Source organism: Microbacterium sp. oral taxon 186 str. F0373, from assembly GCF_000411455.1.
GTDB lineage: Bacteria > Actinomycetota > Actinomycetes > Actinomycetales > Microbacteriaceae > Microbacterium.
The window spans coordinates 386,962-500,205 of record NZ_KE150457.1 but is presented as its reverse complement, the minus strand read 5'-3'; the positions used below and the strand labels follow the sequence as shown (position 1 = coordinate 500,205).

The 113,244-nt window shown below is 69.5% G+C and carries 104 protein-coding genes, 1 tRNA gene and 1 pseudogene (1 of these 106 only partly in view); 72 read left to right on the top strand and 34 right to left on the bottom strand.

The features are described 5' to 3' along the window. The 5 genes from HMPREF1529_RS02275 to glmM all read left to right on the top strand — a co-directional run. Positions 1-3, top strand: partial view of an ATPase gene (locus HMPREF1529_RS02275; protein ID WP_232212096.1) — the end only. The gene continues 1,695 nt to the left of window position 1, outside the view; 3 of the gene's 1,698 nt are visible here — the last part of the coding sequence; its start codon lies beyond the left edge, outside the window; the stop codon is at positions 1-3. Between the two features lie 127 nt (positions 4-130). Next, positions 131-1,069 (top strand): UTP--glucose-1-phosphate uridylyltransferase, encoded by a 939-nt coding sequence (locus HMPREF1529_RS02270; protein WP_016463540.1) that lies wholly within the window; start codon positions 131-133, stop codon positions 1,067-1,069. 392 nt (positions 1,070-1,461) lie between these two features. Then, complete coding sequence (gene rplM / locus HMPREF1529_RS02265) at positions 1,462-1,908, top strand: 50S ribosomal protein L13 (RefSeq protein WP_005050409.1); 447 nt, start codon at positions 1,462-1,464, stop codon at positions 1,906-1,908. Between the two features lie 27 nt (positions 1,909-1,935). After that, a complete protein-coding gene (rpsI, locus tag HMPREF1529_RS02260; RefSeq protein WP_005050408.1) occupies positions 1,936-2,433 on the top strand; it encodes a 30S ribosomal protein S9 in 498 nt (165 codons plus the stop codon). A gap of 6 nt (positions 2,434-2,439) precedes the next feature. Then, a complete protein-coding gene (glmM, locus tag HMPREF1529_RS02255) occupies positions 2,440-3,783 on the top strand; it encodes a phosphoglucosamine mutase (RefSeq protein ID WP_016463539.1) in 1,344 nt (447 codons plus the stop codon). A gap of 232 nt (positions 3,784-4,015) precedes the next feature. Here the strand turns inward: glmM and HMPREF1529_RS02250 are convergent, their stop codons facing one another. After that, entirely contained in the window at positions 4,016-4,957 is a 942-nt protein-coding gene (locus HMPREF1529_RS02250; RefSeq protein WP_016463538.1) for a Ppx/GppA phosphatase family protein, read from the bottom strand. Between the two features lie 33 nt (positions 4,958-4,990). Here HMPREF1529_RS02250 and coaA point away from each other — a divergent pair, with 33 nt between their 5' ends. The 9 genes from coaA (at position 4,991) to HMPREF1529_RS02205 (ending at position 12,928) form a co-directional block, all read left to right on the top strand. Beyond that, on the top strand, positions 4,991-5,935 hold the full coding sequence (gene coaA, locus HMPREF1529_RS02245) for a type I pantothenate kinase (protein ID WP_016463537.1): 945 nt from the start codon (positions 4,991-4,993) through the stop codon (positions 5,933-5,935). 70 nt (positions 5,936-6,005) lie between these two features. Further along, the gene (gene glmS, locus HMPREF1529_RS02240) at positions 6,006-7,856 is read left to right on the top strand and encodes a glutamine--fructose-6-phosphate transaminase (isomerizing) (RefSeq protein ID WP_036282646.1); all 1,851 of its coding nucleotides are present in this window, start codon (positions 6,006-6,008) and stop codon (positions 7,854-7,856) included. Positions 7,857-8,076: 220 nt separating this feature from the next. Beyond that, a complete protein-coding gene (locus tag HMPREF1529_RS02235; protein WP_005050400.1) occupies positions 8,077-8,439 on the top strand; it encodes a holo-ACP synthase in 363 nt (120 codons plus the stop codon). Further along, on the top strand, positions 8,436-9,560 hold the full coding sequence (gene alr, locus HMPREF1529_RS02230) for an alanine racemase (RefSeq protein WP_016463535.1): 1,125 nt from the start codon (positions 8,436-8,438) through the stop codon (positions 9,558-9,560). The genes HMPREF1529_RS02235 and alr overlap by 4 nt, the downstream gene beginning before the upstream one ends. Before the next feature lie 93 nt (positions 9,561-9,653). Next, positions 9,654-10,157, top strand: a complete 504-nt coding sequence (gene tsaE, locus HMPREF1529_RS16030) for a tRNA (adenosine(37)-N6)-threonylcarbamoyltransferase complex ATPase subunit type 1 TsaE (protein WP_005050398.1) — start codon at positions 9,654-9,656, stop codon at positions 10,155-10,157. A gap of 38 nt (positions 10,158-10,195) precedes the next feature. Then, positions 10,196-10,888, top strand: coding sequence for a tRNA (adenosine(37)-N6)-threonylcarbamoyltransferase complex dimerization subunit type 1 TsaB (gene tsaB, locus HMPREF1529_RS02220; protein WP_036282644.1), 693 nt, complete (start codon positions 10,196-10,198; stop codon positions 10,886-10,888). Next, positions 10,885-11,382, top strand: a complete 498-nt coding sequence (rimI, locus tag HMPREF1529_RS02215; protein ID WP_016463533.1) for a ribosomal protein S18-alanine N-acetyltransferase — start codon at positions 10,885-10,887, stop codon at positions 11,380-11,382. The genes tsaB and rimI overlap by 4 nt, the downstream gene beginning before the upstream one ends. Beyond that, positions 11,379-12,446, top strand: coding sequence for a tRNA (adenosine(37)-N6)-threonylcarbamoyltransferase complex transferase subunit TsaD (gene tsaD, locus HMPREF1529_RS02210; protein WP_016463532.1), 1,068 nt, complete (start codon positions 11,379-11,381; stop codon positions 12,444-12,446). Before rimI ends, tsaD begins: the two co-directional genes overlap by 4 nt. Next, positions 12,443-12,928, top strand: coding sequence for a hypothetical protein (locus tag HMPREF1529_RS02205; protein ID WP_016463531.1), 486 nt, complete (start codon positions 12,443-12,445; stop codon positions 12,926-12,928). Before tsaD ends, HMPREF1529_RS02205 begins: the two co-directional genes overlap by 4 nt. A 29-nt stretch (positions 12,929-12,957) precedes the next feature. On the opposite strand, the gene HMPREF1529_RS02200 is transcribed toward HMPREF1529_RS02205, so the two are convergent. Beyond that, a complete protein-coding gene (locus HMPREF1529_RS02200) occupies positions 12,958-14,151 on the bottom strand; it encodes a class I SAM-dependent methyltransferase (protein WP_016463530.1) in 1,194 nt (397 codons plus the stop codon). Between the two features lie 23 nt (positions 14,152-14,174). After that, a complete protein-coding gene (locus tag HMPREF1529_RS02195; protein WP_005050392.1) occupies positions 14,175-15,494 on the bottom strand; it encodes an extracellular catalytic domain type 1 short-chain-length polyhydroxyalkanoate depolymerase in 1,320 nt (439 codons plus the stop codon). Positions 15,495-15,735: 241 nt separating this feature from the next. Here HMPREF1529_RS02195 and groES point away from each other — a divergent pair, with 241 nt between their 5' ends. The 3 genes from groES to HMPREF1529_RS02180 all read left to right on the top strand — a co-directional run bounded on the left by groES (position 15,736) and on the right by HMPREF1529_RS02180 (position 18,610). Next, positions 15,736-16,032: a co-chaperone GroES gene (gene groES / locus HMPREF1529_RS02190; protein ID WP_005050391.1), complete on the top strand. Its 297-nt coding sequence runs from the start codon at positions 15,736-15,738 to the stop codon at positions 16,030-16,032. Positions 16,033-16,172: 140 nt separating this feature from the next. Next, positions 16,173-17,105, top strand: coding sequence for an EamA family transporter RarD (gene rarD, locus HMPREF1529_RS02185; protein WP_016463529.1), 933 nt, complete (start codon positions 16,173-16,175; stop codon positions 17,103-17,105). Positions 17,106-17,275: 170 nt separating this feature from the next. After that, complete coding sequence (locus HMPREF1529_RS02180) at positions 17,276-18,610, top strand: ABC transporter substrate-binding protein (protein WP_005050389.1); 1,335 nt, start codon at positions 17,276-17,278, stop codon at positions 18,608-18,610. Positions 18,611-18,873: 263 nt separating this feature from the next. Here HMPREF1529_RS02180 and HMPREF1529_RS02175 read toward each other — a convergent pair whose 3' ends face one another. From HMPREF1529_RS02175 to HMPREF1529_RS02160, 4 genes are read right to left on the bottom strand one after another with little or no spacing between them, the layout of a single operon-like run. Continuing rightward, on the bottom strand, positions 18,874-19,659 hold the full coding sequence (locus HMPREF1529_RS02175) for an ABC transporter ATP-binding protein (RefSeq protein ID WP_016463528.1): 786 nt from the start codon (positions 19,657-19,659) through the stop codon (positions 18,874-18,876). Continuing rightward, a complete protein-coding gene (locus tag HMPREF1529_RS02170) occupies positions 19,656-20,669 on the bottom strand; it encodes an ABC transporter ATP-binding protein (RefSeq protein WP_005050385.1) in 1,014 nt (337 codons plus the stop codon). The genes HMPREF1529_RS02175 and HMPREF1529_RS02170 overlap by 4 nt, the downstream gene beginning before the upstream one ends. Then, positions 20,662-21,657: a branched-chain amino acid ABC transporter permease gene (locus tag HMPREF1529_RS02165; protein ID WP_005050383.1), complete on the bottom strand. Its 996-nt coding sequence runs from the start codon at positions 21,655-21,657 to the stop codon at positions 20,662-20,664. The genes HMPREF1529_RS02170 and HMPREF1529_RS02165 overlap by 8 nt, the downstream gene beginning before the upstream one ends. A gap of 10 nt (positions 21,658-21,667) precedes the next feature. Next, positions 21,668-23,008: a branched-chain amino acid ABC transporter permease gene (locus HMPREF1529_RS02160; RefSeq protein ID WP_005050382.1), complete on the bottom strand. Its 1,341-nt coding sequence runs from the start codon at positions 23,006-23,008 to the stop codon at positions 21,668-21,670. Positions 23,009-23,368: 360 nt separating this feature from the next. Here HMPREF1529_RS02160 and guaB point away from each other — a divergent pair, with 360 nt between their 5' ends. The 3 genes from guaB to HMPREF1529_RS02145 all read left to right on the top strand — a co-directional run bounded on the left by guaB (position 23,369) and on the right by HMPREF1529_RS02145 (position 27,799). Further along, on the top strand, positions 23,369-24,871 hold the full coding sequence (gene guaB / locus HMPREF1529_RS02155; protein WP_016463527.1) for an IMP dehydrogenase: 1,503 nt from the start codon (positions 23,369-23,371) through the stop codon (positions 24,869-24,871). 230 nt (positions 24,872-25,101) lie between these two features. Beyond that, positions 25,102-25,947 carry an endonuclease domain-containing protein gene (locus HMPREF1529_RS02150; protein ID WP_005050380.1) on the top strand — a complete coding sequence of 282 codons (846 nt, stop codon included), beginning with the start codon at positions 25,102-25,104 and terminating at the stop codon, positions 25,945-25,947. A 163-nt stretch (positions 25,948-26,110) separates the two neighbouring features. Further along, on the top strand, positions 26,111-27,799 hold the full coding sequence (locus HMPREF1529_RS02145) for an ABC-F family ATP-binding cassette domain-containing protein (protein ID WP_016463526.1): 1,689 nt from the start codon (positions 26,111-26,113) through the stop codon (positions 27,797-27,799). Positions 27,800-27,832: 33 nt separating this feature from the next. Here HMPREF1529_RS02145 and HMPREF1529_RS02140 read toward each other — a convergent pair whose 3' ends face one another. Beyond that, positions 27,833-28,945: an FAD-dependent oxidoreductase gene (locus HMPREF1529_RS02140; protein WP_016463525.1), complete on the bottom strand. Its 1,113-nt coding sequence runs from the start codon at positions 28,943-28,945 to the stop codon at positions 27,833-27,835. A gap of 86 nt (positions 28,946-29,031) precedes the next feature. Between HMPREF1529_RS02140 and HMPREF1529_RS02135 the strand changes: the two genes are divergently transcribed. The 4 genes from HMPREF1529_RS02135 to guaA are packed head-to-tail and all read left to right on the top strand — an operon-like array spanning position 29,032 to position 33,035. After that, positions 29,032-30,153 carry a GuaB3 family IMP dehydrogenase-related protein gene (locus tag HMPREF1529_RS02135; RefSeq protein WP_016463524.1) on the top strand — a complete coding sequence of 374 codons (1,122 nt, stop codon included), beginning with the start codon at positions 29,032-29,034 and terminating at the stop codon, positions 30,151-30,153. Further along, positions 30,150-30,974: an SURF1 family protein gene (locus HMPREF1529_RS02130; protein WP_016463523.1), complete on the top strand. Its 825-nt coding sequence runs from the start codon at positions 30,150-30,152 to the stop codon at positions 30,972-30,974. Before HMPREF1529_RS02135 ends, HMPREF1529_RS02130 begins: the two co-directional genes overlap by 4 nt. A gap of 10 nt (positions 30,975-30,984) precedes the next feature. Then, positions 30,985-31,455, top strand: coding sequence for a DUF3817 domain-containing protein (locus HMPREF1529_RS02125; RefSeq protein WP_005050375.1), 471 nt, complete (start codon positions 30,985-30,987; stop codon positions 31,453-31,455). Further along, positions 31,452-33,035, top strand: a complete 1,584-nt coding sequence (guaA, locus tag HMPREF1529_RS02120) for a glutamine-hydrolyzing GMP synthase (protein ID WP_016463522.1) — start codon at positions 31,452-31,454, stop codon at positions 33,033-33,035. The genes HMPREF1529_RS02125 and guaA overlap by 4 nt, the downstream gene beginning before the upstream one ends. Positions 33,036-33,330: 295 nt before the next feature. On the opposite strand, the gene HMPREF1529_RS02115 is transcribed toward guaA, so the two are convergent. After that, positions 33,331-34,257: a Bax inhibitor-1/YccA family protein gene (locus tag HMPREF1529_RS02115; protein ID WP_005050373.1), complete on the bottom strand. Its 927-nt coding sequence runs from the start codon at positions 34,255-34,257 to the stop codon at positions 33,331-33,333. 152 nt (positions 34,258-34,409) lie between these two features. Between HMPREF1529_RS02115 and HMPREF1529_RS02110 the strand changes: the two genes are divergently transcribed. The 4 genes from HMPREF1529_RS02110 (at position 34,410) to HMPREF1529_RS02095 (ending at position 40,743) form a co-directional block, all read left to right on the top strand. Beyond that, positions 34,410-35,402, top strand: a complete 993-nt coding sequence (locus HMPREF1529_RS02110) for a glycerophosphodiester phosphodiesterase family protein (protein ID WP_016463521.1) — start codon at positions 34,410-34,412, stop codon at positions 35,400-35,402. Positions 35,403-35,478: 76 nt separating this feature from the next. Beyond that, entirely contained in the window at positions 35,479-36,411 is a 933-nt protein-coding gene (locus tag HMPREF1529_RS02105; RefSeq protein WP_016463520.1) for an ABC transporter ATP-binding protein, read from the top strand. After that, positions 36,408-37,493: an ABC transporter permease gene (locus HMPREF1529_RS02100; protein ID WP_016463519.1), complete on the top strand. Its 1,086-nt coding sequence runs from the start codon at positions 36,408-36,410 to the stop codon at positions 37,491-37,493. Before HMPREF1529_RS02105 ends, HMPREF1529_RS02100 begins: the two co-directional genes overlap by 4 nt. 127 nt (positions 37,494-37,620) lie before the next feature. After that, positions 37,621-40,743: a S8 family peptidase gene (locus HMPREF1529_RS02095; RefSeq protein ID WP_016463518.1), complete on the top strand. Its 3,123-nt coding sequence runs from the start codon at positions 37,621-37,623 to the stop codon at positions 40,741-40,743. Positions 40,744-40,826: 83 nt separating this feature from the next. On the opposite strand, the gene HMPREF1529_RS02090 is transcribed toward HMPREF1529_RS02095, so the two are convergent. From HMPREF1529_RS02090 to HMPREF1529_RS02065, 6 genes are all read right to left on the bottom strand, one after another. Next, positions 40,827-41,243 carry a hypothetical protein gene (locus HMPREF1529_RS02090; protein WP_016463517.1) on the bottom strand — a complete coding sequence of 139 codons (417 nt, stop codon included), beginning with the start codon at positions 41,241-41,243 and terminating at the stop codon, positions 40,827-40,829. Between the two features lie 349 nt (positions 41,244-41,592). Then, the gene (locus HMPREF1529_RS02085) at positions 41,593-42,264 is read right to left on the bottom strand and encodes a hypothetical protein (RefSeq protein WP_016463516.1); all 672 of its coding nucleotides are present in this window, start codon (positions 42,262-42,264) and stop codon (positions 41,593-41,595) included. 3 nt (positions 42,265-42,267) lie between these two features. After that, positions 42,268-42,636: a hypothetical protein gene (locus HMPREF1529_RS02080; RefSeq protein WP_036282639.1), complete on the bottom strand. Its 369-nt coding sequence runs from the start codon at positions 42,634-42,636 to the stop codon at positions 42,268-42,270. A 184-nt stretch (positions 42,637-42,820) separates the two neighbouring features. Beyond that, positions 42,821-43,642 carry a nuclease-related domain-containing protein gene (locus tag HMPREF1529_RS02075; protein ID WP_016463514.1) on the bottom strand — a complete coding sequence of 274 codons (822 nt, stop codon included), beginning with the start codon at positions 43,640-43,642 and terminating at the stop codon, positions 42,821-42,823. Further along, positions 43,639-44,352: a nucleotidyl transferase AbiEii/AbiGii toxin family protein gene (locus HMPREF1529_RS02070; RefSeq protein WP_016463513.1), complete on the bottom strand. Its 714-nt coding sequence runs from the start codon at positions 44,350-44,352 to the stop codon at positions 43,639-43,641. The genes HMPREF1529_RS02075 and HMPREF1529_RS02070 overlap by 4 nt, the downstream gene beginning before the upstream one ends. Continuing rightward, the gene (locus tag HMPREF1529_RS02065; protein ID WP_016463512.1) at positions 44,349-44,957 is read right to left on the bottom strand and encodes a hypothetical protein; all 609 of its coding nucleotides are present in this window, start codon (positions 44,955-44,957) and stop codon (positions 44,349-44,351) included. Before HMPREF1529_RS02065 ends, HMPREF1529_RS02070 begins: the two co-directional genes overlap by 4 nt. A gap of 609 nt (positions 44,958-45,566) precedes the next feature. On the opposite strand from HMPREF1529_RS02065, the gene trxB reads away from it, so the two are divergent. The 5 genes from trxB to HMPREF1529_RS02040 are packed head-to-tail and all read left to right on the top strand — an operon-like array spanning position 45,567 to position 49,368. Further along, positions 45,567-46,520: a thioredoxin-disulfide reductase gene (gene trxB, locus HMPREF1529_RS02060; protein WP_442852577.1), complete on the top strand. Its 954-nt coding sequence runs from the start codon at positions 45,567-45,569 to the stop codon at positions 46,518-46,520. Beyond that, on the top strand, positions 46,517-46,843 hold the full coding sequence (gene trxA, locus HMPREF1529_RS02055) for a thioredoxin (RefSeq protein ID WP_016463510.1): 327 nt from the start codon (positions 46,517-46,519) through the stop codon (positions 46,841-46,843). Before trxB ends, trxA begins: the two co-directional genes overlap by 4 nt. Continuing rightward, positions 46,840-47,946 (top strand): ACR3 family arsenite efflux transporter, encoded by a 1,107-nt coding sequence (arsB, locus tag HMPREF1529_RS02050; protein ID WP_016463509.1) that lies wholly within the window; start codon positions 46,840-46,842, stop codon positions 47,944-47,946. The genes trxA and arsB overlap by 4 nt, the downstream gene beginning before the upstream one ends. Then, positions 47,943-48,947: a metalloregulator ArsR/SmtB family transcription factor gene (locus HMPREF1529_RS02045; protein ID WP_016463508.1), complete on the top strand. Its 1,005-nt coding sequence runs from the start codon at positions 47,943-47,945 to the stop codon at positions 48,945-48,947. Before arsB ends, HMPREF1529_RS02045 begins: the two co-directional genes overlap by 4 nt. A gap of 13 nt (positions 48,948-48,960) precedes the next feature. Further along, the gene (locus tag HMPREF1529_RS02040) at positions 48,961-49,368 is read left to right on the top strand and encodes an arsenate reductase ArsC (protein WP_016463507.1); all 408 of its coding nucleotides are present in this window, start codon (positions 48,961-48,963) and stop codon (positions 49,366-49,368) included. 233 nt (positions 49,369-49,601) lie between these two features. On the opposite strand, the gene HMPREF1529_RS02035 is transcribed toward HMPREF1529_RS02040, so the two are convergent. Then, positions 49,602-49,985 carry a MerR family transcriptional regulator gene (locus HMPREF1529_RS02035; protein ID WP_016463506.1) on the bottom strand — a complete coding sequence of 128 codons (384 nt, stop codon included), beginning with the start codon at positions 49,983-49,985 and terminating at the stop codon, positions 49,602-49,604. A gap of 182 nt (positions 49,986-50,167) precedes the next feature. Here HMPREF1529_RS02035 and HMPREF1529_RS02030 point away from each other — a divergent pair, with 182 nt between their 5' ends. The 15 genes from HMPREF1529_RS02030 (at position 50,168) to lnt (ending at position 65,263) form a co-directional block, all read left to right on the top strand. After that, a complete protein-coding gene (locus tag HMPREF1529_RS02030) occupies positions 50,168-51,691 on the top strand; it encodes a SulP family inorganic anion transporter (RefSeq protein WP_016463505.1) in 1,524 nt (507 codons plus the stop codon). Positions 51,692-52,125: 434 nt separating this feature from the next. Beyond that, positions 52,126-52,461: a Cd(II)/Pb(II)-sensing metalloregulatory transcriptional regulator CmtR gene (cmtR, locus tag HMPREF1529_RS15480; RefSeq protein WP_084675214.1), complete on the top strand. Its 336-nt coding sequence runs from the start codon at positions 52,126-52,128 to the stop codon at positions 52,459-52,461. Between the two features lie 49 nt (positions 52,462-52,510). Then, positions 52,511-54,640, top strand: a complete 2,130-nt coding sequence (locus HMPREF1529_RS02025) for a heavy metal translocating P-type ATPase (RefSeq protein ID WP_084675213.1) — start codon at positions 52,511-52,513, stop codon at positions 54,638-54,640. A gap of 570 nt (positions 54,641-55,210) precedes the next feature. After that, entirely contained in the window at positions 55,211-55,873 is a 663-nt protein-coding gene (locus HMPREF1529_RS02020; protein ID WP_016463503.1) for a DsbA family protein, read from the top strand. After that, entirely contained in the window at positions 55,873-56,892 is a 1,020-nt protein-coding gene (locus HMPREF1529_RS02015; RefSeq protein ID WP_036282635.1) for an NAD(P)-binding domain-containing protein, read from the top strand. Before HMPREF1529_RS02020 ends, HMPREF1529_RS02015 begins: the two co-directional genes overlap by 1 nt. 13 nt (positions 56,893-56,905) lie before the next feature. Then, positions 56,906-57,817: a cation diffusion facilitator family transporter gene (locus tag HMPREF1529_RS02010; protein WP_016463501.1), complete on the top strand. Its 912-nt coding sequence runs from the start codon at positions 56,906-56,908 to the stop codon at positions 57,815-57,817. After that, positions 57,810-58,487 carry a copper resistance CopC family protein gene (locus HMPREF1529_RS15315; RefSeq protein ID WP_016463500.1) on the top strand — a complete coding sequence of 226 codons (678 nt, stop codon included), beginning with the start codon at positions 57,810-57,812 and terminating at the stop codon, positions 58,485-58,487. The genes HMPREF1529_RS02010 and HMPREF1529_RS15315 overlap by 8 nt, the downstream gene beginning before the upstream one ends. Then, positions 58,477-59,013, top strand: a complete 537-nt coding sequence (locus tag HMPREF1529_RS02000) for a signal peptidase II (RefSeq protein WP_016463499.1) — start codon at positions 58,477-58,479, stop codon at positions 59,011-59,013. Before HMPREF1529_RS15315 ends, HMPREF1529_RS02000 begins: the two co-directional genes overlap by 11 nt. After that, entirely contained in the window at positions 59,010-59,345 is a 336-nt protein-coding gene (locus tag HMPREF1529_RS01995; RefSeq protein ID WP_016463498.1) for a DUF6804 family protein, read from the top strand. The genes HMPREF1529_RS02000 and HMPREF1529_RS01995 overlap by 4 nt, the downstream gene beginning before the upstream one ends. Beyond that, positions 59,342-59,950, top strand: coding sequence for a TlpA family protein disulfide reductase (locus HMPREF1529_RS01990; protein ID WP_016463497.1), 609 nt, complete (start codon positions 59,342-59,344; stop codon positions 59,948-59,950). The genes HMPREF1529_RS01995 and HMPREF1529_RS01990 overlap by 4 nt, the downstream gene beginning before the upstream one ends. Next, positions 59,947-60,714, top strand: a complete 768-nt coding sequence (locus HMPREF1529_RS01985) for a cytochrome c biogenesis CcdA family protein (RefSeq protein ID WP_016463496.1) — start codon at positions 59,947-59,949, stop codon at positions 60,712-60,714. The genes HMPREF1529_RS01990 and HMPREF1529_RS01985 overlap by 4 nt, the downstream gene beginning before the upstream one ends. Beyond that, positions 60,695-62,425, top strand: coding sequence for a cytochrome c biogenesis protein ResB (gene resB, locus HMPREF1529_RS01980; RefSeq protein WP_016463495.1), 1,731 nt, complete (start codon positions 60,695-60,697; stop codon positions 62,423-62,425). Before HMPREF1529_RS01985 ends, resB begins: the two co-directional genes overlap by 20 nt. After that, positions 62,409-62,690, top strand: coding sequence for a TFIIB-type zinc ribbon-containing protein (locus HMPREF1529_RS01975; RefSeq protein ID WP_016463494.1), 282 nt, complete (start codon positions 62,409-62,411; stop codon positions 62,688-62,690). The genes resB and HMPREF1529_RS01975 overlap by 17 nt, the downstream gene beginning before the upstream one ends. A 33-nt stretch (positions 62,691-62,723) precedes the next feature. Further along, positions 62,724-63,650, top strand: coding sequence for a cytochrome c oxidase assembly protein (locus HMPREF1529_RS01970; protein WP_016463493.1), 927 nt, complete (start codon positions 62,724-62,726; stop codon positions 63,648-63,650). A 77-nt stretch (positions 63,651-63,727) separates the two neighbouring features. Next, entirely contained in the window at positions 63,728-65,263 is a 1,536-nt protein-coding gene (gene lnt, locus HMPREF1529_RS01965) for an apolipoprotein N-acyltransferase (protein WP_016463492.1), read from the top strand. Between the two features lie 20 nt (positions 65,264-65,283). Here the strand turns inward: lnt and HMPREF1529_RS15795 are convergent. Continuing rightward, a tRNA-Met gene (locus HMPREF1529_RS15795) sits at positions 65,284-65,356 on the bottom strand. A 110-nt stretch (positions 65,357-65,466) separates the two neighbouring features. Beyond that, on the bottom strand, positions 65,467-65,865 hold the full coding sequence (locus HMPREF1529_RS01960) for a YccF domain-containing protein (protein WP_016463491.1): 399 nt from the start codon (positions 65,863-65,865) through the stop codon (positions 65,467-65,469). Positions 65,866-65,962: 97 nt separating this feature from the next. Here HMPREF1529_RS01960 and HMPREF1529_RS01955 point away from each other — a divergent pair, with 97 nt between their 5' ends. The 4 genes from HMPREF1529_RS01955 to HMPREF1529_RS01940 all read left to right on the top strand — a co-directional run bounded on the left by HMPREF1529_RS01955 (position 65,963) and on the right by HMPREF1529_RS01940 (position 71,184). Further along, positions 65,963-68,386, top strand: a complete 2,424-nt coding sequence (locus HMPREF1529_RS01955; protein ID WP_016463490.1) for an ATP-dependent helicase — start codon at positions 65,963-65,965, stop codon at positions 68,384-68,386. A 128-nt stretch (positions 68,387-68,514) separates the two neighbouring features. Continuing rightward, the gene (locus tag HMPREF1529_RS01950; RefSeq protein ID WP_016463489.1) at positions 68,515-69,525 is read left to right on the top strand and encodes an SseB family protein; all 1,011 of its coding nucleotides are present in this window, start codon (positions 68,515-68,517) and stop codon (positions 69,523-69,525) included. Positions 69,526-69,710: 185 nt separating this feature from the next. Then, positions 69,711-70,721: a non-homologous end-joining DNA ligase gene (gene ligD, locus HMPREF1529_RS01945; protein ID WP_016463488.1), complete on the top strand. Its 1,011-nt coding sequence runs from the start codon at positions 69,711-69,713 to the stop codon at positions 70,719-70,721. A gap of 115 nt (positions 70,722-70,836) precedes the next feature. Beyond that, on the top strand, positions 70,837-71,184 hold the full coding sequence (locus HMPREF1529_RS01940; protein WP_036282633.1) for a hypothetical protein: 348 nt from the start codon (positions 70,837-70,839) through the stop codon (positions 71,182-71,184). Positions 71,185-71,207: 23 nt separating this feature from the next. On the opposite strand, the gene HMPREF1529_RS01935 is transcribed toward HMPREF1529_RS01940, so the two are convergent. From HMPREF1529_RS01935 to HMPREF1529_RS01925, 3 genes are all read right to left on the bottom strand, one after another. Beyond that, a complete protein-coding gene (locus HMPREF1529_RS01935) occupies positions 71,208-72,371 on the bottom strand; it encodes a WxL protein peptidoglycan domain-containing protein (RefSeq protein WP_016463486.1) in 1,164 nt (387 codons plus the stop codon). Between the two features lie 121 nt (positions 72,372-72,492). Then, entirely contained in the window at positions 72,493-74,478 is a 1,986-nt protein-coding gene (locus tag HMPREF1529_RS01930) for a purple acid phosphatase family protein (RefSeq protein ID WP_016463485.1), read from the bottom strand. A 163-nt stretch (positions 74,479-74,641) separates the two neighbouring features. Next, positions 74,642-75,868: a HupE/UreJ family protein gene (locus tag HMPREF1529_RS01925; RefSeq protein ID WP_016463484.1), complete on the bottom strand. Its 1,227-nt coding sequence runs from the start codon at positions 75,866-75,868 to the stop codon at positions 74,642-74,644. Positions 75,869-75,979: 111 nt separating this feature from the next. Between HMPREF1529_RS01925 and HMPREF1529_RS01920 the strand changes: the two genes are divergently transcribed. Then, positions 75,980-76,648: a hypothetical protein gene (locus tag HMPREF1529_RS01920; RefSeq protein WP_016463483.1), complete on the top strand. Its 669-nt coding sequence runs from the start codon at positions 75,980-75,982 to the stop codon at positions 76,646-76,648. A gap of 12 nt (positions 76,649-76,660) precedes the next feature. Here the strand turns inward: HMPREF1529_RS01920 and HMPREF1529_RS01915 are convergent, their stop codons facing one another. From HMPREF1529_RS01915 to HMPREF1529_RS01905, 3 genes are all read right to left on the bottom strand, one after another. Further along, complete coding sequence (locus HMPREF1529_RS01915; protein ID WP_016463482.1) at positions 76,661-77,827, bottom strand: AI-2E family transporter; 1,167 nt, start codon at positions 77,825-77,827, stop codon at positions 76,661-76,663. A gap of 36 nt (positions 77,828-77,863) precedes the next feature. After that, entirely contained in the window at positions 77,864-79,186 is a 1,323-nt protein-coding gene (locus HMPREF1529_RS01910; RefSeq protein ID WP_005050355.1) for a threonine/serine ThrE exporter family protein, read from the bottom strand. A 263-nt stretch (positions 79,187-79,449) separates the two neighbouring features. Continuing rightward, positions 79,450-80,496, bottom strand: coding sequence for an ATP-dependent DNA ligase (locus HMPREF1529_RS01905; RefSeq protein WP_036282630.1), 1,047 nt, complete (start codon positions 80,494-80,496; stop codon positions 79,450-79,452). A 153-nt stretch (positions 80,497-80,649) separates the two neighbouring features. Between HMPREF1529_RS01905 and HMPREF1529_RS01900 the strand changes: the two genes are divergently transcribed. Further along, a complete protein-coding gene (locus tag HMPREF1529_RS01900) occupies positions 80,650-82,377 on the top strand; it encodes an acyl-CoA dehydrogenase (RefSeq protein ID WP_016463480.1) in 1,728 nt (575 codons plus the stop codon). 195 nt (positions 82,378-82,572) lie between these two features. Here the strand turns inward: HMPREF1529_RS01900 and HMPREF1529_RS01895 are convergent, their stop codons facing one another. Then, entirely contained in the window at positions 82,573-83,250 is a 678-nt protein-coding gene (locus HMPREF1529_RS01895) for a TetR/AcrR family transcriptional regulator (RefSeq protein ID WP_005047942.1), read from the bottom strand. 190 nt (positions 83,251-83,440) lie between these two features. Here HMPREF1529_RS01895 and sucC point away from each other — a divergent pair, with 190 nt between their 5' ends. Further along, positions 83,441-84,607 carry an ADP-forming succinate--CoA ligase subunit beta gene (gene sucC / locus HMPREF1529_RS01890; RefSeq protein WP_005047945.1) on the top strand — a complete coding sequence of 389 codons (1,167 nt, stop codon included), beginning with the start codon at positions 83,441-83,443 and terminating at the stop codon, positions 84,605-84,607. A gap of 30 nt (positions 84,608-84,637) precedes the next feature. Continuing rightward, positions 84,638-85,540, top strand: coding sequence for a succinate--CoA ligase subunit alpha (gene sucD / locus HMPREF1529_RS01885; protein ID WP_016463479.1), 903 nt, complete (start codon positions 84,638-84,640; stop codon positions 85,538-85,540). Between the two features lie 161 nt (positions 85,541-85,701). Here sucD and HMPREF1529_RS01880 read toward each other — a convergent pair whose 3' ends face one another. Further along, positions 85,702-87,156, bottom strand: coding sequence for an NCS2 family permease (locus HMPREF1529_RS01880; protein ID WP_016463478.1), 1,455 nt, complete (start codon positions 87,154-87,156; stop codon positions 85,702-85,704). Positions 87,157-87,251: 95 nt separating this feature from the next. Here HMPREF1529_RS01880 and HMPREF1529_RS01875 point away from each other — a divergent pair, with 95 nt between their 5' ends. The 7 genes from HMPREF1529_RS01875 (at position 87,252) to HMPREF1529_RS01845 (ending at position 96,932) form a co-directional block, all read left to right on the top strand. Then, entirely contained in the window at positions 87,252-88,508 is a 1,257-nt protein-coding gene (locus HMPREF1529_RS01875) for a cell division protein PerM (RefSeq protein ID WP_016463477.1), read from the top strand. 4 nt (positions 88,509-88,512) lie between these two features. Next, on the top strand, positions 88,513-89,118 hold the full coding sequence (purN, locus tag HMPREF1529_RS01870) for a phosphoribosylglycinamide formyltransferase (RefSeq protein ID WP_016463476.1): 606 nt from the start codon (positions 88,513-88,515) through the stop codon (positions 89,116-89,118). A gap of 33 nt (positions 89,119-89,151) precedes the next feature. Beyond that, complete coding sequence (gene purH / locus HMPREF1529_RS01865; protein ID WP_016463475.1) at positions 89,152-90,762, top strand: bifunctional phosphoribosylaminoimidazolecarboxamide formyltransferase/IMP cyclohydrolase; 1,611 nt, start codon at positions 89,152-89,154, stop codon at positions 90,760-90,762. Positions 90,763-90,863: 101 nt separating this feature from the next. Further along, a complete protein-coding gene (locus tag HMPREF1529_RS01860) occupies positions 90,864-92,396 on the top strand; it encodes a DNA-3-methyladenine glycosylase 2 family protein (RefSeq protein ID WP_016463474.1) in 1,533 nt (510 codons plus the stop codon). Beyond that, the gene (locus HMPREF1529_RS01855; protein ID WP_016463473.1) at positions 92,393-92,887 is read left to right on the top strand and encodes a methylated-DNA--[protein]-cysteine S-methyltransferase; all 495 of its coding nucleotides are present in this window, start codon (positions 92,393-92,395) and stop codon (positions 92,885-92,887) included. Before HMPREF1529_RS01860 ends, HMPREF1529_RS01855 begins: the two co-directional genes overlap by 4 nt. Before the next feature lie 365 nt (positions 92,888-93,252). Further along, positions 93,253-95,118 (top strand): ABC transporter ATP-binding protein, encoded by a 1,866-nt coding sequence (locus HMPREF1529_RS01850; RefSeq protein WP_016463472.1) that lies wholly within the window; start codon positions 93,253-93,255, stop codon positions 95,116-95,118. Beyond that, a complete protein-coding gene (locus HMPREF1529_RS01845; protein WP_016463471.1) occupies positions 95,115-96,932 on the top strand; it encodes an ABC transporter ATP-binding protein in 1,818 nt (605 codons plus the stop codon). The genes HMPREF1529_RS01850 and HMPREF1529_RS01845 overlap by 4 nt, the downstream gene beginning before the upstream one ends. 146 nt (positions 96,933-97,078) lie before the next feature. On the opposite strand, the gene HMPREF1529_RS01840 is transcribed toward HMPREF1529_RS01845, so the two are convergent. The 3 genes from HMPREF1529_RS01840 to HMPREF1529_RS01830 form a co-directional block, all read right to left on the bottom strand. Next, positions 97,079-97,939, bottom strand: coding sequence for an endonuclease domain-containing protein (locus HMPREF1529_RS01840; protein WP_232212030.1), 861 nt, complete (start codon positions 97,937-97,939; stop codon positions 97,079-97,081). Between the two features lie 197 nt (positions 97,940-98,136). Next, positions 98,137-98,496, bottom strand: a complete 360-nt coding sequence (locus HMPREF1529_RS01835) for a TIM-barrel domain-containing protein (RefSeq protein WP_016463469.1) — start codon at positions 98,494-98,496, stop codon at positions 98,137-98,139. A gap of 108 nt (positions 98,497-98,604) precedes the next feature. Further along, positions 98,605-99,057 (bottom strand): GNAT family N-acetyltransferase, encoded by a 453-nt coding sequence (locus HMPREF1529_RS01830; RefSeq protein WP_005047975.1) that lies wholly within the window; start codon positions 99,055-99,057, stop codon positions 98,605-98,607. Positions 99,058-99,266: 209 nt separating this feature from the next. Between HMPREF1529_RS01830 and HMPREF1529_RS01820 the strand changes: the two genes are divergently transcribed. Further along, the gene (locus HMPREF1529_RS01820) at positions 99,267-101,483 is read left to right on the top strand and encodes an NADP-dependent isocitrate dehydrogenase (RefSeq protein WP_016463468.1); all 2,217 of its coding nucleotides are present in this window, start codon (positions 99,267-99,269) and stop codon (positions 101,481-101,483) included. Positions 101,484-101,571: 88 nt separating this feature from the next. Here HMPREF1529_RS01820 and HMPREF1529_RS01815 read toward each other — a convergent pair whose 3' ends face one another. Together HMPREF1529_RS01815 and HMPREF1529_RS01810 are read right to left on the bottom strand one after the other, a co-directional pair. Then, positions 101,572-103,083, bottom strand: coding sequence for a L,D-transpeptidase family protein (locus HMPREF1529_RS01815; protein WP_016463467.1), 1,512 nt, complete (start codon positions 103,081-103,083; stop codon positions 101,572-101,574). A gap of 106 nt (positions 103,084-103,189) precedes the next feature. Continuing rightward, complete coding sequence (locus tag HMPREF1529_RS01810) at positions 103,190-103,639, bottom strand: hypothetical protein (protein ID WP_231860973.1); 450 nt, start codon at positions 103,637-103,639, stop codon at positions 103,190-103,192. Between the two features lie 111 nt (positions 103,640-103,750). Here HMPREF1529_RS01810 and HMPREF1529_RS01805 point away from each other — a divergent pair, with 111 nt between their 5' ends. From HMPREF1529_RS01805 to HMPREF1529_RS01775, 7 genes are all read left to right on the top strand, one after another. Next, positions 103,751-104,926, top strand: coding sequence for an ROK family transcriptional regulator (locus HMPREF1529_RS01805; RefSeq protein WP_016463465.1), 1,176 nt, complete (start codon positions 103,751-103,753; stop codon positions 104,924-104,926). A 58-nt stretch (positions 104,927-104,984) separates the two neighbouring features. Beyond that, the gene (locus HMPREF1529_RS01800) at positions 104,985-106,262 is read left to right on the top strand and encodes an extracellular solute-binding protein (protein ID WP_016463464.1); all 1,278 of its coding nucleotides are present in this window, start codon (positions 104,985-104,987) and stop codon (positions 106,260-106,262) included. Between the two features lie 233 nt (positions 106,263-106,495). Then, positions 106,496-107,422, top strand: coding sequence for a carbohydrate ABC transporter permease (locus HMPREF1529_RS01795; RefSeq protein ID WP_005047989.1), 927 nt, complete (start codon positions 106,496-106,498; stop codon positions 107,420-107,422). After that, positions 107,422-108,261, top strand: coding sequence for a carbohydrate ABC transporter permease (locus HMPREF1529_RS01790; RefSeq protein WP_005047992.1), 840 nt, complete (start codon positions 107,422-107,424; stop codon positions 108,259-108,261). Before HMPREF1529_RS01795 ends, HMPREF1529_RS01790 begins: the two co-directional genes overlap by 1 nt. Next, a complete protein-coding gene (locus HMPREF1529_RS01785) occupies positions 108,261-109,217 on the top strand; it encodes an ROK family protein (protein WP_005047994.1) in 957 nt (318 codons plus the stop codon). Before HMPREF1529_RS01790 ends, HMPREF1529_RS01785 begins: the two co-directional genes overlap by 1 nt. Further along, a complete protein-coding gene (locus HMPREF1529_RS01780; RefSeq protein WP_016463463.1) occupies positions 109,210-109,989 on the top strand; it encodes a glucosamine-6-phosphate deaminase in 780 nt (259 codons plus the stop codon). Before HMPREF1529_RS01785 ends, HMPREF1529_RS01780 begins: the two co-directional genes overlap by 8 nt. Positions 109,990-110,072: 83 nt before the next feature. Then, the gene (locus tag HMPREF1529_RS01775) at positions 110,073-110,708 is read left to right on the top strand and encodes a hypothetical protein (RefSeq protein ID WP_016463462.1); all 636 of its coding nucleotides are present in this window, start codon (positions 110,073-110,075) and stop codon (positions 110,706-110,708) included. A 10-nt stretch (positions 110,709-110,718) separates the two neighbouring features. On the opposite strand, the gene HMPREF1529_RS01770 is transcribed toward HMPREF1529_RS01775, so the two are convergent. Genes HMPREF1529_RS01770 through HMPREF1529_RS15790 form a run of 3 tightly spaced genes read right to left on the bottom strand, consistent with a single transcriptional unit; the run spans position 110,719 to position 112,734 of the window. Beyond that, a complete protein-coding gene (locus HMPREF1529_RS01770; protein ID WP_016463461.1) occupies positions 110,719-112,080 on the bottom strand; it encodes an FAD-binding oxidoreductase in 1,362 nt (453 codons plus the stop codon). A gap of 13 nt (positions 112,081-112,093) precedes the next feature. Further along, a complete protein-coding gene (locus HMPREF1529_RS01765) occupies positions 112,094-112,516 on the bottom strand; it encodes a YrdB family protein (RefSeq protein WP_005048002.1) in 423 nt (140 codons plus the stop codon). A 41-nt stretch (positions 112,517-112,557) separates the two neighbouring features. Continuing rightward, positions 112,558-112,734 (bottom strand): hypothetical protein, encoded by a 177-nt coding sequence (locus HMPREF1529_RS15790; RefSeq protein ID WP_157533850.1) that lies wholly within the window; start codon positions 112,732-112,734, stop codon positions 112,558-112,560. Positions 112,735-112,849: 115 nt separating this feature from the next. Between HMPREF1529_RS15790 and HMPREF1529_RS16020 the strand changes: the two are divergent. Continuing rightward, a pseudogene (locus HMPREF1529_RS16020) lies at positions 112,850-113,244 on the top strand (hypothetical protein); the annotation flags it as partial.

Below are 113,244 nucleotides of genomic sequence, written 5' to 3'. Positions count from 1 at the left end.
TGAGTCGGCACGTCATCGGGCCGTCGCTCGCGCGACACAGAGCGATCCTCTGCGGGCGCTATGATCGCCCCACGCGCGCGTCGCTGCACGCCTCGGAGCAGACCCCCCTTCACGCCCCGCAGGAGATCGCATGTCCCTTCGCTACAAAGCCGTCATCCCCGCTGCGGGTCTCGGCACGAGGTTCCTTCCCGCCACCAAGGCGATGCCGAAAGAGATGCTGCCGGTCGTCGACAAGCCCGCGATCCAGTACGTCGTCGAAGAGGCGGTCGCCGCCGGCATCCGCGACGTCCTCATCATCGTCGGACGCAACAAGAACAACATCGCCAACCACTTCGACTCCGTGCCCGAGCTCGAGACGGCACTCACGACGAAGGGCGACACCGCCAAGCTCGGCAAGGTCGCCCACTCCTCACAGCTCGCCGACATCCACATCACCCGCCAGGGGGAGCCGCGCGGGCTCGGACACGCCGTGTCGCGAGCGGCGTCGTACGTCGGCGACTCCTCCTTCGTCGTGATGCTCGGAGACGACCTCATCGACGAGCGCGACCCGCTTCTTCCCGCCATGCTCGCAGTGCACGAGCGCACCGGCGGTGCCGTCGTCGCGCTCATGGAGGTCGATCCCGAGCAGGTCCATCTCTACGGCGTCGCCACGGTCGGAGCGCGCAGCGACGACGGATCTGTCCGCATCCTGGATCTCGTCGAGAAGCCGGCTCGTGAGGACGCCCCCTCCACTCTCGCCGTCATCGGCCGCTACGTGTTGGGTCCCGAGGTGTTCGGCGTGCTCGCGCACACCCCGCCCGGCAAGGGCGGCGAGATCCAGCTGACCGATGCGCTCCGCGAGCTCGCGGCCGATCCTGACGGCCCCGGCGTCTACGGTGTCGTCTTCAGCGGGCGCCGTTATGACACCGGTGACCGTGTCGACTACATCAAGGCGATCCTGCAGCTCGCGTGCGACCGCGACGACCTCGGTCCCGAGCTGCGCCCGTGGCTCAAGCAGTTCGCCGCGGGCTTGGATTCCGTGCCCGCTTCTCCGGCTCAACCTGCGGTGCAGACGGCATCCGACCGATAGTCTGGTGACAGACAACACAGGAACAGTGAGCCTCGCCAGCAGAGCCTGTCCCCCCAACCCCCGGTAGTGTCCCCACACGACCGGTTGGCGGTCGCCGACCCCCCGCGTGCGGCCGCCGCGACCGAGGAGCCGGAGTATCCCTTCGACTCCTCGGTCGCCCTTTTTTCACGGCATGTTCCGGACCGTTCCGCCCGCGTCCTCTCGGCGGGTTTGGCTGTGATGAGCTCGTAGCGTAGACTTTCCCTTTGGTGCTCGTGCTGCCTGCGGCCGACACCACGAACGTGAGCCCTCCACTGGCGTGTTCACCTGCCCGTATCTCATATGCGCGCAGCGAACCACCCCGGAGCGGGATTCACGAACCTCTCCGTTCGAATCAAGAAAGCAGCACTACTGTGACGCGCACCTACACCCCCAAGGCCGGTGAAGTGACCCGCGAGTGGGTCGTCATCGACGCGACCGACGTCGTTCTCGGACGTCTCGCCTCGCACGCCGCCGCCATCCTCCGCGGCAAGCACAAGCCCACCTTCGCGAACCACATGGACACCGGTGACTTCGTCATCGTCGTCAACGCCGAGAAGGTCGCCCTCACGGGTCAGAAGCTCCAGAAGAAGATGGCCTACCGCCACTCGGGCTACCCGGGTGGGCTCACGGCCACCTCCTACGCCGAGCTCCTCGAGAAGAACCCGGTCCGCGCCGTCGAGAAGGCGATCCGCGGCATGCTCCCCAAGAACAGCCTGGGCCGCCAGCAGCTGTCGAAGCTGAAGGTCTACGTGGGCGCCGAGCACCCGCACGCGGCCCAGCAGCCCACCCCGTACACCTTCGGCCAGGTCGCTCAGTAAGCGCGCCGAGAGACATAAGGACAACTCATGGCGAAGATCGCTGACTCCATCGAAGAGAACACCCTCGACAACGCGGAGAGCTACACCACCGAGAGCGCTCCGGTCGAGGCCGCTGCCGCGCCCCGTCCGGTGCTGTCGGTTCCCGGTGCCGCCGTCGGCCGCCGCAAGCAGGCCATCGCGCGCGTCCGCCTCATCCCGGGCTCCGGCACCATCACGGTGAACGGCCGCACGCTCGAGGACTACTTCCCCAACAAGCTGCACCAGCAGCTCATCAACGACCCGTTCACGGTGCTCGACCTGGCCGGCGGCTACGACGTCATCGCCCGCATCTCCGGCGGTGGCCCCTCGGGTCAGGCCGGTGCGCTGCGCCTCGGCATCGCCCGCGCGCTGAACGAGATCGACGCCGAGAACAACCGCCCGACCCTCAAGAAGGCCGGCTTCCTCTCGCGCGACGCCCGCGTCAAGGAGCGCAAGAAGGCCGGTCTCAAGAAGGCCCGCAAGGCTCCGCAGTACTCGAAGCGCTAAAGCGTCATGGCGCTGTTCGGGACGGACGGTGTGCGGGGCCTGGCCAATGGCCCCCTCACCGCCGACCTTGCGCTCACCCTGGCCCAGGCGACTGCCGTCGTCCTGGGCCAGGGCCGTATCGCCGAGGCGCGCAAGGCCGCGGGCAAGCGGCTCACCGCCGTCATCGCGCGCGACCCTCGCGTGTCGGGGCACTTCCTTTCGGCTGCGGTCGAAGCGGGTCTGGCGTCCTCCGGCGTCGACGTACTCGACGCGGGCACGCTGCCGACGCCCGCGGCGGCCTACCTCATCGGTGACATCGATGCCGACTTCGGCGTCATGATCTCGGCATCCCACAATCCTGCCCCCGACAACGGCATCAAGATCTTCGCCCGCGGCGGCGTCAAGCTCCCCGACGAGGTCGAGCGACGCATCGAAGAGGCGATGGCGGGGGAGAAGCTGCGTCCCACCGGTGGCGACGTCGGTCGGGTGGTGCGCTTCTCGGATGCCGAGGACCGCTACGCGATCCACCTGCTCGCGTCCCTGCCCCATCGCCTTGACGGGCTGCACGTCGTGCTCGACTGCGCGCACGGCGCGGCATCCGGCGTCTCCCCGGAGACCTTCCGCAACGCGGGAGCGAAGGTCACCGTCATCGGCGCCGACCCCGACGGCATCAACATCAACGACGGCTTCGGATCGACGCACCTCGAGAAGCTGTCTGCGGAGGTTGTGCGCACCGGCGCCGACGTCGGCATCGCCCACGACGGCGACGCCGACCGGTGCCTGGCGGTGGATGCCGAGGGGCGCGTGATCGACGGCGACCAGATCATGGCGATTCTCGCTGTCGCGATGAAACGCGACGGCCGGCTCAAGAACGACACGCTGGTCGCGACCGTCATGAGCAACCTCGGGCTGCACCGCGCGATGGCCGCGCAGGGCATCGCCGTGGAGCAGACCGCGGTCGGCGACCGCTACGTGCTGGAGCGGATGAACGAGGGCGGCTATTCGCTCGGCGGCGAGCAGAGCGGTCACGTCATCATGAGCCGCTACGCCACGACCGGCGACGGGGTGCTGACAGGACTGCACCTGTGTGCCGAGATGGCGCGGACCGGGCGCTCGCTGGCGGAGCTCGCGTCGGTCATGACGGTCTTCCCGCAGGTGCTCATCAACGTGCGCGGCGTCGAGCGCTCCCGCGCGACCGACGCCGACGTCCTCGCCGGAGTTCAGGTCGCCGAAGCGGCTCTCGGGGACAGCGGGCGGGTACTGCTGCGCCCGTCGGGAACCGAGCCGATGGTGCGGGTCATGGTCGAGGCGGCGTCGCACGACGACGCGCAGCGCATCGCCGAGGAGCTTGCCGACATCGTCCGCGGTTGATGCGGCGTTCGGTACAGATTACGTGCCGGTAAAAGGTCGCCGGCGCCGTAGCGCGCCGCTCGCGCGAAGCCCTAGCCTGAGCCTGCACTCACCGCCCACCCCGAGCCCTGACCCGACAGGATCGGGGCTCCACGGGTATGACGACTGGGGTGCGCGGCCCCTCCGTCAGCGTCCCCCCGCATCCCCCCTACGACGGAGGGGCTGCCCCCGCCCGCGCGGGTGACGGCCTCGCTCAGGCCGGTTCCTGCCAGCTCAGCGACTCGATGTATCGCAACAGCACGCCTTCGCGCAGCGCCCAGGGGCTCACCTCGAGCTCGTCGACCTCGAGTGCCGTCATCGCCGTGTGCAGCACGACGGCGGCGGCGACGATCTGGAAGGTGCGGTCGGCCGTGATGCCCGGCAGCTCCTGGCGGGCGGATGCCGGGATGCGCGCGAGGCGCGGAATCCACGAGCCGAGCGCACCGCGCGGCAGCAGCATCCGCTCGCTCCCGCTCCACCCGGGCGCGGGGTAGCCCGCGAGCTTCGCCAGCGACCGGATCGCCTTCGACGAGCCCACGACGTGGTTCGGCTGGGGCTGACCGGCCATGCCTGCGGCCACGGGCGCGAGCACGCCGCGCGCGTGCTCGCGCAGCACCTCCACGGCCTCCTCGCCGGGCGGGTCGTGGGGGAGGAACTCCACGGTGGTCCGTCCCGCGCCGAGCGGCACCGACGCGGCGACGTCGGGGAGCTCGTCCGCGCCGGCGGCGATCTCCAGCGATCCCCCGCCGATGTCGAACAGCAGGATCTGCCCCGCCGACCACCCGAACCAGCGGCGCACCGCGAGGAACGTGAACCGCGCCTCCGACTCGCCGCCGAGCACCTGCAGCTCCTGGCCGAGCGCGGCCTCGATGCGCGCGATCACCTCGGCGCCGTTCGCGGCCTCGCGCACCGCGCTGGTCGCGGTCGCCAGCAGCTCCACGACGTTCTCCGCCTGGGCGACGGCACGGGCCTGGGCGACGGCATCCACGAGCGCCTGAACGCCCGCCTCGCTGATCGCGCCGTCGGGTTCGAGATAGCGCATGAGGCGCAGCACCGTGCGCTGGCTCGTCGTGGCCTGGGGACGTCCGCCGGGATGGACATCGGCGACGAGCAGGTGGACGGTGTTCGAGCCGATATCGAGGACTCCGAGACGCATGGGTTCAGAGTATCCACAGATAGAGTGGGCCCGATGTCCACCGAAGACGAGACGGCTATCGACTCGCTGTACCGCGAGATCGGGCGCGCAGACTGGGCACGCTTGGCTGCCGGCATTCCCGCCCCGCTCACCGAGACCGAGGTCGTGCAGCTGCGCGGCATCGGCGACCTGCTCGACCTCGCCGAGGTGCGCGAGGTGTATCTGCCGCTGAGCCGGCTGTTGAGCACCTACGCCGAGAATACCAAGCGGCTCGGCGCCGAGACGGCCGCCTTCCTCGGCGAACCCGACTCGACGACACCGTTCGTGGTCGCCGTCGCCGGTTCGGTCGCGGTCGGGAAGTCCACCATTGCGCGGTTGCTGCGGGAACTGATGAGCCGGTGGCCGGGAACGCCGCGTGTGGAGCTCGTCACCACCGACGGCTTCCTCTACACGAACGCCGAGCTCGAGCGCCGCGGCCTGATGGACCGCAAGGGCTTTCCGGAGTCGTACGACCGTCGCGCCCTGGTCAGCTTCCTCACCGAGGTCAAATCCGGCGCCGCGGAGGTGCGTGCCCCGTTCTACTCCCACGTGCGCTACGACATCGTCCCCGATGCGCACGTCACCGTCCGCCGCCCCGACGTCGTCATCGTGGAGGGGCTCAACGTGCTCTCGCCGCCGCCGACGCCCAACGACGTCGCCGTCAGCGACCTCTTCGACTTCTCGATCTATGTGGATGCCGACGAAGCCGACATCGCCCAGTGGTACGTCGACCGGTTCCTGGCCCTGCGTCGTGGCGCGTTCAGCAACCCGAACTCGTTCTTCAAGGTCTTCGCCGAACTCTCCGACGAGGAGGCGGTCACGACGGCCCTCGGGTACTGGAACGAGATCAACCTGCCCAATCTCCGTGAGAACGTCGCCCCCACGCGACACCGCGCCCATCTCGTGCTGAAGAAGGCGGCTGCGCACGCGGTGGAGTCGGTGCGCCTGCGCAAACTCTGACGGGGACGTCCGCCGATTTCACGGCGTTTGTGAGGGCTCCGCGCAAATGGGCGCACCTACCATGGAGCCCATGTGTGGAATCGTCGGATACGTGGGCCCTCGCGACAGCCAGGCCATCCTTCTCGCCGGGCTCGCCCGCCTGGAATACCGCGGCTACGACTCCGCCGGCATCGCCGTCATCGACGGTGCGGGGGAGCTGGACATGCGCAAGCGCGCCGGCAAGCTGCAGGTGCTGCGCGACGACCTCAGCGCCCACCCGATGCCCGACGGCACCACCGGCATCGGTCACACGCGCTGGGCCACGCACGGCGGTCCGACCGACGCGAACGCGCACCCGCACCTCGCCGACGACGACAAGCTCGCCGTCATCCACAACGGCATCATCGAGAACTTCTCCGAGCTGAAGGCCGAGCTGCTCAGCGAGGGCTACACGTTCCGCTCCGAGACCGACACCGAAGTCGCCGCGGTGCTCCTCGGCCGCGAGTATCAGGCCTCCGGCGACCTCGTCGCCGCGTTCCGCACCGTCGTCTCGCGCCTGGACGGCGCTTTCACGCTCCTCGCGATGCACCGCGACCAGCCCGGACTGGTCGTCGGCGCCCGCCGCAACTCGCCCCTCGTGATCGGTCTCGGCGAGGGCGAGAACTTCCTCGGATCCGACGTCGCCGCCTTCGTCGAGCACACGCGCAACGCGCTAGCGATCGGACAGGACGAAATCGTCGCGATCACGCCCGCCGGCGTCGAGGTCACCGACTTCTCCGGTGCCCCCGTCGAGGTCGAGCCGTTCGAGGTCGTCTGGGACGCCTCGGCGGCTGAGAAGGGCGGCTGGTCTTCGTTCATGGCCAAGGAGGTCTCCGAGGAGCCCGAGGCCGTCGCGAACACGGTTCGCGGGCGCCTGCACGACGGCACGGTGACCATTCCCGAGCTCGACGGCATGGATGAGCTGTTCACCGGCATCCGTCGCATCGTCGTGATCGCCTGCGGCACCGCCGCCTACGCCGGTCAGACCGGCAAGTACGCGCTCGAGCAGTGGACCCGCATCCCCGTCGACGTGGAGCTCGCGCACGAGTTCCGCTACCGCGACCCGGTCATCGGCGAGGACACGCTGGTCGTCTCGATCAGCCAGTCGGGCGAGACCATGGACACGCTGATGGCCGTCAAGTACGCCCGCGAGCAGGGCGCCAAGACGCTGTCGATCTGCAACACGCAGGGCGCGACCATTCCCCGCGAGTCGGATGCCGTGATCTACACGCACGCAGGGCCCGAGGTGGCCGTGGCCTCCACGAAGGCCTTCGTCGCCCAGATCACCGCGCTGTACCTGCTGGCCCTCCACGTCGCGCGCCTGCGCGGCACGATCTCCGTGGGCGAGCAGGCGACGCACGTGCGCGAGCTCGAGGCGGTCCCCGCCAAGATCCAGCGCGTGCTCGAGGAGGAGCAGACGCACATCGAGCAGTTCTCGCACTGGATGGCCGACACCCAGTCGGTGCTGTTCCTGGGCCGTCACGTCGGCTACCCGATCGCCCTGGAGGGTGCGCTCAAACTCAAGGAGATCAGCTACATCCATGCGGAGGGCTTCGCCGCCGGTGAGCTCAAGCACGGCCCTATCGCGCTGATCGAACCCGGTCAGCCGGTGTTCGTCATCGTGCCTTCTCCTCGCGAGTCGGCCGAGCTGCACAAGAAGGTCGTCTCCAACATCCAGGAGATCCGCGCCCGCGGCGCGCGCGTCATCGCCGTCGCCGAAGAGGGCGATGCCGCCGTGCTGCCATTCGCCGACGAGGTGCTGCGCATCCCGCTGGCCGGCCCGCTGTTCGAGCCGCTGCTCGCGGTCGTGCCCTTGCACATCTTCGCCATGGGCCTCGCGACCGCGAAGGGCCTGGACGTCGACCAGCCGCGCAACCTCGCGAAGTCCGTCACCGTCGAGTAGCCCCCCGCCGCCCACGGCGGGCCGCATCGCGCCGCGAGACGCATCTTGCATGCCGAGAAACCGCTCCGTGCCGGGTTTCTCGGAACGGGGATGGTTTCTCGCGCGGGGGATCGCGGGCAGGCGGGCCACGGTGATCAGGGTGGGGCGCCGGTAGGCTGACGGGGGCGCGGGCGACGCGGCGTCGACCACGCCGTCGCCGAGCAGAACAGGGGAGGATGCCGTGATCATCGGAATCGGCGTCGATCTCGTCGACATCCCGCGCTTCGAGCGTTCGCTGCAGCGCACGCCCCGGCTGATCGAGCGTCTCTTCGCGCCGGGGGAGCGCGGCCTGAGGCCGCACTCCTTGGCCGCCCGCTACGCCGCCAAGGAGGCGCTGATCAAGGCGCTCGGCGGCTCGGACGGTGTGCACTGGACAGACATCGAGGTGGCGAGCGAGCCGTCGGGCCGGCCCGTCTTCGCGCTGAGCGGCGAGACGGCGGCCACGGTCGCCGCGCGCGGCATCGGCGCCCTGCATCTGTCCCTCAGTCACGACGCGGGTTTGGCGACCGCGTACGTCATCGCCGAATCGCAGGAGAGCGCATGAGCAGACTTCCCGAGGGCGTGCTGCGCGAAGCCGTCATCGACACCGCGGCGATCACGGCGAACGTGCGGCACCTGCGACAGCTGACGGCATCCGAGGTCATCGCCGTCGTCAAGGCCGACGGCTACGGGCACGGCGCCGTGCGTTCGGCCCGCGCGGCGCTCGAGGGGGGCGTCCGCCGCATCGGCGTCTCCGACATCGACGAGGCGCTGGCCCTGCGCCGCGCGGGCATCGACGCCCCCATCGTCGCCTGGCTCCACGCGCCCGCCGCCCGCTTCGCCGAGGCCGCCTCCCGTGGCATCGAGCTCGGTGTCTCCCGCATCGATCAGCTGCAGGCCGCCGCCGCGGCGGCGTCGGCCGATCGCCCCGTGGGCGTGCACCTGAAGATCGAGACGGGCCTCGGCCGCAACGGGCTCGCCCCCGCCGACTACGCGGTCGCCTTCGCCGAGGCCGCCCGTCTGGAGCGCATCGGGCGCCTGCGGGTCGTGGGCATCTTCAGCCATCTGTCGAACACGTCCGCCGCCGATGACCGCGCGGCGATCGAGCGTTTCAGCGACGGGCTCGCCCTCGCGGCATCCCATGGCCTCGCCCCGCAGCTGCGGCACATCGCCGCTTCGCACGCGGCCATCGCCCTGCCCGAATCGCGCTTCGGGTGCGTCCGGCTCGGCATTGCGATCTACGGGCTGTCGCCGTTCGCCGACCGCACCTCCGCCGATCTGGGCCTGCGACCCGCGATGACGCTTCGCGCCGCCGTTGCCGCTGTCCGGCGCGTGCCCGCCGGCCAGGGCGTCTCCTACGGCTACGGCTACCGCACGACGCGGGCGACCACGCTCGCCCTGATCCCCGCGGGCTACGCCGACGGTGTGCCGCGCGCGGCATCCGGGGGCGCCGCCGTCCGCATCGGCGGGGAGGTCTTCCCGGTCGCCGGTCGCATCGCGATGGACCAGTTCGTCGTCGACGTCGGTGATCACCCCGTCGCGGTGGGCGACGAAGCCGTCCTGTTCGGCGACCCGACGCTGGGGGCGCCGCCGGTGGAGGTGTGGGCGGGTGCCGCGGGCACCATCAACTACGAGATCGTCACCCGCATCGGTGCGCGCGTGCCGCGGCGCGAGGGCGCGGCGTGAGTTCACCGCTGCGCGCTGCGCACCCCGCCCGCGGGAATCCGGGACCCGTCCGCGGCGTTGCAGCGGGCGGAGAGAAGACGAAACGGTGATCGCATGAGCGGATTGGATGAGTTCGTCGGGCAGCGCGAGATCGCCTCGCCCGCAGAGATGGAAGAGCTCGGCCGGGCTTTCGGCCGCGCGCTGGGCGCCGGTGATCTCGTCGTGCTGACGGGGCCCCTCGGTGCTGGCAAGACGACGTTGACGCGCGGCATCGCCGCCGAACTCGGCGTGCGCGGCCGCGTGCAGAGCCCGACCTTCGTCATCGCCCGCACCCACCCCTCGCTCGCCGACGGTCCCGCCCTCGTGCACGTCGACGCCTACCGGCTCGGAACCGACGGAGAGCTCGACGACCTCGACATCGATTTCGCCCATGCGGTCGTCGTCGCCGAGTGGGCGGCGCCGTTCGCGGATGCCGTCGCCGACCGCTGGTGGGAAGTCGAGATCGACCGGGGCTGGAGCGGCACCGGCGTCGACAACGCCTGCGGCACCGCCGGCCCCCACATGGCCGCGATGGAGGACGCCGCACCGCGGCGCGTGCGCATCACCCGGCACGGGTGAGCGCTCCGGCGGGCGCTGAGCGCGATTACCCTGGAAACGTGATCCTCGGCATCGACACCTCGCTCGGCACCGCCGTCGGCATCGTCGATCCCGACGGCGCGGTTCGCGCCGACCGCACCAGCGACAACCCGCTCGGTCACGCCGAAGTGATCGGCGACCTCCTGCGCGACGCGCTCGCCGACGCCGCCCGCGGTCCGATCGGACAGACGGGGGCGCCAGAGCCGGTCACCCTCACGCACGTCGCGGCCGGGATGGGCCCGGGCCCCTTCACGGGGCTGCGCGTGGGCATCGCGGCGGCACGCGCCTTCGCCCTCGCCCGGAGCCTTCCCGTCGTCGCGGTGCCCAGTCATGATGCGGCAGCTCTCGCGATCCTCCTCGACGATGCGCTGGCCGATCCGTACGCCGACACGCGCCGGTTCGCCGTCGTGACCGATGCCCGGCGGCGTGAGGTCGCGTACTCGGTGTACGAGGGCATGGATGCCGACGGCCTCCCCATCCGCGCGACGGGACCGGCCCTCGCCCTGCGCACCGACATCGACGCGGTGCTGTCTGCGCAGGAGGCCGAGCGCGTCGATGTGACCGCGATCAGCGCGGCCATGCTCGCGGTCGTCGCGGCGCGTGCCGTCGCCGCCGGACGCGAACTCACCGGTGCGGAGCCGCTGTACCTGCGTGCTCCCGACGTGACGCTGCCGAAGAGCATCACCCGTCCGGGTGCCGAGGGCCGCGCATGACGCTGCGCACGGCTACGGTTTCCGACCTCGCCGACATCATGGACCTCGAACGCACGTCGTTTCCGACCGACGCGTGGAGCGAGCCCATGATGCGCGAGGAGCTCCTCTCCCCGCACGCGCACTACCTCGTCGACGTCGAGGCGGGTCGCCTGCTCGGCTACGGCGGGGTCCGTGCCGTCGCCCGCGCCGCAGACGCCGACATCCAGACGATCACGGTCTCCGCCTCCGCCCGGGGTCGGGGCCGGGGGCGGACGCTGCTGCGGGCACTCCTGGAGGCGGCGCGACAGCGCGGGGCGCGCGAGGTGTTCCTCGAGGTGCGTGCCGACAATCCGACCGCGTCCGCGCTGTACGTCTCGGAGGGATTCCTCGAGATCGCGCGTCGCCCCCGCTACTACCAGCCCGATGACGTGGATGCCGTCGTCATGAAGCTCGATCTCGTCGCCTGGGTCGCCGGCCACGGCGCGCAGACGCAGACCGGGGGAGTGTGCTCATGACCGCCAGCGAACCGCTCGTGCTCGGCATCGAGACCAGTTGCGACGAGACCGGCATCGGCATCGTCCGGGGCCGCACCCTCCTCAGCAACACCATCTCGAGCTCCATGGACGAGCACGCCCGCTTCGGCGGCGTCGTGCCCGAAGTCGCCGCCCGCGCGCACCTGGAGGCGCTGCAGCCGGCGATCGCCGCCGCCGTGGCCGAGGCCGGCATCGCCCTCACCGACGTGGATGCCGTCGCCGTCACGAGCGGGCCGGGGCTCGCCGGTGCGCTCATGGTCGGCATCGGCGCCGCCAAGGCTCTTGCGGTCGGTCTCGACAAGCCGCTGTACGCCGTCAACCATCTCGTCGGACACATCGCCGCCGACCTGCTCACCGGCGAGGACGTCGAGTACCCGACGGTCGCGCTGCTGGTCAGCGGCGGACACACTTCGCTGCTTCTCGTGCGTGACCTCGTGAGCGACGTGGAGCTTCTCGGCGAGACCCTCGATGACGCCGCCGGAGAGGCCTTCGACAAGATCGCGCGCATCCTCGGGCTGCCCTACCCCGGAGGACCGGAGATCGACCGCGCCGCCGCCGGCGGCGACCCGTCGGCCATTCGCTTCCCGCGCGGGCTGTCCCGCGCGTCCGACATGGCGGCGCACCGCTACGATTTCTCCTTCTCCGGCCTGAAGACAGCCGTCGCGCGCTGGGTCGAGCAGGCCGACGCGTCGGGGCAGCAGGTCGCCGTGGCGGATGTCGCGGCATCCTTCCGCGAAGCGGTCGTCGACGTGCTCGTCACGAAGGCGCTCGACGCCTGCGCTGAGCACGGCGTGCCGCGGCTGCTGCTCGGCGGCGGCGTCATCGCCAACCGCCGTCTGCGCGAGGTCGCGCTCGCGCGCGCGGCCGAGGCGGGTGTCGCCGTACGCATTCCGCCGCTGAGCCTGTGCACCGACAACGGAGCCATGATCGCCGCGCTCGCGTCCGAGCTCATCGCGAGCGGACGCCCGCCCTCGCGCCTCGCGTTCGGCGCGGATTCGACGTTGCCGGTGACGCAGATCCAGGTCGCCGGGGAGGCCGTGGGATGAGTGACGACCGCCCCGGCCCCGCGCCCGACGTGCCCGTCCCGCGCGTCGACACGCGGCTGGACGCACCGTCGACCGACGTCGCCCCCGCCGACAGTGCGGCGCTCCCCGGGGCGCACCGCGGCGGCTTCCAGCGCGAGTTCACCGAGCCGGTGCCGGTGGCGGCACCGGTGAATGTGGATGCCGCGGCCGCTGCGTCGTGGACGCCCGAACCCGACGTGCGCTGGGCGCCGGCGCCGCCGGTGCTGCCCCGCAGCGCCCCGTGGGCCCTCACGTTCGCCGTCGTCGGACTGATCGTGTCGCTCGTGGTCGGCTGGGGCTTTCTCATCGGCATCGTGGGAGCGGTCTTCGCCGTCGTCGCACTGCGCCGCCCGTGGGAGAGCCGCGCCGTCGCGGTCTGGGCGCTGTGCCTGAGCCTGCTGTCGCTCGCCTACAGTGCCGGCTGGCTGTGGTGGGCGTCGACCCAGGGGCCGCTCTTCGGCTGAGCAGGCGCGCCGCGCCGACGTGATGCGCGTCAGCCGGTGACGCGCTCGGCGAGCAGGGCGATGCGCGAGGTTCCCGCACGCGTGAGGATGAGCGTCGCGGTGCGCGGACCCTTCAGCTTCAGTTGGGTGCGGAAGGTCGCGGGGTCGACATCGACGCCGCGCTTCTTGATCTCCAGCGTGCCGATCTCCCGCTCCCGGAGCGCCTGCCGGAGCGCCTTCAGATCGGTGGGCAGCTCCTCGAGGACGCGGAAGGACTGCACGAAGGGGCTCGTGATCTCGGCATCGGAGGTCAGGTAGGCGATGCCGGGGGCGAGCATTCCGGCGTCGAGGCGGCGGGCCACCTCGCCGATCAGGCGTGCGCGGATGACGGCGCCCTCCGGCTCGTGGACGAAAGCGCCCAAGGGTCGGACCTCGGCATCCTCGGCGTCGGAGGGCGCCGTCAGTTCGGCCGCGCGGTCGGAGCGGACGACGAGCGCCGAGCGGCGGACACCAGCGCGGGCGAGCTTTCCGGTCCAGACGACGAGCTCGATGGTCGACCCGTCGACGCTGATCCACTGCGCCTCCGCAGCCTCCGGGATCCGCGCCCGGTCGAATGCCGGTCCGAGCTTGATGCCCGCGGGCATCCGCTCCGCGAGAGCGAAGACCCATTCCAGCGACGGCGACCAGTCGCCGGCGGCGACCCGCGCGGTCTCGGTGTGGCCGGCCGTACGTCGGGCCGGATCGAGCCATACCGCGTCGACGCCGTCGAGTGCGACGTCCTCGGCGCGGGCATGGCGCACCGTCGCGGTGTCGCCGAACGCGGCGAGGTTGTATGCGGCGAGCGCGGCGGTGGTCTCGTCGGCGTCGACGGCCAGCACGTCGAGGCCGATCCCGGCGAAGGCGAGCGCATCGCCGCCGATCCCGCAGCCGAGGTCGGCGACGCGGTGCACGCCGGCGTCGCGGAACCGGCCCGCGTGGCGCGCGCCCACCGACAGGCGCGTGGCCTGTTCGAGGCCCGCGCGCGTGAACAGCATCCGGTCGGCGAACGCGCCGAACTTCGCGCGTGCGCGCGTCCGCAGCCGCGCCTGTCCGACGGCGGCTGCGACGAGTTCGGGTGACAGGCCCTGCGCCCGCAACCGCGATACGGTGCGTGCCACCTCATCGGAGGAGTCGATCGCGCCGAGCTCATCGACCAGCCGCAGCCCCTCGGAGGTGAGCAGGGCGGTGAGCTCGGCGCGTTCCATCCGGCCAGCCTATGCGGGGCGGGTCAGCACCCGCTCACCTTCGTCCAGCGCGACGCCGTCGTCTGCTGCAGGCTCGTGACCGTCGCATCGCCCTGCCCGAGGTAGTCGAGACTGCCCACCGCGTAGTACGGGTTGTAGGGGTTGACGCCGTAGTTGGTCGCCCGGCCCGCCGCCTTGTGGGCGGCATTGGTGGTCGTCACGCACGTCGCGCCCGGTGCGGTCGGCGTCGGGCTGGGGCTCGCCGTCGGCGTGGCGGTCGGCGTCGGGGTGACCGCCGGAGTCGGGGTCGGGGTCGCCGAACGGTCGACGCGCCGGTTGTGCGCGAAGAAGAAGCCCGTCACGTACGCGGGGTAGTCGATGCTGTTCGTCGACACGTACGAGCCGCCCGGACCGCCGCCGGCCGGCCAATTGTGCCCGAGGCCGGTGTTCTGGATGAGCGAGACGCGCGGGCCCGCGGCATCCGCGTAGAGCGTGCCGGATCCCGCCGTGTTGGTGCCGGCCAGCCGTGCCAGCGAGAACGTCGACGTCGCCCCGGCGCCGTAGATGTCCGCCATGATCTGAGCGTTGAGGGTGTTGTAGCCCGTCGCCACCGTCGTGTCGTTGGATCCGTAGATCACCGAGGTGAGCTGGCTCGAGAACGACGCGGATGCCGAGCCGGCGAAGTTCCGGCAGGTCGCCGTGCCCTGGGCCTGCGAGACGGCGACGCTGCCGATCTGTCCCGACGTGGTGCCGACGGTGGGTCCGGCGTTGATGCCGATGCCCGCGAACACGTCGGGGGCGAGGCACCCCATCACCATGGTCTCGCCGCCCCCGGAGGACAGGCCCGAGAGATACACCTGCGCCCGATCGATGCCGAGTGAGGTGCGGTCGGTGAGTGCCGAGACCAGCGCGAGCAGGTTGTCGTCGTGGCGGGCGGGGGAGATGCGCGAGTGGTTGCTGTCGTAGTAGTCCCAGCAGCCGAGCACCACACCGCCGCCGGGAGCGTCGGGGAGGGCGACGACCATGCCGTACTCCTCCGCCGTCGCGGCCCAGTTGCCGGCGGTCTGCAGCGTCGACGCCGTCTGCACACACCCGTGCAGGCTGACCATCAGCGCGCGGCCGGTGCCCAGTGTCGCGGCGCGGGCCGGCGTGTACAGCCGCACGCTCATGCCGGCGATCGATTCGGTCGTCCACGACCCTGTCGCCGCCGCGGCGGGGGCGACGGTCGGTGCGGACAGCAGGGCGCCGACGGCCAGGGCTGTCGCGGTCAGGGCGGCGGCGATCGCGCGCCGGCGCCGAGTTCGGCCGGCGAGAGTGCCGCCGGCGAGAGGGTGGCGATGTGTCGTGAGGTCGGAAATGGTCATCGGTCGACTCCGATCCCGCCCCCGCCATCGTCCGGGCACCGTTGCCCGGTCGTCCCGGTCCAGGGAGCGCAGGTCCGATGCTAGGTGAAAGATGATTCATATAACAGTGGGCCTTCTGTGGCGCAGAACTGGCACTCGCGTTGCACGAGTGCCAGCCGCGCTCTAGACTTCTGTTAGCACTCCACCCCTGTGGGTGCTAACGAGTCTTGAAGCATCACGCCCAGCAAGAAAGAGGTAGACCGTGTCGGTTTCCATCAAGCCGCTCGAGGACCGCATCGTCATCAAGCAGGTCGAGGCTGAGCAGGTCACGTCCAGTGGCCTCGTCATCCCTGACACCGCCAAGGAGAAGCCCCAGGAGGGCGAGGTCGTGGCCGTGGGCCCCGGCCGCATCGACGACAACGGCAACCGCGTGCCGCTCGACGTCGCCGTCGGCGACCGCGTCATCTACAGCAAGTACGGCGGCACCGAGGTGAAGTTCGGCGGCGACGAGTTCCTCGTCCTGTCGGCCCGTGACGTTCTGGCGGTCGTCGTCCGCTGACGATCGCATTCGACGATGGCCCCCGGGATATCCCGGGGGCCATCGTCGTTAACCGGATTGGCGGAACAGCGACCAGCAATGGCAGGATGCCGCGGCATCCGTCGCCCCGCGCATGTCACGACCGTCGTAGGCTTTGTCTCATGACACCCGCCGAGTCCGCCCGCGACGAACGGCGCGGTGGGGTCTACGCCTTCGCGGCGTACTTCCTCTGGGGGTTCATGCCCCTCTACTTCCTGCTGCTGGCGCCGATCGGGCCGTGGGAGATCGTCGTCTGGCGCATCCTCTTCTCCCTCGCGTTCTGCGCGATCCTGCTCACCGTCACCCGCACGTGGGGCAAGCTCTTCGCGATCCTGCGCGATCGGCGGCTCGTGTTCTGGACGATCGTCGCGGGCCTGCTGATCTACGTGAACTGGCAGGTGTTCCTCATCGGCATCCTGACCGGTCACGTGATCGAGGGGAGCCTCGGGTACTTCATCAACCCGATCGTGACCGTGCTGCTGGGCGTGATCGTGCTGAAGGAGCGTCTGCGGCTGGCGCAGTGGATCGCGATCGGGTTCGCGGGCCTGGCCGTGATCGTCATCATCGTCGCCTACGGAGCGTTCCCTTGGATCGCGCTGACCCTGGCGGCGAGCTTCGGCACCTACGGTCTCGTGAAGAAGCAGATCGGTCCTCGGGTCGATGCGATCAGCGGCCTCACCCTGGAATCTCTCTGGCTCACCCCGATCGCCCTCATCCAGCTGGTCGTGGTCGCCGCCACCACCGGCCTCGTCTTCGGCACCCAGGGCGCCGGGCACACCGTTCTCGTCACCCTTGCCGGCGTTGTCACCGCTGTTCCGCTGCTGCTGTTCGCCGCGGGTGCGCGACGGGCGCCGCTCACCGTGATCGGCTTGCTGCAGTTCGTGGCCCCCATCCTGCAGTTCATCACCGGCGCGTGGATCCTGCACGAGCCGATGCCGCTCGAACGCTGGATCGGGTTCGCGCTGGTGTGGGTCGCGCTGGTCGTGCTGAGCGTCGATTCCGTGGTGTCGTCGCGGCGGTCCCGGAGCATCTCCGACGTCGCCGATCTGGTCTGAGACCGTCGCGACGGTGCTCCCGCGCGCACCCCGGGGTTCATAACGATTGCGTCGCGGTGCTTTTCTTCGATGCGTGCGCGAAACATCCTGGTGACACAGCAGGTTTAGCGTTCAAGCCAGACCGCGGAGCCCGTGCGCCGCGCGATGTCATCGAAGAAAGGGAAGAACCCATGGTTCATCGCAACAAGGCGATCATCGCCGCGTTTGCGCTCGCGGGCGCCGCGTCGCTCGCCCTCGCAGGGTGCTCGAGCTCGGGCGGGGGCGCCGCCACGACGGCTCCGAGCGCCACGTCGACGGGATCGGCCGATCCGGCCGCCGCGTGTGCGCCCGGCACGCCCTCGACCGGACCGTTCACGCTCGCGACGATCCTGCCGCAGACCGGTTCGCTGGCGTACCTCAACCCGCCCGCCGAGGCCGGCTACGGCCTGGCTGTCGAAGACATCGACGCCGCCGGCGGCGTGCTCGGTCAGCCCATCAAGGTCGCCCCGATCACCGACTCCGGCGCCTCGTCCGACCTGTCGGTCTCCACCGCCTCCGCCGCCCAGATCGCCTCCTCCGACGCGCAGGTCGTGCTCGGTGCCGAGTCCTCGAGCGTCAGCCTCAACTTCGTCGACACCATCGTCTCGAAGTGCAAGGTGCAGATCTCACCCGCCAACACCGCGACCGAGCTGTCGGGTTACTCCAGCTACTACTTCCGCACCGCTCCGCCGGACACGGTGCAGGGTTCGGCGCTGGGCAACCTCGTCATCGGTGACGGCGTCCAGAAGGTCGCCTTCATCGTCTTCAACGACGCCTACGGCACCGGCCTGCGCGATGTCGTCGAAGAGACCGTCACCAAGGCGGGCGGCGAAGTCGTCTACGGCGCCAAGGGCAAGGGTCAGGAGTTCGCTCCCGGTCAGAAGACGTTCTCGTCCGAGGTGTCGGCGGCTCTGGCTGCCAAGCCCGACGCGATCGTGATCCTCGCCTTCGACGAGACCAAGCAGATCGTCCCCGAGCTCAAGGCTCAGGGCTTCGACCTGTCGAAGACCTACCTCGTCGACGGCAACACGGCCGATTACAGCAAGGACTTCGAGGCGGGCACGCTCAACGGCGCCCAGGGCACCATTCCCGGCGCCCAGCCCGACCCCGAGTTCAAGCAGCGCCTCGTGGACTTCTACAAGAAGAGCGCGAACGCCGACCTGAAGGACTTCTCCTACGCTCCCGAGTCCTACGACGCCATCGTGCTCGCCGCGCTGGCTGCCGAGAAGGGCAAGGGCACCGACGGTCCGACGATCCAGGCAAACCTCGCCGCGGTCTCGGGCACCACCAACGGTGAGAAGTGCTCCGACTACGCCTCGTGCCTCGCGCTCATCAAGAGCGGCAAGGACATCACGTACACGGGCAAGGCGGGCATCGGTCCCTTCAACTCCCAGAACGACCCGTCGAGCGCCTACATCGGCATCTACAAGTTCGACACCAACAACACTCCCGTCTTCCAGAAGTCCATCCAGGGCTCCGTGAACTGACACCCGCACGAAAGAAGGGGCGGATGCCGCGGCATCCGCCCCTTCTTTCGTGCCCTCGCGAGCTCATGCGCCGCCTGAGCTCCACCCTCACCCTCAACGGATGCGGATAGGGACAACGGATGCGGATGCCGCGCCGCCCCCGCATCCGCATCCGTTGCGCTCCTCCGCATCAGCTCTCGACCCAGGGGTCGGGCCGACGCGCGCTGCGCACTCACGCAGAAGGGCCCCGCCGTGACGGCGAGGCCCTTCTTTCCCTCGAGCGGTCAGTCCGAGTGCGACGCCTCGACATCCGCGGCGAGCGTGCCAAGGTACAGCTCGATGACCTTCGGGTCCTTCGCGAGTTCGCGCCCCGCGCCCTCGTAGGCGTTGCGGCCCTGGTCGAGGACGTACGCGCGGTCGCAGATCTGCAGGCAGCGGCGGGCGTTCTGCTCCACCATGATGATGGTCACGCCGGTCTTGTTGATCTCCCGCGTGCGGATGAAGGTCTCGTCCTGCCGAACGGGCGACAGGCCGGCGCTCGGCTCGTCCAGCAGCAGCACCTTCGGCTTCATCATGAGGGCGCGCGCCATGGCGACCGACTGGCGCTCGCCGCCGGAGAGCGAGCCGGCACGCTGCTTGCGACGCTCGCCCAGCACGGGGAACAGCTCCCAGATCTCGGCGACGCGGCTCTGGAACTCCTTGGGCCGCAGGAACATGCCCATCTGCATGTTCTCCTCGATCGTGAGGGACGGAAAGACGTTGTTCGTCTGCGGGACGAAGCCGATTCCGGCCTGCACCAGCTGGTTGGCCTTCTGGTTGGTGATGTCCTCGCCCTCCAGTGTGACGGCGCCGGAGCGGACGTTCACGAGCCCGAAGAGCGCCTTCAGCAGCGTGGACTTGCCGGCACCGTTGGGACCGATGATCCCGACGAGCTCACCGGGAAACGCCTCCAGCGTGCAGTCGTTGAGGATGTTGACGCCCGGCAGATACCCGGCGACGAGGCTGTCGGCTTTGACGACGGGCGTCGCTGTCTGCGCCTCGGGCGCCGCAGCGGCGGATGGCATGCTCATTTGTGGTCGTCCTCCTGCTCGGCCTCGGCTTCGACCTCGGCCTCGATCTGAGTGATGAGGCCCGTGTTCACGGCGGCATCGTCGCCGAGATCGGTGTCGTGATAGGCGCCCAGGTAGGCGTCGATCACGGCCGGGTTCTTCATGACGCGCTCCGGATCGCCCTCGGCGACCACCTCTCCCTGGGCCATGACGACGACCCAGTCGGAGATGTGGCGCACCATGTGCATGTCGTGCTCGACGAACAACACCGTCGTCCCGTCGTTGCGCAGCGCCTGGATGTGCTCGAGCAGGCTCTGCGTCAGCGCGGGGTTGACGCCGGCCATGGGCTCGTCGAGCATGATCATCTTCGGATCGCTCATGAGGGCCCGCGCCATCTCGAGGAGCTTCTTCTGCCCGCCCGAGAGGCTTCCGGCCATGTCGTCGCGCTTGGTGTCGAGCTTGAAGCGCTGCAGCAGCTCCTCGGCCTTGGCGATGTTCGCCTTCTCGGCGCCGCCCCACAGCGGCTTGATGAGGCCGACCGCCAGGTTCTCGCCGGGGTTGTCCTTCGCGCCGATCAGCATGTTGTCCAGCACCGTCATGCGCGACAGCGCCTTCGTCAGCTGGAACGTGCGCACCATGCCGGCGCGGGCCACCTTGGATGCCGCGGTGTTGCCGAGCGTGCGCCCGTCGAACGACCACTTGGCAGCCTCGGCGGACGAGGGCCCCCCGAAGAGCTTCTTCGCCGACGACGGCTTGTCGAAGCCGGTGATCAGGTTGAAGAACGTCGTTTTGCCGGCGCCGTTCGGACCGATCAACGCGGTGATCGCGCCGCGCTGCACCTCGAGGTGGCCCACGTTGACGGCTGTCATCCCGCCGAAGCGGCGCTCGATGTTGTCGACCACGAGGATGGGATCGGGCTTGGCCGAGCCGGGGGTCTCCGCGACGTTCAGCAGTGTGGAGCGGATGGCCTGTGTGATCGCGCCGGGCTCGTGCGAGACCGGAACGGCGCGGTCGGCGGTCTGGTCAGGCATTGAAGCTCAACTCCTTCTTATTGCCGAGGATGCCCTGTGGTCGGAAGATCACCAGCAGCATGAGGGCGACACCGATCAGCACCCACGACAGCCACTGCGTCTGCTGCGTGTTGAGGATCGAGGACGGGATGTACTCGCCGGCGATCTGCACGATGGCGATGCGCACGACGAAGAAGATGATCGAGCCCAGCAGGGGGCCGAAGATCGTGGCGGCGCCGCCCAGCAGCATGATCGTCCACAGGTTGAACGTCAGCGGACGGCCGAAGCCGTCAGGCTGGACGGATGCCGGCAATACCACCAGGATGCCGGCGATGCCGCCGAGCACGCCGCCGATGATGAGCGCCTGCATCTTGTAGGAGTACGAGCTCTTGCCGAGGCTGCGCACCGCGTCCTCGTCCTCGCGGATGCCCTTGAGCACCCGACCCCAGGGGCTGCGCATCGCGAGCCAGGTGAACAGCAGCGCGATGGCGACGAGGCCCCACGCGACCAGGCGCGTCCACCAGTCGTTGCCCGAACCCGGGTCGGTGTTGGGGTAGGAGAACCACAGGATCTGCGTGGTGCCCGGCGGCAGGATCGACAGGCTCGTGAACGCCCCGCGGTATTCGGGTCCGACAAGGCCCGTCGATCCACCGGTCACATCGGCGAGAGCGGACAGGCGTCCGACCATGCGCACGATCTCGGCCGCACAGATCGTGACGATCGCGAGGTAGTCGCCGCGCAGACGCAGGGTCGGGATGCCGAGCACGAACGCGAACACGACGCAGGCCACGATCGCGACGAGAACGCCGAGCCAGAAGCCGCCGCCGTTGATGACGGTGATCGCGAACCCGTAGGCGCCGAGGAGCATGAAGCCCGCCTGCCCCATGTTCATGAGGCCCGTGTATCCGAAGTGGATGTTCAGACCGATCGCCGCGATGACGTACGCGGCGGTGATCGGTGCGATCGCGGTCTCGGTGAGCTGCTGCAGCAGCGTGATCCAGAAGTCCATGGCCCTCTCCTTAGCCGACTCGCTCGGCGCGGCCGAAGATGCCCTGCGGCCGGAACAGCAGGATGACGATGAGCAGTGCGAGCGCCGTGGCGTACTTCAGATCGCCCGGCAGCCAGATGTTCGTGAGTTCGACGATGAGGCCGATGACCATCGCGCCGGCGAACGCGCCGAACGCGGTGCCGAGCCCGCCGAGGGTGACGGCGGCGAACAGCAGCAGCAGCAGTTGGCCACCGGTCTCCCAGCCGATGCCGTTGAGCACGAGGCCGAGCAGCACGCCGGCGAGGCCTGCGAGGCCCGAGGCGAGGATCCAGACGCCCCGGATGACCTTGTCGACGTCGATGCCGGATGCCGAGGCCAGCGCCGGGTTGTCGGAGACAGCGCGGGTGGCGCGCCCGAAGCGCGTGTACATCAGGCCGAGCCCGACCGCCGCGATCGCGACGATCGCGATCCCCATGGCGACGTAGGACTGGATGGTCAAGGTGACGCCGAAGATGGTCACGGTGGTCGGGTTCGACTTGTCGATGCGCACCGTTCCCGCGCCGATCCACAGCTGCACGACGTACTGCAGGGCGATCGACAGACCGATCGACACGATCATCATCTGGGTCAGACTCAGCCGGCGTCGGCGCAGCGGCCTCCACAGCCCGGCATCCTGGACCCATCCCAGTGCCGCCATGACGACGACGGCGAGGCCGCCGCCGAGCCAGAGGTTGCCGGTGAGTGAGGTGAGGAACCAGGCGAGCACCCCGCCGATGGTGACGAGCTCGCCGTGGGCGAAGTTGCTGAGGCCCGTCGTACCGAAGATGAGCGACAGTCCGAGCGAGGCGAGGGCCAGGAGCAGGCCGAGACGGACGCCCTGCACCGCCTGCTGCCAGAACCGCGGCCAGTCGAACGCGCTCGCGCTGGCGGCGGCGCCGTCGGGGCTGTCGGAGAGCTTGAAGATCGCGGAGACGTCGGAGTGCAGCGTCACGCTGACCTCGCGCGAGTCTGCGCCGTCAAGGTACTGGCCCTGGGCGAGGGTCGCGGCATCCACCTTCACGGTGTAGGTGCCGTCCTTCGTCACGGCGAACACCCACCGCCCGGCACTGTCGGTCGTCGTGGTCGGGCTGGCCCCGGCGCCGGGGCCGGAGATCGTCAATCCCACGCCGACCGCCGGAGAACCGTCGCTCTGGCGGATCGTGCCCTGCACGCACGCGGTCGACGCGTCGGCCGAGCACGAGGGCGAGGCGGCCGCGGCGGGTTGCGCCGGCAGGAGCACCGCCAGCAACGTGATCGCGGCGAACACAAGGGAGACGAGGAGGGCGACGCGTCGTCGCGGATGGACCTCGAGTCTCGCTGAGGACACGAGCATGGCACTCCACTCTGAAATCGACGGCGGCCATCCGGACGGTCGCTCGTTGGTGGGTCGAGGCTACGACCCTGATGTGTCGCGCGTGTTTCGCACAAGAACGTCGCCGCTTCGTCGTTGGAGCTTCGTCGGGGTGCGCATCGTCGCGTGGAGAAACGCTCCCTCAGATGCCGCCCCGCGTCAAGAGGCGAAACGTTCACGTGCACGTATCGAGATGTGGCGCGCACGGCGGAACCGGATGAGCCGGGAGTATCGGCGGAATGCGCGGAGGTCGCCGCGCCTTACAATCGGTACACCCGCCCTTCGCGCGCGCGAGACACACGCGAGCCGCGCGCGACGCACATGCCAGACACAGGAGAGCACGTGGAGCACAACGACCCGTTCGGTTTCGTCGGATTGACCTATGACGACGTGCTCCTGCTGCCCGGCCACACCGACGTCATCCCCTCCGAGGCCGACACGTCGTCGCGTGTCACCCGCCGCATCACGGTCGCGACCCCGCTGCTGTCGGCGGCGATGGACACCGTCAGCGAGACGCGGATGGCCATCGCGATGGCTCGCGAGGGCGGCCTCGGCATCCTGCACCGCAACCTCGCGATCGCCGAGCAGGCTGCGATGGTCGACCAGGTCAAGCGCAGCGAGTCGGGCATGATCACCGACCCGATCACGACGACGCCCGACGCGACGATCGAGGAGGTCGACACGCTGTGCGGCCAGTACCGCATCTCGGGCCTTCCCGTCGTGGACGAGGACGGGCGCCTCCTCGGCATCATCACCAACCGCGACATGCGCTTCGTCTCGGGTTTCGAACGCCAGACGACCAAGGTGCGCGACGTCATGACGAGCGAGGGCCTCGTGACCGGGCGCGTCGGCATCGGCGCCAACGAGGTCATCGCCCTGTTCGCGCAGCACCGCGTCGAGAAGCTGCCGCTCATCGACGACGACGGCAAGCTCGCCGGTCTCATCACGATCAAGGACTTCGACAAGAGCGAGAAGTACCCGCTCGCCACGAAGGACGACCAGGGACGCTTGCGCGTCGGTGCGGCCATCGGCTTCTTCGGCGACGCCTGGGAACGCGCCGAGGCCCTCCGCGACGCGGGTGTGGACGTCATCGTCGTCGACACCGCCAACGGGCAGTCCCAGGGCGTCATCGACATGGTCCGTCGCCTCAAGGCCGACGAGTCGTTCGCGCACATCGACGTCATCGGCGGCAACGTCGCCACCCGCGAGGGTGCCCAGGCGCTCATCGACGCCGGGGTGGATGCCGTCAAGGTCGGCGTCGGCCCGGGCTCGATCTGCACGACGCGCATCGTCGCGGGCGTGGGCGTTCCTCAGGTGACCGCGATCTGGGAGGCCTACCAGGCCGCGCGCGAGGCCGGCATCCCCGTCATCGCCGACGGCGGCCTGCAGTACTCCGGCGATATCGCGAAGGCTCTCGTCGCCGGCGCCGACACCGTCATGCTGGGATCGCTCCTGGCCGGCACCGACGAGTCGCCGGGCGAGATCGTCTTCCAGGGCGGCAAGCAGTTCAAGCTCTACCGCGGCATGGGATCGCTCGGGGCCATGCAGACGCGCGGCAAGAAGACCTCGTACTCGAAGGACCGCTACTTCCAGGCCGATATCCCGAGCGACGACAAGCTGATCCCCGAGGGCATCGAGGGGCAGGTCGCCTACCGCGGACCCGTCTCGGCGGTGGCGTACCAGCTCGTCGGCGGCCTGCGCCAGTCGATGTTCTACGTCGGTGCGCGCACCATCGACGAGCTCAAGGCCCGCGGCAAGTTCGTCCGCATCACCGCCGCAGGACTCAAGGAGAGCCACCCCCACGACGTGCAGATCGTGGTCGAGGCGCCCAACTACAAGAAGTAGACCCGTGAGCGGCGGCACCGCGGCCCGCGGCATCCGTCTCCGCGGCATCCGTGCCGTGACGAACTCCGCAGATTCGCACGAACTCCGCATCGATCCAGGTGATCGGGTGCGGAGTTCGTCACTTTCTGCGGGGTACGTGAACTCCTCCCCAGCCGCCGTCGTGAGGCATGTCCCCACAGATGGAGGCCGAGGCGCCCGGGCCAGCCCCGAGAGCCGGTCAGGATGCCGGTATGCAGCTCGTGCCCGTCTCGGACCGTCTCCGCGGCACGGCGGTGCACCGTCAGCAGCTGCGGGGTGAGGGGTACAGCGCCGAGCAGCTTCGCGCGGCGGTGCGGGCGGGAGCGGTCGAGCTCTATCGCCGCGCGTGGTTCGTCGGGCGCGAGGCGCCCAGCGACCTGCGCGAGGCGGCCCGGTGGGGCGGGCGGGTGAGCTGCACCACGTTCGCGCGCCGGCGAGGGTGGTGGATGCCCGAGGGCGTGGAGGAGGAGGTGCACCTGCACTTTCCGCCGGGGTCAACGGGACCCCGCGCCCCCTGGGGCGGTGTCGCCCACTGGGCGCAGCCGATCGCGCCGCTCGGACGCTCGCTCGTGGCGACGATCGAGGACGCGCTCGCACACATCGCCGTCTGCCTGCCGCCGGAGCAGGCGCTCGTGCTCTGGGAGTCGGCCGCCGGTCTCGAACGCCTGGCGCCGGAGGCGCTCCGCGCGATCCGCTGGCCGTCGCGTGCGGCGGCGCTCGCCGCGGAGGTCACGGGGCTGGCCGACTCCGGTCTCGAGGTGCTGGTGTGTCGTCCCTTGCGCCGGCTGCGCGTTCGCGTGCGTCAACAGGTCTATCTGGCGGGAAGGCCCGTCGACGTCCTCGTCGGCGAGTGGCTCGTGATCCAGATCGACGGCTGGGCGCACCACTCATCGTCCACGCAGCGGTCCAAGGACATCTCGCACGATGCCGAACTGCGGCTGCGCGGCTACACCGTGCTGCGATTCTCCTACGCGCAGGTCGTGCACGACCCCGCCGCTGTCGAGCGCGCGATCCGCCGGGCGCTCGCCGCCGGTCTCCACGACCGCCCGTTCGCGTAAGCCCTCCCGTTCGCGTAACCCTCCCGTCCGGACGCGCGCGGCATCCGTGCCGTCGTGGGGCGGGCCGCCGGGCCTGGGCCTGCGCCATTCGCGAGACGGGGTCGCGAGCGGATAGGCTGGTCGGCTCTGCGCCCGCACCGTGGCGAGGGCGGAAGGACCCGCTGTGGGCTACATCGACATCGCCGCCGTCTCCTTCGTGCTGCCGGACGGGCGCCCCCTGCTCGACGAGGCGACATTCCGGGTCGCCGACGGCAAGACCACGGCGCTCATCGGCCCCAACGGGGCCGGCAAGACCACACTCCTGCGTCTCATCCGCGGTGAGCTCGCCCCACAGTCGGGCGTCGTGACGGTCGACGGCGGGCTCGGCGTCATGGACCAGTTCGTCGGTCACGGCACGGCTGACCAGTCCATCCACGACCTGCTCGTCTCGGTCGCCCCGGCGCGTGTGGGCGCGGCAGCGCGCGAGCTCGAGGATGCCGAGGCCACCATCATCGACCGCGACGACCTCGACACGCAGATGCGGTACGCGAGCGCCCTGGCGGACTACGCCGAGGCGGGCGGCTACGAGTACGAGACCGTCTGGGACACCTGCACCATCGCCGCCCTCGGCATCCCCTTCGCCCGTGCCCGCTTCCGTGCGCTGACCAGCCTCTCGGGCGGCGAGCAGAAGCGTCTCGCGCTCGAATCCCTGCTGCGCGGACCGGACGAGGTGCTGCTGCTCGACGAGCCCGACAACTACCTCGATGTGCCCGGCAAGCGCTGGCTCGAAGAGCGTCTGCGCGAGACGCCGAAGACCGTGCTGCTCGTCTCCCACGACCGCGAGCTGCTGGCGCGTGCCGCCGACCGGATCGTGACGCTGGAGCCGGGCGGCGCCGGCAGCACCGCCTGGGTGCACGGCGGCGGCTTCGACGGGTACCACGCCGCGCGCGAAGACCGGATGGCCCGACTCGACGAGCTGCGCCGCCGGTGGGATGAGCAGCACCTCAAACTGCAGCGGTTCGTCGCCGACATGAAGGCGAAGGCAGCCGCCAGCGACGAGTTCGCCTCGCGGTACCGCGCCGCCCAGACGCGGCTGCGACGTTTCGAGGACGCCGGCCCGCCGGAGGAGCGTCCCCCCGCGCAGAACCTCGACCTGCGCCTGCGCGGCGCGCGCACCGGCAAGCGCGCCGTCGTCGCGGAACGCCTGGAGCTGACCGGCCTGATGAAGCCGTTCGATCTGGAGGTCTGGTTCGGTGATCGCATCGCCGTGCTGGGCTCGAACGGATCGGGCAAGTCGCACTTCCTGCGGCTGCTGGCCCGCGGCGGCACCGACCCCGACGCCCTCCTCGGGCACGTCACCGAGATCGGCGCCGCGCTCGAGCCGGTCGCCCACAGCGGGCGGGCCGTGCTCGGCGCCCGTGTGCGGCCCGGGTGGTTCGCCCAGACGCACCGCCACCCCGAGTACGCCGGACGTTCTCTGCTCGACATCCTCCATCGCGGCGACGACCGCAGAGCCGGGATGCCGAGGGATGCCGCAAGCTCCGCCCTCGACCGTTACGGCCTGGTCCGTCAGGCCGAGCAGAGCTTCGACAGCCTGTCGGGCGGGCAGCAGGCGCGCTTCCAGGTGCTGCTGCTGGAGCTGTCGGGTGCGACGCTGCTGCTGTTGGATGAGCCGACCGACAACCTCGACCTCGTCTCGGCGGAGGCCCTCGAAGAGGCGCTCGGACGGTTCGAGGGCACGGTGCTGGCGGTCACGCACGACCGCTGGTTCGCGCGCTCCTTCGACCGCTTCCTGGTCTTCGGCGCCGACGGCCGGGTCGTGGAGTCCGATGAGCCGGTCTGGGATGAGGCGCGGGTGGCGCGGGCGCGATAGCGCCGCACCCGAGCTCCGCACCCGCGCGGCCGGTCACCCGCGCGGCAGGCGGAACGGCTCCGCGGCGCGGGCGTCGGCATCGAGCACCAGATCGGCGAGGGTGGCGCCCACGCCCGGGGCGAACTTGAAGCCCTGCCCCGAGAACCCGGCGCCCACCACGAGCGGTCCGACCCGGTCGAGCACGAACGCCTCGGTCGGCGTCGTCGTGTAGGTGCAGGAGATCGGGACGGCCGTGCCGGCGTCGAGGCCGGGAAACCACTCCCGCACGTAGTCGCGCAGCTCGCGCTGGAGCACCGGGCGGTGCGGTCGCCGGTCGGGATCGATCTCGTCGCCGATGCCGTGGAACCCGACCTTCACGCCCTCGCCCGGCGTCGGCATGCCGTAGACGTTCGCCGGCTGCGAGCCCGGAGCGACGAAGTGGTTGAACGACGGCCACGGGCCCGCGATGGTCGCCGTGAAATGCGCCGGGGTCTCCTCCGTCACCCGCAGCGGCGGCAGAGGGATGCCGAGGTCCGCGAGCAGTCCGGAGGTCCAGGCGCCGACGGTCACGACGACCGCGTCGGCGCGAAGCGTCTCGGCATCCGTCACCACGCTCGCCCCGTCGGCATCGGCAGCGACCGCACGCACACGCGTGTTCCACCGCACCTCGCCGCCCCCGCCGACGATGCGGCGCTCGAGCTCGCGCAGGGCCGCCGCCGCCCGGGCGACGCCGGCGTCGGGGGAGAACAGCACGGTGTCCTCGAAGCGCATCCCCGGCCAGCGCCGGCCGGCCGTGGCACCGTCGAGGATCTCCGCCGGGATGCCGCGGGCACCCAGCTCGCCCGCGATCGCCGACAGGTCGCGCGTCGTCTCACTCCCGAGCGCGAGACCCGAGCCGTGCGAGACGAGGCCGTGCAACCGCAGCAGAGGGTCGCCCTCCACCTCGCCGAGTGCGTCCCAGCCTTCGCGCGCGCGGACGAGCAGATCGAGGTAGTGGGCGTCGCCGTACGCATTGTTGAAGTTGCGTGTCTCACCGTGCGAGGCGCCCTCGTGGTGCCCGCGGGCGAACCGCTCCAGCACGATCGGGCGCTCGCCGCGCCGCACGAGCTGCCACGCCGTCGCCAGCCCCATGACCCCGCCGCCCACGATGATGATGCGTTCCGACATGGCATCCCTTCTCCCGATGCACCCATCCTGCCGTGCGGGGGCCGCGGGGTGAGGGCGGGCACCGCGAGTAGGCTGAGGGGGTGACCATGGAGATCGAGCTCGGCCGCGCCAAGCGCGCCCGCCGTGCCTACGCGTTCGACGACATCGCGGTCGTGCCTTCGCGGCGCACCCGCAACCCCGAAGACGTGTCGACCGCCTGGTCGATCGACGCCTTCGGCTTCGAGATCCCGGTGCTGGGCGCCCCGATGGACTCCGTCATGAGCCCGCGCACCGCGGTCATGCTCGGTCAGCTCGGCGGCCTCGGTGTGCTCGACCTCGAGGGCGTGTGGACCCGCTACGACGACCCCGAGCCGCTGCTCGCCGAGATCGCGTCCTTGCCGGCATCCGAGGCGACGCGCCGTATGCAGGAGCTGTACGCCGAGCCGATCAAGCCCGAGCTGGTGCGCGACCGCCTCGCCGAGATCCGCGAGGCGGGCGTGACGGTCGCCGGATCGCTCACCCCACAGCGCACGCAGGAGCTGTACGAGACCGTCGTCGCCGCCGGCGTCGACCTCTTCGTCATCCGCGGGACCACGGTGTCGGCCGAGCACGTCTCCAGCGTCGATGCGCCCCTGAACCTCAAGAAGTTCATCTACGACCTCGACGTGCCCGTCATCGTCGGTGGCGCCTCCACCTACACCGCGGCGCTGCACCTCATGCGCACCGGAGCGGCCGGTGTGCTCGTCGGCTTCGGCGGGGGAGCGGCCTCGACCACTCGCGCGACCCTCGGCATCCATGCGCCGATGGCGACGGCCGTCGCCGATGTCGCCGGCGCGCGCCGCGACTACCTCGACGAGTCTGGCGGGCGCTACGTGCACGTCATCGCCGACGGCGGTGTCGGCACGTCCGGAGACATCGTCAAGGCGCTCGCGATGGGCGCGGATGCCGTCATGCTCGGCGTCGCGCTCGCGCGCGCGACCGACGCGCCCGGCCGCGGCTACCACTGGGGTCCCGAGGCGCACCACCCGAAGCTCCCGCGCGGCAAGCGCGTCGAGGTCGGACAGGTCGCCCCGCTGGAGGAGATCCTCTACGGACCCGCTCCCGTCGCCGACGGCACCGCGAACCTCATCGGCGCGCTGAAGAAGTCGATGGCCACCACCGGATACTCCGACCTCAAGGAGTTCCAGCGCGTCGAGGTCGTCGTCGCGCCCTACATGGCAGGTCGATGACCGCGGAGCCGTTCCCGCCCACGCTGCGCGAAGTCATGCTGCGCCCCTGGTGGCTCGGCATGCTCGTGTTCGCCCTCGTCGTCGCGGCGATGTTCGCCTGGCTCGGCCAGTGGCAGCTGGGCCGCGCCATCGACACCTCGCCGCAGGCGCCCGGCGCCACCGAACAGGTGCGCCCGATCGCCGACGTGACCGCCCCCGGCGCCTACCTGCCCGAGCCGCTCGTCGGCCAGCGGGTCGAGGTCTCCGGGTCCTTCGTCCCCGGCGATTTCCTCGTCGTCTCCTCGCGCTTCAACGACGCTCAGCAGGGGTACTGGGTCACCGGGCAGTTCCGCACCGACGCGGCGACCCCCACCTCCCTGGCGGTCGCGGTCGGCTGGAGCGCCGACCGTGCGGTCGCGGATGCCGCGGCATCCACCCTCAACGCCGACCCGGGCGGCGCGCTCACCCTCACAGGGCGGCTCATCGCCGACGAGGGGCCCGTCGCACCCCCACGCGGGGCCGCGGCCACCGAGATGACGCGGATGTCGCCGGCCGCGCTGCTGAGCTGGTGGCACGACACCGACGAGCTGGCGGTGTACCGTTCCTACCTCGTCGCCGACGCCGGCGAACCCCTCGTCGGCGGGCTCGTCGCGATCGACTCGCCCGCGCCGGCGGAGGGCTCCAGCGTCAACTGGCTGAACATCTTCTACGCCGTCGAGTGGGCCATCTTCGCGGGCTTCGCGTTCTACATGTGGTACCGGCTCGCACGCGACGCGTGGGAGAAGGAGGTCGAGGCGCTGGAGGAGGCGCAAGCCGCCGGAGCGGCCGCCCACGCCGACTAGACTTGACGGCATGCCTCAGCCCAAACTCGCCAGTTTTCCGGCGATCCGCGGGGCGCTCAGGTTCTACCAGATCGCCTCGGTGATCACGGGTGTGATGCTCCTGTCGCTGTGCGCCGAGATGATCGTGAAGTACGCGTTCGGCTACGAGCTGTTCGCGGGCGGCTCCGGGGGCGCGCTGTGGCTCCACCCCGTCGCCCTCGACGGGGGCGCTGACCTCACCGGCGGAGCGATCAACCTCTCCACCGGCATCCTCATCGCGCACGGCTGGTTCTACGTCGTCTACCTCTTCGCGTGCTTCCGCGTCTGGAGCCTCATGCGCTGGGGTTTCGTGCGCTTCATCGTGCTCGCGCTCGGCGGCATCGTGCCGCTGCTGTCGTTCTTCATGGAGGCGCGCGTCGCGCGCGAGGTGCGGGCCTACCTCGCCCAGCGTGAAGCCGACGAATCCTCCGCCCCGATCCCCGCCACGGAAGGCAGCCGGTGACCACCCAGACCGAGACCGCTCAGCGTCCCGTCCTCGTCGTCGACTTCGGAGCCCAGTACGCGCAGCTCATCGCGCGTCGGGTGCGCGAGGCGGGTGTGTACAGCGAGCTCGTGCCGCACACCGTCACCGCGGCCGAAGTCGAGGCCAAGAACCCCGTCGCGATCATCCTCTCCGGCGGTCCGTCGTCGGTCTACGAGCCCGGGGCGCCTTCCCTCGACCCCGACGTGCTGCAGCTCGGCGTGCCGACGCTCGGCATCTGCTACGGCTTCCAGGTGATGGCTCAGCAGCTCGGCGGCGAGGTCGCCAACACGGGCCTGCGCGAGTACGGAGCGACGGATGCCGTCATCGTGAACGACGGCGGCGTGCTCCTCGGCGGGCAGCCGGCCGAGCAGAACGTCTGGATGAGCCACGGCGACCAGGTCGCCACGGCACCGGCCGGTTTCGAGGTGCTCGCCTCGACGGCCGCGACACCGGTGGCGGCGTTCGGCAACGCCGAGAAGTGCTTCTACGGCGTGCAGTGGCACCCCGAGGTCAAGCACTCCGACTACGGCCAGGACGTCCTGACCAACTTCCTCCACAAGGCGGCGGGGCTTGCCGCCGACTGGAACAGCGGCAACGTCATCGCCGAGCAGGTCGATCGCATCCGCGCGCAGGTCGGCTCCGGCCGCGTGCTGTCCGCGCTGTCGGGCGGGGTCGACTCGGCCGTGTCGACGGCGCTCGTCCACAAGGCCGTCGGCGACCAGCTCGTCGCCGTGTTCGTCGATCATGGCCTGCTCCGCAAGGGTGAGCGTGAGCAGGTCGAGAACGACTACGTCGCCTCCACCGGTGTGCGCCTGATCACCGTCGACGCGCGCGACACGTTCCTGAACGCGCTCGCCGGTGTCAGCGACCCCGAGCAGAAGCGCAAGATCATCGGCCGCGAGTTCATCCGCGCCTTCGAGAAGGTGCAGGCAGACCTGGTCGCCGAAGCGGCGGCCGAGGGCGAGCCCATCCGCTTCCTCGTGCAGGGGACGCTGTACCCGGACGTGGTCGAGTCCGGCGGCGGGGCCGGCACCGCGAACATCAAGAGCCACCACAACGTCGGTGGCCTGCCGGAAGACCTGCAGTTCGAGCTCGTCGAGCCGCTGCGCACCCTCTTCAAGGACGAGGTGCGCGCCATCGGCCGGGAGCTCGGCCTTCCCGAGGCGATCGTCGGTCGCCAGCCCTTTCCGGGGCCCGGCCTCGGCATCCGCATCGTGGGTGAGGTCACCGCTGACCGTCTCGAGATCCTGCGTGACGCCGACGCCATCGCCCGTGAGGAGCTGACCAAGGCGGGCCTGGACGGCGAGATCTGGCAGTGCCCGGTCGTGCTCCTGGCCGACGTGCGCTCGGTGGGCGTGCAGGGCGACGGCCGCACCTACGGGCACCCGATCGTGTTGCGCCCCGTCTCCAGCGAAGACGCCATGACCGCCGACTGGACGCGCCTGCCCTACGACGTACTGTCCAAGATCAGCAACCGCATCACCAACGAGGTCCGCGAGGTCAACCGGGTCGTGCTCGACGTCACGTCGAAGCCCCCGGGGACCATCGAGTGGGAGTGATCTGACCGGATGCCGGGATCGCGGGGAGTGCCCCCGGTCCCGGCATCCGTCGTTGCGGGGGGCATCGCCGGCCCATGACGCCGGGGCTCGATGTTCCGTATTCAGTCTCGGCGGAGTTTCTGCGACACCGCTCCCGGGTGGTGGCGCGGCCGACACCGGGATGCCGCCGCGCGCAGACTGAGTACGGAACGGCCGGGGGCGGGGTCGGGAAGCCGGGCCCGTGCGGATGCCGAGGCATGCGAAAGGCCCGCCCGGCGGGAGCCGGACGGGCCTTCGAGCGCGGATGCGTCGCGCGCTAGTTGTTGCCGCGGAGGATCGCGATCATGCGAAGGATCTCGACGTAGAGCCAGACGACCGTGACCATGATGCCGAAGCCGCCGAGCCAGCCGAACTCGCGGGGAGCGCCGTTGCGGACGCCCTGCTGGATCTGGTCGAAGTCGAGCACCAGCGAGTAAGCGGCCATGATGACCACCAGCACGCCGATGATCAGGCCGAGCGGGATGCCGGCGATCTTGACGTTGCTGTAGAGGCCGAACGCGCCGCCGGTTCCGGCTGCGCCGAACATCATGAGCACGACGTTCAGCAGGCCGAAGACCAGGTAGCCGATCATCGCGACCATGAAGATCTTCGTCGCGCGGGCGCTCGCGCGCACCTTGCCGCTCGCGAACAGCGCCAGCGTGACGCCCACGACCGACAGCGTGGCGAGGGTCGCCTGCATGACGATGCCGGGCCAGATGAACTCGAAGTACGCCGAGATGCCGCCGACGAACAGGCCCTCGAAGGCCGCGTAGCCGAAGATCAGCGCGGGGCGGATCTTCTTGCGCGACGTGAACGAGACGACCATCGCCAGCACGAAGCCGCCGAGCATGCCGATGATCCACGGCACGATCGTGATCTGCGAGGAACGTGCGACGTCGGTGGGCGAGAAGGCGCCGCCCAGCGTCCACACCCAGCCGATGACGGCCGTGACGAGGAGGATCGCGAACAGGCCCACCGTCTTGGCGACGGTGTCCTCGACGGTCATGCGGCCGGTCTGGTGCGACGCGGCGGCGGGGGCGGCGAAAGCGCCCTCGAGCTGGGCGTTCACCGCGGCATCCGTCACCTGGTGCGACGTCGCGGCGTAGCCGGTCGAGGCGCCGGGCTGCGGCGCGGCGGGCGGCGTGAGGCCGGGACGCTGCTCTTGGAAGGCGGGGTTGTTGAAGGCGAAGTTGCCGGAGGCCATGGTCTCTTTCCACTCCCTAGGGTGCACCGGTCGGGTGCACAGCGCGGTGCTGTGGATAACAGGCTATCGGACGGTCGTGCCGCATCGTCGGGCGCCGGCTGTGTCGCTGCTGTGAAGCCGCTCAGACGAACCTCGATCGGTAGCCTGGAGCCATGCCTCGTGCCCGCCCGTTGGTGATCGGTCACCGTGGTGCCCCCGGATACCGCCCCGAGCACACCCGCTCCTCCTACGAGCTGGCGCTGGCGATGGGAGTGGATGCCGTCGAACCGGATGTCGTCTTCACGAAGGACGCGGTGGCCGTCGTCCGGCATGAGAACGAGATCTCGGGGACGACCGACGTCGCCGACCGCCCCGAGTTCGCGCACCGCCGCACGACGAAGCCGGTCGACGGCGTGCCGCAGACGGGCTGGTTCACGGAGGACTTCACCTGGGCGGAGCTGTCGACGCTGCGCTGTCGCGAACGGCTGCCGCACCTGCGCCGCGGCAGCGCGGCCTTCGACGACACGGAGCCGCCGCTGCGCCTGCGCGACCTGCTCGATCTCGTCGCGGCGGCCTCACATCAGCAGGGGCGCGACATCGGCATCGTCCTGGAGATCAAGCACGCCACCTACTTCGGGTCGCGGGGGTTCGATGCCGCGGCGCTCATCGCCGCGGAACTGCGCGCCGCGGGGTGGGCGGAGGGAGCGCGCTCGCTGTTCGTGGAGTCGTTCGAGCTCGCCGTGCTGCGCGAGCTGCGTGCCCGCGGCATCCGCGCGACATACGTCTACCTCGTCGAGGCCGACGGCGCGCCGTTCGATCTCGTCGCGGCCCACGGCGCGGCGGCAACGCCGTATCGCGACCAGGTCAGCGCCGACGGGCTGGCGCGGCTGGCGGACGAGGTGGACGGCATCAGCGTCGACAAGGCGATGCTGCTGAGTCCGGCGCTGCGGGGGGCCGAGCTGGTCGCCGACGCCCACGCGGAGGGGCTCGCGGTGTTCACGTGGACGTGTCGTCCCGAGAACGCGTTCCTGACGCCCGCCTTCCGCCGCGGAGGCGACGACGCTGCCTTCGGCGATTACGCCGCCGAGTGGGGCGTGATTCGGGATGCCGGCCTCGACGGCGTCTTCGTCGATCACGCCGACCTCGGGGTGGCGTTCTTCCGCTGACCAGCCCTCACCACGGCCGCTGAGTGTTCACCGTGCGCTTCGCAGCCCCGGCACAGCTCTCGCATAGGGTGAGGGCATGACCCTCCCCGGCATCGTCGTCACCGGAGTGCGCCGCTCGTTCGGACACGTGCATGCCGTGCGCGATGTCTCGTTGGAGGCGCGGGCGGGCGCCGTCACCGGCCTCGTCGGACCGAACGGCTCGGGCAAGACCACGCTCATGCTCATGCTGGCCTCGCTCCTCGCCCCCGACGCGGGCACCATCCGCATCGGCGGCGTCGACCCCCTCGCCGAGCCCGCCGCCGCCCGCGCGCTGCTCGGCTGGATGCCCGACGCCCTCGGCGCATGGCCGACCCTCACCGCCCGCGAGACGCTCGTCATGACCGGCCGCCTCTACGGCTTGGATGCCGAGGCCGCCCGGGCGGGCGCCGCACGGCTGCTCGACGAGGTGGGGCTCGGGACGCTGTCCGATGCGCCGGCACGCGTGCTGTCGCGGGGACAGAAGCAGCGCCTCGGTCTCGCGCGCGCCCTCGTGCACGATCCCCGCGTACTGCTGCTGGATGAGCCGGCCTCGGGCCTGGATCCGCAGGCGCGCATCGACCTGCGCGTGCTGCTGCGCCGCCTCGCCGCACAGGGGCGCACGATCCTCATCTCCAGTCACATCCTCTCCGAGCTCGAGGAAGTCGTCGACGAGGCGGTGTTCCTCGTCGACGGCACCACGGTGAGCAGTGAGCGGGTCGCGGCGGCGGCGACACGCCTGCGGACGTGGCGCATCCGCCTCGCCGACCGTGATGCGACGGCGGCGGCGCTGCCGGTCGCCCAGACACTGGGCCTGGACGCCGCCCTCGTCCCGATCGATCGGCGCGACCTGCTGGTCTCGTTCGCGAGCGATGACGACGCGGCATCCGCTCTCGCCGCCCTCGTCGGGGCCGGCCTGCCGGTCGCGGAGTTCGCGGCGGCGACGGGACTTCTGGAACACACGTTCCTCGACCTCGGGGGAGAACGCTCATGAACGCCGCGCGTCTGTGGACGATCGCCCGCCTCGAGCTGCTCCAGCGGGTGCGCACCGTGTCGTGGTACGTGCTGCTCGGCGTCTTCGCGCTGCTGCTCGTCGGCGTGACCGCTCTGGCCTACCTGGCCTATGGCGGCTGGGGGCAGAGCGGCCCCGGCATCTACTCCGTCGTCGTCTGCGTCACGCTGCTGCTCGTGCTGCTGGTCTCACCCACCCTCAGCGGCAACAGCATCAACGGCGACCGGGATGCCGCGACACTCGCACCCGTGCAGGTGACGCTCGTGACGACGGGGGAGATCCTCCTCGGCAAGTTCGTCGCTGGCTGGATCACCGGACTGGCCTTCGCCGCCGTGGCGGCGCCGTTCCTGGTGATCGCCACCTTCGCGGGCGGCGTCGATCCGCTCACCGTGGTCATCTCGCTCGTCGTGCTCGTGGTCGAGACCGGTGTCGTCGCCGCGATCGGCGTGGCGCTGTCGGGCCTGCTCGCGCGTCCGCTGTTCTCGGTCGCCACGACCTACCTCGTCGTCGCGGCACTCACCGTCGGAACGCCGCTGGGTTTCGGGCTGATCGGCGCCGCGGTCTCCAGCGAAGGCACCTCGATCACCCGCTCCTACGAATCCGGTCCCGATGGGGCGCCGCTGTGCCAGGACGGTGCCCGCTTCTGCGGCGATGCGCCGGAGAAGTTCGTCTGCGGCGAGTGGCAGACCGGCACCTACCGGGTGCCGCGCTTCGACTACGTGTGGTGGCTGCTGTCGGCCAACCCCTTCGTGATCCTCGGCGACGCCACGCCCACCCGGTTCAGCGAGTACGGCTACCCCGACGACCTCTTCGGCTCGCTGAAGCTGTCGGTTCGTTCGGCGCAGCGGCCCCCGTCGCTCGAGCAGCGCTGGGACGACTGCGCGCCGGGAGTGCACCTCGACTCGACGCAGCCCACCCCGCGCGAGATCATCGACGAGACCGTCCCGAGCTGGTTCGTGGGCCTCGCCGTCCAGGTGCTGCTGGCGGGCCTGCTGCTGTGGGGTGCGTGGGCCCGCACCCGCACGCCGGCGCGTTCGCTGCCCCCGGGAACACGCATCGCATAGACCTTCGGATGAACTCGGATGAGGATCCTCTCATCCGCCTTTCGCCTCGTGCAGGGGATGCATAGCCTCCATACAGCCACGTCCTACCCCGACGTGGCATACCCCCTGCACGAAAGGCGGTCTTCCCTTGCAACCACCACGGCAACGACGCATCCTCGCCACGGCAGGTGCGATAGCACTGCTGCTTCCCTCCACGGCCGCGTTCGCCGCGACCCCCGACGATGCAGACCCGTCGTCACGGTTCCTCGCCGCGGCATCCGCCGGAAAGATCTCGACGTCGTTCACCTCGGCAGCCATCGACGCCGACGGACTCGTGAGCGTCGTGGTCGAGATGACGGGCGACCCGGTCGCCGTCGTCGAAGCCGAGCAGGGCCGCGAACTCAGTGAGGGCGAGCGGGGAGACGTGAAGAGCCGTCTCAAGGATGCGCAGGAGCCGGTGACCTCGGCGATCGAGGACAAGGGCGGCTCGGTGCAGGCCGAGATGCAGTCGGCCTACAACGGTGTGCAGGCGAAGGTGCCGGCTGACGAGCTCGACACGATCGCCGCGCTGCCGAACGTCGTCGCCATCCACCCCGTGCGCAAGTACACCGTCGACAACGCGGTCTCGGTGCCCTTCCTCGGCGTTCCGCAGGTGTGGGAGAGCACGGGCTACACGGGCCAGAAGGTCAAGGTCGCCATCATCGACACCGGCATCGACTACACCCACGCCACCTTCGGCGGACCGGGCACCGTGGCGGCGTTCGATGCCGCGAAGGCGAATTCCGCCCAGCCCGCCGACCCGACGATGTACGGCCCCGACGCTCCGCGCGTCAAGGGCGGCATCGATCTCGTCGGCGACGACTACAACGCCGACCCGAACAGCGCCTCCTACCAGCCGGTGCCGCACCCCGACGACAACCCGCTCGACTGCAACGGCCACGGCTCGCACGTCGCCGGCACCGCGGGCGGTTCGGGTGTGCTCGCCGACGGCACCACCTACCGCGGTCCGTACGACTCGACGACGCCGTCGAACCAGTTCCGTGTCGGCCCGGGCGTCGCCCCGCAGGTCGACCTGTACGCCGTGCGGGTCTTCGGGTGCGAAGGATCGACCGATGTGGTCGTGCCCGCCCTGGACTGGGCCGTCGATCACGGCATGGACGTCGTGAACATGTCGCTCGGCTCGTCGTTCGGACGCGCCGACGACCCGGATGCCGTGGCCGCCGCCAACGCGGTCGGTGCCGGCGTCGTCGTGGTCGCCTCGTCCGGCAACGCGGGCCACAACCCGTACCTCACCGGCTCGCCGGGAACCGGCGACGGTGTGATCTCCGTGTCGGCCGTCGACAGCGCCGAGGGGTTCCCGGGCGCGACGATCACGGTCGGCGGCACCCCCGTCGAGGCGATCAACGCGAACGGCGCCTCCCTCGACGGCATCGGCGATCTGACGGTCGTGCGCCTCACCGGCGACAACGCGCTCGGATGCTCGCCGGCGGCGTTCACCGCCGCGGGTGTCGTGCCGGGCGGCAACCAGATCGCGGTCGTCGACCGCGGGTCGTGCGCCCGTGTCGCCAAGGCCATCTACGGCCAGCAGGCGGGAGCGGCGGCGGTGGTCATGGTGAACAACACCGATGACCTGCCCCCGTTCGAAGGCGTCGTGACGGCCAACGCCGACACCGGTGAGCCGTTCAACCTGACGATCCCGTTCCTCGGCGTGCGCTCCTCGAGCGGCCCCGCGTTCGTCGCCGGCGCCACGGCGAGCCTCGTCGCCACCCAGATCGCCAACCCCGGCTTCCGCGGCTACGCGTCGTTCAGCTCGTCGGGTCCGCGGTCCGGTGACAGTGCCATCAGCCCGGACGTCGCCGCCCCCGGCGTGTCGATCTCGTCGGCCGCGGTGGGCTCGGGCAACGGCGCGGCGATCCTATCGGGCACCTCGATGGCCGCCCCGCACGTGGCGGGTGTGGCGGCGCTGTCCGCCGAGGCGCACCCATCGTGGACGGCTCCGCAGATCGCGGCATCCGTGGTGTCCACCGCCGACCCCGACAAGGTCGCCGGTCAGAGCCTGACGCTCGGCGGCGTGGGTCTCGTCGACGCTGCGCAGGCGGTGGCGACGACGGTGACCGCGACGGGCGACGCGTTCCGCACCGAGAGCGGCTGGGCGCGCGAGTCGGCGCTCAGCTTCGGCTTCCAGGAGTCGGCGCTCGGCTTCGGCGGAGTGAAGACCGTGACGGTGCGCAACGACGGGCCGACCGCCGTGCGCTACGACGTGTCGACGACCCCGTCGGCGCAGTCGAAGAAGGCACGCATCCTGCTCTCGAACCGTTCCATCACCGTGCCGGCGGGTGGGTCGGCGAAGGTGCTGCTCATCGTCGCCGCCGCGGCGAAGGACGTGCCGAGCTCGGTGGGCGCCGACGACCAGTTCGCGTTCTCCGAGATCTCCGGCGACATCGTGCTCACCTCGCCCGATTCGGCATTGCGCGTGCCTTACCTCCTGGTGCCGCGCGCCGACAGCACGGTGCGCGCGACGATGAACGGCCCGTGGTTCAGCGGCAAGCAGAAGGTCGCCGACGGCACCAAGAAGCTGACGCTGCGCAACCTCGCCGGCGCCCTGCCGGCCGGTGCCGACGTCTACACGTGGGGCCTGTCCGACCCGCAGGACGCCAGCAGGACCTTGGCCGACACCGGGTACGACATCCGTGCGGTCGGGGTGCAGTCCTTCCCCGACGGCGACGACACGCTGATGGTGTTCGCGATGAACATGCACCACCGCTGGTCGAACGCGGCCGCGAACGAGTACGACATCGTGATCGACAGCGACCGTGACGGCACCGCCGACTGGATCGTCCTGTCGGCCGACTCGGGCGGGGTCCGCAACGGCGACACCAACGGCCTGTCCGAGGTATTCATCGTCAACGCCAAGACGAAGGAGACGGCCGCCGCGGGCTTCCTCACGCAGGCGCCGACCGACAGCAGCACCCTGCTGATGCCGGTGCGGGCGAGCGATCTGGGCATCACCGGGGCGTTCGCGTACACGGCCCAGACCTTCGCGTCCAACGACGCGTCGGATGCGGTGGACGGGTGGGCGACGTATGACCCGACCGCGCCGGCGATCACCAACGGTCAGTTCGTCACGGTGCCGCAGCGCGGTTCGGCGAGCGTCGAGGTCGGCTTCAACGCGAAGCAGATCGAGGCGCAGAAGCCGCTCGGCTCGATGGTGGTCGTGATGGACAACGCGTCCGGCGCCGATGAGGCGCTGCTGCTGCCGCTGAAGAAGTAGCCCCGGCGAGACGGAGGAGGGGGTGGATGCCGCGGCATCCACCCCCTCCTCCTGTGTTTGCGCTGTCGCGCGGGCGGCGCGGGTCAGGCGCCGCAGAGCTTCGGTTCGGCGCCCTGGCCGAACCGGTAGTCGTAGGTCTTGCTGTCGACCGAGACGACGACGCGCATGCCGTCGATCTGCGCCTGCGTGTAGCTCTGGCCGGGCGACGGGCACCCGAGCGAGCCGTCGTTGAACGTCACCGCCTCGGAGGATACGAGCTGCGGGGTGCCGGTCACGCCCCGCTTCGTGAGGTCGGCGACGAGCGCGTCCCAGCGGCTCTGAGGTACGGCGATCGCCGGTCCGCTCGGGCCGATGGGGCCGGGCGTCGTCGTCTGCAGCGGCGGGCGGGTGGATGGGGAGACGCCCGACAGTTCGGGTGCCGGATCGGTGCTGCCGGAGCTGCACGAGGTGAGCGCGAGCGCCGCCAGGGCGATCACGGTCAGGATCGGGGTTCTGCGCATGGGGTCCTCCTCGCGCCGACGGATGCGGTGTGCCGGATGAAGCGAGGGTAGGCCCTGCGCCTGCGAATGCGCGGGGAGAACGGGGAAGTCCGACGTCGACGCGACGGCGGGAGTCGAAACTTCGGTTGCGCTGATTTTTGTCTTCCCGGGGAGGCGCGGAATTACGCGGGTTGGGGCGTCCTGCCGCGGAAAATCAACGAAGTGCGGACTGCGATCGAGTCTCGTGTCGTTCGGTTCTGATCAGCGGGGCCGGTCTGAATCTGCGCGGGTTGTGTCCACATGGTGTCCACGGCGTGAGGGAGATTCGACGATACGTTGTGTCGCCTTTCGCCTAGCGGATACGTCGAGGTCACTCCCATACTTCAACGAGGCCGACATCGTAAAGCTCGATCTGCGCCACGCCGTTGTACAAGGAGATCGGTCCGGTCGCGCAGAGTGTCGTGCCGGCTGGCAATGACTCGACGCCGCCCACATCCCAGAGGACGATGGTGAACCGAGCGGGGTCGGGGTAGTCGCGTCCGATGTTGAGGAAAATATCGTCGTTGTCGGCACGTGTGGTCATCAGCGGCCCGCATACCCGCTGGCTGGTGCCGGCATAGTCTCCAGCGGTGTCCCAGGAGAGTCCGCCAGCTCCGCTGGCGGACGAACCCGAGTCCGCGGGAGCGGAGTCGGAGCAAAGGCCGTCCTGACGTAGGAGCTGCACAGCTTCGGAGCGAATATACTCCGCCCATTCGTCGCAGGTATCGAACGCGAACTGAGGGTCCGCGCTACGTGATGAGATGTAGTCGATTGTCACGTCGTAGGCGTCGGGGCAGTTGTCGGCGAGGTATTGGATTTCCTCGTCGATGGCCGAGGACGTATCGTCAGCGCGTGCGCGTTGGATGACGGACGTCGACACGTCGTCGCACGAGATCGTCGACTCTTGCACGTGGTTGGCGTAACCCACACGGCTACACGCCGTGAACGCGCTGGCAATCACGATCGCGGCGACGACGACCGTGAGGGTGCGGATTGTCGGCATTGATCAGCCCGCGAAGTCGCAAGCCATGGCGTTGTACGAGTGCATCGCCGGGTCGTCCGTCGCCGTGAAGTGCGAGTCCCCCTTGGGCTTGATAGTGAGTTGAGCGAGGTCGGCCGACGACAACGCTGAATCGGCGGACAGGGCGACGAGATTGCCGTCGTCGACCGTGGCATCGGCGTACATCCGGTTTCCAGAAGCATCGACCAGGACCTCGTACTTCCCGTCTGCGTTCACGAAGACGGCGGTGCAGTTGTAAGGCCCGTCCTTCAGGGCGGCGAAAGAGGACTGAGAGTTCCACCACCAGATTCCGCCGATGGCCAGCGCTGCGATGACCGCATACGGCTTCCAGGTGCGCCACACCGATTCGTCCACTTTTCCCCCAGTAATGATCGCCTGCCGGTCGACCAGATCGCCGTTGAACGCAGCCCGGGACCTTCCGCGGCATAGAGGAGCCACTGGTCACGTACTCGCCCGCCCCCAGAGCGGACGCTACCGACCATAGTGGACCGCACGGCCCCGCCGTGAGACTTCGCGCAGTCCAGCGACGATCAGATCCCTACGCGACCGGAAACGCGTCCGCGAGGCACGCGTGAGCCTCGCTGACGTCGAAGGCCGCGCCCGGCGCTTCCGTCATCCGCTTGACGAGGAGTCTCGGCCAGACGACGTGGACGTCGTCGACGATGAAAGATCCTCCGAGGAGCGGCCAGTCGGCTTCGAGAAAGCACAGCACGCCTGTGATCGGGATCGTGTCGTCGGCTAGTGCCTCGCGGACGCGGTCGACTTGCGACTTCACGCCGTCGACGAGTTTGGTGCCGTCACGGCCGCCAACTCGAAGCGACTCCACCCGCGGTCGGAAGAGGCCGCCCCCAACGCGCAGCTCCGGGCGCTTGTCTTTGTATCGCTTCGCGTCGATCACCCAGACACCCGAGGGCCCTATCGCGATGTGGTCGATGTTCGCTCTCGTGCCGCGGATGCGACGGTCGTGCATGACGCGGAAAGTGTCGGGGACGTCGGCGAGCCGTTTCGCCATGAGCTCCTCGCCGACCCCTCCGCGCTCCCACGCCTTCGTGCTCTGCGGATCGTCAGACAGTGCGAGGATCAGCCCGCCGAGCTTCGGATGCTCACCGCGGATCCGCTGCTCACGGGCATCCCGGCGTCGCTCGTACTCTCGGCGCGCGGACGCACCGGCTTCGCCGCCCACGACTTCGACCGGGGGCGCCTCGACTGCCGGTTTGTCGCACTCCACGCACCGAATCGCCTTTCGAGTCCGCTCGTAGATGGCCTCGGCACCCGCACCGTGCGCGCGGCCGCACAGCCGACAGCTTCCGGCGTAGCGCAGCTTCATGCGTTTGTCGTCGGGACCGAGTTCCAGCGTCACGTGCCCGCTCCGAGCGTCGGTCCCGGGCGCCCGTCTGACCGGCGCCGAAGCTGCAGTTCAGCTTCCTCGATCCATTCGCGTGCGAGGGAAGCGTAGCGGCGCCGGTCCTTCTGGTTGAGTCCGGCGAGTATGGGGAGGAGTTCGAATGTCGTGCGTATATGCCCGGGAATGTCATCGACAGGTCCGCCGGTGGATGACAGGAGAACCTCGATCACGCCCGCGGCGGTGCCGCCGCTGTCGATCAGTGCGACGAGTTCGCGGGCGTCCTTCCTTCCCTTCTCCGTCGCGTGCCGGTCGAGCAGGGCGGCGATCTTCGTGGCGATGTGCGCGTCGAGCGTCAGCATCAGCCAGCCCTCGACCTTGAGGTCGGGGTCGACGTACCGGGTGAGTGCACCGACGTCGAGGAGCAGCTTGGTCCCGAGCTTGGACTCGTAGGGGAAGTACGCATCGACGTGGACGCCGTCGGCGTTGCCGCGCGCTTTCCGCCCGCCACTGTGGAGGTGGTTCTCGCTGTACTCTGTGAGGCGTTCCGGGAGTCTCTGCCGCAGGTTCTGGTCGGTGATGATCAGGTCTATGTCGTGGCTGATCTCGCCGCCGACGCGCGCGTTCGTCGCCCACCCTCCGATGAGGATCGAGGGCTCGAGGTCGTACCCGAGCGAGTCCAGCAGAGCGCGAAGGCGGCCCTCATCGTCTGCCCCGAGAATCGTCATCGCACGTCACCTTCCTGATCCCACTCGCGGTCCCGCAGGAAGCTGTCGCGCAGCGCCTTCCGGAACTCGGATGACTGCCAGCCCGGAGTCGCGAAGAGATCGGCATACGTCTGAGCAAGACTCGAGTACCCGCTCCAGGTCTTCGCTGCACGCTTGTCCATCAAAACCACACGTACCTCCTTGCCGGCGGGCAGGGTGGTGAGATTCACGGACGCGGGCAGGTACACGATGTGTTCGTTGAAGTCCGCGACGGCTCGGCCTTTCAGGATCGCGTTCGCCGCATCAGCGCCGCCGAGCGCGGAGGGGCCCAGCTTCGAGTCGAGAACCGGACCGATGCCTTCGCGCGTCGTCCACGCGAGGGTGTCGCGCTCGAGGTTGCGCCACGCGCACAGCATCGTCAGGAGCTTGTCGATGCTGACGACCGCGAGCCCGCCCCGGCTATACCGATCGATCGTCCCGTTGCTCTCCAGGCGCTCAAGAGCAAGATAGGCGGTCGTGCTCGGCACGCCCGCTTCGTAAGCGAGATCCGCGACGTTCCGCCAGGTCCGCTGCCCTTCGAGAGCGCGATCCGCGAGCGCGCGCCACACCAGCTCGTTGCCCTTCATCGCTGTCCTCGGCTTCCAGGTATTCCTGTAGTTGTAGTTACGGGATTACAGGTAACCATGATTACAGGAAAATCGGAAGATTGATCCACGTGACGAGAACGCGAAACTGGGCGTCGTGGTCAAGGTGTGTCCACCTGGTGTCCGGATGGTCGTCACCGAAGAGGAGCAAAGCGGCCACGATCCCTCGAAACAATTGGGATCGCGGCAGTTCGCGCATGGACGCGACGGCGGGAGTCGAAACTGCTGACGGCTGGGTTTTGGTGCTGCCGGAGGGGCGCGGAATCACGCGGGATGGGTCGTCCTGCCGCGAGAAATCAAGGGAGTGCGGGCTGCGATCGAGTCTCGTCTCGTTCGGTTCTGATCAGCCGAACCGGTCTGAATCTGAGCAGGTTGTGTCCACATGGTGTCCACCCGCGGGGCCACAGACGGCGCTGGCTGTCCGCTCAGGAGCAGGCCGCGCGTGGCGAACGAGCTGCGCCAACGGTGGGGTGTCCGCCCTCGCGCGCGATGCGCCGCGCGGCAGGGAGTGTCACAGGACGATCCGCCGCTCGACTTGTCTATTGATTTGATAAGTGTCAATATAGAAGTGTGTCGAACCAAGAGAATGAACTGGTGATCGTCGGGTCCGGTCCGGCTGGATACACGGCAGCGGTGTACGCAGCGCGCGCCGGTCTCGCGCCGGTGGTGATTGCCGGTTCTGTGACCGCGGGCGGGGCATTGATGACGACGACCGACGTGGAGAATTTCCCGGGCTTCGTGGCCGGCGTGCAGGGTCCGGAGCTGATGGAGTCGATGCGGGCTCAAGCCGAGCGATTCGGTGCTCAGATCGTCTACGACGACGCGATCCGCCTCGAACTCGACGGCGATGTGAAGGTAGTCGAGACGGGCAACGGAGTGACGTACCGGACGCGGGCGGTGGTTCTGACGATGGGCTCCGCTTACCGCAAGCTGGGCCTCCCCGACGAAGAGCGCCTGTCCGGGCACGGGGTGTCCTGGTGTGCGACGTGCGACGGGTTCTTCTTCCGTGACAAGGAAGTTGCTGTGGTCGGCGGCGGGGACTCCGCGATGGAGGAGGCATTGTTCCTCACCCGGTTCGCGTCGAAAGTGACCGTGGTGCACCGCCGGGATGAGTTCCGGGCGTCGAAGATCATGGCGCGGCGCGTCCTGGATGACCCGAAGATCGAGGTCGCCTGGAACAGCGAGGTCGCCGCGATCCTCGGCGACGACCAGGTCACCGGGCTCAGGCTGCGCGACACGATCACCGGGGCCGAGCGCACGCTCGACGCGACCGGGGTGTTCGTCGCGATCGGGCACGACCCGCGCTCCGAGCTCGTGGCCGGGCAGGTCGACACCGACGCGGACGGGTACGTGCGGGTCGCGCACCCGTCGACGCGGACGGGCCTGGCCGGGGTGTTCGCTGCCGGTGACCTCGTCGATCACACGTACCGGCAGGCGATCACCGCCGCGGGCACCGGCTGTGCGGCCGCGCAGGACGCCCAGCATTACCTGTCGAGCCTCGCACCAGTCGACGTTCCGACACCTGTTCTGGAGGTCTCCGTATGAGTACGGTCACCTCTGTCACTGACGCTACCTTCGAAGCCGAAGTACTCGGGTCCGAGTTGCCCGTTGTAGTCGATATCTGGGCGGCTTGGTGCGGCCCGTGCAAGGCGATCGCCCCGATCCTGGATCAGCTCGCCGGCGAGTACGCGGACCGAGTGAAGATCGTGAAGGTCGACGCCGATCGGAACCCCGAGACGGTGACGGCGGTCGGCGTGACGTCGATCCCGACCCTCGGCTTCTATCGGAACGGGGAGCGCGTGGGCGTGCTGATCGGCGCACACCCGAAGCCCGTCTACATCGCGAAGTTCGAGGAGATGCTCGCATGACCGACGTTCTGACGCGCGCCGCCCCGAAACGGCTCTCCACCCTCGACAAGTGGCTCCCGCTGTGGATCGGCCTCGCGATGGTCGCGGGGCTGCTGCTCGGGCGTTTCGTGCCGGCGCTCTCGGACGCGCTGTCCGCGATGGAGATCGGCGGGATCTCGATCCCGATCGGGCTGGGCCTGCTGGTGATGATGTACCCGGTGCTCGCGAAGGTTCGCTACGACAAGATCGCTGCCGTCACCGGGGACAAGAAACTCCTGGTCTCCTCGCTCGTGCTGAACTGGCTCGTGGGGCCCGCGGTGATGTTCGCGCTGGCGTGGATCTTCCTGCCGGACCTTCCCGAATACCGCACGGGCCTGATCATCGTCGGGCTCGCCCGCTGCATCGCTATGGTCGTGATCTGGAACGATCTGGCCTGCGGTGACCGCGAGGCGACAGCGGTGCTGATCGCGATCAACTCGGTGTTCCAGATCGTCATGTTCTCGGTGCTGGGCTGGTTCTACTTGACCGTGCTGCCGGGCTGGCTCGGCCTGGATGCGCAAGGGCTCGAGATCTCGGTCTGGGAGATCGCGGTGAACGTGCTCGTTTTCCTCGGCGTCCCACTGGTCGCGGGATTCGCGTCACGCTGGATCGGTGAGAAGCGGAAGGGGCGCGCGTGGTACGAGCATGAGTTCCTCCCGACGATCGGGCCGTGGGCGCTGTACGGGCTGCTGTTCACGATCGTGCTCCTGTTCGCCCTGCAGGGAGAACAGGTCACCTCCAAGCCGCTCGATGTCGCGAGGATCGCCCTTCCGCTGCTGGTCTACTTCGCGCTGATGTGGTTCGCCGGCATCCTGCTCGGCAAGACCCTCGGCCTGGGGTACGCCCGGTCGGCGACGCTCGCGTTCACCGCCGCCGGCAACAACTTCGAGCTGGCCATTGCGGTCGCGATCGGCACCTTCGGTGCGGCGTCCGGTCAAGCTCTCGCCGGGGTCGTCGGCCCGCTCATCGAAGTGCCGGTGCTCATGGGCCTCGTGTACGTCTCGCTCTGGGTCGCGAAGGCCTGGTTCCACTCCGACCCCTACGCCACCGAAACCGCCTCCATCCCTGAATCGAGGACGTCATGACCGATAGCGCCGTCATCCCCGACGCAGAGACCTGCGCGCCGTCCGCGACGCATGCCATCGGCGCCGAAGTCGCTGCGACCGTCGCCGTCGCGCTGAAGGCGCTCGCTGACCCGCTGCGCCTGCGGATGCTCTCCGCGATCGCGACCGATCCGCGCGGCGAGTCCTGCGTCTGCGATCTCGCGGAACTCGCGGACGTGTCCCAGCCGACGGTCTCGCACCACCTGAAGGTCCTCAAGGAGACCGGGATGCTGCTGTCCGAGCGCCGCGGCACCTGGGTCTACTACCGCATTGCGCCGGGCAAGCAGCGCGCCGTCGCTGCCCTCCTCGACGCGTTCGCTCCCGCCGCGGCCGCAACGGACGAGCCCGAAGACACCGCAGCGCGAGCCGAGGCGCTGCAGCGGATGGACGCCCGGGTGACCCACCTCGCGGAGCAACTCGCGGACGAGCTGACCGGGATGAACCGGGAACTCGTGATCGCGATCGTGCGCGAGTCCTACGCGGGTCTGGTGCGGTCGGCGAGGCTGACGCAGCACATGATCCCGCTGACAGAACGGTTCGCCCGGCAGCGCCTCGTCGATCTGGCCCGGGACCGGGCGACCGGGGTGCCGCAGGTACTGTTCGTGTGCGTGCAGAACGCGGGCCGCTCCCAGCTCGCCGCCGCGATCGTCAACCGGCTCGCCCACGGCCGCGTGATCGCCCGCTCCGCGGGATCGACTCCGGCCTCGGACGTGCACCCGCACGTGCGTTCCCTGCTTTCCGAGATCGAGGGGGAGCAGGAAGCCGAGATGGCGTTCCCGAAGCCGCTCACCGACGACGCCGTGCGCGCCGCCGACGTGGTCATCACGATGGGCTGCGGCGACGTCTGCCCGATCATCCCCGGCGTCCGCTACGAGGACTGGGCGGTCGGCGACCCGGCGCTGGCCTCGCCCGAAGGGGTCGAAGCGATCCGCCACGACATCGAAGGCCGCGTCCGCGACCTCCTCACCACACTTTCAGATTGAAGGAACAACGAAAATGATCGAAGCTCAGAAGCCGTCCGTTCTGTTCGTCTGCGTCCACAACGCCGGCCGGTCTCAGATGGCCACCGGCTGGCTCCGCGAGCTCGCAGGCGGCCGTGTCGAGGTGCGCTCCGCGGGCTCGATGCCCGCCGATCAGATCAACCCCGTCGCCGTCGATGCGATGCGCGAGGTCGGCATCGACATCACCGCCGAGCAACCGAAGGTGCTCACCACCGAAGCGGTGCAGGCGTCGGATGTGGTGATCACCATGGGCTGCGGCGACGCGTGCCCGTTCTTCCCCGGCAAGCGCTACGAGGACTGGAAACTCGAGGACCCCGCCGGGCAGGGCATCGAGTCGGTGCGTCCGATCCGGGACGAGATCAAAGGTCGCGTCGAGACTCTTCTCGCCGAGCTCCTGGGCTGAGCAGCATCGCACGCACGGAGGGCAGGAAGGTTGGTTCCTGCCCCCCCTGTTGTCCGCGGCTCAGCGGCCGTCGGGTGCCGTGTCGAGCTGGATGAGCTGCGGCGCAGGGGCGCAGCAGGACCCGGCCGCGGACTGCTCGTCCGACGCGTCGAAGAGACCCGAGCCGCCGCACACGCCCGTGTCAGTGGCCAGTCGTGGTTGCCGAACGGAGGTCCCGGCGACGCGTGCGGCGTCTATCTCGTGATGCGGTCGCTCAGGAGGCCGATGAACTCGTCGGCGGCTGCGAGTTGCTTCTCGAGTTTCGCTCGTCGCTGCTGCGCGTCGGTGAGGAACTCGGCGAGGAGTTGCTTAGCTTCGGCGCCGGAGACACTTTCGGCCCCAGCCGCGTCCAGCGCCCGCAGGAGGTCGCGCATCTGCTCCAACGAGTACCCGAGCGGCTTCATTCTGCGGATGAGCATGAGTCGCTGATAATCGCCCTCGGTGTAGAGGCGGAAGCCTCCCTCGGAGCGCCCCGAAGGCTCCAGGAGGCCGATCTCGTCGTAGTGGCGCAGGGTCCTCAAGGACAGCTCCGTGCGCTCGGCCAGTTCGCCGATCTGCATCATTCCACCTCCGGGCATGGCACGGCTCCTTACAGTTCGCCGACAACATTCACGTTACGTTAGGGTTGCTTGTGGCCGCATGTTCTGGCGGATTTCATCCCGACGGCCAGCCCCGATTGGGGCGACCTGGGCGCGCGCCGACGCCCTCTCACGCTTTCGATGGTGTCACATCGGACCATTCTGACTCTGGAGGCCTGCCCATGACGACGGCGACCACAACTACTGACGACCGGAGCCGGTACCGGCCCGAACCCTCGGTGCTCACTGCGCTGAGGAGCCCGCGGACTCTCACGCGGGAGGTCCTCGCCGGGCTCGTCGTCGCCCTGGCGTTGATCCCGGAGGCGATCTCGTTCTCGATCATCGCGGGGGTGGACCCGAAGGTCGGCCTGTTCTCTTCGTTCGTCATGGCGGTGACGATCGCGTTCGTCGGCGGACGCCCCGCGATGATCACCGCTGCCACAGGCGCAATCGCACTGGTCATCGCGCCCGTAGCCCGTGAGTACGGCATGGATTACTTCATCGCCACCGTGCTGCTGGCCGGCGTCCTGCAGATCGTGCTGGCGGTGCTCGGCGTCGCGAAGCTCATGCGGTTCATCCCGCGCAGCGTCATGGTGGGCTTCGTCAACGCCTTGGCGATCCTGATCTTCACCGCGCAGCTGCCGCAGCTCATCGGCGTTCCCTGGATGGTGTACCCGCTCGTTGCCGTGGGGCTGGTGATCATGGTGCTCATGCCGAAGGTCACCAAGGTGGTCCCGGCTCCACTGGTGTCGATCATCATTGTGACCGCGGCGGTGGTCGTGTTCGCGATCACCGTGCCGACCGTCGGCGACCAGGGCGAGTTGCCTCGTAGCCTGCCGGAGCTGTTCGTCCCGAACGTGCCCCTCACGTGGGAGACGCTGACGATCATCGCCCCCTACGCGCTCGCGATGGCGCTCGTCGGGCTCATGGAATCGCTCATGACGGCCAAGCTCGTCGATGACGTCACCGACACGCACTCGAACAAGACCCGGGAGTCCTGGGGGCAGGGCGTCGCGAACATCGTTTCTGGCTTCTTCGGCGGCATGGGCGGGTGCGCGATGATCGGGCAGACCATGATCAACGTGAAGGCATCCGGTGCGCGCACCCGCATCTCCACCTTCCTGGCGGGAGTGTTCCTCCTGATCCTCATCGTCGTCCTCGGCGAAGTGGTCGCCATCATCCCGATGGCCGCGCTGGTCGCGGTCATGATCATGGTCTCGGTCGGCACCTTCGACTGGCACTCCATCAAGCCCACCACACTGAAGCGGATGCCGAAGAGCGAGACGGCCGTCATGCTCATCACCGTCGCCGTGGTCGTCGCGACCCACAACCTCGCGGTCGGCGTGATCGTCGGAGTGTTTGTCGCCTCCGTGATGTTCGTGCGCCGAGTCGCTCACCTCATCGACGTCACGCGCGTGGTCAGCGAACGAGACGGCGCGCAGGTCGCACATTACAGCGTCGAAGGGCAGCTCCTGTTCGCCTCCAGCAACGACCTCACCACTCAATTCGAGTACGTTGCTGATCCCGAGCGCGTGGTCATCGACCTCTCCAGATCACACATCTGGGACGCGTCCTCGGTCGCGGCCCTCGACGCCATTGAGACGAAGTACGCGCACCACGGCAAGCGCGTAGAATACGTCGGCATGAACGAGCACACGACCGCCTTCCACACTCGGCTGACGGGCGAGCTCGGGGCGGGTCACTGACCGCGGGCATCGCGATGCGCATAGATGCGTGGTGCGGCGATTGCTGAGGATCGCCACCAAGGTTCGGAGTGTGTCCGCATCGTGTCCAGACTGTCGACGACAACGAGCGAAAGGCGGCGCGATCCCAGGAAAATACTGGGATCCGACCGACACAGATCGACGCGGCGAGGGGAGTCGAAACTGCTGGCGCCCGGATTTCGTTGCTGCCGGAGAAGCGCGGAATCACGCGTGTTGGGCTGTCATGCCGCGGAAAATCAAGGGCATACGGGCTGTGTTCGAGTCTCGCCTCGTTCCGGTTCGATCAGCGAATTCGGGCTCGATCCGCGCGGCTTGTGTCCACCTCGTGTCCGCTCGGATTTGCGGATTGAGACGGCGCCGCTCGCCCCAAACGCTAAGCATCCCGAAAAGGTCACTCCCGGCTGTATAGTCATCGTGTGCTGACTCTTGCTTCTCGTCTTGATGTCATGAACCGGCTCGGACGGGCGATGGCCGATCCGACGCGTTCACGTATCCTGCTCGCCTTGCTGGACGGACCCGGGTATCCGGCCGAGCTGTCTCGGGACTTGGCGTTGACTCGCACCAACGTGTCCAATCACTTGAGTTGTCTTCGAGGGTGTGGATTGGTGGTGGCAACGCCCGAGGGTCGCCGCACCCGGTACGAGATCTCCGATCCTCATCTGACCCGCGGGATGCGTGATTTGCTCGAGGCTGTGGTTGCCGTCGACGAGGGCGCCCCTTGCGTTGACGATGCGTGCGAGTGCTGCGCATGAACCCCGAACTCGGAGGCACCCCGGTCCCCGCGTGGACGGAGTGGGCGGGATGAGCGAGGAGTGCTGCGTTCCGGATGAGGCCCGCCGGGGCGGGACGGCACGGCGAGTCGAGTTGTCTGAACGTCGGTCAGCCGAGGGTTCGTGCTGCGCCCCGAGTGTGCCTGCGGAATTGACCGCTTACGCAGACGGCGTGGTTGCTGAGGACGAGGATGCGTGCTGCGGTCCGGGCGCCTCCTCAGCGGTGAAAAGTACTGCTAGCGGGGAGTCGGAGGTGCGTCCGCCATGGTGGCGCGATTCGGCACTGCTCCCTTCAGTCTTTTCCGGCGTTCTCCTTCTGACCGGCTACGTATTCGAGTGGTCCGCGCTCCCCGTTCCCGCGTTAGTGCTGCAGGGGGTGGCTCTTCTTTCGGGTGCCTACACGTTCGTCCCCGGCGCTGTCCGCCGGCTGCTGCGGGGCCGCCTTGGTGTTGGGCTGTTGATGATGATCGCGGCGATCGGAGCGGTGCTGCTCGGTCACGTGGGTGAAGCGGCGACCCTCGCGTTCTTGTTCTCCCTCGCAGAGGCGCTCGAGGACCGCGCTATGGACCGGGCGAAAGAAGGTTTGCGCGCGCTTCTGTCGCTGATCCCCGACACGGTCCGCGTGTCACGGCTGAACGGCGATGTCACGCTCCCCGTGACGGATGTTCGTGAGCTCGACATCCTCGTGGTCGGCGCGGGCGAACGTATAGCCACCGACGGTGTGGTCGTGGAGGGACGGTCGAGTCTGGACACGTCGGCGGTGACGGGCGAATCCATTCCCGTCGACGTTGCCCCGGGGGACCCGGTGGTAGCCGGCTCCGTGAACGGCGCAGCAACCCTGAGGATCGAGGCGACCGCCGACGGCCGCGACAACTCCCTGACGCAGATCGTCGCGCTGGTGGAGCAGGCGCACGCACGAAAAGGCGACCGGGCGAGGCTCGCTGACCGCATCGCGCGACCGCTTGTTCCCGCGGTGTTGATCGCGGCTGTCGCAATCGCGTTATTCGGTGTGCTGATCGGGGATCCCGTGACCTGGACGGAGCGTGCTCTGGTCGTCCTGGTCGCCGCGTCGCCCTGTGCTTTGGCGATCGCTGTCCCGGTGACGGTGATCAGCGCGATCGGCGCCGCATCGAAGTTCGGTGTCGTCATCAAGTCAGGCGAGGCGTTTGAGCAGCTCGGCACGATCCGAACGGTCGCGTTGGACAAGACCGGCACACTGACCCGGAATGAGCCCGTCGTCGTCGCGGTACACCCGGCACCGGGCGTGACCCGTGAGGACCTCCTGGCCTGGGCGGCAGCTGTCGAAGCGACCAGCACGCACCCACTCGCTGCGGCGATCACGTCGGCCGCCCCCAACGCGCCGGCGGCGATGGATGTGGTGGAGGACGCGGGGCATGGCATCACCGGCCGAGTAGGTGGTCGCACCGTGCGTGTCGGCAACGCCCGCTGGTTGAACGCCAGCGAGCAGAGCGATACGGCGGCGGACATGGCTGGCAGGGGGATGACCGTGGTCGTCGTGGAGGTGAACAGGCGGATCGCCGGCCTGATCGGAGTACGCGATGAGCTGCGACCGGAATCAGCGGAAACCGTGCAGATGCTGCATGCGCAGGGCCTTGACACGGTCATGCTCACCGGCGACAACGACCGCACCGCCCGCGCGATCGCGCGCCAGGCCGGAATCGCCGCCGTGCGCGCCGAGCAGCTCCCGAAAGACAAGGCCGACGCGATTGCCGCTCTGGTCGGCATCCGCCCCACGGCAATGGTCGGCGACGGCATCAATGACGCCCCGGCTTTGGCTACGGCCACAGTCGGAATCGCGATGGGTCTGAAGGGGTCTGCGGCGGCGATCGAATCCGCCGACATCGCCCTCACCGGCCACGACCTCCGCCTCATCCCGGTTGCGCTCGCTCACGCCCGCCGTGGTCGACGGATCATGACCGCCAACATCGCCCTCGCCTTGGCGATCATCGTCGTCCTGTTCCCCCTCGCCTTGTTCGGGGTGCTGGGACTGGCCGGGGTGGTGCTGGTTCACGAGATCGCCGAACTGATCGTCATCGCCAACGGTGTCCGCGCGGCCCGCCGTCCTGTGCTTGCCCGCGGCATGTCAACCACCGTCGCGCCAGAGGCCGCGCTGACGACGGCCTCGATCCAGGCGCCGTAACTTGCTGACGCCTGGACGATAGACTGCTAACGATGATCTCGGCCGCTCGAACACAGAGTGCTGTGACCTTGAGTGAGCGGCTGCTGATAACGAGGATCATTACGAGCGTTGCTCTCGCGCTACTGCTTGTCGTCGGCGCGTGGATGGCGACCCACGCTGAACCCGAGGCAGCCCCACCAGCCTCATCATCCGTCACCGGGCACGCGGACGCGCACATCGCACCCATCATCGCGGATGCCTCGGTGATCGAACAGGGCACGACCAGTCCCGCACTGTTGGGCGTCGGGGTCTGTGTGCTCGGGGTGTTGTGTGGGTTGCTCCTGATCCTGGTGAATCGGTGGTTGCATCGGGTCCGTCGGCCACAGCCTGATCGAAGCCGATTGCCGCTGCTGAGAACACTCCTCCCCGCGTCCGCACCGCCACGCACGGGCGCGCTCTCACTGACGCAGTTGAGCGTTTCCCGAACCTGACACCTGGCACGCCGCCTCTCTGTGGCGGCGACGTTCCCCGGCGCGCCTGCCGGGGATACCCCTTTCATGCCCACGTGTCGTGACCGTTCGGAGTGCCCTCATGAAGACCCCTGTAAAAGCGACACTGATCACTGTCGCTGTTGTCGTCGCCCTGGTCCTGGCGGCGGTCATCTACTTTCTTATTGATCAACGCTTGACGCCACCACCGGGAGGGGACGGCGAGCCTGCATCGGTGGTGCGACCGAACTCGCACGTTCTGGATGAGGGCGGTGAGAGCGCGGTCACGGTGGTGGAGTTCCTCGACTTCGAGTGCGAGGCGTGCGGGGCGTTCTACCCGATCGTCGAAGACATTCGGGAGAGGTTTGCGGGGCAGATCACTTATGTCGTCCGCTACTTCCCGCTACCGGGTCACACCAACTCCACGAACGCGGCCCTGGCTGCGGAGGCAGCTGCCCGCCAGGACCGGTTCGAGGATATGTACCACCGGCTGTTCGAGACCCAGGCCGAGTGGGGCGAGTCGCAGGAATCCCGTGCCGATGTCTTCCGCGGATTCGCGGAAGAGCTTGGGCTGGACATGGCAGCCTACGACGCGGCGATCGCGGATCCCGAAACGCTGGCCCGGGTGGAGATGGACTTCAGCGAGGGTCGGGCGCTCGGTGTTTCCAGCACCCCGACGTTCTTCGTCGACGGCGAACCGCTCGAGCTGGAGCAGTGGAAAGACCTCGAGGACGCGATCACGCAAGCGCTGAGCACGGCCCAGTGATGCCTGCCAGTCTTGCGCACCGCCGGGCGATCATCGTTGGCGCCGGCCACTCGGGTCTTGCTGTCGCTGCAGCGCTCACCGCGGAAGGACTCCGGCCACAGAGAGATTTCGTCGTAATCGATGCCGCGGACGCGGGACAGCGCAGCTGGTCATCGCGGTGGCACTCGATGGTGCTGCTCAGCGACGCGCGGCACAGCGCCCTCCCGACCCGGCGGCATCCCGGGGATCAACGACGTCGCCCCCGGGCGGATGAAATGGTCGACTACCTCAAGGTGGTTGAGGCTGCGATCGGCGTAGAGACAGCCTGGGGGATCCGCGCCACTGGGCTCGAGCGACGTGGTGACGGACCCACCCTGCACCTGGCCACCACCGCGGGGGAGGTGCAGACCCGCAACATCGTCTGCGCCACGGGTGCTGCCGCCCGACCCCGACTTCCCGAATGGGCCACCGCGCTGAGCGTCCCTGGTGTCGCGATCCACAGCAGCAGCTACCACTACCCCCGCCAGATTCCCACCCAGGATGTGCTTATCATCGGCGGCGGCAACAGTGGTCTGCAGATCGCAAGAGAACTTGCTGCATTCCACACGGTGACCCTGGCGGTGCGCACCCGCCGAGGACACCGGCCACTGGCAAGCTACGCGTCGTCTGCCGGCCAACGTCGACCATTGTTCGGTGGGGATCGTCGTCCCGAACCGGTATTCGGCGACAACTACGAACGGCTGCAGCACGCAGGGGTGCACATCACACCCGCGGTCACCCATGCGCGGGGCGGTGAGGTGACGTTTGAGGACGCGACCACGGCGTCACCGGGTTCTGTCATCTTCGCGACCGGCTACCTCCCCGGAGACGACTGGGTTCCAGACGAGGCGCGCACCCCCGGGCCGCGGCGTGCAACAACACCCATACCGGGTCTGTTCGTCGCGGGATTCCCGCAGTACAGCCGCCGCGGTGTTGACACCATCTCCGGGGTCTCCGCGGACGCCACAGCGATCGCACGCCACATCATTGACCGGCCGTAAGAGAGGGATAATCATGGGCGCTGGACACAGCCACGACACGGGGGAGGCCACCCCTCGGAACAGGTTGCTGATCGCCTTTTCCATCACAGCATCCGTGTTCGTGATCGAGGTCATCGGCGCGGTCATCACCGGCAGTCTCGCCCTGCTCGTGGATGCCGCGCACATGCTGACTGACGTGATCGGGCTGGCGATGGCGGTCACCGCCGCGCATCTGATGAACCGGCCCCCGTCTGACCGGTACACGTTTGGATTACGGCGCGCGGAAGTGCTCGCCGCACTCGCCCAGGCTGCCCTCCTGCTCGGTGTGGGAATCTTCGCCCTGGTCGAGGGCGTGCGGCGCTTGTTCGAACCACCCGAGATCGCGTCCGGCAGCCTCTTGTTCTTCGGGATCGTCGGGCTGGTCGCGAACATCGCGTCCCTGCTCGTGCTGATGAGCGGCCGCACACGGAACCTGAACATGCGCGCCGCGTTCCTCGAGGTCTTCAACGACGCACTCGGCTCCGTCGGCGTCATCGTCAGCGCCATCCTGATCGCCACCCTCGGCTGGTACCAGGCAGACGCAGTCGCCGGCATCCTGATCGCTCTGCTGATCATCCCGCGCACCTTCATCCTGCTCCGCGCATCCGGCAGCGTCCTGCTCGAATCCACCCCTCCCGGGCTTGACCTGGCGGAGGTACGCCGGCACATCCTCGAGCTCCCGCAAGTGGTCGCGGTGCACGACCTGCACGCATCGCAAGTCTCCACCGACCTCCCCACGCTGACCGCGCACGTCGTCGTCGACGACACCCTCACACCGGAACAATCCGCCCGGCTGCTGCAAACGCTCCAAACATGTGTCGCCGAACACTTCCCAGTGAACATCGAGCACGCCACGTTCCAGATCGAACCGCAATCCCACCCAGGAGAACACACCACCCATGCGTAACCCCCGCCGCACTCTCATCGCCACCCTGGCTGCCCTCGTCCTCGGAACGGGACTGACGCTGGCTGTGGCGTCGCCCGCCCAAGCGCACGACGAACTGGTCTCCTCCTATCCGGAAGCCGACACAACTGTCCCCGAATCACCAGCGGAGATCACCCTCTCCTTCAGCGGGGAACTGATCGCGGGAATGCAATCCGCCGCCGTCGAGGTGATCGCACCGGACGGGCAGAACATTGCCACCGATCCGCCGTCAGCGGATGCCACCTCCATTACTCAGCACCTCGCCGCGGACCCGCCCGCGGGGATGTTCACGGTCCGGTGGAAAGTGGTCTCCAGCGATGGTCATCCGATCAGCGGCGAATATACCTACACCGTCGAACTCAACGAGGCTGGCGCGAGCAGCCCGGCCGTCACCCCGAGCACGGCTCCACAAACTCCCGCACCGTCCCCGACCGCTACCGAGACGTCCACGGACAACGGGTCCGGGGGTGAGACCTCCGGGGGCGGAGACGCATTCCCGATCCTCGCTGCCGTCGGCGGAGTGATCATCCTCGGGTCCGCCCTCGTCATCGTGTTGATGCTCGGCCGGGAACGTCGACGCCGCGACCGTGCCGGGGCCGCGCGATCAGCCCAGGATGCCACCGCGGGGAAGGACTCGACCGATGAGTCGTAACCAGGCACGCAGGTTCGCCATCGCGTGCATCGCGGCAGCAGCCGTTGTGATGATTGATCAGTCCAGCAAGGCGGCCGCGCTGACCGTGCTGAGTGAGTACCAGCGGATCCCGCTGCTGGGTGATCTTCTCGGTCTGCAGCTGGCTTTCAACCCTGGAGCGCTCTTGTCGCTCGGATCGGGGGCAACGTGGCTGCTCACCCTCCTGGGAGTGGCCGCGACCGCCATGCTCATCGTCGCTGCCGCTCGCGCCCGCACAACCGGGTGGGCAGTCGGGGTAGGGCTGATCCTCGGCGGTGCGATGGGTAATCTCATCGACCGCCTTTTCGCCCCGCCCGCGTTCGGCCGTGGCCATGTGACTGACTTCCTCGCCTACGGCAACTGGTTCATCGGGAACTTCGCCGACGTTGCTCTCGGCGCCGGCGTGATGGTCCTGGCCGGAAGTCTCTGGATTCGTCGCCAGCGCACCCGCACAACGGCCGAGGGCGATCACACGGCCACGGCTCCCATGCTGGAGGTGGGACGATGACGGCGAAACAGCGGACCCCGTCGACCTACCAGCGCAACGCGCTCGCGCCTAGCATGCTCGCCGCGGCCGCCCTGTTCGTTGCCCCTGCGCTCATGGGCAACGACTGGTTCCTTGGGGTGCTGTTCCTCACGGCCATCCTGGGTGCGATCGTCGCGTGGTTCGCGGTGCAGGCGCGGCAGTGGTGGTGGGTGCCCGTGTTCGCGATGATCGTGGTGATCTGGAACCCGGTATTCCCGTTCCCGTTCGCAGGGCCAGTGTGGACGGCCGCGCAACCGGCCGCAGCCGTGGTGTTCCTCGTCGCTGGTGCGCTGATCAAAGTGCGCCGTCCGTGACCACCGTCAGAGGCCGGACCCGGGCTGCTGTCGCCTTGCTTCTCGCGGCCGCGGCGCTGACCGGGTGCGCGGCGGACGACTCCCTCGCTCAGCAGTATCGCGATGGCACCGAGAAAGGCTACATCTCGGGCGACTTCCAAGTCGTGGAGATCCCGGAAACGGAACGGGGCGAGCCGGTCGTGTTCGAGGGTGTCACCGAGACCGGTGACACGGTGACCAGCGGCGACTACCGGGGTGGGGTGCTGGTCGTGAACTTCTGGTATGCCGCGTGCGGGCCGTGCATCGTGGAAGCGCCGTTCCTGGAAGAGGTGTGGCAGGACTACCAGGATCAGGGTGTCGCGTTCCTCGGAGTGAACACCTACGATCAGCCCGCCACCGCGCTGTCCTTCGCCCGTGATAACAACATCACGTACCCGAGTGTGATCGATGTGAACGACGGACAGGTCAAACTCGCCTTCGCACAGGTCACGCCCATCCAAGCCACCCCCACCACCCTTGTCATCGACCGTGACGGGAGAGTCGCCGCCCGCATCATCGGACAACTGGCCGCTGCGTCCATTCTCTCCACCCTTGTCGCCGACGTCCTCGCGGAAGACAACCCATGAATCCGGGGATGACGATCGTCGACGGTGCCCTCTGGGTGGCTATCCCGATCGCGATGCTCGCCGGGCTTATGTCGTTCCTCTCCCCATGCGTATTGCCGCTCGTGCCCGGCTACCTCGGCTACCTCGGCAGCACGGCCACCGACGCTGGACCCACGTCGAGTGGGCTTGGAACGACCGTGCGTGCAGAACGTGCTCGGCTCCTTCTGGGTGTGACGCTATTCATCGCCGGGTTCACCGCGGTTTTCGTGGCAGTCACCGTTCTCGGCGGCACCTTCGGGGTCCTGCTGCTGCAATACGCGAACGTCCTCACCCGGGTGTTCGGGGTGGTCATCATCCTCCTCGGGCTGGTGTTCGTCGGCCTGTTCGGGCTCACCCAACGCACTCTTCGCCCTCGCACCCGCAGTCGCGCTGGGCTGCTCGGGGCACCCCTGCTCGGCTTTGCCCTCGGTGTCGGATGGACGCCCTGCATCGGTCCTACCCTCGCCGCGATCATCTCGATGTCCTGGAACCTCGGCGACCCCGCGCGCGCGGGCCTGCTCGGCCTTGCCTATTCCCTCGGCCTGGGGATCCCGTTCCTCATCCTCGCTGCCGGCTGGGGGTGGGCATCTCGGTCCGTGACATTCCTGCGCCGCCACGTCCGCGCTCTGAACATCGCCGGCGGGGTGATGCTCATCGTCCTCGGAGTGCTGATGGTCACCGGACTCTGGACGGCGCTGATGTCGGCCCTGCAGCAGGTGGTGATCAATGTCCCGCTTCCACTCTGAGACCGAGACGACGAACGAGGCGGTCGATCCGCTTCGACCCCGCGACCACGCCGACATCGACGATCGTGACAGTGCCGCGGATGTGATCTCGCCTGCGCTCGGAGTGGTTGGCTGGGCGAGGTGGGTGTGGCGGCAACTGACCAGCATGCGCACCGCCCTGGTGCTGCTGCTGTTCCTCGCGATCGCCGCCGTACCAGGATCCCTGTTCCCGCAACGCACCGCCGACCCCAACGGTGTCATCCAATGGGAACGCGACAACCCGGACGTGTTCCCCATCGTTGACGCGCTCGGGTTGTTCGACGTGTACCAGTCGCCCTGGTTCTCCGCGATCTACCTCTTGCTGTTCATCTCCCTCATCGGCTGCGTCATCCCCCGTGCAAAGCATCATTACAAAGCTCTTCGATCCCAGCCGCCCCGCACCCCCGCCCGTCTCTCGCGCCTCCCTGACTACCAGGAGGTCACCGTGTCTGCGGGGACGTCGGCCGGCAGTGCGGCGGAGGAAGCGATTGAGCTCGCGGGCCGGCAGCTGCGTCGCGCCGGCTATCGGGTGCATCGGTTCGACGGCCGCGGATGGGTTTCCGTGTCCGCGGAGCGCGGATACCTGCGAGAAACCGGGAACCTGGTCTTCCACGTCGCCCTGATCGGGGTGCTGCTCTCGGTCGGAATCGGCGGCGGGTTCGCGTACACCGGGCAGCGGGTCGTGGTGGAAGGAACCACGTTCGTTAACGCGCTCAGCGACTACTCCTCCTTCAATCCGGGCCGGTTCATCGACGGGACCGGCCTGGCCCCCTACTCGATGACCCTTGACGAGTTCGGCGTCACCTATCAGCCCCCCGGTACCCCCGGCGCCGGGCAAGCAGGCGACTTCTCCGCCGACGTGACCATCCGCCAGCCCGGGCTGGACGACCGCAGCGAAAGCGTCATCGTCAACTATCCGGTCACCGTTTCCGGCGACCGGATCTACCTGCTCGGAAACGGGTACGCACCCACCCTCACCATCCGAAACTCGGACGGAGAAGTCGTGTACAGCGAATCGCAGCCGTTCCTGCCGCAGGACTCATTCATGACGTCCCTCGGAGTCATTAAGGTCCCGGATGGGATGCCTGAGCAGCTTGGCCTGGTCGGGTTCTTCTACCCCACCCAAGGTGTGCTTCCGTCCGGCGCGTTCACATCGGTGTACCCGGATGCGGTCAACCCGGTGCTCACTCTCAACGTGTTCAGCGGCGACCTCGGGATCGATGACGGGACCCCCCGGTCCGTGTACGCCCTCGACGTCGCCGGGCTCACCCAGCACACCGGTGCCGACACCGGCGCCGACTCGCTCGAGCTCACCCCCGGTGCGACCGTTGATCTTCCCAACGGGTGGGGGACGATCACGTGGGAAGACGACACCGCGGTGGCCGGTGAACCGGTGAAGCGGTTCGCGTCGCTTCAGATCCAAAACGACCCCTCTGGTGCCTGGGTGCTCGCCTTCGCCACCCTCGCGACGGTGGGGCTGTTCGCCGGGCTGTTCGTTCCACGCCGCCGTGTGTGGATTAAGGCCCACGCCCTCCCTGCGGGAGTCCGCGTCGAATATGCCGGCCTCGCACGCGGTGAAGACCCCACGCTCCACAAAGCCGTTCACGACATCGCAATTAACCACACCGCCGCATTGAAGAGCGTCATCACCACGACCCTTCTCGAAGGAGAACCCAATGAAAGGCCCCATTGACGGCACGCTGCTGGTGATCACCGAACGCTCCGGTGTCGAGATCGACTACTGCCCGCAGTGTCGCGGCGTCTGGCTAGACCGCGGCGAACTGGACAAGATCCTCGACCGCGCCGCCGACACCCGCGCACCTGAATACCACGCACCACAGTCACGCGACTCCCATCACGGCCGTGATGACTACCCGCAGAGCCGAGGCGATTCCCGTCACGACCGGGGAGGGAAACGCCGTCGGGAGGGGTTCCTCGGCGACCTCTTCGACTTCTGATCACCGCACAGAGATGACATTGTGAACGACTGGATGCCCGAGGCGCCGCCGACATTGCTCGGTCTCCTCAGCCCGCTGCCGCTGCCGCTGCCTGTGCTGCCGGTGCTGGCCGGCCTCCTCGCCGCCGCGTACCTGGCAGGCGCGATTCGGCTGTGGGCGCGCGGGCGGCCATGGCCGGCATGGCGCGCGGTCAGCTTCCTGCTCGGCTGCATAGGCCTCGCAGCGGTCACCGGGCTCGGGGTCGAGGGATACGGGTACGCGTTGCTTTCGGTGTTCATGTTCCAACAGCTCACCTTGATGATGACAATCCCTCCGCTGCTGGTTCTGGGTTCTCCCGGCACACTGCTCCTGCGCGCCACCCCCCACCATGGCGCTGGCCTCCTGATTCTGCGTGCGGCACACGCGGGGCTACGCAGTCGAATCGCCCGGTGGCTGCTTGGCCCGTGGCTAGCAGTCCCGTTGTATCTGGCTGCCTTCTACGGCCTCTACCTGGCGAACTTCGCCGACCCGATCCTGTCCACCGTCACCGGCCACACCCTCCTCGAGATCGGGTTCCTGGTCGCGGGGATGCTGTTCACCATTCCGATCCTGTCCTCGGACCCGCTCCCGGTACGGATGAGCCACGGTGGACGAGCCCTGGATGTGTTCGCCGAAGCCGCCCTGCACGCGTTCTTTGGCGTGTTCCTGATGATGGCGACCAGCACCCTCGTGCAAGTGTTCACTGGTCCGACAAGCGCGCTGGGAGTAGACCCGATCGAAGACCAACGCCTCGCCGGAGGCTTGGCGTGGTCCTACGGAGAAGCTCCGACCCTTCTAATGCTTATCTACGTGATGCACCGCTGGTTTCGTGAGGACACCGCCCAGGCGTCGGCCGCCGACCGACGCGCCGACGCCCACGGCGACCCCGAGTTTGACGCGTACAACGACTACCTGGCCCGACTGCACCAGAAAGACACCTGATGCACATGACATTGCTTTCTCCCGCCCCTGCTACCGCGGCAGAACCTGGCCCGCCACAGCATGCACCGTCTTGGTCGATGCCGCTCTGGGCAGCGGTGCTAGTAGCGGGCGCTGCCGGGTTCCTCCTGAATCTGGGGTCCCCGCCGGTCGAGTGGTGGCCGCTGACTTTCGTCAGTGTCACGCTCGCCCTGCTAACACTGATCGGCCGCAACATCGGCGGGGCGCTGCTCGCTGGCGCTGTCTTCGGGACCGTCTTCTTCACCACCCACTTGGTGTGGGTGGGGGAGTTCCTCGGCCCGGTGCCGTGGATTGCCCTCGCCGGAGTGGAAGCGGTCTTGTTCGGGTTGGGCGCGGTGCCGATCGCGCTTGCTTACCGGTGGACTGTCCGTCACCGACCACGTGGCGCAGTGCAGCTGCTTGCGCTACCGCTGCTGATCGGAGGGCTGTGGGCTTCCCGCGAGGTGGTGATGGGGGCGTGGCCCTACTCGGGCTTCCCGTGGGCGCGTGTGGGGATGACACAGGTCGGCGGCCCGTTCGTCGAGGTCGCGTCCTGGACGGGAGCTACCGGCTTGTCGTTTCTCGTGGTGACGATGTGTGCCGCTGTAGTGCAGTGGCTGCGTGCGGGCGGATTACGATTCGTCCGTGGCCTGATCCCCGTCGGCGTTGTCGTCGTTCTATTGGTCGTGACGCCGCAGTTCCCCACCACCTCTGCCGGCGCGTTTCGTGTCGGGTGGGTGCAGGGTAACGGCCCCACGGGATACTTCGACGTGAAGGCACCCGGTGACGTCCTCGCCGCGCAGACCACCGCTACGCGCCCCTTGTACGGGCAACCGATGGATCTGCTGGCCTGGCCGGAAGGAGGTGTCGACGCCGATCCACTCAGCGACGCCCGCGCCGCTGCGGCGCTTGACCGGGTCGTAAAGGCAGCGGAAGCACCGCTGTTGATGAATGCCGCCACGACTCGCGGCGGCGCTGTCTTCAACACCTCCCTGCTGTGGACCGCGGATCCCGCGGACCGGCAATGGCATGACAAGGTCAACCCGGTGCCGTTCGGCGAATACGTGCCGGACCGGTGGTTCTACGAACTGCTCGCCCCGGACCTCGTCGGCCTGATTCAACGCGAATACACCCCCGGCACCAATTCGCCGCTCATGGAGGTCGGCGACGTCCGAGTCGGGCTGGCGATCTGCTTCGACGTGATCTACGACACCGTCATCTGGGCCGGCGCCAAGCAGGGTGCGCAGCTGTTCGTGTTTCAGACCAACAACGCCGACTTCCGTGGAACAGGCGAGAATCTTCAGCAACTCGCGTTCGCCCGCATGCGCGCCGTCGAGACGGGCCGCGCAGTCGTCAACGTCTCGACAGTGGGAACCAGTCAGGTGATCGCCCCAGACGGCGCCACCCTCGAGAGCGTCGGTGTCGACACCGCCGGCGCCTCGATCAGCACCGTCCCGCTGCGCACTGGGCTCACCCCGTCGACCGTGCTCGGCCCCTGGCTCACCTGTGTCCTCGTCCTTGCCTCCAGCGTTGCTCTCGCAGCGGCCGGCCTCTCACACCGTGCCCGCACGCGGGCGGGCGACACGGCACACCCCGCCGACCGACCGAGGCTATGACTGCAGCTTTCAGAGAATAGACGCGGCGAGGGGAGTCGAACCCGCAACGCACCCGGTTATGAGCCGGTGCCCGGGTCCGCCCGGATCGCCGCGATGCCCCGGTGAGGGGACGCTCCCACGCTAACCCGCCCCGACCGCCGGGGACAGGTGTGTGACCTGTGGTTGCGGTATGTGTCCGCGCGTGACACGGGCGAGCGTCGGGGTCACAGCGTCCGGTCGAACGCGCCCTGGCGCGTGGAGACGATGTCCTTGCCGAGTGGCATGAGAGAGATGGGGATCATCTTGAAGTCGGCGATCGCCATCGGGATGCCGATGATCGTGATGCACAGCGCGATGCCGCTGACGAGGTGCCCGAGCGCGAGCCACCAGCCCGCCAGGATCACCCAGACGACGTTGCCGAGGAACGAGCCCACGCCCGCCGTCGGCTTCGGCACGATCGTGCGCCCGAACGGCCAGATGACGTAGCCGGCGGTGCGGAACGAGGCGATCGCCCACGGAATCGTGATGATCGGGATGCACAGCACGACACCTGCGACCACGTAGCCGACGAACAGCCAGAACCCGGCGAAGATGATCCAGACGATGTTGAGGATCGTGCGCATGCGTCCATTCTCCCGGCCGCGCGGGGCTACGCGCGACGTCAGGTCGCCGCGGCATCCCGTCGGCGGTGTCAGAGCCGCGACCTAGACTTGACGGGTTATGAGCGACCCGATCAAACCCGTCATCGTCGGCATGCCCACGGACGCCGCGCGCGGTGCGGGAGGCCGGGTCGACGAGGATCTCCTGGCGGGCCTCAACCCGCAGCAGCGCGAAGCCGTCACCTATCGCGGACAGGCGCTGCTCATCGTGGCCGGCGCGGGCTCGGGAAAGACGAGCGTGCTCACGCGCCGCATCGCGTCGCTGCTGCGGGGACGTGAGGCCTGGCCGAGCCAGATCCTCGCCATCACCTTCACCAACAAAGCGGCCGGCGAGATGCGCGAGCGCGTGCAGCAGCTCATCGGCGACACCGCCCAGGGCATGTGGATCTCCACGTTCCACTCGGCGTGCGTGCGCATCCTCCGCCGTGAGGCCGACCAGTTCGGCTTCACCAAGAGCTTCACGATCTACGACTCCGGCGACTCGCGCGCGCTCATCAAGCGACTCGTCAAGCAGTACGAGGCCGACGCGTTCGGGTTGACCCCGGCATCCGTGCAGGGGCGCATCTCGAAGCTCAAGAACGAGCTCGCGGATGCCGAGTCGTTCGCGCGCACGGCCAACATGAGCGACCCCGCCGAGCGCCTGTTCGCGGAGATCTTCGCCGACTATCAGCGTTCGCTGCAGCGCGCGAACGCGTTCGACTTCGACGACCTCATCGCCCAGACCGTGTATCTGTTCCGTGCGTTCCCGCACGTCGCCGACACCTACCGCCGACGTTTCCGGCACATCCTCGTCGACGAGTACCAGGACACCAACCACGCCCAGTACGCGCTCATCCACGAGCTCACCCGGCCCATCGAAGACGTCGGCGCGTTGCTCGACGAGACCGACGGGGCGTCGCTGACCGTCGTCGGCGACTCCGACCAGTCGATCTACGCCTTCCGCGGCGCCGACATCCGCAACATCACCGAGTTCGAGCGCGACTACCCGGGCGCCAAGGTCGTACTGCTCGAGCAGAACTACCGCTCGACGCAGAACATCCTGACCGCGGCCAACGCCGTCATCAGCAACAACTTCGACCGCAAGGACAAGAAGCTCTGGACCGATGTCGGCGCCGGAGACAAGATCGTCGGTTTCACCGGGTACTCGCAGCACGACGAGGCCCAGTTCGTCGCCGACGAGGTCGAGGCGCTGCACCGCGCCGGTCTGCCCTACGGCGAGATGGCCGTGTTCTACCGCACCAATTCGCAGTCCCGTGCGCTGGAAGAGATCTTCATCCGTGCCGCCGTTCCCTACAAGATCATGGGCGGCACCAAGTTCTACGACCGCGCCGAGATCAAAGACGCGATGGCCTACCTCATCGCGGTCGCCAACCCCGCGGATGAGTTGAGCGTGCGCCGCATCCTCAACAGACCGCGCCGCGGCATCGGCGACGTCACCGAGACCTCCATCGCGCGGTACGCGGCCGAACAGGACATCACCTTCCGCGACGCCCTGGCCAACGCCTCCGCGCTGGGCGTCGGCCCCAAGATCCAGTCCGCGATCGCCCAGCTCGACGCCGTGCTCGCCGAGGCGACGGCGATCATGCTGCCCCCCTCGGGCGAGGCACCGCCGTCGACCTCGGTCGCCGAAGGCCTCACCCTGCTCCTCAACAAGAGCGGCTATCTCGACGCCCTGCGCATGTCGAAAGACCCGCAGGACGAGGCGCGCGTCGAGAACCTCGACGAGCTCGTGGCCGTCACCCGCGAGTTCGCCCGCAACAACCCCGACGGCACGATCCTCGACTTCCTCACGGAGGTGGCCCTCGTCTCGGATGCCGATGACCTCGCCGACGCCTCGGGCTCGGTATCGCTGATGACGATGCACACCGCGAAGGGCCTCGAGTACGACGCCGTGTTCGTCACCGGTGTCGAAGAGGACCTCATTCCGCATCGCATCTCCGCGGGGGAGCCGGGCGGCCCGCAAGAGGAACGCCGCCTGTTCTACGTCGCGCTCACGCGCGCCCGCAAGCGCCTGCACCTCTCGCTCGCCATGACCCGCGCCCAGTTCGGTGAGGTCTCGGTCGCGATGCCCTCACGCTTCCTGCAGGAGATCCCCCACGAGCTCATCGACTGGCGCCAGTCGCCGGGAGACATCAACGCGCGAGGTCAGGGAGGATCTCGGGCACTGAACGGGCGCAGACCGGGCGGGTTCGGCGGTGCGGGCGCATCGGGCGGCTCGCGTTACGGCGACGACCTCGTTCCGTTGCCGCGACGGGAAAAGCCCGCGGGCGACCTCGCGAAGTTCGCCAACCGCATTCCCGCGAAGGTACGCGACAACGGCGACATGGAGCTGGTGCCCGGCGATCGCATCCGCCACGAGGACTTCGGAGAGGGGCGTGTCGATCAGGTGACGGGCGAAGGCGCCAAGCGCGTGGCCCACGTTCGCTTCGACCGCGCCGGGCAGAAGAAGCTGCTCATCAAGATCGCCCCGATCGAGAAGCTGTAGTCCGGCGGTTCGCGCTGTCGAATCCGGCACGCGCGATGCGTGTTTCGGTAGCGCGAGACGGAAGGGAGCGCGCGAGGCGGATGCCGCCCCGCCGCGGGCCGGTGGCGGTCCCAGCTAGGCTCGGACCCATGGCACTCTTCTCGCGTCGCGACCGTTCCGACAAGGGCGACGGCGCCCCGGCATCCGAGGTCGAGTCCGTCGACACCGTTGTGGAAACGGACGAATCCGCCGACGCGGCATCCGTTGCGGCCGAGGCGGTGCCGCAGGTCGGCATCTCGGTCTCCACCTTCGGCGCCGACCCGACGGCTCCGGCGCCCGCAGCGCCGACGCGCCCCGCGGCGACCGCACCGGCTCCGCGCGAGATCGTGCCCGGTCTGGTCGACAACGCGCTGCTGCACGGCGCCTTGGCGGGCCTGTCGGCGGAGCCGCAGAACACAGAGATCATGAACGTGATGCGCCAGGCGCTGCAGGGGCAGCTGTTCCTGCGGGCGCAGGGCGACGTCCAGGCGCTGATCGCTGCGGGCCAGCAGATCAACCTCGCGATCGCCTCCGTGGAGGGAAAGCGCTTCCTCCTCGCCTTCAGCGGCGGCGCCGCACTGCAGGCCAGCGTCGACTCCGAAGGCGGGGCGGCCACCTCGGTCATCGGGCAGCCCGCCATCGAGGTGCTGCGCAACGCGGTGGCCGGGGGATACGACGGCATCTACCTCGACCACGCCACCGCCGGCGCCCGCGTCATCCTGCCCAAGGAGCTCATCGCCCGCGCCGTCGAGGAGAGCGAGCCCACGTTCGAGATCAAGACGCTGCTGTCGGCGCCGCGCGATGAGAGCACGGCCGCACGCGTCGCCGACGCCCTCTCGCGCCTTCCCGTCTGGGTGGCCGGCAACAGCGACGCCGAGGGGCGCATGGGCCTCGCCGAGGCGCGCACCCCCGACGGTCAGCGCCGCATGGAGGTGTTCTCGCACCCGCTGGAGGTCGTGGCTCTCGGCCGCGGCGACAGCCCCCTGCCGGTGCAGCCCGAGCAGCTCGGCCGCGCCCTGGCATCCGAGCCCGGCCTCACCGGCGTCGTCGTCGACCCGGGCGGCCCGTGGATCGAGCTCGACCGCGACGCGCTGGCCGGTGTCATGGCGCTCGCCGGCTGACGCGCGGACTGATACTCGCGGACGGACACGCGCCGCAGGCCCCGCAGATTCGGATGAATGCAGCGGATTCGGATGCCGCGCGGCATCCGGTCCGCATCCGTTGCCGGCCACCGAATCTGTGGTGACCCGCGCGAGCGCGGGACCGCCCCCTGTCGCGACCGGCGCCCGGCCCGTAGGGTCGGGGCATGGCCTCGGAGCGCATCACCCTCGACGTCGCCGGGCGGGACGTCTCACTCTCCAGCCCGCACCGCGTGATCTGGCCGGAGCTCGGCATCACGAAGCAGGAGCTCGCCGAGTACGTGATCGCCGTGGCCGAGCCGTTCCTGCGGGCCAACGGCCACCGCCCCGTCTCGCTCGAGCGCTTCCCCGACACCGTCGACGGCGAGCGCTTCTTCTCCAAGAACCCGCCACGCGGTGCCCCCGACTACGTCCACGAGGTGATGTGCACCTACAACAGCGGGCGCCGTCACCCTCAGGTGGTGCTCGACGAGGCCGCGGCCATCGTCTGGGCAGTGCAGATGAACACCGTCGTGTTCCACCCGTGGGCCTCGCTCGCCGCCGACACCGACAATCCCGTCGAACTGCGCATCGACCTCGACCCACAGCCCGGCACCGATTTCGCGGATGCCGCCGCCGTCGCTCCGGTGCTGCGCGACGTGTTGCGCGAGGCCGGGCTCGAACCGTGGCTGAAGACCAGCGGCAGTCGCGGCATCCACGTGTTCTGCCCCATCGAGCCGACGCACGAGTTCCTCGACGTCCGCCATGCCGTGATCGCGGCGGGACGAGAGCTCGCACGACGGTTGCCGGATGCCGTGACGGTCGACTGGTGGAAGGAGGAGCGCGGTCGGCGCATCTTCGTCGACTTCAACCAGGCCAACCGCGATCGCACGATGGCCGGTGCCTACAGCCCGCGCGCTCTGCCGTCGGCGACGGTCGCGACGCCCATCACCTGGGCGGAGCTGGCCGAAGGCGTGGATCCGGCCGCGTTCACCGTGCGGACCGTGCCGCAGCGGCTCGCGGCGGTCGGGGACCCCTGGGAGGGACTGCAGGAGAACCCCGGACGCATCGATCTGCTGCTCGAGTGGTGGCAGCGCGACCTCGAAGCGGGTCTGGGCGAGCTGCCATTTCCCCCCGAGTTTCCCAAGATGCCGGGCGAGCCGCCGCGCGTCCAGCCCAGTCGCGCAAAGAAGGACTGATCGGGTTCACCGACCGGTCGCTCGGCGGCATCCCCTCCGTCACCGGCGACGGCTAGCGTCACCCGTGATCGCCGCTCGGGTGGCGGGACAGGAGAGCGCCGGCATGCGAACGAGGATGATCGCACGCGTCGTCGTCGGTGCGTGCCTCGTCGTCGCCGCGGCCCTCGGCCCTATCGACATCGCGTGCGCGACGGACGACGACTCGTCGAGCACGTCGCCGTCGAACGCGCAGATGGTGATCGCCGTCGTCGTTCCGCCGCATCAGCGCGGGCCCGCGACGCCTGCTCCCACCCCCTCCACCGTGGCGGGCGGCCCGGACGACGGTGCCGTCGACGGGCGTGCGCCCGATGGTCGGCTCGCGCCGACGGGCGACCAGCTCGCCGGAGCGCTCGTGTTCGCCGCCGCCGCTGCCGCGCTGATCGGCGGCGGCGCTCTTCTTCGCCGCCGCACCGCGCGCGAGTGAAGCGCGTACGACGCGCTCCCGCCTCAGGCGCGCTCGTCGGAGACCGTGCGCAGCGTGGTCGTGCTCGGCGTCGCGCCGACGACCACGTCGCCGGCCGTGTCGTCGGGTGCGGGGGCCGGCTGGGCGCTCGCGAGGGCGTCGGCGACGGCGCGGGCGACCCGCTCATCCTCGTTGCGGCGACGTGTCGCGCCGGCGCGGCGTCGCCACCACAGCGCGGCCGCGACGAGCGCGATCGCGATCAGTCCGATGATCAGCAGCAGCCACGGCACGGCCGGACCCACCGCCTGCGTCGTGACCGGAGCGAGCCCCGTGGTCGAACCCGACGCGTCCACCACGATGGGGGTCACCGTCGCCGAGCCGAGCAGAGCGAGCATACCGGCGACAGCGGGCACCGTGATCTGCACGTCGCGCGTCTCGCCGGGAAGGATCTGCACCTCGGGGGCGACGTCCCCGGCATCCACGGGGAACCAGCCGAACGGCCCTGCGATCGTCGCGCTCTGCTGAGCGCCCATCGTCGTGTTGCCGGTGTTGTGCAGCGTGTAGCTGAGCGTCGCGGCGCCCGTGCCGAGCGCCCACGTGCCGCCCCACACCACCTGGGGGTTCTCGATCGCGAGCGAGGGTGCGAGCGCACCAGAGACGCGCAGACCGATGCGGATGCCGAGCCGGCGGTCGACCGAAATGCCCTGGTCCGCCGAGGATCCCAGCGAGGTCACGATGCCCCCGACGTAGTCGCCGGGGGTCGCCGTCGTGGGAACGGACACCACGAAGGGCACCGTCGTGGACTCGTTCGGCGCGACGGTGACGGTGGCCGCCGCCGCGTGCGTCCAGGCGCCGATGCCGGTGGAGCTCTCCGCGGGCGTCAGCAGGTCGAGCTGCCCGCCCGCTCCGGTGTAGCCGTCGGCGGCGTACACCGCCAGCTGCAGCGCGGCGGCGCCGTGGTTGGCGATCACGAGGGCATCGCTGACGCTCTGACCCGGGTCCACCGCATACGTGTAGGACGTGCGCTCCGCGCCGAATCCGTTCGACTCCGTGCGCACCGACCACGTCACGTCGTCCGCGCTTCCGGCGTCGTCGGCGGCGGCGCGGGCGGATGCCGCGGGAAGCGCGAGGGGCCACAGCAGCGCCACCGCGGCGAGGGCCACGGCGGTCAGCGCGGAGCCGCGACGGAGTCGGATCGAACGGAGCATCGGATTCCTTCGGAGGACGGGAGACGGGTGAGGCGCGAAAGGGGTGCGTCCCGGGACGCACCGACCGGGCTGGTCGGTGCGCCCCGGGCCGCGGGGAGAGCTGTTCAGTTGTCGATGGCGCTCAATTGCTGATGGCGGTGAGGGTGAGGGTGCCGCGGTAGCTGCCCTTGTCGACCTCGACCGGGATCTTCAGGTCCAGGTCGGAGCCGAGCACGGCGGCGCCGCGGTCATGGCCCTGCGCCGCCGACCCGAGCGCCCGAGAGTCGGACAGACCGGTGCCGCCGTCGTAGCCGGAGCCGATCGCAGCGCCCGCGACCGCACCGCCGCCGGCGGTGACGACCTTCGGGCTCCAGCCGAGATACTTTCCGGAGAACGACTTGCTGCCGTCGGTGAAGTCGCCGACCTTGGCGGCGATCGACCAGGGGGCTACGGCGCGGCGGGTGTCGGTCACCGTGATCGGGTTGATCTGACCGGTCGCCTCGAAGTAGGTGTTGTTCTTCTCGGTGGCCGTGCCGAGGTCGACGAGGCCGTTGTGGCCGTTGATCGTCCAGCCGAACTCGCCGGGGGCGGCGTCGGGCACGTCGACCTGGATGTCCTGCCCGTCGCCGTGGTTGGGGTGGATCGTGACCTCGTCCTGCACCGAGCCGACCGGCAGAGCCGCCTGCGTGCCGTTGGCGGGACCGCACCAGACGACCTTGCGCAGCTCGACGGCGGCGTTCGGTGCGTCGCACGTGCCGGAGCGCACGTTCTGCACGACGAGGGCGTCCTTCTGCACCTGCACCTTCACGAACGTGCGCACGTGCTCCTGGTTCTGCACCGAGTTGTACCAGTAGTTCGACGGGTTCAGCGGGTCGGCGCCGTTTCCCTCGTCTTGCGTCTTGTCCCCGGCGACGGGGGCGGTGAGGTCGTAGTACTTCGAGCCGGATGCTGAGTTCGCCGTGACGTAGACGACACCGCCCGGGCCCTCGAACACCTCGTTCTGGCCGGGCTTCTCGTCGGCGCTCGCCTTCTGCCCGTTCTTGATCTCGTACGAACGTGAGTAGCTGTGGTCGTGGCCCTGGAGGACGAGGTCGACGCCGAGCTTCGAGAAGGTGGTCGGGAAGTCGACGCGGCGCGCCTTGTTGTCGGTGTCCTGCGCGTGGTCGGCGGGGGAGTAGATGGCGTGGTGATAGACGAGCACGGTGTACTTGGCCTGTGCGCCGTGGGCGTTGATGACGTCGGTCACGTACTGGATGTGCGCCGCGTCGCCGCCACCGCCGGACGAGGTCTTGTAGCTGTTCGAGTTGAGGTCGATGAACAGCACGTCCTTGTGGATGAACCAGTAGTCGCCGCCCGACGAGTTGGAGCTCGGGTCGCCGTTGACGTAGTACTGACCCGAGCGGTCGGTGTTCGGCGTGTAGAAGTGCTGCTCGTACGCCTTGCCGCCCACGTCGTGGTTGCCGATCGTGGCGACCCAGGGGTAGTTGCGCAGCTGTGCGGGGGCGAGGAAGCCGTCCCACTGCGCCTCGGTGTTGGCCTTGTCGACCTGGTCGCCGCCCGACACGAGCAGCTCGGCATTCGGGGTGGACTGCAGCGAGACGTTGACGGTGTCCACCCAGCCGGCGGTGTCCTTCGCGACGTCGCCCGACGAGCCGATCTGCGGGTCGCCGTAGAAGAGGAAGTCGAAGTCACCGTCGAAGGAGCGCGTCTGGAACGTCGTCGTGCTCGACCAGGCGCCGTCGGATCCGACGCGGTAGGAGTACTGCGTGTTCTCCTGCAGGCCCGTGATCGTGGCGTGACGGTTGAAGCCGCCGCTGGTGGAGATGTTGGCGGTGCCGGCGGCGGCGAAGGTGACGGCCGATGCCGGGAAGGCGTCGCCCACGAGCGAGGCAGTGGGGGCGACCTGAACGACCTGAGCGGTGTCGGCGGAGGAGTACCAGCTCACGATGCGCTGGGTTTCGTCGGCGCCGACGCCGAGGATCACGCCGGTCAGCGTGGTCGGTGTGTCGGCGAGGGCGGGAGTCGCGACGACTCCCGCGAAGGCCGTCGCGCACAGCGTGGCGGCGGTGATCCAGGCGATCGTCCGGCGCGCGGGGCGCGGCGCTCGCGGTTCAGCGGAGTGCGGCATGATCTGTCCGTTCGTGGGTGAGGGATGCGCGGCACAGGGCCGGTCGCAGGCGCCGCGGGCGGCGTCATCTGGACGATCCGCCTCCGCGGTGACAGGGCGGTGAACATCACGCCCAGCAGCGGTGACGTCCCGGCGAAACTCTGAGGGTTCGCCCAGAGCCGGATCAGTCCCAGCCGAAGACGCGCTGGACGAACCAGATGAGCCCCGCGAGGGTCACCGCCACGGCGAGGGCGCCGCTGGCCCACATCGCGACACGGGGCGCGCGGCGGCGCAGCAGCACCAGGGCGGGGAAGACGATCGCGATCAGCCCGATCTGCACCGCCTCGATGCCGAGGTTGAACACGAGCAGCGACCACAGCAGCGTCCATGACCAGGGCTCGTCGATGCCGAGAGCGGAGGCGAAGCCGAGGCCGTGGATGAGTCCGAAGCAGAACACCACGAGCAGGCGCAGCCAGCCCGCGCGGTCGAGTCCGAGCGGGCCGGCGTCACGGGTCAGCTCGGTGGCCGCCTCGCCCTTGCGCCACAGACGGAACAGATACCAGGCGGCGACGACCGAGATCGACAGGGCGATCGCGGGCTCGATGACGATGCTCGGAAGGCTCACCACCTTCGTGGCGGCCAGGATGAAGGTCACCGAGTGCGCGAGCGTGAACACGGTCGCCGCAAGGACGATCTCGCGGAGCTTTCGCGAGCCGGCGATGAGGGCGAGCAGGAACAGGATGTGGTCGATGCCGGTCAGCAGGTGCTCCGCGCCCAGACGGAAGAACTCGACGAACCGGTCCCAGGTGCTCTGCGCGGTGGAGAATTCGGGAGTGGATGCATCGAGGGCCGCGGAGCCCGTGTGCAGGTCGATGTCGTAGGTGAGGATCGTCTTCGTTCCGGTCACGTAGCCCTCCTCGTCGGGGAAGAGGGTGCTGCGCACGATGTGCGCCTCGCCGGCCGGGCAGGTGAGGGTGCGCGCGATGACGACGTAGGGCACGCCCTCCTGCACCGTCATCGACACGGCATCCAGGGGGCTGAGCGTGCATCCGGCGGCATCGCCGCCGCTCGTGCGGATCGTGAATCGCTCGTCGAGGTAGCGGGCGACCGTGTCGCGATGCTCATCGACGGCCTGGGCCATCGCGGCGTCATCGCGGGCGTCGAAGGCGGCGGTCCCTGCGCGGAAGAGGGCATCGTCGTGCTGGGTGTCGGCCGCCGAGACGACGAGGAGGTCGTACTCGAGCTGCAGGGTCGCCACCGTTCGTCCGTCCTCGTCGCGCGAGAGGTCGGCGAACACGACCGAGCTGAAGCCGTGCGCGAGGGCGGCGGATGCCGTGAACAGCGGCGATGCGACGGCGGTCGCGAGCGCGAGCAGGATCAGGGCGATGAGGGGAAGGCGGCGCAGGGTCACGGCGTGAGCGTGCGCGTCGCCGATGAACGGAGGTTGGCCCGCGCGTCAATCTTCGAGGAACGACGATTGTTGCGTACCGCGCCCGGCAGCCCCTGACGCGATGCTGGAGAGGTGCGTGTCGCCCGCTCCCGTCTCACCGCCGCTGCCGCGGCCTCCGCGGTGCTGGTCGCTGCGGCATCCTTCGCCGGATGCGCCGCGGACTGGACCACGCCCCACCCCGCGCCCACCCTGATCGCCGCCGCGGATGCCGGCTTCCTTCCGGCGACCCCGTTGGCGCCGGCGGCGACGATGACCCCGAGTCCGGGCTCGTGGGTCGGCGCGCGCCCGGCGGCGGGAATGCGGGTCGTGCTGCTGACGATGGGCGACGAGGCGTCGACCGCGACGATGACCGACGCGGTGCGCACCTGGGCGCGCGAGGTGGGCGCTGACCTCCGTGAGGTCTGGGCCGGGGATGACCCCATTCCCGCCATCACCCAGGCGATCGACATGCACGCCGATGTCATCATGTCGGCGGGCGACGGACTCGTGGATCCCCTCGCGATCGTCACCGCGAGTCACCTCGACCAACCCTTCCTCGTCCTGGGTGGCGAACTGGCCGAGCCGACGCAGAACGTGCTCGCCGTCGACTGGGCCGGAGCCGGCTTCCGCGGCGAGGATCTCGGTCAGGCAGCCCACCACGATCCGGCGAGCTTCACGCCCGAGCGCTGCCGCGACGCCGTGGCGGCCGGCGTCGCTGCGCTGCTCAGCGGACAGAACGGCGTCGTCGTCTGGATCCCCTGACGCCGCCGCGGGTCAGTCGGTGCGGGAGATCGCTTCGCGGCGGTGCGGGCGCGCCCACCGCGCCGGGGTGTGCGGGCCGTCCCACACCTGCACGATTCCCCACGCGACCGCGGTGATCGGCACGGCGAGCACGGCCCCGACGATGCCTCCCAGCACGGTGCCGGCGGTCAGAGCGATGAGGATCACGAAGGCATGCAGCTGCATGGAGCGTCCCATCAGCACCGGCTGCAGCAGGTTGCCCTCCAGCTGATTGACGAGCACGACGACGCCCACCACGAGCAGGGCCACGACCCAGCCGTTCGCGACGAGCGCGACCAGTGCGGCGAGGATGCCGGCGAGGGTCGCGCCGACGATCGGGATGAACGCGAGCAGGAACACGAGCACCGCCAGCGGCAGGGCCAACGGCACCTGCAGGATCAGCAGCCCGATGAGGATGCCGATGGCATCCACCGCGGCGACGGTCGCCGTGCCGCGCACGTACGAACCGAGCACGGTCACCGTCTTGGAGCCGACCCGCAGCGCCCGCTCGTAGGGCTCGCCGCGGAACGGCCGCAGCAGGAAGGCCCACATCTGGGGGCCATCCTTGAGGAAGAAGAAGAGCATCACGATCATCAGCACCAGGCCGGTGATGAAGTTCGCCACGGCGCTGACGCCGGCCAACGCGCCGCTGCCGAACTGTGCGCTTGTCGCGAAGTCGGTGAGGGTCTTCAGCCACTCGTCGATCTGGGCATGATCGATCTGGAACGGAAGGGTGGCGGCCCATGCCATGAGGTCGGTGAAGCCGCCCTGCGCCTGCGTCGCCAGCTCGTCCCACTGGTCGCGCACAGCCCAGACGATCAGCCAGCCGACGCCGGTGAGGACCAGAGCGATCGCGAACAGGGTGATCAGCGTCGCGACGAGAGAGGGGATGCCGCGCCCGCGCAGCCAGCCCATGAGCGGCGCGAATGCGGAGGCCAGGATGAGCGCGATCACGAGCGGGACCGTCACCACGGTGAGCTGGCGGATCCCCCAGATGATGCCCCCGGCGAGCGCGACGACCACGATGATCTGCACCGCGCGGATGGCCAGAGCGCCGAATGCATCCGCCCAGAGGCTCCAGGGCTTGCCCACCGGGCGCACGTGGACCCCGTCCGTGCCGTGCTGGTCGATGCGGACGGTGCGGTCGCGGAACAGTCCCATGCCTCGACCGTAGACGACCGGTCACCTCCGATCCGGTCACCGTGCCGGAAGCGACCACTCCCGCTCGGTGAGCACCCGTGCCACGGTGAGGCCGATCGCGAGGGCGACCACGACGAACACGGCGGTCGTCGCATTCTGGATCGCCGCGACGGTATCGCCGCCGATGACGCCGGCGATCGAGCGATACGCGGCCGCGCCCGGCACCATGATGAGAACCGCCGGCACGGTCAGGGTCACGCGCGCGGCGCGCAGCCGATCACCGAAAAGGTAGGCGCCGAGGCCCACAGCCAGGGCGGCGGCAGCGGCGGCGACGGCGGGATTGACGTGGGCGTCGACGAGCGCCAAGCGCCCGACGTTCGCGACGGCGCCGAGACTCGATGCCGTCAGAGCGATCGCCCAGGGCGTGCCGAACAGCAGAGCGAAACCGAGTACCCCGACGAAGCCGGCGGCGAGGCGGACGAGCGACAGGAACGGCTCGGCGAATTCGGGGGCGGCGACCTGTGTGACGGTCGCGTCGAAGACGGTCGCGACTCCCCAGACGGCGGTTCCTGTCGCCAGCAGCACCAGAACGGCATAGGTGACCCGGGCGATGCCGGCGTTGAGATCCAGTCGGGCGAGGTCGAGGGCGCCGGTCACCAGCGGAAAGCCGGGAACGAGATAGAGCACGGCGCTGGTCAGTGCCGCGTCGTGCTGTCCGCCGGGAACGCCGAGGGCGACGAACACCTGCGCGGCGGCCAGGTACACCAGCAGGGCTGTCATCGCCGAGGCGAACACGAGGAGGAACTCGTTCGTGTGCAGGCGGTGGATGAGCATCCGCACCCACTGGCCGGCCGCCGCCGCGATCCCGACGGCGACGAACTCCTGCCACCCACCGTTGTTCAACAATGCGAAGGCCGCGCACGCCAGCGCGGCCGCCAGCACGCGCGTCAGATCGGAGTATCGTCGCGGCATCCGCTCGACCTCGCGCAGCTCGCCCTGCAGGTGGGCCGGGGACGTGCCCGGCTGCAGACGCGCCGTCAGGCGTTTCAGCGCCGTCATGCGGTCGGCATCGACGGTCGGACGAGGAACTTCTGCTACCCGGGTGCGAAACATCTGACCGCGCCCGGCGGTGAGCACGATGTCGGTCATGCCGACGCGACAGTGCACGTCGTCGATGCCCACCGCCTCGGCGGCACGCACCATGCTGTCGCGCACCCGCGCGGAGGATGCACCCGCCCCCAGCATGAGCGAGCCCAGGCGCAGCACCGCATCCGTGCGCGCGATGAACTGCACCGGCTCGAGGGCGAGCTCTTGGGTGAGAGTCGGCTCCGGGGACTCGGCTGACGCACGGGGCGGCTCGTCGGGCGGTGCTGGGGCCATGGTCCGATCCTCGCACCGCCACGCCGCGAGGGCGAGCGGCGCGAGCCGGAAGAACGGATGCCGATATTCACGGTCGCCGGTCCGCGAGCGGCGCGCGCCGCGCGCGTAGGGTCGGCATCACGGAGGAGGGGAGAGCGCCCCTCACCATCCGCACCAACGGATCGCATGTCCGGCCGCCGGGACCCGGCGCCGATGCGAGCGCGGCGCGGGAGAGCCGGATCCGGCCCGTGCGGTGCTGCGCGGGTCGGATCCGCGCGCCCCGATCAGGTCAGCACGTCTGCCAGGTCGTAGGCGCGCACCTGTTCCAGTTGCGCGAACGTGCACGAGCGGGGGTCGCGGTCGGGCCGCCACCGGTCGAACTGCACCGTGTGGCGAAAGCGCGCGCCTTCGAGCTGGTCGTAGCGCACCTCGAGCACGCGCTCCGGCCGCAGCCGGACGAAGGACGTATCCTTCGTGGCGGAGAAACGCGAGCGGTCGGTCTGCCCGGTGACGCTCGCGCCCTCGGCATCCGTGACGACGAGAGGCGTCAACTCATCGACGAGCTCACGTCTGCGCACATCGCTGAACGCCGAGGCCCCGCCGACGTTGCGCAGATCGCCGTTCTCGTCGTACAGCCCCAGCAGCAGCGAGCCGACCCCGTGGCCGCTCTTGTGGACGCGGTAGCCGAGCAGCACGACATCGGCCGTGCGTGCGTGCTTGATCTTGAACATCGTCCGCTTTCCGGGCGCATAGGGCAGGGCGAGGGGTTTGGCGATCACCCCGTCCAGCCCGGCGCCTTCGAAGCGGGCGAGCCATTGCGTCGCCAGGTCGTGGTCGCCCGTGGTGCGCGTGACGTGCACGGGTGCGGGGACCTCGCGCAGGAGGTCTTCGAGTTCTGCACGTCGGGTCGAGAACGGCTCGTCTTGGAGGTCGTGCTCGCCGCGGGCGAGCAGGTCGAAGGCGATGAACATCGCGGGCGTCTCGGTGCTCAGGAGGGCGACGCGGGACGCGGCGGGATGGATGCGCTGCGACAGCGCCTCCCACGACAGGCGCCGCCGCCCGTCGGATTCCTCGAGCGCGACGACGATCTCCCCGTCGAGCAGACACGGCTCGGGCAGCAGCGTCGCACACGCGGCGACGAGCTCGGGGAAGTAGCGGGTGAGCGGCTTCGCGCCGCGCGAGCCGATCTCAACGTCGGCGCCGTCCCACGACAAGAGCGCGCGAAACCCGTCCCACTTGGGTTCGAACGCGAGGCCTCCGGGAGTGCGGGCCGGGTCGGGAACGGTGGTGACGGCCTTCGCCAGCATCGGTGCGGGGATCTCGTACGGCATGGCTCTCATCATGACGGCGGGCACGCGCGGGCGACAGGGGTGCATCCGGAGACTCGCGATGAGACTGAGTATCACTTATGATGGTCCGCAGTCTCAATTCTTGTCTCCGTTGTGACCGATCACCGAGACGCCGCGCGCACCCGAGGAGTCCCCATGGCCGCTGACTACCAGGCACCCACCGCCGACTACGCCTTCCTGTTCGGCGAGGCGTTCGGCCTCGACATCGTCGCCCGCGCGACCGGCGGCGAGCTCACCGCCGCCGACGGCGCCGACGTGATCGCCGGGGCCGGTGAGTTCGCGGCCTCCGTCCTCGCGCCGCTGCAGAGCATCGGCGATCGGGAGGGTGCGCGCCTCGTCGACGGCCAGGTGCGTCTGCCTGACGGCTTCGCCGACGCGTACGCCGCCTTCGTCGAGGCGGGATGGATCAGCGCGGAGGCGCCGACCTCCGCCGGCGGCGACGGGCTTCCCGGGGCGATCCGAGCGGGCCTCGGCGAGATCTGGAACGCGTCGAACGCCGCGTTCGCGTTGTGCTGGCTGCTCACGGCCGGCCAGATCCATGCGCTGGATGCCGCGGCATCCGATGAGATCCGCGAAACGTACCTGACGAAGCTGGTCTCGGGCCAGTGGACGGGCACGATGAACCTCACCGAACCGGCGGCGGGCACCGACCTCGGCGCCATCCGCACGATCGCCACCCCCCGCGGCGACGGCACGTATGCGATCCGCGGTCAGAAGATCTTCATCACCTGGGGCGACCACGACGTCGCCGAGAACATCGTCCACCTCGTCCTCGCCCGCACTCCCGGTGCCCCCGACGGGGCCAAGGGGCTGTCGCTGTTCGTCGCACCCAAATACCTCGTCAACACGGACGGCTCGCTCGGCGATCGCAATGCCGTCACGACCGTCGCTGTCGAGCACAAGCTCGGCATCCACGGCAGCCCCACCTGTGTGCTCTCCTACGAGGACGCCACCGGCTACCTCGTCGGCGAGGTCGGCGGGGGACTGGCCGGAATGTTCGTGATGATGAACTCCGCCCGTATCGCGATGGGCTTCCAGGCGACCGGCATCGCCGACCGCGCGCTCCAGCAGGCCACGGCCTATGCCGCCGATCGGGTGCAGGGACGTGTGCTCGGTCGCGAGGGGACGGCGCCGATCGCGGAGCACCCCGACGTGCGCCGGCTGCTGCTGTCAATGCGCAGCGAGGTCTTCGCGATGCGCGCGCTGGGCGTCTACGTCGCCGACCTCTTCGACCGGGCCGAGCAGACCGACGATGCCGCCGTGCTCGCGATGGCCGAGTTCTTCGTGCCGATTCTGAAAGGCTGGTCGACGGAGGATGCCGTGGCGCTCACGAGCGACGCCATCCAGGTGCACGGGGGCATGGGCTTCATCGAGGAGACCGGTGCGGCTCAGCACTACCGCGACGCCCGCATCATGCCGATCTACGAAGGCACCACCGCGATCCAGTCCAACGACCTCATCGGTCGCAAGGTCATCCGCAACCAGGGGGCCACCGCCGAGGCGCTGTTCGCCGACATCGAACGCACCGTCGAGGCCCTGCGCTACGCCGGCGGCGAGGTCGCCGCGCGCACCGCCGACCGCCTCGAGCGGGCCGTGGATGCCGCGCGTCGCGCGACCGCCGATCTCATCGGCTTCGCCGACGCGCCGCGGGATGCGCACGCCGTCAGCGTGCCCTATCTGATGCTCCTCGGCGTCCTTGCCGGCGGATGGATGCACGCGCTGGCGGTCGTCGCGGTCGCGGCCCACGCCGCCCCGGAGGAGGCCGACGCGCAGCGGCTGACCGCGGCGGACTTCTACGGCGCGCACCACCTGCCGCGCGTGCACGCGCTCGCCGAGACCGTCGCCTCGGGGGAGACGGTCTGAGGGCGGACCGCCGCCCTGCCGGGCCGCCGCCGCCTCGGCATCCCGCGCCGCAAGCACGCCGCCCTGCCGGGCCGCCGCCGCTCCGGCGTCCCGCGCCGCAACTGCAAGGCCCGTCGGGCGACACGCCGTACGGGATGCCGCGATCACGGCGTGCCGTCCGCGAACCCTTGCAGTTCGGTCGGGCAGTGCGCGCGCTCAGAGCTCGTCGCGCAGGCGCCGCACGACCTCGGCCATCGGCATCCGACGGGGGAAGGTCGCCACGACGACGTCGTCGTTCTGTGCCTGCTCGCCGTCCGGGTGCACGCCGAAGCGGTGCATGAGCTCGTCGTAGGCGTCGGTCAGCACCGACTCGGGGATGTCCTCGGTGCCGCGCAGCAGGCGGCGCAGGACGTGGTTGTGCACCGCGGTGACGGCGGCAGAGAACGCTACGGCGTCGATCGGGTCGAGGCCCGGGAGCGCGGAGCGCAGGTAGTCGTCGAAGAGCCGCTCGTATTGGAAGACGGTCACGATCTCGCGGTCGCGCAGCGCCGGCACCTGGCGCACCACCGCGTAGCGGCGGCGGGCGAGTTCGGGCTCGGCGGCGAAGTGGCGGAAGACGTCGACCGATGCTGCGCACGCCGCGGCCCACGGGTTCTGTCCGGCGCTCTCGCCGCCGGTCGTCAGCTTCTGGCGCAGGTGCGCGAGGAGCACGTCGTGGTCGCTGAAAACGACGTCGTCCTTGCCGCCGAACTGACGGAAGAAGGTCGACCGGGAGACCCCGGCGGCCTGCGCGATCTGCTCCACCGAGGTCGCTTCGAACCCCTGCGCGGCGAAGAGGTCCAGCGCAGCGGCGACGACGGCGTTGCGGGAGGAGGTGGGAGACGCTTCGGCCATGCCCGTGAGCCTAACGCGACCGGGGCCTGCATGCCGCTGCGCGGGGCGGGCGACGGCCGGACCAGTGCGGTGCGTCTACTAAGCTGGGGGATCGGTCGATCTCTCGATATCGAGATTGTTTGAGCACTTTTGTTCCGATACCGAGAACCCTTCGGCACGACACCCACTGACGCCCAGCGAAGGATTGCACGTGGATCTGTACGAGTACCAGGCACGAGACCTGTTCGAGAAGTACGAGGTGCCGGTGCTCCCCGGCATCATCGCCGACACTCCTGAGGAGGCGAAGGCGGCGGCTGAGAAGCTCGGCGGCGTCGTGGTCGTCAAAGCTCAGGTCAAGACCGGAGGCCGCGGCAAGGCCGGTGGCGTCAAGGTCGCCAAGACCCCCGATGACGCCTATGAGGCGGCGAAGGCCATCCTGGGCCTGGACATCAAGGGTCACGTCGTCAAGCGCGTCATGATCGCCGGCGGCGCCCAGATCGAGAAGGAGTTCTACTTCTCGGTGCTGCTGGACCGCGCCAACCGCTCGTACCTGAGCCTGTGCTCGGTCGAGGGTGGCATGGAGATCGAGCAGCTTGCCGTCGAGAAGCCCGAGGCCCTCGCCAAGGTCGAGGTCGACCCGCTGACCGGCATCGATGCCGCCAAGGCGCTCGAGATCGCCAAGGCCGGCGGCTTCGACGACGAGCTGGCCCCCAAGGTCGCCGACGTGTTCGTCAAGCTCTACAACGTCTACACCGGTGAGGGAGCGACCCTCGTCGAGGTCAACCCCCTCATCCTGGATGCCGCGGGCAACATCATCGCCCTCGACGGCAAGGTGTCGCTCGACGACAACGCCACCGAGGTGCGCCACCCCGAGCACGAGGAGCTCGAGGACAAGGATGCCGCCGACCCGCTCGAGGCGAAGGCCAAGGCATCCGGTCTGAACTACGTCAAGCTCGACGGCCAGGTCGGCATCATCGGCAACGGTGCGGGTCTGGTCATGTCGACCCTCGACGTCGTCGCCTACGCCGGCGAGAACCACGGCGGCGTCAAGCCCGCCAACTTCCTCGACATCGGCGGCGGCGCCTCGGCGACCGTCATGGCCGCGGGCCTGGACGTCATCCTCGGCGACCCGCAGGTGAAGTCGGTGTTCGTCAACGTCTTCGGCGGCATCACGTCGTGCGTGGCCGTTGCGGAGGGCATCGTCAAGGCGCTCGAGATCCTCGGCGACGCCGCCACCAAGCCGCTCGTGGTCCGCCTCGACGGCAACCAGGTCGAAGAGGGCCGTGCCATCCTCGCCGCCGCCAACAACCCGCTCGTCACCCTCGCTGCCGGCATGGACGAGGGTGCCGACAAGGCCGCCGAGCTGGCGAACGCCTGAGCTGCGGCATCGGAACAAGGAACTAGGACTATGTCGATCTACCTCAACAAGGACTCCAAGGTCATCGTCCAGGGCATCACCGGCGGCGAGGGCACCAAGCACACCGCGCTGATGCTCAAGGCGGGCACCAACGTCGTCGGCGGTGTCAACGCGCGCAAGGCCGGCACGACCGTCTCGCACATCGACAAGGACGGCAACCCCCTCGAGCTGCCCGTCTTCGCCTCGGTCGCCGAGGCGATCGCGGCGACCGGCGCCGACGTGTCGATCGCGTTCGTGCCGCCGGCATTCACGAAGGACGCGATGGTCGAGGCCATCGACACCGAGATCCCGCTGCTGGTCGTCATCACCGAGGGCGTGCCCGTCGGCGACACGGCCGAGGCGTGGGCGTACGCGAAGAGCAAGGGCAACAAGACCCGCATCATCGGTCCGAACTGCCCCGGCATCATCACGCCGGGTGAGGCGCTCGTCGGCATCACGCCGGCGAACATCACCGGCAAGGGACCGATCGGCCTCGTGTCGAAGTCGGGCACCCTGACCTACCAGATGATGTTCGAGCTGCGCGACCTCGGCTTCTCGACGGCCATCGGCATCGGCGGCGACCCCATCATCGGCACGACGCACATCGATGCGCTCGCCGCGTTCGAGGCCGATCCCGAGACCAAGGCGATCGTGATGATCGGCGAGATCGGCGGCGACGCCGAGGAGCGTGCGGCCGAGTTCATCAAGGCCAACGTCACGAAGCCCGTCGTCGGCTACGTCGCGGGCTTCACGGCACCCGAGGGCAAGACGATGGGCCACGCCGGTGCCATCGTCTCCGGGTCCGCGGGCACCGCGCAGGCCAAGAAGGAAGCCCTCGAGGCCGCCGGCGTCAAGGTCGGCAAGACCCCGTCCGAGACGGCTGCCCTCATGCGGGAGATCATCGAGACGCTCTGACGCTCTGACGCTCGACGAGAGAGGGGGTGGATGCTGCGGCATCCACCCCCTCGCTCCATCTGCCCCCCTGCCGAGCCGCTACGAACCCGCCGAGCCGCCACGAACTGGCGTGGCAGCTCGCGCGGAACGTAGCGGCTCGCGGGAGGGGGAGGGGGCGCGGGTCAGCCGCCGAGCAGCATCTGGATCGGGCCGCGCGCGAAGTAGATCAGGAAGCCGACGGCGACCACCCACAGCAGCGGGCTGATCTCCTTCGCCTTTCCGGAGAGGGAGCGCACGACCACCCAGCTGATGAAGCCGGCGCCGATGCCGTTGGCGATCGAGTACGTCATCGGCATGACCGAAACCGTCAGGAACACCGGCAGCAGCACGCTGAAGTCGCCGAGGTCGATGTGCTTGACCTGCGCCATCATCATCGCGCCGACGATCACGAGCGCCGCGGCGGCGACCTCGGTCGGCACGATCGAGGTGAGCGGCGTGAAGAACATCGCCAGGAGGAAGACCACACCGGTCACGACGTTGGCGAGCCCCGTGCGGGCGCCCTCGCCGATTCCGGAGCCCGACTCGATGAACACGGTTGCCGATGACGAGGAGGTCGCGCCTCCCACGACGGCGCCGACGCCTTCGACGACGAGCGCGGACTTGATGCGGGGGAAGTCGCCCTTCTCGTCGGCGAGCCCCGCCTCTTTCGCGAGACCGGTCATCGTGCCCATCGCGTCGAAGAAGTTCGAGAACACGAGCGTGAACACGAGCATGATGAGCGCGACGATGCCGACCTTGCCGATGTCGAAGTCGAAGTCGACGGCGCCGAGCAGGCTCAGGTCGGGGATGCTGACGGGCGACCCGGTGAGGGCGGGGATCGTCAGGCCCCATCCGCCCGGGTGATCGGTCGCCGAACCGAGGTGCCAGATGGCCTCCACGATCACCGAGACGACCGTGCCGCCGACGAGGCCGATCAGCATGCCGCCCTTCACCTTGCGGGCCACGAGCACGCCCGTGACCAGCAGCGTCAGGACGAACATGAGCGTCGGTATCGACGCGACCGAGCCGCCGATGCCGAGTCCGACCGGCGGGGAGTTGGATCCGGTCGCCGTCACGAACCCGGAGTTCACGAACCCGATGAAGGCGATGAACAGACCGATCGCGACGGTGATGGCGAGCTTCAGCTGCACCGGCACCGCGTCGAAGATGAGCTTTCGCAGGCCCGTGGCGGCCAGCAGCACGATGATGATCCCGTTGATCATCACGAGGGCCATCGCCTCTGGCCAGGTGACCTCGTGGATGACGCTGAACGCGAGGAAGGCATTGATGCCGAGTCCGGCCGCGAACGCGAACGGCAGACGCGTGACCAGGCCGAACAGGATCGTCATGACCCCGGCGGTCAGGGCGGTCGCTGCCCCCACGGCGGAGAACGCCAGCTCGTTGCCGGCGATGTCCGCCTTGCCCGACAGGATGATCGGATTGAGGATCACGATGTACGCCATCGTGACGAAGGTGACCAGTCCGCCGCGGATCTCGCCGCCGATCGTCGAGCCGCGACGGCTGATCTCGAAGAAGCGGTCGAGCGCCCCGCGCGGGGCGTCGGCGGAACGGGCGGCGGACGTGGGTGTAGCGGGCATGGATCCTCCATCCAGAACCGTAGTGGATGCCGCGCCGCCTCCGCCCCGCGCGCCCCGCGCCGGCTCCTCACCCGGGTAGGTAGGGTCGAACCCGCATGAACCGCCTGCTCGTCCTCCTTCTCGCCGCCGTCGATGCCCTCATCGCGGCGGCCGTCGGTGTCGCCGTCGTGCTCGCACCCCTCACGGTCTTCTGGGTGATGGCGTTGGGGGGCACGGCCGACTGGGGGGCACTGTGGCCCGCGGCGGTGCGCATCTGGCAGCTCGGTCAGTTGGTCCCGCTGCACATCACGCTCGGTGAGGACTACCTCGTCGCCACCGGAATCGCGCCGCAGGCGGCGTCGTTCGTCGTCTCGCTGGCGCCGCTCGCGCTCGCCGTCTTCACGGCCCTCTTCGCGGCGCGCTCCGGCGCCCGTGCCGCCCGCTCCGGGGCGTGGGCGGTGGGGGTGGCTGCCGGCACGCTCGTCACGCTTCTGCTCGCCGCCGCCCTCTGGGCCACCTCGCGCACGCCCGTCGCCGCCGTCTACGGATGGCAGGCGATCCTGCTGCCCACTCTCGTCTTCGCCGTCCCCGCCCTGGTGGGCGCCGTCGTCGAAGCGTGGCGGATCGGAGACGACGGTCTCATCGATGGCCTCCGCGACCGGATCGACGGCGTCGATGCACGCCGGGGTCACCCGTGGGTGAGTGCCGTCTCGGCGGCAGCCCGGGGCCTCGCCGCCGCCGTCGCCGGGCTCGTCGGCGTCGGTGCGCTCGTCGTCGCTGCGGCCGCAGTGCTGCGCGGAGGGCAGGTCGTCGCCCTCTTCGAGGCGGCGCACGTCGATGTGCTCGGCGGCGCGGTGCTCTCCTTCGGGCAGCTGGTCTACCTGCCGACCCTCATCGTGTGGGGCGCCTCGTTCGCCGCCGGGCCGGGCTTCGCGGTCGGCGCCGGCACCGCCGTGTCGCCCGCCGGGACGACTCTCGGCGTCCTGCCCGGCATCCCGTCTCTCGGCCTCATCCCCGACACCCCCTCGCCGTGGCTGTTCGCGCTCGTCCTGGTGGTCGTCGCCGTCGGCTTCGTCGCCGGAGCGACCGGCCGCACCCGCCTCGCGTCCGTTGACGAGCTCGGCGCGCCGCGGGAGTCGACCACGGCTGTGCGCTTGTTCGTCTTCGGCGTGATCGTCGTGCTCGGAGCCGCCGCGGCGGCGCTGCTGGCGGTCCTCGCATCGGGCGCGGTCGGGCCCGGACGCCTCAGCACCGTCGGACCGGCCGCCGGTCCGTTCGCGTTCTGCGTGGGTGTCGAGCTCGCCGTCGGAGCCGCGATCGCGCTCTTCTCCCCGGCGCACACCAGAGACCCCGCCGGCGCGCCGGTAGACTGACCGGGTGCTGACGGTCGCCGTACTCATCTCGGGCACCGGCTCCAATCTCCGAGCCCTCCTCGAGGCTGCCGCCGACCCCGCATTCCCGGCACGCATCGTCGTCGTCGGCGCCGATCGCGAGGCGGAAGGCTTCGCCCACGCCGAAGCCTTCGGCATCCCGACCTTCCTCGTGCCTTTCCGGGAGTTCGAGACGCGCGAGCAGTGGGGCGAGGAACTCGACCGCCAGCTGCGGGTGTGGACCCCCGATCTGGTGGTGCTGAGCGGTCTCATGCGGCTGCTTCCGGCGTCGGTCGTCGACGCGTGGGCACCCCGCATCATCAACACCCACCCCGCCTACCTGCCCGAGTTCCCGGGCGCCCACGGCGTCCGCGACGCCCTCGCGGCCGGCGTGACCCAGACCGGGGCGAGTGTCATCGTCGTCGACAACGGGGTGGACTCCGGGCCGATCCTGGCCCAGGAGCGCGTCGCCGTGCTGCCCGACGACACCGAGCAGAGCCTGCACGAGCGCATCAAACCGGTCGAACGGCGCCTGCTCATCGATGTCGTCCGCGCGGTCGCGTCCGGAGAGCTCCAGCTGTCCGCCGTCGCCTCCGACGCGGCTGCGTCCTGAAGAACCGATCCACCTCGAACACTGGAGCCCCGCATGGCCGGTCCTGCCGTCGATCCCACCCTCTACCGATCCCGTGACCTCGTGCCCGTCCGCCGGGCGCTCATCTCGGTGAGCGACAAGACCGACCTGCTGCCGCTCGCTCAGGCCCTGGATGCCGCGGGCGTCGAGATCGTGTCGACCGGCGGCTCGGCGGCGCTCCTGCGCGACGCGGGCCTCGCCGTCAAGGATGTGGCCGAGATCACCGGGTTCCCCGAGTCGGTGGGCGGGCGCGTGAAGACGCTGCACCCCAGCGTGCACGCGGGCCTTCTGGCCGACCTCCGGCTCGAAGACCACGAGACGCAGCTGGATGCCCTCGGCATCCTGCCCTTCGAACTCGTCGTGGTGAACCTCTACCCGTTCGTCGAGACCGTCGCCTCCGGTGCCGTCGGGGACGCGGTCGTGGAACAGATCGACATCGGCGGGCCGGCCATGGTGCGCGCCTCGGCGAAGAACTTCGCGAACGTCGCCATCGCGGTCTCGCCGGCGTCCTACCCCGCGATCATCGAGGCGCTCGGCGCCGGGGGCACCTCGCTCGCCCAGCGCCGCGAGCTCGCCGCGCGCGCCTTCGCGCACACCGCCGCGTACGACCGCGCGGTCGCCACCTGGTTCGCGGAGGAGACCCTCGAGGCCGAGGGCGACCTGCCCCAGCACCTCACGATCAAGGCCGAGCGGCTGAGCACGCTCCGCTACGGGGAGAACTCGCACCAGCGGGCCGCGATCTACACGCGCGCCGGCGCACACGGCATCGCTCAGGCCGAGCAGATCCAGGGCAAGGAGATGTCGTACAACAACTACGTCGACGCCGATGCGGCCCTGCGCGCGGCCTTCGACATGGTCAAGCCGGCCGTGGCGATCATCAAGCACGCCAACCCCTGCGGCATCGCGGTCGCGGCGCCCAACGCGCTCGATCCCATCGCATCGGCGCATCTGCGCGCGCACGAGTGCGACCCCGTCTCGGCGTTCGGCGGCGTGATCGCGGCGAACCGCACGGTCACCCTGAAGATGGCCGAGAACCTCCGCGACATCTTCACGGAGGTCATCGTCGCCCCCGACTTCGAGCCGGAGGCGCTGGAAGTCTTCGCCCTGAAGAAGAACCTGCGTGTGCTCCGCCTTCCCGCCGACTGGCGGCAGGAGCCGATGGACGTGCGGCTGCTCTCCGGCGGGCTCCTGCTGCAGGATGCCGACCGCTTCCCCGATGACATCGAGTCGGTCGCGAAGGACTGGGAGCTCGTCTCCGGCGAGCGCCCCGACAGCGCGGAGGAGATGGAGAACCTCATCTTCGCGTGGAAGGCCTGCCGCGCCGTCAAGTCCAACGCGATCGTGCTCGCTCAGGGGCTCGCGACCGTCGGCATCGGCATGGGACAGGTCAACCGCGTCGACTCGTGCCGCCTCGCCGTCGAGCGCGCCGGAGACCGCGCCGCGGGCTCGGTGGCCGCATCCGACGCGTTCTTCCCCTTCGCCGATGGTCCGCAGGTGCTGATCGACGCCGGCATCCGCACCATCGTGCAGCCCGGAGGCTCGGTGCGCGACCAGGAGGTCATCGACGCGGCACGCGCCGCGGGCGTGACGATGTTCTTCACCGGAGAGCGTCACTTCTTCCACTGATCCGGCTGACGCCGCGGCATCCACGGGGCAGGGCGGATGCCGCGCGCTGCCGTGTCCGATTTCCGCGAGCGGGTGGCGCGCAGCCGTGTCAGGCTGGACGCATGCCACACGTCGACGCCACCGCCGCGATGACGTTCGACGAGCGTTACCGCGCCATCGACGCCCGCGACGTGCGCTTCGACGGCCAGTTCGTCACGGCCGTCCGTTCGACCGGCATCTACTGCCGTCCCAGCTGCCCCGCGCGCACGCCCAAGCCCGCCAATGTCACGTTCTATCCCACGTCGGCGGCCGCGCACGAGGCGGGGTACCGAGCCTGCAAGCGGTGCCTGCCCGAGGCCGCGCCCGGCTCGCCCGCGTGGGACCTGCGCGGCGACATCGCCGGACGCGCGATGCGGCTCATCGCCGACGGCGTCGTCGAGCGCGAGGGTGTTCCGGGGCTCGCGCGCCGCCTCGGCTACTCGGCCCGCCACCTCACGCGCCTGCTCACCGCCGAGCTCGGCGCCGGGCCCCTCGCGCTCGCCCGCGCTCAGCGGGCCCACACCGCGCGGATGCTCCTCGTATCCACCGACCTGACGGCCGCCGACGTCGCCTTCTCCGCCGGATTCGCGAGCGTCCGTCAGTTCAACGACACGGTCCGCGAGGTGTTCGGCCTCTCGCCGAGCGACCTGCGTGCGCGCCGACCGGCGGCGGCGCGCACGGTGAGCACCCCTGCGGCGGGGACGATCGACCTCGTGCTGCCGTACCGCACGCCGTTCGACGCCGCCGGGCTGTTCGCCTGGATGCGCGCCCGCGCCGTCGCGGGGGTCGAGGAGGCCGGCGACGACGCGTTCGCCCGCGTTCTGCGGCTGCCCGGGGGTCCGGTGTGGTTCGCGATCCGGCTCGATGGCGCGGGGAAGCTGCGGCTGAACGCCCGGTTGACCCACCTCGGCGATCTTCCTGTGCTGGTGAGCCGCGTACGGCGGCTGTTCGACCTCGACGCCGACCCGACGGCGGTGGATGCCGCGTTGTCGGCGCATCCTGTCGTCGCGCCGCTGGTCGCGGCGACCGGCGGCATCCGCGTGCCCGGCGCCGCCGACCCGCACGAGATGCTCATCCGCGCGATGATCGGTCAGCAGATCACCGTCGCGGCCGCGCGCACGGCTCTGACCGCGCTGACGGCCGAACTGGGGGAGCGCGTGGCGCCGCACGACGGCCTCGACCGCCTCTTTCCCACGATGGCGGCCATCGCCGAGCACGGCGCCGAGGTGCTGCGCGGCCCCGCCGCGCGCATCCGCGCGGTCACCGGTGCCGCTGCGGCGCTCGCCTCGGGCGCGCTCGAGCTGGGTCCCGGCGATGACAGCCTCGCTCAGCGCGAGGCGCTGCTGGCACTGCCCGGCGTCGGGCCCTGGACCGCCGACTACGTGCGCATGCGCGTGCTCGGCGACCCCGACATCACCCTGCCCGGCGATGTCGCCGTCCGCGCCGGAGCGGCAGCGGCGGGCATCCCCGCCGACCCGCGCGGGTACGAGGCGTGGGCCGTCCGTGCCGCGCCCTGGCGCAGCTATCTCACCGCCCACCTCTGGCGCGCCGCGCCGACGACGGCGATCCGTGCCCCCCGCGCACGCACCGCACCCCGCGAACGGAGCCCTCGATGACCGCGACCATCCAGACGATCCCCACTGCCGACGGCCCCTTCACGCTGCTCACCGATGACCGCGGACGCGTGCTCGCGAGCGGCTGGAGCGCCGACCCCGCTGCCATCCTCGGCCGGATCGCCCTCGCTGCCGCGGACATCCGCGAGGGGGAGACGGATGCCGCGTCCGCCGTGGACGCGTACTACGCGGGAGACCTGACGGCGATCGACACGGTCGCCGTCGCCCAGACCGGCACCGCTCTGCAACTCGAAGGGTGGGCGGCGTTGCGCCGCATCGCTGCGGGTCATCCCCTCACGTACGCCGAGTTCGCCGCCGCGCTGGGACGGCCCGCGGCCGTGCGCGCCGCGGCATCCATCTGCGCCCGCAACGCCCCGGCCCTGTTCGTGCCCTGCCATCGGGTGCTCCGCACGGGCGGTGGCCTCGGCGGTTTCGCCTGGGGTCTCGACGTGAAGCGCGCGCTGCTCGCGCGGGAGTCGGTCGCGCGCGCCTGAGGCGCCGCTGTGAAAAAACCCTTGCCCCCGGTGAACGCGGCGGCATAGGCTGGAGGGCTGTCGCGCCCGTGCGGAAACCGCGTGGGCCGCAGTCCCCGTTCACCGACTCCCTGGAGGAAGCCATGTCCACGGCCATCGTCACCACGAAGCCCGCCTTCCTCCGTCCGTCGAACGCCGCCCCGGCCGCGTTCGAGGCCGCCGGAATCGGTCGGGGATAACGCGCCGCGCGTCCTCCTTCGGCGGCATCGTCCCGCCGCGCGTTACCTCCGACAGGGCTTTCCGTCCTGCCGCGCCTTCGTGCGCCCACCCGTCACCTTTCGCCGGCCGCGTGACCCCGGCATCCGTTCCACCCCTCCGCAAGGATCATGACCTCCTCTTCTTCGCCCTCCGAGCTCGCCCCTCCCGTCGAACGCCTGTCGACGGTGCGCGCGCTCGCACGCCTGTACCCCTTCGCCCGATCCGTCCTGCCCCGCCTCGTGGCGGGCGCCGTCAGTGCGCTCGTGGCGAGCCTGCTCGCCCTCTCGATCCCGCTCGTGCTCGAAGTGCTCGTGCAGGGCCCGATCGCCGCGGGAGCGAGCGCCACCGGCGATCGCAGCCAGCTCGTGTGGGGCGCCGCTCTCATCCTGGTGCTCGGCCTGCTCGAAGCCGTCATGGTGTGGCTGCGGCGCTGGTTCGTACTGGCACCGTCGACCAAGGTCGAGTACGACCTGCGCACGAGCTTCTACCAACGCCTTCAGCGCCTGCCGGTCGCGTTCCACGACCGCTGGCAGTCGGGACAGCTGCTCTCGCGCATGATGCAGGACATCAGCATGCTGCGGCGCTGGATGGCCTTCGGCATCGTCCTGCTCGTCGTCAACCTGCTGACGATCCTCGTGGGGATGGCGCTGCTGTTCCGTTGGCACTGGGCGCTCGGCGTCACCTTCCTGATCGTCTGCGCCCCGCTCTGGTACGCCGGCTACCGGTTCGAGAAGACCTACGGCACGCTCGCCCGCCAGAGCCAGGACCAGGCCGGAGACCTCGCGACCAGCGTGGAGGAGAGCGTCCACGGCATCCGCGTGCTGAAGGCGTTCGGGCGCGGAAAGCACGCCCTCCTCAAGTTCACCCGTCAGGCCGAGACCCTCCGCGAGACCGAGCTGAGCAAAGCGCGCGCCGTCGGCTGGATCTGGTTCTGGCTCGTGCTGCTGCCCGAGATCGCGTTCGCGCTGTGCCTCGGCGTCGGCATCGTGCTGCAGCAGCTCGGCCAGCTCGGCATCGCCGAGCTCGTCGCGTTCTTCGCGATGGCCACCGTGCTGCGCTGGCCGATGGAGTCGATCGGCTTCCTCTTCTCGTTCCTTCTCGACGCCCGCACCGCGAGCGACCGCATCTTCGAGGTGTTCGACGAGGAGAACACGATCACCGATCCCGCCGCGCCCGTCGTGCTGGGCGCATCGCGCGGCGCACTCGCGTTCGAGGGTGTGCACTTCCGCTATCAGGATGCCGCGGCGCGGGAGCGGGATCTGCTCGACGGCATCGATCTCACGCTCGTGCCGGGCGAGACCATGGCGCTCGTGGGGCTCACCGGATCGGGCAAGACGACCTTGACCACCCTGCCCGCTCGCCTGTACGACGTCACCGCAGGGCGCGTGACGATCGATGGCGTGGACGTCCGCGACCTCACCCTGAAAGAGCTGCGCACCCACGTCGGCATGGCCTTCGAGGACTCGACACTGTTCTCCCAGACCGTGCGCGAGAACGTGCTGCTGGGTCGTGAAGACCTGGCGCCGGGCAGCGCGCAGGCCGAGGCGGTGCTGCGTGAGGCGCTCGCCGTCGCGCAGGCCGGTTTCGTGGACGAGCTGCCCGACGGCGTCGACACGATCATCGGCGAAGAGGGGCTCTCGCTCTCGGGCGGCCAGCGCCAGCGCCTCGCGCTGGCCCGTGCGATCGCGGCCCGTCCGGCCGTGCTCGTGCTCGACGACCCGCTGTCGGCGCTCGACGTCGACACCGAGGCGCTCGTGGAGGACGCCCTGCGCGACGTGATGGCCGACACGACGACCCTCGTCATCGCGCACCGACCCTCGACGGTCACCCTCGCCGACCGGGTGGCGCTGCTCGAAGAGGGGCGTATCACCGCCGTCGGCACCCACACCGAGCTGCTGCGCAGCAGCGAGCACTACCGGCACGTCATCTCGAGCCTCGAGGATGCCGAAGCACAAGAGAACACCCGCCTGCGGGAGACGGAGGTGAACCTGTGAGTACGGCATCCGTCGCCGGAACCACCGGTGAAGACCGCTCGGACTACACGCGCGACGAATCGCGCTCCATCCGGCAGCGTTCGCTGCGGCTGCTCGGATCGCTCGTCGATCCGCTGCGGTGGCAGCTCGTGCTGGCCCTCGTCGTGCTGGTGATCTCCACCGCGCTGCGCGTGGCCGGTCCCGCTCTGATCGCCTACGGCCTCAACACGGCGCTTCCGCAAGCCATGCAGGATGCCGACTGGATGCCCACCATCGTCATCGTCGTCGTGTACCTCCTCGCCGGCGTCGGCGGTGCTGCGCTCATCGGCTGGTACGCGGTCGTGGCCGCGCGGCTGACGCAGGCTGTCATGCTTGACCTGCGCACCCGCATCTTCCTGCACACGCAGCGACTGAGCCTCGAGTTCCACGAGTCGTACACGTCGGGGCGCATCATCTCGCGTCAGACGAGCGACCTCGACTCCATCCGCGAGCTGCTCGACGGCGGCCTGAACGAGCTGGTTTCGGGCGTGCTCTACGGGGCCTTCACCCTGATCGCGCTGCTGCTGCTGGACTGGCAGTCGGGTGTCATCCTCGCAGTCGCCGGCATTCCGCTGTACCTGCTGATGCGCTGGTTCTACCGCAACTCGCAGCGCGCGTACCGCGAGTCGCGGGTGGTCAGCGCCAAGGTCATCGTCAAGTTCGTCGAGACGATGACCGGCATCCGCGCCGTGAAGGCCTTCCGCAAGGAGCCGCGCAACGACGAGGAGTTCGGCGAGCTGTCGGGTCAGTACCGCGACGTCAACGTGCGCTCGCTGCGCCTGTTCGGAACGTTCGAGCCGGGCATGATGGCGGTCTCCGCGTTCGCCGTGGCCGGTGTGCTGCTCTGGGGCGGTCTGCGGGTGGTCGACGGGGCGCTGCTGGTGGGAACGCTGCTGGCCGCCGTGCTGTATGTGCGGAACTTCTTCTCGCCGCTGCAGGAAGTGGCGATGTTCCTGAACTCGTACCAGTCGGCGACCGCCGCCCTCGAGAAGGTCTCGGGGGTGCTGGAGGAGCAGCCCACCGTTCCCGATCCTGCACGTCCGGTCGACCTGTGGAAGGCCGCGGGACACGTCGAGTTCCGAGACGTCGTGTTCGGCTACTCCGACGAACGCACGATCCTGCCGCACTTCTCGCTCGACATCCCCGCCGGTCAGACCATCGCCCTGGTGGGGACGACGGGCGCCGGCAAGTCGACGCTCGCCAAGCTCGTGTCGCGGTTCTATGACCCGTCGCGCGGCGCTGTGACGCTCGATGGTGTCGATCTGCGGGAACTGCATCCGAAAGACCTGCGCCGTGCCATCGTCATGGTCACGCAGGAGGCGTATCTGTTCAGCGGAACGGTCGCCGACAACATCGCGCTCGGAAAGCCTGACGCCACGTTCGAGGAGATCCGCGCCGCCGCCCGCGCGGTCGGCGCCGACGCCTTCATCGAGCGCCTGCCCGACGGGTACGACACCGACGTGAACAAGCGCGGCGGTCGCGTGTCGGCAGGACAGCGTCAGCTGATCTCCTTCGCGCGCGCCTTCCTCGCCGACCCCGCGGTGCTCATCCTCGATGAGGCGACCGCGTCGCTGGACATCCCCAGCGAGAGGCAGATCCAGGCCGCGCTGCAGACGCTGCTGGCCGACCGCACCGCGATCATCATCGCGCACCGGTTGTCGACGGTGTCGATCGCCGACCGCGTGCTGGTGATGGAGCACGGCCGCATCATCGAGGACGACACCCCCGCGGAGCTGATCGCCGGTACGGGCAAGTTCGCGCAGCTGCACAGTGCGTGGAAGCAGTCGCTCGTCTGACGACGCCCACGCGCCCATCTCCACAACCGCAGATTCGGAGATGAGCAACAGAATCGGATGCCGGGGCTCTCGGCATCCGATTCTGTTGCGTTGGTCCGATTCTGATGCGCGCCGGGTCGCCGCGGAGAGGGGGCGGTGCGGGCGCGTCAGCGGGACAGGTGCAGGCCCTGCGCGATCGCGCGGAGGATCGCCGTCTCGACGCGCGGCCACTGGTGCACGACCTCGGCGTACGTGAAGCGGAGCACCGTGTAGCCGTGGGCGGTCAGTTCGCGATCGTGGTGCAGGTCGCGGCCGCGGTCGGCGGCCGAGGAGTGGAAGGCATAGCCGTCGAGCTGGGTGACGAGCCGGTTCCCGATGAGGCCGTCGACGCGGTGTCCGAGCAGCAGCACCTGCTGGCGCACCGTCACACCGAACGCGCGGATCCGCGAGGCGAAGAGCGTTTCGATGCCCGAGTCGCTCAGACCCGTGACGTCGGCGGCCACCCGCCGCGCGTCGGGGGTGCGCCAGCGGTACCGCCGCAGCACCGGGAGCGGCAGCCGCTCGAGGCGGACGGCCGACTCCCACACCACCAGCGCGTCCTCGTACGGCAGGCACCCGGCGATGTGCGCGAGGGCATCGGGCACCGACTCCACGAGGGTGTACGGGTGCGACGGCACCATCGGCGCATCCCAGTGCATCACCGCCGCGTCGTCGCCCCGCGGCCGGTGTGCGTGAGCGCGGACGTGCAGGTGCGGCCGGAGCGTCGTGGCCGGCGGCATCCACCACCCTCGATGCTTCGCGGCGGAGACGCACGCCAGTCGGGCGCTGACCTCGGCGGCCTGCACCAGGGCTTGCGGGGCCGCGGACGTCGCCACCCAGTAACGGCGCACGCGGCGCACTTCCCCCGCCGCGATGGCTGCCCGCAACGCAGCGGGGCGGATGCCGGCATCGAGCACCACCTGTCGATGCACGATGCCGCCACCCGCCGCCACCAGCTCCCCGATCCCCACCGTCTCAGCTTCGCCCACCGCGCAACGCTGCGGACTCCTCTGCGGGCGATCGTGCACAACCTGCTTCATGTCTGCTCCTGGGGAGGAGCCTCCGTCAGAGGAGCGGATGCGGAGCAGGTGAACAGATGCGGATGCCGAGGCGCGCGGCATCCGCATCCGTTGCTCATCTCCGCATCTGGTGACGCGACAGTGGCCACCCCGAGCGACCGCGGCGGTCAGTCGGATGCCGCGTCGAGGTAGTCATAATCCGGACGGTCTTCGCGTGCGCCCCACGCCAGCACGGCGCCGGGGCGCACGTACAGCGGCAGGGTCTCGAATCCATGGTTCTCGCGGCGCCACCGCCCGCCGGTGACGTGCTCGCCGCTCAGCAGCGAGGTCCACTCACCGTCCGGCAGGTAGAACTCCACCTCCCCGCTCGTCGACATCACCGGCGCGACCAGCAGCGAGGGGCCGAGCGTGTACTGGCGATCCAGGTAGGCGACGGCCGGGTCATCCGGGAACTCCAGGGCCATCGGACGCAGCAGGGGGATGCCGGTGCGCGCGGCATCCACGCCGAGCTGATGCAGGTAGGGCATGAGCTGGTGATCACGATAGAGCGGTCGGCGTCGCCGACGCAAGAGTTTTGTGGAGATTGGCAACAAACAGGGCGGCGAGCGGCTTCTCGCCACGCCGCCGTGCTGCTCCTAGAAGCGGACCTCGGCGATGACCTCGCCGAACTCGGTCTCACCGACCGGCGTGAACCCGACCCTGCGGAAGAACGCGTCGGGGCCGCCCTGCCCCTCCTCGTAGATCACGTGGACGTGGTCCATGCCGCGGGTGCGGGCCTCTTCGAGGAGCTGCTCGACGGCGAAGCGGCCGACCCCGCGGCCCTGGTCGTCGGCGTCGACGTTGATGCGCCAGAGCACGGAGCGGAAGTGTTCGCTCGGCGCCTCGGGATCGAAGTTCGCGCTCACGAAGCCCACGACCTCGTCGCCGTCGAGCACCACGCGCTGCCAGGCGGTGCTGGGGTTTGCCACCGTGCCCGCGACGGCATAGCTGGTGGGGGCGAGATACTGCTCCTGCCCCGGCTTGAGCGACATCGTGTTGACGGCGACGATCGTCGCGGCGGACAGTTCCTCGAGGCGCAGCTCGGTCATGCCCTCAGGCTACCCCGGGGGTGAGGGTGGTCGGCACCCTCCGAATGGTGAGAAAACACGCAGTGCTGCTCGTGCCGAGGAGGATGCCGTGGCGCATGCCGAGAATTATCTTGACGTCAAGATAGTTTCTGTCGATGCGATAGCCTGGAGACGACCCCGCGACGCTCACCACGACGCCCACGACGACGCTCACGACGGAGAGATCACACGTGCCCGAGTCCACCATCATCTACACCCACACCGACGAGGCGCCGGCGCTGGCGACGGCGTCGTTCCTGCCGATCGTGAAGGCCTTCGCCGGGCAGGCGGGCGTCGAGATCGACACCCGCGACATCTCGCTGGCCGGTCGCATCCTCGCCGCCTTCCCGCAGCGCCTCGCGCCCGAGCAGCAGGTCGGCGACGCCCTCGCCGAGCTCGGCGGACTCGCCACCCTCCCCGAGGCCAACATCATCAAGCTGCCGAACATCTCGGCATCCATCCCGCAGCTGAAGGCCGCGATCGCGGAACTGCAGTCCCAGGGCTACGACATCCCCGGCTACCCGGACGACGCCTCCACGGTCGAGGAGAAGGACATCCGCGCCCGGTACGACCGCATCAAGGGCTCCGCGGTGAACCCTGTGCTGCGCGAGGGCAACAGCGACCGCCGTGCGCCGCTCGCGGTCAAGAACTACGCCAAGAAGCATCCGCACCGCAACAAGCCCTTCGCGGCAGGGTCCAAGACCCGCGTCGCCACGATGGGCCGCGACGATTTCAAGAGCAACGAGAAGAGCTGGATCGCCGCTCACGATGACGTCCTGAGCGTCCGCCACACCGCCGCCGACGGCACGGTCACGGTTCTCAAGGAGGGGCTGAAGGTGCTGCCGCGCGAGGTCGTGGACGCCACGTTCCTCTCGGCGAAGGCTCTCGACGCCTTCCTCGCCGACACGATCGCGCAGGCCAAGGCCGAGAACGTGCTGTACTCCGTGCACCTGAAGGCCACGATGATGAAGGTCAGCGACCCGATCATCTTCGGTCACGTCGTGCGCGCCTTCTTCGCCGACGTGTTCGACACGTACGGTGCCCAGCTGACCGCCGCGGGGCTCAACGGCAACAACGGGCTCGGATCGATCCTCGCCGGCCTCGGCGAGCTCGCCGACGGTGAGGCCATCTCCGCCCGCATCGCGCAGGACCTCGAGACCGGCCCGCGCCTCAGCTACGTCAACAGCGACAAGGGCATCACCAACCTGCATGTGCCCTCCGACGTCATCGTCGATGCGTCGATGCCCGCTCTCGTCCGCAACGGCGGCAAGCTGTGGGGCGTCGACGGCGCCGAAGACGACACCATCGCCGTCATCCCCGACTCGTCCTATGCCGGCGTCTACCAGGCCGTGATCGACGACGTCATCGCCAACGGCCCCCTCGACCCGGCGACGATCGGCACCGTGCCGAACGTGGGCCTCATGGCGCAGGCCGCCGAGGAGTACGGCAGCCACGACAAGACCTTCGAGATCCCCGCCGACGGCGTCGTCGAGGTGCTGGACTCCGCCGGCACGGTGCTCATCGAGCACCACGTCGAGAAGGGCGACATCTGGCGCGCGACCCAGGCCAAGCACATCGCGATCATGGACTGGGTGCGCCTGGCCGTCACCCGCGCTCGTGCCACCGGCGTGCCCGCCGTCTTCTGGCTCGACGTCAACCGCGCCCACGACGCCCAGCTCATCGGCAAGGTGCACCAGGCGCTCGCGACGCTCGACACCGGTGACATCACCATCGTGATCCTGCCTCCGGAGGAGGCGACGCGCTACACGCTTGCGCGCCTGCGCAAGGGCGAGGACACGATCTCGGTGACCGGAAACGTGCTCCGTGACTACCTCACCGACCTGTTCCCGATCCTCGAGGTCGGCACCTCGGCCAAGATGCTCTCGATCGTCCCGCTGCTCGCGGGCGGTGGTCTGTTCGAGACCGGCGCGGGCGGCTCCGCTCCCAAGCACGTGCAGCAGCTCCTGGAGGAGGACTACCTGCGGTGGGACTCGCTCGGGGAGTTCTTCGCGCTGGCGGCGTCGTTCGAGCACCTCGCCGAGTTCACCGGCAACGCCAAGGCGAAGATCCTCGCCGACACCCTGGATGCCGCGACCGGCACCTTCCTCGAGGAGGACCGCTCGCCGGGGCGTTCGCTCGGAACGATCGACAACCGCGGCAGCCACTTCTACCTCGGCCTGTACTGGGCCCAGGAGCTGGCGCGCCAGACGGCTGATGCGCAGCTCGCCGCGGCGTTCGCCCCCATCGCCGACACGCTCGCCGCGGCCGAGCAGCAGATCGTCGCTGAGCTGAACGGGGTGCAGGGCCACCCGGTCGACATCGGAGGCTACTACCACCCGGACGCGGCGAAGGTCTCCGCCGTGATGCGCCCCTCCGCGACGCTCAACGCGGTCATCGACGCGCTCTGATCGACAAGCGGATACGGAGAACGGCCCGGGTTGACACCCGGGCCGTTCTCGTTGCGGCGTGCGCAGCGACTGACGCGCGAAACGTGCGTCAGTCGTGGATCCAGACGTCCACGCCCGTGGGAGACCAGTCGTAGATCTGCTTGGCGCGGTAGTTGGGCATGCCGACGCAGCCGTGGCTCTGCGGCGTGCCGAAGTTGTTGTGCCAGTAAACCCCGTGGAACGCCTCGTCGCCGTTGAAGTACATGACCCATTCGACGTTGGGGACGTCGTAGTTCCAGTACGGGTTGTTCGGGTCGGTGCTGGTCATCGTCTGCGAGCGGATGTGGCTGTTGATGCGGAAATGGCCCGTGTATGTCGGGGACGCCGCGACGCCGCTGGAGATCGGCCACGAGTCGACGACGCCGCCGTTCTCCTTCAGATACAGCATCTGCTCGCTGAGGTTCACCTCGAGCAGGCGCTGCAGCGTGACGGTGGATGCCGGGCTCAAGGTCACCGGCAGGACGAAGGCTGCCTTGCCTGCAGTCAGCTGCGCGGCGAACTCCTTCGCCACCGCGCTCGTGTCGCCGAGCGTGCGGCCATCGGCGCCGGGGACGCTGGTCTCGAGCACCGTTCCGTCGGAGTTGGTGATGACGGTGCCGTTGGCGGGGGCGCGGTTGACGGCCGCGGGAAGTGCATCGACGGAGGCCTGGATCTTGGCGGCATCCGCGGTGATGGAGAACGTTCCCGAAGCGTCGGGCGTGATCTTCAGCCACGACGCGGCCGTGGCCGGATCGACCGGCACGGTGCGTTCCTCGCCGACGTAGAAGCCGATCGTCTGCAGCATGGCGTTGAGCTGATCGGCGGTGGACTGGGCCTTCTCGCTGCTGGCCGGTGCGGCGACCGGCATGGGGGAGGCCGAGACGGTCACGGTGCCGGTTCCCGCGACGAACGCGTCATGGACGGCGGCGGCGATCGCGTCGACGTCGAGACCCGTGCCCGGGACGGCCGGCGTGACGGCGTAGGACGTGCCGGTGAAAGACACCTGCGCCGGGACCGAAGCCGTGAAGGCGGACGGCAGTGCAGCGCGGAGGGCGGCGTCGGCTCGGTTGGCATCGAGCGTCACGGGCGCGTCGAGACTGTCGCCGAACCACTGCGTGACGTTCCACATCGGCCGCGCGTCGAAGGCCGATTCGGCGAGGCCGCGGGCATCGAGGGCCGCGCCGAGTTGCGCGGCGGTGACGGTCGGACCGCCGTCGCCGAGGACGATCGTGGTCGCGCCCAGGCGCTGGTTGATCGCGTCGGTAGCGGCGCCCGCGGTCATGAAGCCCACCGGCACTCCGGCGACGGCCGTTCCGGGGGCGATGAGCACGAGCGATGCGGTGGCGGCTCCCGCGGCCAGGAGCGCGGCCGGGACGCCGATCCACAACCACAGGCGGCGCTTCCGCTTGGGCGAGGGTTCTGTGGGTGCCCACTGCACGGGAGGGGCGTCTTCGGGCGGCAGCTGTGCACCGTCGATCGCGTCGATCGGGCCGTCCAGGACGGCGGTCGCGGCGGTCGCGGGGCTCGCTGAGGAGGCGTCGGGCGAACCCTCTGCCTCTCGTCCCGTTGCAGGATCGGTCACCGAAACACCCCCGTGTTCTGCGCGGCCGCGCCCTCTTATGGTACGCGATGGACGCCGATCGCCGGCAGAGGTGTCCATCGGCGGCTGCCGACGGGCGTGCCGAGGGTCAGGGGGTCGGGCACGCGGCGGCGAACGCGCTCAGTGCCGACTGGATCTGCGCGGCAGCGCTCTGCAGCGACGCCAGGCGGGAGAGGTCGCCGCCCGCGATGGCGGACAGGTCGGCGGATGCCGTCGTGAAGCCCGATCGCAGCGGCGGCAGCAGATCGGCGACGCTGCGGTTGCCCACCGCTTGCGCGGCGTCGTCGAGGCGGGCGGCGACCTCGTCGAACGCCGTCACCGCCGACGACGGGTCGCCGGGGTCGAGGCGTTGCACCTGGGCGGCGGCGTCCTGGACGCTCGCGCGGACCGTCTCGCACGCCTGGCTCGTCGTCTGGGTGTCGCCGCCCGACGGTGCGGGGCCCGTCCCGCCGTCGGCGGCGCACCCGACGAGGCCGGCGAGCGCTACGGCGGTCAGGAGGATCGCGGCGAGGCGGGGGGTCCATGTCGTGACGGTCAACAAGTTCTCTCCTCTGAGCGGGCGTCGTGCAATGTAACAGTTTTGTAAATCGTCCTTCCGAATCCGCGTCGACGCTTGCGGATGCGGCTTTCGTAAGGTCTACTAACAAACATGTCCGGATCTGATCTCCCGCGCGGCGCCGTCGAGGCGACATCGCCGGCCCGCTCCATCGTGGCGGGTCGCGCACTGCGCCACGCAGCGAAGGTGCTGCCGGAGCATGCGCGGGCGCACAATCGCGCGCTCGTGCTGCAGACCCTCTTCCACCAGGGTGCCATGAGTCGCGCGGACCTTTCCCGTGAGACGGGTCTGACCCGGGTGACGATCTCCGATCTGGTCGCCGAGCTCATCGACGACGGCTACGTGGCCGAACGCGGGATGCGCGAGGTGACGGGGCCGGGAAAGCCCGCGATCCTCGTCGACCTCGACCGGGACGGCCATCGCATCGTCGGGCTCGACCTCTCGGGCTCCGATCGTTTCCTCGGCGCGATCCTCACGCTCGACGGAGAGATCGTCGCGCGCCGGGACGTTGCGGTGCCGACCGACCCCGCCGACATCCTCGGCGCCGTCAGGGAGCTCGCGCGTCGCCTCGTGGCCGACGCGCATGCCCCGGTGCTCGGCGTCGGCGTCGGCAGTCCCGGCATCGTGGACGATCGCGGCGTCGTTCTCACGGCGCCGAACTTCGGCTGGCAGGGCGTCGACCTGGAAGCGGCCCTGCGCGCCGACCTGGGCCTGCCCGTGCTCGTCGCCAACGACGCCAACGCCGCGGTGCTCGCCGAGTACACCTTCGGCGGGGCAGCCGATGACGTGCTGCTGGTGCGCGTGGGTCGAGGCGTCGGATCAGGTCTGCTCGCCGGCGGCCAGCCCATGGCCGGCAGTCGTTTCGCCGCCGGAGAGATCGGTCACGTCACCGTCGGCACGGACGGCGGCCCGCGCTGCGTGTGCGGCAAGGTCGGCTGCCTCGAGGCCTGGCTGTCGGTTCCGGCCCTGCACGCACGCGTGGCCGAGCCCGGCGCGGACCGCGATGCCGTGCTGCGCGATGCCGGCGAGCGCCTCGGCATCGCCCTCGCCCCGATCGTGGGCGTGCTCGATCTGTCGGAGATCATCCTCTCCGGCAGGCCCGATCTTCTCGACGGAACCCTCGCGACCGCGACCGTCGAGACTCTGCGCACGCGGACGCTCGCCTCGTTCCACGACGGCGTCCAGGTGCGGATGACGGCGCAGGGGGAGGACATCGTGCTCCGCGGCGCGGCCGTCATGGTCCTGTCCGGACAACTCGGGGTGTCCTGACCCCATCACTGCGGGGCACAGCGCCCCGACACCACCAAGAGAGACAAAGGAAGACACCATGAACAAGAAGCTCGGCGCCTTCGCGCTCCTCGGCGTTTCGGCTGTCGTTCTCGCCGGCTGCGCGGCCGGAGACTCGGGCGGCAACGACGCCTCCGGCACTCCGGCGCCGGCCCAGCTGCGCGTGTGGTTGAACGGCACCGACACGCCGCAGGATGCCCGCGACTATCTCGTGAAGACCTTCGAAGCCCAGAATCCGGGCTCGACGCTCGTCATCGAGGAGCAGCAGTGGACGGGCCTGGTCGACAAGCTCACCACGAGCCTGTCTTCCAACGACACGCCCGACATCGTCGAGATGGGCAACACCCAGTCGCCCGCGTTCACCTCCAGCGGAGCACTGCTGGACATCTCCGACATCAAGGGCACCATCGGCGGCGACGACCTGCTGCCCGGCTTCGTGGAGGCGGGTTCGTGGGACGGCAAGCTGTATGCCGCGCCGTACTACTCCGGTGCGCGCATCGTGTTTTACAACACGGCCCAGTACGCCACCGCCGGCGTCCAGGTGCCGACGACTCTCGATCAGTACGTCGCCAACGGTGAGAAGCTCGCGCAGGCGCTGCCCGGCGTCTCGGGCGTCTACTTCCCGGGCAAGGACTGGTACAACGCGCTGCCCTTCATCTGGGAGAACGGCGGCGAGATCGCGGTGCAGAAGGACGGCAAGTGGGAGGCGCAGATGTCCAGCGACGCCGCGGTCAAGGGCATCGAGCAGGTGCAGCAGCTGATGACCACGGCCTCGCTCGCTCCGAAGGACGGCGATGAGACCGAGGCCTGGGTTCCGTTCCGCACCGAGAAGGCAGCCACCCTTTCGGCGCCCAGCTGGGCGTACTGGTCGATCGTCGCCGATGAGAACAAGGCCGACACCGCCCTGACCAAGACGGTGGGCTACTACGCGCTGCCGGGCAAGAACGGAGGCGCCGCGCAGGTCTTCGCGGGCGGGTCGAACATCGGCATCGCCGCGAAGTCCGCACACCCCGAGCTGGCCAAGAGCGCGCTGGAGATCATGCTCAGCGACGACTACCAGACGCTGCTGGCCAAGGCCGGTCTCGTGCCGGCCAAGAAGTCGCTCGGCAGCCAGGTCGCCGCGGCGACTCCGGAACTCGCGAAGATCATCTCGGATGCCGCGGCCAACGCGAAGCTGACGCCGGCCTCGCCGAAGTGGGCGGACGTGGAGGCGAAGGGCCTGCTGCAGGACTTCTTCGTCCAGGTCGCGGCCGGCGGTGACGTCAAGACGCTCGCCACGGCTCTCGACGAGCGGATCGACTCCATCCTCAACGGCTGAGCCCGCTCGACTCGTCTGCGTTTCGACTCGTCTGCGTTTCGACTCGTCTGCGTGTCGACTCGTCTGCGTGTCGACTCGTCTGCGTGTCGACTCGTCGCTGCGCTCCTCGCTCAACGACCGGGAGGGCTATCTCGCCCACCGGTCGTTGAGCGAGCGCGGCGAGTCGAGACGCCCCGACACACACGAAACCCCGACACACACGAAACCCCGACACACACGAAAGGACGGCCGGCATGACCGCCACTCACGCGCCCGCAGCATCGCCGCGTCGGCGGCGGCGGGACCGCACGCCGCTGGTCCTGCTGCTTCCCGCCCTGACGATGCTGCTGATCTTCATCGGCTGGCCTCTGGTGCAGCTGATCGTCATGTCGTTCCAGAAGTACGGGCGCGAGCAGATCTTCGGCAAGCCGCCCACCTTCGTCTGGTTCGACAACTACGTGCGTGTCCTGACCGACGCCGAGTTCTGGGTCGTGCTGGCCCGCAGCTTCGGTCTGATGGTGGTCTGTGCCGCCGCCACCATGGTGCTCGGGGTCGCGATCGCGCTGATGATGACCGCGCTCGGCCGCGTGATGCGCACCGTCGTCTCGGTGGGGCTGCTGCTGGCCTGGGCGATGCCCGCGCTCACCGGCACCATCGTGTGGGGCTGGATCTTCGACACGTCCTACGGCCTCGTCAACTACGCGCTGACGCGGATCACCGGGCAGAACTGGATCGGACACAGCTGGCTGTCCGACCCCCTGAGTTTCTTCGGTGTCGCGGCGATCATCATCACGTGGGGCGCGATCCCGTTCGTCGCGTTCTCCACCTACGCCGGACTCTCGCAGGTGCCCGACGAGGTGCTGGAAGCGGCATCCCTCGACGGATCGGGCGCGTGGCAGCGGTTCCGCTTCATCGTCGTGCCCTACATCCGCTCGATCCTCGTCGTGCTGCTCATCCTGCAGGTGATCTGGGACCTGCGCGTGTTCGCACAGATCTATGCGCTGCAGACGGTGGGCGGCATCCGCGCCGACACCAACACCATCGGCGTCTACATCTACAGCGTCTCGATGGCCACCGGCGATCTCGGTTCGGGAGGGGCGATCTCGGTGATCCTCGTCATCGTGCTGCTCGCCATCTCCGCCTCCTACATCCGCACCATGCTGACCTCGGAGGACGACTGATGAGCGCCCGCACGACACGCGCCACCGGGCGCGTGCTCCTCAACCTCGCCGCCGTCGTCGTGTTCGTCTGCTCGGTCTTCCCGGTGTACTGGATGGTCAACACCGCCTTCCTGCCCGGCTCGGCCGTCAAGAGCGAAACGCCGCACTTCTGGCCCGACCAGTTCACCCTGCAGAGCTTCCGCGCGGCGTGGGACGGCGGGTTCGTCCCGGCGCTGTGGGTCTCGCTCGCCGTCACCGTGCTCACCGTCGCCGCGGCTCTGGTCTTCGCCTTCCTCGCCGCGATCGCGGTCTCGCGCTACCGCTTCCGTTCCCGCAAGAGTTTCATCGTCGCGATCCTCGTGATCCAGATGATCCCCGCCGAGGCGATGATCATCTCGACCTTCCGGGTGCTCGACGGGTGGCACCTGCTGAACACCGTGATCGGTCTGTCGGCGGTCTACATCGCCGTGGTGCTGCCTTTCACGATCTGGACCCTGCGCGGGTTCGTGAACGGCATCCCCGCCGACCTCGAGGAGGCGGCGATGATCGACGGGTGCAGCCGGGGACAGGCCTTCTGGCGCGTGACCTTCCCGCTGCTCGCGCCGGGACTGGTCGCCACCGGGATCTTCGCGTTCATCCAGGCGTGGAACGAGTTCATCTTCGCCCTCGTGATCATGACCCGCCCCGAGGCGCAGACACTCCCCATCTGGCTGCGCAGCTTCGTCCAGGCGACGAAGGCGACCGACTGGGCCGTCGTCATGGCCGGCTCGACCCTCATGGCCATTCCGGTGATCATCTTCTTCCTCATCGTGCAGGGCAAGATGACCAGCGGTCTCGTGTCGGGAGCGGTGAAGGGCTGATGCGACTCGGATTCGACGTCGGGGGCACAAAGACCGACGCCGTGGTCGTCGCACCATCCGACCCGCGCGGCGGCGACGCGGCGGATCAGCGGATCCTCGCTCGTGTGCGCCGGGCGACCGGGTGGGGCGCGGATGCCGTGATCACGACGATCCTCGACGCGGTGGACGAGCTGGCTGCCGCCGTCGACATGCCCCCTGCGGCCTTCACCTCGCTCGGCGTCGGGATGCCGGGTCAGGTCGCGTCGGGAGGCGCGGTGGTCACCCATGCGGTCAACCTCGGAATCGACGAGCTCGATCTGGCGCTCGCGCTGGGGCCGCGCCTGGGCATCCCGGTGCGCGCCGAGAACGACGTCAAGGCCGCTGCCGTCGGCGCCTCGGTGCTGCGCGGTGCGGACACGTTGCCGTCGATGGCGTACCTCAATCTCGGCACCGGTATCGCTGCCGGGTTCGTGCACGGCGGTCGACTCTGGCGGGGCGTCCACGGAGCCGCGGGGGAGGTCGGACACATCTCCGTCGATCCGACGGGACCCCTCTGCCGCTGCGGGCAGCGCGGCTGCATCGAGGCCTTCAGCGGGGGAGCCGCCGTCGCAGAGCGATGGGGCCGGCCCGCGGCGCTGCCCGTGCGCGACGTGTTCGACGCCGCCGACGCCGGCGACCCGCTCGCCGTGCAGCTGCGCCGAGGGCTCGCATACGGCGTCGCGTCGGCGATCCGCGTGATCGTGCTGTCCACCGATGTCGACGCCGTCGTGCTGGGGGGAGGCGTCACGGCGCTCGGCGACCGTATGCTGAGGCCCGTGCTCGCCGAACTGGACACCAGCGCCGCGGCATCCCCGTTCCTGCGGTCGCTGCGGCTCAGCGAGCGCGTCGATCTGCTGTCGCCGGGATCGCCCGCGGCCGCACTGGGCGCCGCCATCCTCGGCGCCGAATCCGAGCAGGAGGCTGTTTTCCATGGCTGAAGTCGTCATCGTTCCCTCGCCCGCGGATGCGGGGGCCCTCGTCGCCGACGAGATCGTCCGCCTCATCTCGACCCGCCCGGACGTGGTGCTGGGGCTGGCGACCGGGTCGACCCCGCTCCCCGTCTACGAGGCGCTGCGGCCTCGGCTCGCCGGCATCGACGTGTCGCGAGTGCGCGGGTTCGCGCTGGACGAGTACGTGGGCATCGATCCGCGGCATCCGCAGAGCTACCGCTCCGTCATCACGACGGAGGTGGTCGAACCGCTCGGTCTCGATCCCGAGCGCATCCACACACCCAACGGCGATCTGGCGAGCATCGCGCACGCCGGAGAGGACTACGAGCGGGCCATCGCCGACGCGGGCGGCATCGACCTGCAGATCCTCGGGATCGGCACCTCCGGTCACATCGGCTTCAACGAGCCCGGCTCCTCGTTCGCATCGCGGACGCGCGTGAAGACGCTCATCGAGCAGACGCGACGCGACAACGCCCGCTTCTTCGACACGATCGACGAGGTGCCGATGCACTGCATCACGCAGGGGCTCGGCACGATCCTGTCGGCGCGTCACCTGTTCCTCCTCGCCTTCGGCGAGGGCAAGGCTGCGGCCGTCGCGGGAGCCGTCGAGGGCCCCGTGACCTCGTCGCTGCCGGGTTCGGCGATCCAGCTGCACCCGCACGTGACCGTCGTGGTGGACGAGGCCGCGGCATCCCACCTGGAGCACGCCGACTACTACCGGTACGCCTACGCGAACAAGCCGGCTTGGCAGGGTCTCTGACGGCGCTCATCCGTCCCCTCTCGCCGGTTCGCGTCGGCGAAAGCGGCATGACGGGACGGATGAGCCGCGGTAGGGTCGGGGCCATGACGGATGCCGAGGTCCGAAAGCCCGTGCCCGCATGGATCTGGGGCGGCGCGCTGCTCGCCGCCAGTGCGGTGGTGCCGACGGCGGTGCGGGCGGTGGCGCCGGGAGGCTTCGGCTCGGGCGTCGCGATCGTGACGGCGGTGCTGTTCGCGGCATCCCTCCTCGTCTTCGCCTTCGGGCTGCGCGGGCAGGGATCGATCGTCGCACGGCGTCCTTCGGGAATGGCGGCGCTGCTCGTGCTCGCGGTCCTCCCGCCGATCGTCGAGCTGGCGCTGTCGGCCCTGGCGACCGAGCAGGACATCTCGCTCCTTCAGATCGTGTCGTTCGCGCAGCTGGCCGTCACCGCCGCCGCGGCGCTGGTCGCTGTCGTCGCGATCGGGCGCGCCGCCGTCGTGCCGCGACCGTGGCAGTGGGCGCCCGCTTGGGGGCTCGCGGTGATCGTCGCCACCTCGGCGCTGCCCCAGATCGTGCTCGTCGGGGCGTCGGGTCAGGACCCGCAGGGGCTCCTGTGGCTGTTCGCGCTCGGATCCCTCGTGATCCTCACCGTGCCGCTGGCGCTGGGAATCCTCGCCATGGTGCTCGGCGCGCGCGGACAGGCCGCTCCGAGCCCGCAGATCTACCCGCCGGCCGTCTGAGCGCTCCAACTCAGTCGGTGAAGACCTTGCCCGGATTGAGGATGCCGAGGGGGTCGAAGACCCGGGTAATCTCGCGCTGCAGCTGCCACTGATCCTCGCCGAGCTCGTCGACAAGCCAGCGGCGCTTGAGTACGCCCACCCCGTGCTCGCCGGTGAGGGTGCCGCCGAGGCGCAGCGCCGAGCGGAACAGCTCGTCGGCGGCGCGCCACACGATCTCGGGCACCTCATCGCCGTCGAAGACGAAGTTGGGGTGCAGGTTGCCGTCGCCCGCGTGGCAGACGGTCGGGATCACGAGGTCGTAGGCGCGCTCGATGCGCGCGATCTCGTCGAACATCGTGGGCAGGGCGCTGCGGGGAACCGACACGTCCTCGATCAGGGTCGTGCCCATCGCTTCCATGGCCGGATGCATCGAGCGGCGGATGGTCCACAGCAGCTCGGCCTCGGCGTCGTCGCGCGCCGCGCGCACGGCGCCTCCGGCCGCCTCGAGGACCGCGCCGATCGCCTCGGCGTCGACGGATGCCGACGGGCCGTCGGTCTGCACGGTCAGCTGCGCGGCGCCGGGCGGGGGAGCGGGCAGGTCGAGAAGGCGGTGCACGGCCGCGAGGCACGCGGCATCCATCAGCTCCATGATCGCGGGCTGGGCGCCCGACGCGGTCACGGCGGCCGCTGCGGCGGCGCCGGCGCGAACGTCGGGGAAGAGGGCCGTGAGGGTGCGTGCCCGTCCAGGGACGAGGCGCCGCAGCTTCAGCGTTGCGCCGACGACGACGCCGAGCGTGCCCTCCGAACCGATGACGAGAGACGTCAGATCGAGGCCGGTCACGCCTTTGACGCTGCGGTGTCCGGGGCGCAGCAGCCGGCCGTCGGCGAGCACGAGGTCGACCCCGAGGACGGCGTCGCGGACGACACCGTACTTCGCACACAGCAGGCCGCCGGCGCCCGTCGCGATGTTGCCGCCGACCGTCGAGATGGCGCGACTGGCAGGGTCGGGCGCCCACCACAGCCCGTGCGCGACGAGGGCGTCGTTGAGGTCGGCGTTGAGGATGCCAGGCTCGACAACCGCCAGCAGGTCATCGGCCCGCACCTCCAGGATGCGGTCCATTCCGCGCATCGACAGCACGATCTCGCCGGCACCGGCGTTCGCGCCGCCCGCCAGCCCCGTGCCCGCGCCGCGGATCACGACGGGCGTGCCCGTCGCGGACGCGATGCGCATGGTCGCCTGGACGTCGGCGACGGATGCCGCGTGCACGATCGCGACCGGCGACCCGGCGGCTGCGTGCCCGGACTTGTCCGCGCGTGCGGCGTCGAGGGCGGCGGGGTCGGTGTCGACGCGATCGGCGAGCTCGGCGGTGAGCAGGTCGAGGACGGTGCTCATGATCTGGAGCGCCTCAGGCGGCGAGTCGGCGTCGGCCAGAGACCAGTCCGACGGCCACGGCGACGACCGCGTACGCCAGGCCGATCCAGGCATTTCCGCTGGTCCACCAGACGATCGTCGCGGAAGCGTAGACGAGGAGCTCGACGAGGGCCCGCACGAACGGGTGCACGGCGAAGACGGCGCGGGGCGAGACGAACAGCGCCCACAGCAGGATCGCGATCAACGGAGCGCCGATTCCGGCGACGATGTTCCAGGGGAACGGCCAGGCCGTGAAGCCCCAGACCGCGAGGGTGGCGAAGGCGAACAGTTCGCAGAGAAACGCGAGCAGATCCACCGCATCCAGCGCGGGGCGCACGCCCGCCGGACGCGCGGCGGCGCCGTCGGCCGATCGCGGGGCCTCGGGAGCGGCGGGACGGACGTGGGGCAGGTCGGACATTCGGCCAGTTTACGCGGCGGGGCTGTGGCTCACGTTGGCCGTCAGCCGACGAGGAGCCAGATGTCGGTAACGGTGGCCGGGCCCACGGCGGCGCCTGCCATGTACGCAATCGAGATCTTCGTGAACCAGAAGTCGAGGACGGTGCCCTCGATCGTGACCTCTGCCGTGCCTTCGGCGGACAGGGTGACCCGCGCTCGCTCAACGTCGCCGAACTTCACCGTCACCGTGCTGCCGGGTGCGCCGTTGATCGTCGTCGTTAGCGCGCCGAACAGGTCGTCGTCTGTCGAGATACTCGCCGGACCGAAGGCGGGTGAGCCCTCGGGAAGGACCGGTGTGGGTTCCGGAGTCGGTGTCGGTTCCGGGGTTGGTGTCGGCGTCGGCGTGGGTGTCGGTGTCGGGGTGGGCGTCGGCGTCGGAGTCGGAGTCGGTGACGGGGTGGGTGTCGGGGTCGGGGTGGGAACGAGCGTCGGCTGCGGCGCCGTCGTCGGAGGCGTAACAGGCCGGCGGGTCGGCGCGGGTTGCGGTTTCGAATCGGGCTTCGCCGTCGCCGACGGCACCGGCAGCGAGCTGCGGGGCGCAGAGGGGATCGTACTGGGCGTGGGCGTGGGCGTGGGCGTGGGCGTGGGCGTGGGCGTGCTCGCCGGCAGCGCGGCGACGGCGTCGCCGCCCCCGCCCGCGGAGCCTGCTACGTCGCCACTCGACCCGTCGCTCGGTGCGGACGCGCTGCT

Bases quoted from the DNA above. Each gene is read 5' to 3' on its own strand.
- HMPREF1529_RS02270 (WP_016463540.1), top strand. From the start codon at position 131: ATGTCCCTTCGCTACAAAGCCGTCATCCCCGCTGCGGGTCTCGGCACG.
- rpsI (WP_005050408.1), top strand. From the start codon at position 1,936: ATGGCGAAGATCGCTGACTCCATCGAAGAGAACACCCTCGACAACGCG.
- glmM (WP_016463539.1), top strand. From the start codon at position 2,440: ATGGCGCTGTTCGGGACGGACGGTGTGCGGGGCCTGGCCAATGGCCCC.
- HMPREF1529_RS02250 (WP_016463538.1), bottom strand. From the start codon at position 4,957: ATGCGTCTCGGAGTCCTCGATATCGGCTCGAACACCGTCCACCTGCTC.
- coaA (WP_016463537.1), top strand. From the start codon at position 4,991: ATGTCCACCGAAGACGAGACGGCTATCGACTCGCTGTACCGCGAGATC.
- glmS (WP_036282646.1), top strand. From the start codon at position 6,006: ATGTGTGGAATCGTCGGATACGTGGGCCCTCGCGACAGCCAGGCCATC.
- alr (WP_016463535.1), top strand. From the start codon at position 8,436: ATGAGCAGACTTCCCGAGGGCGTGCTGCGCGAAGCCGTCATCGACACC.
- tsaE (WP_005050398.1), top strand. From the start codon at position 9,654: ATGAGCGGATTGGATGAGTTCGTCGGGCAGCGCGAGATCGCCTCGCCC.
- rimI (WP_016463533.1), top strand. From the start codon at position 10,885: ATGACGCTGCGCACGGCTACGGTTTCCGACCTCGCCGACATCATGGAC.
- tsaD (WP_016463532.1), top strand. From the start codon at position 11,379: ATGACCGCCAGCGAACCGCTCGTGCTCGGCATCGAGACCAGTTGCGAC.
- HMPREF1529_RS02205 (WP_016463531.1), top strand. From the start codon at position 12,443: ATGAGTGACGACCGCCCCGGCCCCGCGCCCGACGTGCCCGTCCCGCGC.
- HMPREF1529_RS02200 (WP_016463530.1), bottom strand. From the start codon at position 14,151: ATGGAACGCGCCGAGCTCACCGCCCTGCTCACCTCCGAGGGGCTGCGG.
- HMPREF1529_RS02195 (WP_005050392.1), bottom strand. From the start codon at position 15,494: ATGACCATTTCCGACCTCACGACACATCGCCACCCTCTCGCCGGCGGC.
- rarD (WP_016463529.1), top strand. From the start codon at position 16,173: ATGACACCCGCCGAGTCCGCCCGCGACGAACGGCGCGGTGGGGTCTAC.
- HMPREF1529_RS02180 (WP_005050389.1), top strand. From the start codon at position 17,276: ATGGTTCATCGCAACAAGGCGATCATCGCCGCGTTTGCGCTCGCGGGC.
- HMPREF1529_RS02175 (WP_016463528.1), bottom strand. From the start codon at position 19,659: ATGAGCATGCCATCCGCCGCTGCGGCGCCCGAGGCGCAGACAGCGACG.
- HMPREF1529_RS02170 (WP_005050385.1), bottom strand. From the start codon at position 20,669: ATGCCTGACCAGACCGCCGACCGCGCCGTTCCGGTCTCGCACGAGCCC.
- HMPREF1529_RS02165 (WP_005050383.1), bottom strand. From the start codon at position 21,657: ATGGACTTCTGGATCACGCTGCTGCAGCAGCTCACCGAGACCGCGATC.
- HMPREF1529_RS02160 (WP_005050382.1), bottom strand. From the start codon at position 23,008: ATGCTCGTGTCCTCAGCGAGACTCGAGGTCCATCCGCGACGACGCGTC.
- HMPREF1529_RS02150 (WP_005050380.1), top strand. From the start codon at position 25,102: ATGCAGCTCGTGCCCGTCTCGGACCGTCTCCGCGGCACGGCGGTGCAC.
- HMPREF1529_RS02140 (WP_016463525.1), bottom strand. From the start codon at position 28,945: ATGTCGGAACGCATCATCATCGTGGGCGGCGGGGTCATGGGGCTGGCG.
- HMPREF1529_RS02135 (WP_016463524.1), top strand. From the start codon at position 29,032: ATGGAGATCGAGCTCGGCCGCGCCAAGCGCGCCCGCCGTGCCTACGCG.
- HMPREF1529_RS02130 (WP_016463523.1), top strand. From the start codon at position 30,150: ATGACCGCGGAGCCGTTCCCGCCCACGCTGCGCGAAGTCATGCTGCGC.
- HMPREF1529_RS02125 (WP_005050375.1), top strand. From the start codon at position 30,985: ATGCCTCAGCCCAAACTCGCCAGTTTTCCGGCGATCCGCGGGGCGCTC.
- HMPREF1529_RS02115 (WP_005050373.1), bottom strand. From the start codon at position 34,257: ATGGCCTCCGGCAACTTCGCCTTCAACAACCCCGCCTTCCAAGAGCAG.
- HMPREF1529_RS02110 (WP_016463521.1), top strand. From the start codon at position 34,410: ATGCCTCGTGCCCGCCCGTTGGTGATCGGTCACCGTGGTGCCCCCGGA.
- HMPREF1529_RS02105 (WP_016463520.1), top strand. From the start codon at position 35,479: ATGACCCTCCCCGGCATCGTCGTCACCGGAGTGCGCCGCTCGTTCGGA.
- HMPREF1529_RS02100 (WP_016463519.1), top strand. From the start codon at position 36,408: ATGAACGCCGCGCGTCTGTGGACGATCGCCCGCCTCGAGCTGCTCCAG.
- HMPREF1529_RS02090 (WP_016463517.1), bottom strand. From the start codon at position 41,243: ATGCGCAGAACCCCGATCCTGACCGTGATCGCCCTGGCGGCGCTCGCG.
- HMPREF1529_RS02085 (WP_016463516.1), bottom strand. From the start codon at position 42,264: ATGCCGACAATCCGCACCCTCACGGTCGTCGTCGCCGCGATCGTGATT.
- HMPREF1529_RS02070 (WP_016463513.1), bottom strand. From the start codon at position 44,352: ATGACGATTCTCGGGGCAGACGATGAGGGCCGCCTTCGCGCTCTGCTG.
- HMPREF1529_RS02065 (WP_016463512.1), bottom strand. From the start codon at position 44,957: ATGAAGGGCAACGAGCTGGTGTGGCGCGCGCTCGCGGATCGCGCTCTC.
- trxA (WP_016463510.1), top strand. From the start codon at position 46,517: ATGAGTACGGTCACCTCTGTCACTGACGCTACCTTCGAAGCCGAAGTA.
- arsB (WP_016463509.1), top strand. From the start codon at position 46,840: ATGACCGACGTTCTGACGCGCGCCGCCCCGAAACGGCTCTCCACCCTC.
- HMPREF1529_RS02045 (WP_016463508.1), top strand. From the start codon at position 47,943: ATGACCGATAGCGCCGTCATCCCCGACGCAGAGACCTGCGCGCCGTCC.
- HMPREF1529_RS02040 (WP_016463507.1), top strand. From the start codon at position 48,961: ATGATCGAAGCTCAGAAGCCGTCCGTTCTGTTCGTCTGCGTCCACAAC.
- HMPREF1529_RS02035 (WP_016463506.1), bottom strand. From the start codon at position 49,985: ATGCCCGGAGGTGGAATGATGCAGATCGGCGAACTGGCCGAGCGCACG.
- HMPREF1529_RS02030 (WP_016463505.1), top strand. From the start codon at position 50,168: ATGACGACGGCGACCACAACTACTGACGACCGGAGCCGGTACCGGCCC.
- HMPREF1529_RS02025 (WP_084675213.1), top strand. From the start codon at position 52,511: ATGAGCGAGGAGTGCTGCGTTCCGGATGAGGCCCGCCGGGGCGGGACG.
- HMPREF1529_RS02020 (WP_016463503.1), top strand. From the start codon at position 55,211: ATGAAGACCCCTGTAAAAGCGACACTGATCACTGTCGCTGTTGTCGTC.
- HMPREF1529_RS02015 (WP_036282635.1), top strand. From the start codon at position 55,873: ATGCCTGCCAGTCTTGCGCACCGCCGGGCGATCATCGTTGGCGCCGGC.
- HMPREF1529_RS02010 (WP_016463501.1), top strand. From the start codon at position 56,906: ATGGGCGCTGGACACAGCCACGACACGGGGGAGGCCACCCCTCGGAAC.
- HMPREF1529_RS15315 (WP_016463500.1), top strand. From the start codon at position 57,810: ATGCGTAACCCCCGCCGCACTCTCATCGCCACCCTGGCTGCCCTCGTC.
- HMPREF1529_RS02000 (WP_016463499.1), top strand. From the start codon at position 58,477: ATGAGTCGTAACCAGGCACGCAGGTTCGCCATCGCGTGCATCGCGGCA.
- HMPREF1529_RS01995 (WP_016463498.1), top strand. From the start codon at position 59,010: ATGACGGCGAAACAGCGGACCCCGTCGACCTACCAGCGCAACGCGCTC.
- HMPREF1529_RS01985 (WP_016463496.1), top strand. From the start codon at position 59,947: ATGAATCCGGGGATGACGATCGTCGACGGTGCCCTCTGGGTGGCTATC.
- resB (WP_016463495.1), top strand. From the start codon at position 60,695: ATGTCCCGCTTCCACTCTGAGACCGAGACGACGAACGAGGCGGTCGAT.
- HMPREF1529_RS01975 (WP_016463494.1), top strand. From the start codon at position 62,409: ATGAAAGGCCCCATTGACGGCACGCTGCTGGTGATCACCGAACGCTCC.
- HMPREF1529_RS01970 (WP_016463493.1), top strand. From the start codon at position 62,724: ATGCCCGAGGCGCCGCCGACATTGCTCGGTCTCCTCAGCCCGCTGCCG.
- lnt (WP_016463492.1), top strand. From the start codon at position 63,728: ATGCCGCTCTGGGCAGCGGTGCTAGTAGCGGGCGCTGCCGGGTTCCTC.
- HMPREF1529_RS01960 (WP_016463491.1), bottom strand. From the start codon at position 65,865: ATGCGCACGATCCTCAACATCGTCTGGATCATCTTCGCCGGGTTCTGG.
- HMPREF1529_RS01955 (WP_016463490.1), top strand. From the start codon at position 65,963: ATGAGCGACCCGATCAAACCCGTCATCGTCGGCATGCCCACGGACGCC.
- HMPREF1529_RS01950 (WP_016463489.1), top strand. From the start codon at position 68,515: ATGGCACTCTTCTCGCGTCGCGACCGTTCCGACAAGGGCGACGGCGCC.
- ligD (WP_016463488.1), top strand. From the start codon at position 69,711: ATGGCCTCGGAGCGCATCACCCTCGACGTCGCCGGGCGGGACGTCTCA.
- HMPREF1529_RS01940 (WP_036282633.1), top strand. From the start codon at position 70,837: ATGATCGCACGCGTCGTCGTCGGTGCGTGCCTCGTCGTCGCCGCGGCC.
- HMPREF1529_RS01935 (WP_016463486.1), bottom strand. From the start codon at position 72,371: ATGCTCCGTTCGATCCGACTCCGTCGCGGCTCCGCGCTGACCGCCGTG.
- HMPREF1529_RS01930 (WP_016463485.1), bottom strand. From the start codon at position 74,478: ATGCCGCACTCCGCTGAACCGCGAGCGCCGCGCCCCGCGCGCCGGACG.
- HMPREF1529_RS01915 (WP_016463482.1), bottom strand. From the start codon at position 77,827: ATGGGACTGTTCCGCGACCGCACCGTCCGCATCGACCAGCACGGCACG.
- HMPREF1529_RS01910 (WP_005050355.1), bottom strand. From the start codon at position 79,186: ATGGCCCCAGCACCGCCCGACGAGCCGCCCCGTGCGTCAGCCGAGTCC.
- HMPREF1529_RS01905 (WP_036282630.1), bottom strand. From the start codon at position 80,496: ATGCCGTACGAGATCCCCGCACCGATGCTGGCGAAGGCCGTCACCACC.
- HMPREF1529_RS01900 (WP_016463480.1), top strand. From the start codon at position 80,650: ATGGCCGCTGACTACCAGGCACCCACCGCCGACTACGCCTTCCTGTTC.
- HMPREF1529_RS01895 (WP_005047942.1), bottom strand. From the start codon at position 83,250: ATGGCCGAAGCGTCTCCCACCTCCTCCCGCAACGCCGTCGTCGCCGCT.
- sucD (WP_016463479.1), top strand. From the start codon at position 84,638: ATGTCGATCTACCTCAACAAGGACTCCAAGGTCATCGTCCAGGGCATC.
- HMPREF1529_RS01880 (WP_016463478.1), bottom strand. From the start codon at position 87,156: ATGCCCGCTACACCCACGTCCGCCGCCCGTTCCGCCGACGCCCCGCGC.
- HMPREF1529_RS01875 (WP_016463477.1), top strand. From the start codon at position 87,252: ATGAACCGCCTGCTCGTCCTCCTTCTCGCCGCCGTCGATGCCCTCATC.
- purH (WP_016463475.1), top strand. From the start codon at position 89,152: ATGGCCGGTCCTGCCGTCGATCCCACCCTCTACCGATCCCGTGACCTC.
- HMPREF1529_RS01860 (WP_016463474.1), top strand. From the start codon at position 90,864: ATGCCACACGTCGACGCCACCGCCGCGATGACGTTCGACGAGCGTTAC.
- HMPREF1529_RS01855 (WP_016463473.1), top strand. From the start codon at position 92,393: ATGACCGCGACCATCCAGACGATCCCCACTGCCGACGGCCCCTTCACG.
- HMPREF1529_RS01850 (WP_016463472.1), top strand. From the start codon at position 93,253: ATGACCTCCTCTTCTTCGCCCTCCGAGCTCGCCCCTCCCGTCGAACGC.
- HMPREF1529_RS01835 (WP_016463469.1), bottom strand. From the start codon at position 98,496: ATGCCCTACCTGCATCAGCTCGGCGTGGATGCCGCGCGCACCGGCATC.
- HMPREF1529_RS01830 (WP_005047975.1), bottom strand. From the start codon at position 99,057: ATGACCGAGCTGCGCCTCGAGGAACTGTCCGCCGCGACGATCGTCGCC.
- HMPREF1529_RS01805 (WP_016463465.1), top strand. From the start codon at position 103,751: ATGTCCGGATCTGATCTCCCGCGCGGCGCCGTCGAGGCGACATCGCCG.
- HMPREF1529_RS01800 (WP_016463464.1), top strand. From the start codon at position 104,985: ATGAACAAGAAGCTCGGCGCCTTCGCGCTCCTCGGCGTTTCGGCTGTC.
- HMPREF1529_RS01795 (WP_005047989.1), top strand. From the start codon at position 106,496: ATGACCGCCACTCACGCGCCCGCAGCATCGCCGCGTCGGCGGCGGCGG.
- HMPREF1529_RS01790 (WP_005047992.1), top strand. From the start codon at position 107,422: ATGAGCGCCCGCACGACACGCGCCACCGGGCGCGTGCTCCTCAACCTC.
- HMPREF1529_RS01785 (WP_005047994.1), top strand. From the start codon at position 108,261: ATGCGACTCGGATTCGACGTCGGGGGCACAAAGACCGACGCCGTGGTC.
- HMPREF1529_RS01780 (WP_016463463.1), top strand. From the start codon at position 109,210: ATGGCTGAAGTCGTCATCGTTCCCTCGCCCGCGGATGCGGGGGCCCTC.
- HMPREF1529_RS01775 (WP_016463462.1), top strand. From the start codon at position 110,073: ATGACGGATGCCGAGGTCCGAAAGCCCGTGCCCGCATGGATCTGGGGC.
- HMPREF1529_RS01770 (WP_016463461.1), bottom strand. From the start codon at position 112,080: ATGAGCACCGTCCTCGACCTGCTCACCGCCGAGCTCGCCGATCGCGTC.
- HMPREF1529_RS01765 (WP_005048002.1), bottom strand. From the start codon at position 112,516: ATGTCCGACCTGCCCCACGTCCGTCCCGCCGCTCCCGAGGCCCCGCGA.